111 protein-coding genes, 1 tRNA gene and 1 pseudogene (1 of these 113 only partly in view) are annotated in these 114,492 nt (G+C 69.9%); 42 read left to right on the top strand and 71 right to left on the bottom strand.

Annotated features, from left to right (window positions below):
* The first annotated feature begins 313 nt into the window (after positions 1–313).
* From E1161_RS28670 to E1161_RS11760, 7 genes are all read left to right on the top strand, one after another.
* Positions 314–394 (top strand): putative leader peptide, encoded by an 81-nt coding sequence (locus E1161_RS28670; protein ID WP_363790427.1) that lies wholly within the window; start codon positions 314–316, stop codon positions 392–394.
* A 120-nt stretch (positions 395–514) separates the two neighbouring features.
* Entirely contained in the window at positions 515–1,846 is a 1,332-nt protein-coding gene (locus E1161_RS11735) for a dicarboxylate/amino acid:cation symporter (protein WP_207920195.1), read from the top strand.
* A gap of 96 nt (positions 1,847–1,942) precedes the next feature.
* A complete protein-coding gene (locus E1161_RS11740; protein WP_235874958.1) occupies positions 1,943–2,314 on the top strand; it encodes a DUF1707 SHOCT-like domain-containing protein in 372 nt (123 codons plus the stop codon).
* Positions 2,315–2,358: 44 nt separating this feature from the next.
* The gene (locus E1161_RS11745; RefSeq protein WP_132622580.1) at positions 2,359–3,033 is read left to right on the top strand and encodes a DUF3558 domain-containing protein; all 675 of its coding nucleotides are present in this window, start codon (positions 2,359–2,361) and stop codon (positions 3,031–3,033) included.
* 90 nt (positions 3,034–3,123) lie between these two features.
* Complete coding sequence (locus E1161_RS11750) at positions 3,124–3,474, top strand: hypothetical protein (protein WP_165939759.1); 351 nt, start codon at positions 3,124–3,126, stop codon at positions 3,472–3,474.
* Between the two features lie 6 nt (positions 3,475–3,480).
* Positions 3,481–4,335 carry a PPE domain-containing protein gene (locus tag E1161_RS11755; RefSeq protein ID WP_132622584.1) on the top strand — a complete coding sequence of 285 codons (855 nt, stop codon included), beginning with the start codon at positions 3,481–3,483 and terminating at the stop codon, positions 4,333–4,335.
* Positions 4,332–5,138 (top strand): ESX secretion-associated protein EspG, encoded by an 807-nt coding sequence (locus E1161_RS11760; RefSeq protein WP_132622586.1) that lies wholly within the window; start codon positions 4,332–4,334, stop codon positions 5,136–5,138. The genes E1161_RS11755 and E1161_RS11760 overlap by 4 nt, the downstream gene beginning before the upstream one ends.
* A gap of 62 nt (positions 5,139–5,200) precedes the next feature.
* Here the strand turns inward: E1161_RS11760 and glpD are convergent, their stop codons facing one another.
* A complete protein-coding gene (gene glpD / locus E1161_RS11765; RefSeq protein ID WP_132622588.1) occupies positions 5,201–6,949 on the bottom strand; it encodes a glycerol-3-phosphate dehydrogenase in 1,749 nt (582 codons plus the stop codon).
* A gap of 91 nt (positions 6,950–7,040) precedes the next feature.
* Complete coding sequence (locus tag E1161_RS11770; RefSeq protein ID WP_132622590.1) at positions 7,041–7,868, bottom strand: DeoR/GlpR family DNA-binding transcription regulator; 828 nt, start codon at positions 7,866–7,868, stop codon at positions 7,041–7,043.
* A 410-nt stretch (positions 7,869–8,278) separates the two neighbouring features.
* On the opposite strand from E1161_RS11770, the gene E1161_RS11775 reads away from it, so the two are divergent.
* Together E1161_RS11775 and glpK are read left to right on the top strand one after the other, a co-directional pair.
* On the top strand, positions 8,279–9,031 hold the full coding sequence (locus tag E1161_RS11775; protein ID WP_132622592.1) for an MIP/aquaporin family protein: 753 nt from the start codon (positions 8,279–8,281) through the stop codon (positions 9,029–9,031).
* 22 nt (positions 9,032–9,053) lie between these two features.
* Positions 9,054–10,556: a glycerol kinase GlpK gene (glpK, locus tag E1161_RS11780; RefSeq protein ID WP_132622594.1), complete on the top strand. Its 1,503-nt coding sequence runs from the start codon at positions 9,054–9,056 to the stop codon at positions 10,554–10,556.
* A 119-nt stretch (positions 10,557–10,675) separates the two neighbouring features.
* Here the strand turns inward: glpK and E1161_RS27125 are convergent, their stop codons facing one another.
* The 3 genes from E1161_RS27125 to E1161_RS11790 form a co-directional block, all read right to left on the bottom strand.
* A complete protein-coding gene (locus tag E1161_RS27125; protein WP_165939760.1) occupies positions 10,676–10,819 on the bottom strand; it encodes a hypothetical protein in 144 nt (47 codons plus the stop codon).
* A 166-nt stretch (positions 10,820–10,985) separates the two neighbouring features.
* Positions 10,986–11,375, bottom strand: coding sequence for a thiol-disulfide oxidoreductase DCC family protein (locus tag E1161_RS11785; protein ID WP_132622596.1), 390 nt, complete (start codon positions 11,373–11,375; stop codon positions 10,986–10,988).
* A 31-nt stretch (positions 11,376–11,406) separates the two neighbouring features.
* Positions 11,407–12,810: an NAD(P)H-quinone dehydrogenase gene (locus E1161_RS11790; RefSeq protein WP_132622598.1), complete on the bottom strand. Its 1,404-nt coding sequence runs from the start codon at positions 12,808–12,810 to the stop codon at positions 11,407–11,409.
* A 293-nt stretch (positions 12,811–13,103) separates the two neighbouring features.
* On the opposite strand from E1161_RS11790, the gene E1161_RS11795 reads away from it, so the two are divergent.
* The gene (locus E1161_RS11795; protein ID WP_132622600.1) at positions 13,104–13,574 is read left to right on the top strand and encodes a gamma-glutamylcyclotransferase; all 471 of its coding nucleotides are present in this window, start codon (positions 13,104–13,106) and stop codon (positions 13,572–13,574) included.
* Here the strand turns inward: E1161_RS11795 and E1161_RS11800 are convergent.
* The 13 genes from E1161_RS11800 to mbhE all read right to left on the bottom strand — a co-directional run bounded on the left by E1161_RS11800 (position 13,571) and on the right by mbhE (position 25,936).
* Positions 13,571–14,929 carry an FGGY-family carbohydrate kinase gene (locus E1161_RS11800; RefSeq protein ID WP_132622602.1) on the bottom strand — a complete coding sequence of 453 codons (1,359 nt, stop codon included), beginning with the start codon at positions 14,927–14,929 and terminating at the stop codon, positions 13,571–13,573. The genes E1161_RS11795 and E1161_RS11800 overlap by 4 nt on opposite strands.
* Complete coding sequence (locus E1161_RS11805) at positions 14,926–15,627, bottom strand: HAD family hydrolase (protein ID WP_132622604.1); 702 nt, start codon at positions 15,625–15,627, stop codon at positions 14,926–14,928. The genes E1161_RS11800 and E1161_RS11805 overlap by 4 nt, the downstream gene beginning before the upstream one ends.
* Positions 15,628–15,768: 141 nt before the next feature.
* Positions 15,769–16,380, bottom strand: coding sequence for a hypothetical protein (locus tag E1161_RS11810; RefSeq protein ID WP_235874959.1), 612 nt, complete (start codon positions 16,378–16,380; stop codon positions 15,769–15,771).
* A gap of 81 nt (positions 16,381–16,461) precedes the next feature.
* Positions 16,462–17,838, bottom strand: coding sequence for a M20 family metallopeptidase (locus E1161_RS11815; RefSeq protein WP_408011981.1), 1,377 nt, complete (start codon positions 17,836–17,838; stop codon positions 16,462–16,464).
* Positions 17,835–19,094, bottom strand: a complete 1,260-nt coding sequence (locus E1161_RS11820) for an amidohydrolase (RefSeq protein WP_132622606.1) — start codon at positions 19,092–19,094, stop codon at positions 17,835–17,837. Before E1161_RS11820 ends, E1161_RS11815 begins: the two co-directional genes overlap by 4 nt.
* Before the next feature lie 393 nt (positions 19,095–19,487).
* Positions 19,488–19,790, bottom strand: coding sequence for a hypothetical protein (locus E1161_RS11825; RefSeq protein ID WP_132622608.1), 303 nt, complete (start codon positions 19,788–19,790; stop codon positions 19,488–19,490).
* A gap of 183 nt (positions 19,791–19,973) precedes the next feature.
* A complete protein-coding gene (gene mnhG, locus E1161_RS11830; protein WP_132622610.1) occupies positions 19,974–20,321 on the bottom strand; it encodes a monovalent cation/H(+) antiporter subunit G in 348 nt (115 codons plus the stop codon).
* Positions 20,318–20,584, bottom strand: coding sequence for a monovalent cation/H+ antiporter complex subunit F (locus E1161_RS11835; RefSeq protein ID WP_132622612.1), 267 nt, complete (start codon positions 20,582–20,584; stop codon positions 20,318–20,320). The genes mnhG and E1161_RS11835 overlap by 4 nt, the downstream gene beginning before the upstream one ends.
* Positions 20,581–21,129 (bottom strand): Na+/H+ antiporter subunit E, encoded by a 549-nt coding sequence (locus tag E1161_RS11840; RefSeq protein ID WP_235874960.1) that lies wholly within the window; start codon positions 21,127–21,129, stop codon positions 20,581–20,583. Before E1161_RS11840 ends, E1161_RS11835 begins: the two co-directional genes overlap by 4 nt.
* On the bottom strand, positions 21,122–22,657 hold the full coding sequence (locus tag E1161_RS11845) for a Na+/H+ antiporter subunit D (RefSeq protein WP_132622614.1): 1,536 nt from the start codon (positions 22,655–22,657) through the stop codon (positions 21,122–21,124). The genes E1161_RS11840 and E1161_RS11845 overlap by 8 nt, the downstream gene beginning before the upstream one ends.
* Positions 22,654–23,082, bottom strand: a complete 429-nt coding sequence (locus tag E1161_RS11850; protein ID WP_132622616.1) for a Na(+)/H(+) antiporter subunit C — start codon at positions 23,080–23,082, stop codon at positions 22,654–22,656. Before E1161_RS11850 ends, E1161_RS11845 begins: the two co-directional genes overlap by 4 nt.
* Positions 23,079–23,618, bottom strand: coding sequence for an MnhB domain-containing protein (locus E1161_RS11855; protein WP_132622618.1), 540 nt, complete (start codon positions 23,616–23,618; stop codon positions 23,079–23,081). The genes E1161_RS11850 and E1161_RS11855 overlap by 4 nt, the downstream gene beginning before the upstream one ends.
* Entirely contained in the window at positions 23,615–25,936 is a 2,322-nt protein-coding gene (gene mbhE / locus E1161_RS11860; protein ID WP_132622620.1) for a hydrogen gas-evolving membrane-bound hydrogenase subunit E, read from the bottom strand. The genes E1161_RS11855 and mbhE overlap by 4 nt, the downstream gene beginning before the upstream one ends.
* A 383-nt stretch (positions 25,937–26,319) precedes the next feature.
* On the opposite strand from mbhE, the gene E1161_RS11865 reads away from it, so the two are divergent.
* The 5 genes from E1161_RS11865 to E1161_RS11885 all read left to right on the top strand — a co-directional run bounded on the left by E1161_RS11865 (position 26,320) and on the right by E1161_RS11885 (position 31,644).
* The gene (locus tag E1161_RS11865) at positions 26,320–28,020 is read left to right on the top strand and encodes a serine/threonine-protein kinase (protein WP_132622622.1); all 1,701 of its coding nucleotides are present in this window, start codon (positions 26,320–26,322) and stop codon (positions 28,018–28,020) included.
* 152 nt (positions 28,021–28,172) lie between these two features.
* Positions 28,173–28,982: a purine-nucleoside phosphorylase gene (locus tag E1161_RS11870; protein ID WP_235874961.1), complete on the top strand. Its 810-nt coding sequence runs from the start codon at positions 28,173–28,175 to the stop codon at positions 28,980–28,982.
* On the top strand, positions 28,979–30,604 hold the full coding sequence (locus E1161_RS11875; RefSeq protein WP_132622626.1) for a phospho-sugar mutase: 1,626 nt from the start codon (positions 28,979–28,981) through the stop codon (positions 30,602–30,604). Before E1161_RS11870 ends, E1161_RS11875 begins: the two co-directional genes overlap by 4 nt.
* Positions 30,605–31,081, top strand: a complete 477-nt coding sequence (locus tag E1161_RS11880; protein ID WP_132622628.1) for a flavodoxin family protein — start codon at positions 30,605–30,607, stop codon at positions 31,079–31,081.
* A 227-nt stretch (positions 31,082–31,308) separates the two neighbouring features.
* Positions 31,309–31,644, top strand: a complete 336-nt coding sequence (locus tag E1161_RS11885) for a hypothetical protein (protein ID WP_132622630.1) — start codon at positions 31,309–31,311, stop codon at positions 31,642–31,644.
* A gap of 67 nt (positions 31,645–31,711) precedes the next feature.
* On the opposite strand, the gene E1161_RS11890 is transcribed toward E1161_RS11885, so the two are convergent.
* The 3 genes from E1161_RS11890 to E1161_RS11900 all read right to left on the bottom strand — a co-directional run bounded on the left by E1161_RS11890 (position 31,712) and on the right by E1161_RS11900 (position 34,823).
* Positions 31,712–32,881, bottom strand: a complete 1,170-nt coding sequence (locus tag E1161_RS11890) for a glycosyltransferase (protein ID WP_235874962.1) — start codon at positions 32,879–32,881, stop codon at positions 31,712–31,714.
* A gap of 112 nt (positions 32,882–32,993) precedes the next feature.
* Positions 32,994–33,617, bottom strand: coding sequence for a uracil phosphoribosyltransferase (gene upp / locus E1161_RS11895; RefSeq protein ID WP_132622634.1), 624 nt, complete (start codon positions 33,615–33,617; stop codon positions 32,994–32,996).
* 72 nt (positions 33,618–33,689) lie between these two features.
* Positions 33,690–34,823 carry a glutathione-independent formaldehyde dehydrogenase gene (locus E1161_RS11900; protein ID WP_132622636.1) on the bottom strand — a complete coding sequence of 378 codons (1,134 nt, stop codon included), beginning with the start codon at positions 34,821–34,823 and terminating at the stop codon, positions 33,690–33,692.
* Between the two features lie 281 nt (positions 34,824–35,104).
* On the opposite strand from E1161_RS11900, the pseudogene deoC reads away from it, so the two are divergent.
* From deoC to E1161_RS11915, 3 genes and pseudogenes are all read left to right on the top strand, one after another.
* Positions 35,105–36,075, top strand: a pseudogene (gene deoC, locus E1161_RS11905) (deoxyribose-phosphate aldolase).
* Positions 36,075–37,511 (top strand): aldehyde dehydrogenase family protein, encoded by a 1,437-nt coding sequence (locus E1161_RS11910; protein WP_132622638.1) that lies wholly within the window; start codon positions 36,075–36,077, stop codon positions 37,509–37,511. Before deoC ends, E1161_RS11910 begins: the two are co-directional and overlap by 1 nt.
* Positions 37,504–38,376: an aldehyde dehydrogenase family protein gene (locus tag E1161_RS11915; RefSeq protein ID WP_132622640.1), complete on the top strand. Its 873-nt coding sequence runs from the start codon at positions 37,504–37,506 to the stop codon at positions 38,374–38,376. Before E1161_RS11910 ends, E1161_RS11915 begins: the two co-directional genes overlap by 8 nt.
* Before the next feature lies 1 nt (position 38,377).
* On the opposite strand, the gene E1161_RS11920 is transcribed toward E1161_RS11915, so the two are convergent.
* The 3 genes from E1161_RS11920 to E1161_RS11930 all read right to left on the bottom strand — a co-directional run bounded on the left by E1161_RS11920 (position 38,378) and on the right by E1161_RS11930 (position 40,013).
* Positions 38,378–38,998 (bottom strand): hypothetical protein, encoded by a 621-nt coding sequence (locus E1161_RS11920; RefSeq protein WP_132622642.1) that lies wholly within the window; start codon positions 38,996–38,998, stop codon positions 38,378–38,380.
* A complete protein-coding gene (locus tag E1161_RS11925; protein ID WP_132622644.1) occupies positions 38,995–39,348 on the bottom strand; it encodes a PadR family transcriptional regulator in 354 nt (117 codons plus the stop codon). Before E1161_RS11925 ends, E1161_RS11920 begins: the two co-directional genes overlap by 4 nt.
* A gap of 83 nt (positions 39,349–39,431) precedes the next feature.
* Positions 39,432–40,013, bottom strand: a complete 582-nt coding sequence (locus tag E1161_RS11930) for an SMI1/KNR4 family protein (protein ID WP_132622646.1) — start codon at positions 40,011–40,013, stop codon at positions 39,432–39,434.
* 258 nt (positions 40,014–40,271) lie between these two features.
* Between E1161_RS11930 and E1161_RS11935 the strand changes: the two genes are divergently transcribed.
* Positions 40,272–41,495 (top strand): primosomal protein, encoded by a 1,224-nt coding sequence (locus tag E1161_RS11935; protein ID WP_132622648.1) that lies wholly within the window; start codon positions 40,272–40,274, stop codon positions 41,493–41,495.
* A gap of 6 nt (positions 41,496–41,501) precedes the next feature.
* On the opposite strand, the gene E1161_RS11940 is transcribed toward E1161_RS11935, so the two are convergent.
* From E1161_RS11940 to E1161_RS11950, 3 genes are all read right to left on the bottom strand, one after another.
* The gene (locus E1161_RS11940) at positions 41,502–42,077 is read right to left on the bottom strand and encodes an RNA polymerase sigma factor (protein WP_132622650.1); all 576 of its coding nucleotides are present in this window, start codon (positions 42,075–42,077) and stop codon (positions 41,502–41,504) included.
* A gap of 95 nt (positions 42,078–42,172) precedes the next feature.
* Entirely contained in the window at positions 42,173–42,937 is a 765-nt protein-coding gene (locus E1161_RS11945; protein ID WP_235874963.1) for an IclR family transcriptional regulator, read from the bottom strand.
* A gap of 109 nt (positions 42,938–43,046) precedes the next feature.
* The gene (locus E1161_RS11950) at positions 43,047–44,135 is read right to left on the bottom strand and encodes an adenosine deaminase (RefSeq protein ID WP_132622652.1); all 1,089 of its coding nucleotides are present in this window, start codon (positions 44,133–44,135) and stop codon (positions 43,047–43,049) included.
* 344 nt (positions 44,136–44,479) lie between these two features.
* Between E1161_RS11950 and E1161_RS11955 the strand changes: the two genes are divergently transcribed.
* Complete coding sequence (locus E1161_RS11955) at positions 44,480–45,718, top strand: hypothetical protein (protein WP_132622654.1); 1,239 nt, start codon at positions 44,480–44,482, stop codon at positions 45,716–45,718.
* A 61-nt stretch (positions 45,719–45,779) separates the two neighbouring features.
* Here E1161_RS11955 and E1161_RS11960 read toward each other — a convergent pair whose 3' ends face one another.
* From E1161_RS11960 to E1161_RS11985, 6 genes are all read right to left on the bottom strand, one after another.
* Positions 45,780–47,072, bottom strand: coding sequence for a thymidine phosphorylase (locus tag E1161_RS11960; RefSeq protein ID WP_132622656.1), 1,293 nt, complete (start codon positions 47,070–47,072; stop codon positions 45,780–45,782).
* A 152-nt stretch (positions 47,073–47,224) separates the two neighbouring features.
* Positions 47,225–47,599: a cytidine deaminase gene (locus E1161_RS11965; protein ID WP_207920197.1), complete on the bottom strand. Its 375-nt coding sequence runs from the start codon at positions 47,597–47,599 to the stop codon at positions 47,225–47,227.
* Positions 47,599–48,864: an ABC transporter permease gene (locus E1161_RS11970; RefSeq protein WP_132622660.1), complete on the bottom strand. Its 1,266-nt coding sequence runs from the start codon at positions 48,862–48,864 to the stop codon at positions 47,599–47,601. Before E1161_RS11970 ends, E1161_RS11965 begins: the two co-directional genes overlap by 1 nt.
* Positions 48,861–49,952: an ABC transporter permease gene (locus tag E1161_RS11975; RefSeq protein WP_132622662.1), complete on the bottom strand. Its 1,092-nt coding sequence runs from the start codon at positions 49,950–49,952 to the stop codon at positions 48,861–48,863. The genes E1161_RS11970 and E1161_RS11975 overlap by 4 nt, the downstream gene beginning before the upstream one ends.
* The gene (locus E1161_RS11980) at positions 49,949–51,481 is read right to left on the bottom strand and encodes an ABC transporter ATP-binding protein (protein WP_132622664.1); all 1,533 of its coding nucleotides are present in this window, start codon (positions 51,479–51,481) and stop codon (positions 49,949–49,951) included. The genes E1161_RS11975 and E1161_RS11980 overlap by 4 nt, the downstream gene beginning before the upstream one ends.
* 191 nt (positions 51,482–51,672) lie before the next feature.
* Positions 51,673–52,851 (bottom strand): BMP family lipoprotein, encoded by a 1,179-nt coding sequence (locus E1161_RS11985; RefSeq protein WP_165939761.1) that lies wholly within the window; start codon positions 52,849–52,851, stop codon positions 51,673–51,675.
* A 427-nt stretch (positions 52,852–53,278) separates the two neighbouring features.
* Between E1161_RS11985 and sdhC the strand changes: the two genes are divergently transcribed.
* The 4 genes from sdhC to E1161_RS12005 all read left to right on the top strand — a co-directional run bounded on the left by sdhC (position 53,279) and on the right by E1161_RS12005 (position 56,798).
* On the top strand, positions 53,279–53,713 hold the full coding sequence (gene sdhC, locus E1161_RS11990) for a succinate dehydrogenase, cytochrome b556 subunit (RefSeq protein ID WP_132622666.1): 435 nt from the start codon (positions 53,279–53,281) through the stop codon (positions 53,711–53,713).
* Positions 53,714–53,717: 4 nt separating this feature from the next.
* On the top strand, positions 53,718–54,137 hold the full coding sequence (locus tag E1161_RS11995) for a succinate dehydrogenase hydrophobic membrane anchor subunit (RefSeq protein WP_132622668.1): 420 nt from the start codon (positions 53,718–53,720) through the stop codon (positions 54,135–54,137).
* A 70-nt stretch (positions 54,138–54,207) separates the two neighbouring features.
* On the top strand, positions 54,208–55,998 hold the full coding sequence (gene sdhA, locus E1161_RS12000; RefSeq protein WP_132622670.1) for a succinate dehydrogenase flavoprotein subunit: 1,791 nt from the start codon (positions 54,208–54,210) through the stop codon (positions 55,996–55,998).
* Positions 55,998–56,798 carry a succinate dehydrogenase iron-sulfur subunit gene (locus tag E1161_RS12005; protein ID WP_132622672.1) on the top strand — a complete coding sequence of 267 codons (801 nt, stop codon included), beginning with the start codon at positions 55,998–56,000 and terminating at the stop codon, positions 56,796–56,798. The genes sdhA and E1161_RS12005 overlap by 1 nt, the downstream gene beginning before the upstream one ends.
* A gap of 82 nt (positions 56,799–56,880) precedes the next feature.
* Here E1161_RS12005 and E1161_RS12010 read toward each other — a convergent pair whose 3' ends face one another.
* Positions 56,881–57,108 (bottom strand): SCO4848 family membrane protein, encoded by a 228-nt coding sequence (locus E1161_RS12010; RefSeq protein WP_132622674.1) that lies wholly within the window; start codon positions 57,106–57,108, stop codon positions 56,881–56,883.
* Positions 57,109–57,201: 93 nt separating this feature from the next.
* On the opposite strand from E1161_RS12010, the gene E1161_RS12015 reads away from it, so the two are divergent.
* Positions 57,202–58,485, top strand: a complete 1,284-nt coding sequence (locus E1161_RS12015; protein WP_207920198.1) for a D-alanyl-D-alanine carboxypeptidase family protein — start codon at positions 57,202–57,204, stop codon at positions 58,483–58,485.
* A 35-nt stretch (positions 58,486–58,520) separates the two neighbouring features.
* On the opposite strand, the gene yhjD is transcribed toward E1161_RS12015, so the two are convergent.
* From yhjD to E1161_RS12035, 4 genes are all read right to left on the bottom strand, one after another.
* On the bottom strand, positions 58,521–59,555 hold the full coding sequence (gene yhjD, locus E1161_RS12020) for an inner membrane protein YhjD (protein WP_132622676.1): 1,035 nt from the start codon (positions 59,553–59,555) through the stop codon (positions 58,521–58,523).
* Between the two features lie 62 nt (positions 59,556–59,617).
* Positions 59,618–60,661, bottom strand: coding sequence for a tryptophan--tRNA ligase (gene trpS, locus E1161_RS12025; RefSeq protein ID WP_132622678.1), 1,044 nt, complete (start codon positions 60,659–60,661; stop codon positions 59,618–59,620).
* A 43-nt stretch (positions 60,662–60,704) separates the two neighbouring features.
* Positions 60,705–60,896: a hypothetical protein gene (locus E1161_RS12030; protein WP_235874964.1), complete on the bottom strand. Its 192-nt coding sequence runs from the start codon at positions 60,894–60,896 to the stop codon at positions 60,705–60,707.
* A gap of 318 nt (positions 60,897–61,214) precedes the next feature.
* Positions 61,215–63,800 (bottom strand): bifunctional FO biosynthesis protein CofGH, encoded by a 2,586-nt coding sequence (locus E1161_RS12035; RefSeq protein ID WP_132622682.1) that lies wholly within the window; start codon positions 63,798–63,800, stop codon positions 61,215–61,217.
* A gap of 175 nt (positions 63,801–63,975) precedes the next feature.
* On the opposite strand from E1161_RS12035, the gene E1161_RS12040 reads away from it, so the two are divergent.
* Both E1161_RS12040 and E1161_RS12045 read left to right on the top strand, forming a co-directional pair.
* Positions 63,976–65,469 carry a S8 family peptidase gene (locus tag E1161_RS12040; protein WP_235874965.1) on the top strand — a complete coding sequence of 498 codons (1,494 nt, stop codon included), beginning with the start codon at positions 63,976–63,978 and terminating at the stop codon, positions 65,467–65,469.
* 258 nt (positions 65,470–65,727) lie between these two features.
* Positions 65,728–66,963 carry an NAD(P)/FAD-dependent oxidoreductase gene (locus E1161_RS12045; protein ID WP_132622684.1) on the top strand — a complete coding sequence of 412 codons (1,236 nt, stop codon included), beginning with the start codon at positions 65,728–65,730 and terminating at the stop codon, positions 66,961–66,963.
* On the opposite strand, the gene E1161_RS12050 is transcribed toward E1161_RS12045, so the two are convergent.
* The gene (locus tag E1161_RS12050) at positions 66,941–67,471 is read right to left on the bottom strand and encodes a TIGR03086 family metal-binding protein (protein WP_132622686.1); all 531 of its coding nucleotides are present in this window, start codon (positions 67,469–67,471) and stop codon (positions 66,941–66,943) included. The genes E1161_RS12045 and E1161_RS12050 overlap by 23 nt on opposite strands.
* Before the next feature lie 102 nt (positions 67,472–67,573).
* On the opposite strand from E1161_RS12050, the gene E1161_RS12055 reads away from it, so the two are divergent.
* Positions 67,574–68,149, top strand: coding sequence for a dihydrofolate reductase family protein (locus E1161_RS12055; RefSeq protein ID WP_132622688.1), 576 nt, complete (start codon positions 67,574–67,576; stop codon positions 68,147–68,149).
* A gap of 133 nt (positions 68,150–68,282) precedes the next feature.
* Here E1161_RS12055 and E1161_RS12060 read toward each other — a convergent pair whose 3' ends face one another.
* The 4 genes from E1161_RS12060 to E1161_RS12075 form a co-directional block, all read right to left on the bottom strand.
* Entirely contained in the window at positions 68,283–68,669 is a 387-nt protein-coding gene (locus E1161_RS12060; protein WP_132622690.1) for a hypothetical protein, read from the bottom strand.
* A gap of 101 nt (positions 68,670–68,770) precedes the next feature.
* Positions 68,771–69,571: a DUF2182 domain-containing protein gene (locus tag E1161_RS12065; protein WP_132622692.1), complete on the bottom strand. Its 801-nt coding sequence runs from the start codon at positions 69,569–69,571 to the stop codon at positions 68,771–68,773.
* Positions 69,568–70,227 (bottom strand): DUF1326 domain-containing protein, encoded by a 660-nt coding sequence (locus E1161_RS12070; RefSeq protein ID WP_132622694.1) that lies wholly within the window; start codon positions 70,225–70,227, stop codon positions 69,568–69,570. Before E1161_RS12070 ends, E1161_RS12065 begins: the two co-directional genes overlap by 4 nt.
* A 1,083-nt stretch (positions 70,228–71,310) precedes the next feature.
* Complete coding sequence (locus E1161_RS12075; RefSeq protein WP_132622696.1) at positions 71,311–72,105, bottom strand: exodeoxyribonuclease III; 795 nt, start codon at positions 72,103–72,105, stop codon at positions 71,311–71,313.
* Between the two features lie 270 nt (positions 72,106–72,375).
* On the opposite strand from E1161_RS12075, the gene E1161_RS12080 reads away from it, so the two are divergent.
* The 3 genes from E1161_RS12080 to E1161_RS12090 all read left to right on the top strand — a co-directional run bounded on the left by E1161_RS12080 (position 72,376) and on the right by E1161_RS12090 (position 74,116).
* Positions 72,376–73,242 carry a helix-turn-helix domain-containing protein gene (locus E1161_RS12080; RefSeq protein WP_132622698.1) on the top strand — a complete coding sequence of 289 codons (867 nt, stop codon included), beginning with the start codon at positions 72,376–72,378 and terminating at the stop codon, positions 73,240–73,242.
* A 232-nt stretch (positions 73,243–73,474) separates the two neighbouring features.
* Positions 73,475–73,711 carry a DUF397 domain-containing protein gene (locus E1161_RS12085; protein WP_132622700.1) on the top strand — a complete coding sequence of 79 codons (237 nt, stop codon included), beginning with the start codon at positions 73,475–73,477 and terminating at the stop codon, positions 73,709–73,711.
* Between the two features lie 48 nt (positions 73,712–73,759).
* On the top strand, positions 73,760–74,116 hold the full coding sequence (locus E1161_RS12090) for a hypothetical protein (RefSeq protein WP_132622702.1): 357 nt from the start codon (positions 73,760–73,762) through the stop codon (positions 74,114–74,116).
* Positions 74,117–74,690: 574 nt separating this feature from the next.
* Here the strand turns inward: E1161_RS12090 and E1161_RS12095 are convergent.
* Positions 74,691–75,227, bottom strand: a complete 537-nt coding sequence (locus E1161_RS12095; protein WP_132622704.1) for an RICIN domain-containing protein — start codon at positions 75,225–75,227, stop codon at positions 74,691–74,693.
* 205 nt (positions 75,228–75,432) lie between these two features.
* On the opposite strand from E1161_RS12095, the gene E1161_RS12100 reads away from it, so the two are divergent.
* The gene (locus E1161_RS12100; protein WP_132622706.1) at positions 75,433–76,263 is read left to right on the top strand and encodes a hypothetical protein; all 831 of its coding nucleotides are present in this window, start codon (positions 75,433–75,435) and stop codon (positions 76,261–76,263) included.
* Positions 76,264–76,333: 70 nt separating this feature from the next.
* Positions 76,334–76,567, top strand: coding sequence for a hypothetical protein (locus tag E1161_RS12105; protein ID WP_132622708.1), 234 nt, complete (start codon positions 76,334–76,336; stop codon positions 76,565–76,567).
* Here E1161_RS12105 and E1161_RS12110 read toward each other — a convergent pair.
* The 7 genes from E1161_RS12110 to E1161_RS12140 all read right to left on the bottom strand — a co-directional run bounded on the left by E1161_RS12110 (position 76,551) and on the right by E1161_RS12140 (position 82,512).
* Positions 76,551–76,787, bottom strand: coding sequence for a hypothetical protein (locus E1161_RS12110; RefSeq protein ID WP_132622710.1), 237 nt, complete (start codon positions 76,785–76,787; stop codon positions 76,551–76,553). The two genes, E1161_RS12105 and E1161_RS12110, sit on opposite strands and share 17 nt — an antisense overlap.
* A 137-nt stretch (positions 76,788–76,924) precedes the next feature.
* Positions 76,925–77,740 (bottom strand): polysaccharide lyase, encoded by an 816-nt coding sequence (locus E1161_RS12115; protein WP_235874966.1) that lies wholly within the window; start codon positions 77,738–77,740, stop codon positions 76,925–76,927.
* Positions 77,741–77,933: 193 nt separating this feature from the next.
* Complete coding sequence (locus tag E1161_RS12120; protein ID WP_235874967.1) at positions 77,934–78,866, bottom strand: YihY/virulence factor BrkB family protein; 933 nt, start codon at positions 78,864–78,866, stop codon at positions 77,934–77,936.
* 140 nt (positions 78,867–79,006) lie between these two features.
* Positions 79,007–80,335, bottom strand: a complete 1,329-nt coding sequence (gdhA, locus tag E1161_RS12125; RefSeq protein ID WP_132622860.1) for an NADP-specific glutamate dehydrogenase — start codon at positions 80,333–80,335, stop codon at positions 79,007–79,009.
* A gap of 424 nt (positions 80,336–80,759) precedes the next feature.
* Positions 80,760–81,365, bottom strand: coding sequence for a class I SAM-dependent methyltransferase (locus E1161_RS12130; RefSeq protein WP_207920199.1), 606 nt, complete (start codon positions 81,363–81,365; stop codon positions 80,760–80,762).
* A 328-nt stretch (positions 81,366–81,693) separates the two neighbouring features.
* Positions 81,694–82,128, bottom strand: a complete 435-nt coding sequence (locus tag E1161_RS12135) for an STAS domain-containing protein (protein WP_132622714.1) — start codon at positions 82,126–82,128, stop codon at positions 81,694–81,696.
* A gap of 159 nt (positions 82,129–82,287) precedes the next feature.
* Positions 82,288–82,512, bottom strand: coding sequence for a hypothetical protein (locus E1161_RS12140; RefSeq protein WP_132622716.1), 225 nt, complete (start codon positions 82,510–82,512; stop codon positions 82,288–82,290).
* A 117-nt stretch (positions 82,513–82,629) separates the two neighbouring features.
* On the opposite strand from E1161_RS12140, the gene E1161_RS12145 reads away from it, so the two are divergent.
* Positions 82,630–83,097: a MarR family winged helix-turn-helix transcriptional regulator gene (locus E1161_RS12145; protein WP_132622718.1), complete on the top strand. Its 468-nt coding sequence runs from the start codon at positions 82,630–82,632 to the stop codon at positions 83,095–83,097.
* Between the two features lie 105 nt (positions 83,098–83,202).
* Here the strand turns inward: E1161_RS12145 and E1161_RS12150 are convergent.
* Positions 83,203–83,277 (bottom strand) — tRNA-Val (locus tag E1161_RS12150).
* Positions 83,278–83,578: 301 nt separating this feature from the next.
* Positions 83,579–84,799 (bottom strand): NADP-dependent isocitrate dehydrogenase, encoded by a 1,221-nt coding sequence (locus E1161_RS12155; protein ID WP_132622720.1) that lies wholly within the window; start codon positions 84,797–84,799, stop codon positions 83,579–83,581.
* A gap of 232 nt (positions 84,800–85,031) precedes the next feature.
* Here E1161_RS12155 and E1161_RS12160 point away from each other — a divergent pair, with 232 nt between their 5' ends.
* The 3 genes from E1161_RS12160 (at position 85,032) to E1161_RS12170 (ending at position 86,678) form a co-directional block, all read left to right on the top strand.
* Positions 85,032–85,865 (top strand): metal-dependent hydrolase, encoded by an 834-nt coding sequence (locus E1161_RS12160; RefSeq protein WP_132622722.1) that lies wholly within the window; start codon positions 85,032–85,034, stop codon positions 85,863–85,865.
* Between the two features lie 126 nt (positions 85,866–85,991).
* On the top strand, positions 85,992–86,420 hold the full coding sequence (locus tag E1161_RS12165) for a hypothetical protein (RefSeq protein WP_235874969.1): 429 nt from the start codon (positions 85,992–85,994) through the stop codon (positions 86,418–86,420).
* Positions 86,421–86,477: 57 nt separating this feature from the next.
* Positions 86,478–86,678, top strand: a complete 201-nt coding sequence (locus tag E1161_RS12170) for a DUF1918 domain-containing protein (protein ID WP_132622724.1) — start codon at positions 86,478–86,480, stop codon at positions 86,676–86,678.
* Between the two features lie 126 nt (positions 86,679–86,804).
* Here the strand turns inward: E1161_RS12170 and E1161_RS12175 are convergent, their stop codons facing one another.
* The gene (locus E1161_RS12175; RefSeq protein WP_132622726.1) at positions 86,805–87,098 is read right to left on the bottom strand and encodes a hypothetical protein; all 294 of its coding nucleotides are present in this window, start codon (positions 87,096–87,098) and stop codon (positions 86,805–86,807) included.
* A 530-nt stretch (positions 87,099–87,628) separates the two neighbouring features.
* Here E1161_RS12175 and E1161_RS12180 point away from each other — a divergent pair.
* The gene (locus E1161_RS12180) at positions 87,629–88,465 is read left to right on the top strand and encodes a DUF4253 domain-containing protein (protein ID WP_235874970.1); all 837 of its coding nucleotides are present in this window, start codon (positions 87,629–87,631) and stop codon (positions 88,463–88,465) included.
* A gap of 247 nt (positions 88,466–88,712) precedes the next feature.
* Here E1161_RS12180 and E1161_RS12185 read toward each other — a convergent pair whose 3' ends face one another.
* Genes E1161_RS12185 through E1161_RS12195 form a run of 3 tightly spaced genes read right to left on the bottom strand, consistent with a single transcriptional unit; the run spans position 88,713 to position 91,115 of the window.
* Positions 88,713–89,003: a DUF3017 domain-containing protein gene (locus E1161_RS12185; RefSeq protein WP_235874971.1), complete on the bottom strand. Its 291-nt coding sequence runs from the start codon at positions 89,001–89,003 to the stop codon at positions 88,713–88,715.
* 24 nt (positions 89,004–89,027) lie between these two features.
* Positions 89,028–89,879 (bottom strand): bifunctional methylenetetrahydrofolate dehydrogenase/methenyltetrahydrofolate cyclohydrolase, encoded by an 852-nt coding sequence (locus E1161_RS12190; RefSeq protein WP_132622728.1) that lies wholly within the window; start codon positions 89,877–89,879, stop codon positions 89,028–89,030.
* Positions 89,880–89,885: 6 nt separating this feature from the next.
* The gene (locus E1161_RS12195; RefSeq protein ID WP_132622730.1) at positions 89,886–91,115 is read right to left on the bottom strand and encodes an MFS transporter; all 1,230 of its coding nucleotides are present in this window, start codon (positions 91,113–91,115) and stop codon (positions 89,886–89,888) included.
* A 328-nt stretch (positions 91,116–91,443) separates the two neighbouring features.
* On the opposite strand from E1161_RS12195, the gene E1161_RS12200 reads away from it, so the two are divergent.
* Positions 91,444–93,975, top strand: coding sequence for a TNT domain-containing protein (locus E1161_RS12200; protein ID WP_132622732.1), 2,532 nt, complete (start codon positions 91,444–91,446; stop codon positions 93,973–93,975).
* An 87-nt stretch (positions 93,976–94,062) separates the two neighbouring features.
* On the opposite strand, the gene E1161_RS12205 is transcribed toward E1161_RS12200, so the two are convergent.
* Entirely contained in the window at positions 94,063–94,653 is a 591-nt protein-coding gene (locus tag E1161_RS12205) for a pentapeptide repeat-containing protein (protein ID WP_132622734.1), read from the bottom strand.
* Between the two features lie 42 nt (positions 94,654–94,695).
* Between E1161_RS12205 and E1161_RS12210 the strand changes: the two genes are divergently transcribed.
* Positions 94,696–95,064, top strand: coding sequence for a VOC family protein (locus E1161_RS12210; protein WP_132622736.1), 369 nt, complete (start codon positions 94,696–94,698; stop codon positions 95,062–95,064).
* A gap of 75 nt (positions 95,065–95,139) precedes the next feature.
* Here E1161_RS12210 and E1161_RS12215 read toward each other — a convergent pair whose 3' ends face one another.
* Positions 95,140–95,601 (bottom strand): universal stress protein, encoded by a 462-nt coding sequence (locus tag E1161_RS12215; RefSeq protein ID WP_132622738.1) that lies wholly within the window; start codon positions 95,599–95,601, stop codon positions 95,140–95,142.
* A gap of 106 nt (positions 95,602–95,707) precedes the next feature.
* On the opposite strand from E1161_RS12215, the gene E1161_RS12220 reads away from it, so the two are divergent.
* Positions 95,708–96,982, top strand: a complete 1,275-nt coding sequence (locus E1161_RS12220; RefSeq protein WP_235874972.1) for an ArgE/DapE family deacylase — start codon at positions 95,708–95,710, stop codon at positions 96,980–96,982.
* Positions 96,983–97,196: 214 nt separating this feature from the next.
* Here E1161_RS12220 and E1161_RS12225 read toward each other — a convergent pair whose 3' ends face one another.
* The 11 genes from E1161_RS12225 to E1161_RS12270 form a co-directional block, all read right to left on the bottom strand.
* A complete protein-coding gene (locus E1161_RS12225; protein ID WP_132622742.1) occupies positions 97,197–100,463 on the bottom strand; it encodes an error-prone DNA polymerase in 3,267 nt (1,088 codons plus the stop codon).
* A gap of 76 nt (positions 100,464–100,539) precedes the next feature.
* Positions 100,540–102,195 carry a DNA polymerase Y family protein gene (locus E1161_RS12230; protein ID WP_132622744.1) on the bottom strand — a complete coding sequence of 552 codons (1,656 nt, stop codon included), beginning with the start codon at positions 102,193–102,195 and terminating at the stop codon, positions 100,540–100,542.
* Positions 102,192–102,899, bottom strand: coding sequence for a hypothetical protein (locus E1161_RS12235; RefSeq protein WP_132622746.1), 708 nt, complete (start codon positions 102,897–102,899; stop codon positions 102,192–102,194). The genes E1161_RS12230 and E1161_RS12235 overlap by 4 nt, the downstream gene beginning before the upstream one ends.
* 236 nt (positions 102,900–103,135) lie before the next feature.
* Positions 103,136–103,261: a hypothetical protein gene (locus E1161_RS28350; RefSeq protein WP_268951384.1), complete on the bottom strand. Its 126-nt coding sequence runs from the start codon at positions 103,259–103,261 to the stop codon at positions 103,136–103,138.
* A gap of 207 nt (positions 103,262–103,468) precedes the next feature.
* The gene (purH, locus tag E1161_RS12240) at positions 103,469–105,034 is read right to left on the bottom strand and encodes a bifunctional phosphoribosylaminoimidazolecarboxamide formyltransferase/IMP cyclohydrolase (protein ID WP_132622748.1); all 1,566 of its coding nucleotides are present in this window, start codon (positions 105,032–105,034) and stop codon (positions 103,469–103,471) included.
* The gene (gene purN, locus E1161_RS12245; RefSeq protein ID WP_235874973.1) at positions 105,031–105,618 is read right to left on the bottom strand and encodes a phosphoribosylglycinamide formyltransferase; all 588 of its coding nucleotides are present in this window, start codon (positions 105,616–105,618) and stop codon (positions 105,031–105,033) included. The genes purH and purN overlap by 4 nt, the downstream gene beginning before the upstream one ends.
* A gap of 177 nt (positions 105,619–105,795) precedes the next feature.
* Entirely contained in the window at positions 105,796–107,169 is a 1,374-nt protein-coding gene (locus E1161_RS12250) for a cell division protein PerM (RefSeq protein ID WP_132622752.1), read from the bottom strand.
* 225 nt (positions 107,170–107,394) lie between these two features.
* On the bottom strand, positions 107,395–108,276 hold the full coding sequence (locus tag E1161_RS12255; RefSeq protein WP_132622754.1) for a DUF5336 domain-containing protein: 882 nt from the start codon (positions 108,274–108,276) through the stop codon (positions 107,395–107,397).
* A gap of 324 nt (positions 108,277–108,600) precedes the next feature.
* Positions 108,601–109,485, bottom strand: a complete 885-nt coding sequence (gene sucD / locus E1161_RS12260) for a succinate--CoA ligase subunit alpha (RefSeq protein WP_132622756.1) — start codon at positions 109,483–109,485, stop codon at positions 108,601–108,603.
* A gap of 7 nt (positions 109,486–109,492) precedes the next feature.
* Entirely contained in the window at positions 109,493–110,659 is a 1,167-nt protein-coding gene (gene sucC, locus E1161_RS12265) for an ADP-forming succinate--CoA ligase subunit beta (protein WP_132622758.1), read from the bottom strand.
* Between the two features lie 255 nt (positions 110,660–110,914).
* Positions 110,915–112,636 (bottom strand): hypothetical protein, encoded by a 1,722-nt coding sequence (locus E1161_RS12270; RefSeq protein ID WP_207920200.1) that lies wholly within the window; start codon positions 112,634–112,636, stop codon positions 110,915–110,917.
* Positions 112,637–113,192: 556 nt separating this feature from the next.
* Between E1161_RS12270 and E1161_RS12275 the strand changes: the two genes are divergently transcribed.
* Entirely contained in the window at positions 113,193–113,966 is a 774-nt protein-coding gene (locus E1161_RS12275) for a M23 family metallopeptidase (RefSeq protein WP_132622760.1), read from the top strand.
* Between the two features lie 298 nt (positions 113,967–114,264).
* Here E1161_RS12275 and E1161_RS12280 read toward each other — a convergent pair whose 3' ends face one another.
* Positions 114,265–114,492, bottom strand: the final stretch of a protein-coding gene (locus E1161_RS12280) for an RNA polymerase sigma factor (protein ID WP_132622762.1). Its footprint extends 291 nt past the window's final position; only the last 228 of its 519 coding nucleotides appear in the window; its start codon lies off the right edge, out of view; it ends in the stop codon at positions 114,265–114,267.

Consider the following 114,492-nt stretch of genomic DNA (forward strand, 5'->3'; position numbering starts at 1 on the left):
CCCCTGATCCGGGCCACCGCCGAATCCCCCCCCTTCGAACACGGCCCCGGTCCCACCTGAACCCGGTCACCCGTGATCGCCGGTCCCCTCCTGACCCGACCGCCCCGTGCCCGCGCCCCGCGGTGACCCGGATGCCGCGGTATCAGCCCCCCGTTCACGGCGGTGATCAGGGTTGTTCCCGATCACGGCCGTGTTCGGGCCACTGATCGCGACGCACTCGGGTCACCCGCGTGCCGCCGTCGGGGTGAACGTGGGCACAGTTCGACCACCTTCGGGACTTAATCGCTCGATCGGGTGGTTAGTTGAGGTCGCTATGCCTGTCCTGCGACCGTGGCTGTTGACCTCGCGCCTGCACGTCGATCTTCGGCGGCAGGCCAGCTGCGTCTGTCGTTGATCTCCTCCGGCCTGAGCTGAAGCCCTCGCTCGGCCGCTCCTCCGCGCGGCGCCCCTCCGCGCTCCGGCGCTGACCCGCGCCCATCTCCGCATCAACCCCCCACGACTTCAGGAGATCCCTGTGTCCGACACCGCCGGGCGGTCTCGCCTGCGCTTCAACCCGAAGCTGTTCGCCATCGCAGTGCTCGCCTCGCTGGTGCTCGGTGCACTGCTCGGCTGGGTCGCCGAGCAGACCGAAGCCGAATGGCTGATCACCACGCTGGACACCATCGGCAGCACGTTCACCAAGCTGCTCAGCTTCACCGTGCTGCCGCTGATCTTCACGGCGATCGTGGTGGGCATCAACAGCCTCCGCTCGCTCGGCGGTCGCCGGACCGCGGCGCGCCTGGGCGGCAAGACCGCGCTGTGGTTCGCCGTCACCTCGTTGATCGCCGTGGTGATCGGCCTGGTGGTCGGCGAGCTGTTCCAACCCGGACGCGGCCTGGTCATCGAGCCCGACCCGAACAAGCTCCAGGCGATCGGCGAGAAGACGCAGGGTTCCTGGCTGGACCTGCTCAACGGCCTGGTGCCGGACAACCTGATCAGCGCCTTCGCCGAGGGCGAAACCCTGCAGGTCGTGTTCGTGTCGCTGATCATCGGCGCGGCCACCTACAGCCTCGGCGACAAGGCCGCGCCGTTCGTGAACTTCAACAAGGCCGCCTTCGAGGTCATCCAGCGCGTGCTGGGCTGGATCATCCGGCTGGCTCCGCTGGGCACCCTCGGCCTGATCGGCAACGCCGTGGCCACATACGGCAACGAGTTCTTCCTGCCGCTGGTCAAGCTCATCGGCTCCACCTACGTGGCGTGCCTGCTGGTGCTGCTCGCCGTGTACCCGCTGCTGCTGGGGCTGGTGGCCAAGGCCAGCCCGGCCCGCTTCTTCGCCAAGTCGTGGACGGTCCTGCAGTTCGCCTTCGCCTCCCGCTCCTCCGGCGCGAGCCTGCCGATGACCCGCCAGGCCGCGGAGGACCTCGGAGTTCCGCCCTCCTACGCGAGCTTCGCGGTTCCGCTGGCCAGCACCACCAAGATGGACGGCTGCGCGGCGATCTACCCGGCCATCGGTTCGCTGTTCATCGCCAACCTCTTCGGCATCCAGCTCGGCTGGGTGCAGTACCTGACGATCATCGCGGTCGCGGTCTTCGGTTCGATCGCCACCGCGGGCGTGACCGGCTGGTTCACGATGCTGACGCTGACCGTCGGCGCGCTGGGCTTCCCGCCCGAGGTCGTGGCCACCGGCATCGCCATCGCCTACGCGGTCGACCCGATCATGGACATGATGCGCACCGCGACCAACGTCGCCGGCCAGATCGCCGTCCCGGTGATCGTCGCCCGCAGCGAGGACGTCCTCGACGACGAGGTGCTGGGCGCTCCCAGCACGGCCACGCTGATCGGCGATCGGGAACCGGTCACGGCATGAGCAGACCGGTCCGGTGCGCATGATCGCGCGCACCGGACCGGGAAAACCCACCTCGGCACTTCGTTCGGGTGATGGCCCATCCGTAGGATGGGTCGCGTGGACAGCGGCCGGCGGGGAAGAGACCTGCGCATCGGTGACCCCGAGCGCGAGCGGGCCATACGGCTGCTCGGCGAGCACTTCTCCGCCGGGCGCCTGGAGCTCTCCGAGTACGACGAGCGCACCAAGCTGGCAGCGGGAGCGCGGTTCGGGTCCGAGCTCGACGGGCTCTTCGACGACCTGCCCGGGCCCCGCCCGTTCGGCGAGCTGACGCCCGCCACGACACGCCCCGCGCCCTCGGTGGGCAACATCGCGCTGGCCGTCGGCGGGGTGGCGCTGCTGCTCGCGCTCGTGGTGCTCGCGAGGCCGATCGGCCTGATGCTGCTGCTGCCGACCGTGGCGATCATCTGGTTCATGTGGCGACGGAGGTGACGAACTACCGTCACCCACGAGCACGTTTCGTTACGGTGAGGTCCATGCACAGCTCGCGGTCCACCGTGGTGCGACGTCTCAGCGCGTTGCTCGGCTTCGTCGCGCTCACCCTCACCGGTTGCGGCATCTGGCAGTCGGCACCCACGGCAGGCACCGCACCGCCCCCACCGCCACCACCCGCACCGGTCACCAGCGCACCGCCGTCGCTGCCGCCGAGGCCGTTCGACATCGGCCTGGACGGCGTCGACCCGTGCGAGCTGCTCACCGCCGACCAGCGCAACCAGCTCGGCTTCGACCGCGAACCGCAGCCGGACTCCGACACCGGTTTCGGCAACGCCGCCACCTGCAGCTACCGCAACACCACCGCCAAGGTCGGCGCCCGCCTAGCGCTGATCACCACCGAAGGCATGCGGGTGTGGACCGACGACACCGCGCAGGTCGAGGCCACCCCGATCCTCGTGGAGGGCTTCCCCGCGCTGGTGATCAAGACGCCAGGGCTCGACCTGTCGTGCAACGTGGCGGTCGACGTGGCCGAGGGGCAGCACCTCGACGTCCTCTACCGCGACGACGGCGGGCAGCCACCACCGCCGGTGGACCAGCTGTGCTCCGGTGCTCAACGGGTCGCCGAGGAGGCGGTGCGCACGCTGGCCCACCCGCCGGCCTCGGGAACCTCCAGCTCGGAGGCACCGACGCAGCTGCCGTCCGAGTCGACGCCCTGATCCGGCACTCCCCGCGCACGGAGCACTCCACAGCGTTGCAGATCGCGGATACAGTGTCCGGCGGACGTTTCACCGGTGGGAGGGGGCGACGTGCCGTTAACCGAGCCGTACGGCGCGGGTTCCGGTGGTTCGATGCAGGTCGAGCCCACCGCGATCCCGCGCCTGGTCAACTCGTTGCAGGAGTCCCTGGACGCCGTCGGGCTGCAGATCGAGCACGCCATCACCGAGCTCCGCATCCGCCCGTGGGCCGGTGACCCGGTCAGCACGGACGCGGCCGAGCTGTTCAACGAGCGATCGGTCGGCGGTGGTGAGGACGCGCTGACCGCGCTGTGCGGTTACCGCGACCAGCTGCAGGCCGCAGCCGAGTCGTTGCAGCAGGCCGGTCGCGAGTACGAGCAGATCGATCACGACAGCGCGGCCGGTCTGGGCGGGGGTTGCTGATCTGCGATGGGTGACCACCGATGGCAGGGCTACCAGCACGCCGAGCTGTACGCGCAGATCAACGAAGGCCCGGGTGCGCACGGCTCGACCGACAGCGTGCGCCGCTGGAGCGAGCTGACCCGCGCGCTCGGCGAGATCGACGGCGGTCTGGCCGCCGCGGTCGCCGCCGCGAAGAGCGGCTGGCAGGGCTCGGCGGCCGACAACGCCAACGCCGGGCTTCGCCCGCTGGGCGAGTGGGCGGCGCTGGCGCAGCAGGCGAGCACGGTCATGCGCGAGCGCGCCGAGCAGCAGGCGGAGTTCATCAGCAAGGCCCGCAGGGACATGCCACCGCCGGTGCAGGCGACCAGCGAAGACCCGGGAACCGCGGCGACCGCGCTCACGCACCTGTTCGGCGGGCAGACCGACTACGAGGTCCAGGAGGCCCGGCAGCACGCCGCTGAGCAGCGCGCGTTCGACGTGATGCGCACCTACGAGGCCTCGACCCGAGCGAACACGACTTCGCTGGCCTCGTTCGCCCCACCGCCCCAGGTCGTCGTGGACGCGCCCGCATCGAGTGGGGCCAGGGCGTCGGGAGGACCACCGGTGACGATCAGCTGGGGCCCGACCGTCGCTCCGCCGAGCACCGGTGCGCCGACCGGCCGGACCGGTTCGGGCACCACCGCGCGCGGCGCCAAGCAGGACGGTCGCCGTTCGGGTCGTCCCGCCGGTTCCGCCGCCGGGCGGGCATCGGGCAAGCGCACCGAGGGCGCCCGCGACGAGGCCGTCGAGCGCCATGTCACCGAGGAGCTGGGTGACGGCGGGTTCTTCGGCGAGCAGCAGACGGGTTCGCGCCCGGTGATCGGTGGCGAGCCCGGTCGATGAACACCGCCGCACGCGCCGAGGGGCTGATCAGCCTCTCGGCGCTGGAATTCGACGTCCTCACCGAGCACCTGGAGCTCGACGGCGTGCCGCTTGTCCTCAAGGTGCCGTCGCCGGGACGCACCCACGCCGAACGCGCGAAGCTGGTCGCCTCCGCGTGGCGCGCGATGTCGGATCGCGGTCTGATCAGCGGCGGTGAGCTCGACGCCGACCTGGAGTGGATGCTGCGGCTCGTCGCCGAACCCGGCCGCGAGGTCGACGGGCGGAGCTGGTTGCAGCGCAGCGTTCGCGTGCTGGCCGCCGCCGAGGGGGGTGGCGAACGCGCCGTCCTCGTGGTCAAGGACGGCGATCACTTGAGCTTCTCCCCCGTTTCGGCCGCGGGGCTTCCGCGCGCGGCGATCTCGCCGCTGCAGGAACTGCCTCCCGGCCCGGGCCGATCGGTGTCGGTGCCCAGCGACGCCCTCGACGCCGCAGCCCACGAGGTGGGTGACAAGACCGAGCAGCTCGCCTCCGCGCTGCAACGACGCGGTGTTCGTCCCGACGACGCGGAGGTCTTGGGCGAGATGGTGGCCGGAGCCGTCGCGCAGGGGCAGTTCGGCGCGGCCGCGCGAATCCGGTACGGCAGGCGCGAGAGGGCCGAGCGCGTCGTCGGGTTCTTCGACTCCCCCCTCGGCCGCTACGCGCAACTGCGCACCACGTCCCCCTCCGGGGAGGCCTGGAGCACGATCGCCCCGGCGGACAACCGCCGCCTGGCAGGCCACGTGGAAGAACTCCTCAACGAGGTGACCGCCGCACCCCGGCAGTAGCTCTCACCCGCTCAAGACGATGGCCCCGTCCGAGAACGGGGCCACCACCTCGAGCGCGTTGGTCAGACCACCGGTTCCAGGAGGCTGGTCCTGGCTTCCGGGGCCGCTGAGCGCTTGGCGTCGGCCGCTTGGTCGCTGGGTTCGCTCTGCGAGTCGCGCTCGGCTTCGACCCGCTGGGTGTAGACCGCGACCTCGCGGGTGATGGTGTCCTCGTCCCAGCCGAGCTCGACCGCCATCAGCCGTGCCACGGCGTCAGCGCAGTCCACGCCCCGGTGCGGGTACTCGATGGAGATCCGGGTGCGCCGGGTGAGCACGTCCTCCAAGTGCATCGCGCCTTCGTGGCTGCACGCGTAGGCGATCTCCGCCTGCAGGTAGTTCGGGGCGGACGGGACCGGCTTGAGCAGGTCGGGTCGCTCCTCGCCGGCCGCGAGCACCTCGTGGATCTCCGAGCCGTAGCGGTCCAGCAGGTGCCGGATCCGGTACGGGTGCACGCCGTGCGCGCTGGCCAGCTGATCGGCCTGGTTGACCAGCGCGTGGTAGCCGTCGGCGCCGATCAGCGGGACCTGGTCGGTGATCGACGAGGCCATCCGGCCGGGGACGTCCGCCGAGACGGCGTCGACCGCGTCGGCGGCCATGACCCGGTAGGTCGTGTACTTGCCACCGGCGATGGCCACCAGACCCGGGGCCACCCGCGCGACCGCGTGTTCGCGGGAGAGCTTGGAGCTCTCCTCGCTCTCGCCCGCCAGCAGCGGCCGCAGACCGGCGTAGACGCCCTCGATGTCGTCGTGCGTCAGCGGGGTGGCCAGCACCGAGTTGACGTGTTCGAGCAGGTAGTCGATGTCGGCCTTGGTCGCCGACGGGTGCGCGAGGTCGAGGTGCCAATCGGTGTCGGTGGTGCCGATGATCCAGTGGTTGCCCCACGGGATGACGAACAGCACGGACTTCTCGGTGCGCAGGATCATGCCGGTCTCTGCGACGATCCGGTCACGCGGGACGACGATGTGCACGCCCTTGCTGGCGCGGACGCGGAACCGCCCGCGACCTCCGGAGAGCTTCTGCAGCTCGTCGGTCCACACACCGGTCGCGTTGATCACCGCGTGGGCGCGGACCTCGACCTCTTCGGCGGTCTCCACGTCGCGCACCTTGACGCCTGCGATCCGGTCGGCTTCGCGCAGGAAGCCGGTGACCTGCGCGGAGGTCATCACCACAGCGCCGTAGCGCGCGGCCGTGCGGGCGACGGTCATGGTGTGCCGGGCGTCGTCGGCCTGCGCGTCGTAGTAGCGGATGCCGCCGATCATCGCGCTGCGCTTGAGCGCGGGGACCATGCGCAGCGCACCGGCACGGCTGAGGTGCTTCTGCCCCGGCACCGAGCGAGCGCCACCCAACGTCTCGTACATGAGCAGACCGGCCGCCGTGTACGGGCGCTCCCAGAAGCGGCGGGTCAGCGGGTACAGGAAGGGGACGGGCTTGACCAGGTGAGGCGCGAGCGTGCTCAGCATCAGCTCGCGTTCCCTGAGCGCCTCGCGCACCAGGGAGAACTCCAGCTGCTCCAGGTAGCGGAGTCCACCGTGGAACAGCTTGCTGGAACGGCTGGAGGTCCCGGCCGCCAGGTCGCGGGCCTCCACCAGCGCGACCCGGAGTCCCCGGGTGGCCGCGTCCAGCGCCGCGCCGGCGCCGGTGACGCCGCCACCGATCACCACGACGTCGAATTCGTCGTGTTCGAGCCGTTTCCAGTTCTCGGCACGCTCGGTGGGTCCCAACGAGCCCTTCAGCCGGTTTCCGGTCTCGGTCTTGTCCTTGGACTTGGACACCGCGTCCTCCTCGCTTTGATCGCGTCCCACCGTTGAACCCACCGCCGACGCGGAACCGGACCTGCGCGCAGGTGGCGCACCACGGTGGTCATCATGCCCGACCAGCACTGTCCGTGCCTGGCGCAGCGCGTCCCGCTGCGGTCGCCTGTTCGACGAGCGCTCCGCGCTCGCGCAGCACTTCGATCTGGTGGCCGGGTGTTCTCGAATCCACGATGACGATGTCGAAGTCCTCGACGGGCGCGACCGCGTGCAGCGCGCGCCGGTGGAACTTCGTGTGGTCAACGTAGAGCACTGTGCGCTGAGCTGCGGCCAGCATCGCCTTCTTGATCTGCACCATCTCCTGCTGCGGGTAGCAACCGATGCCGTCGGTCACCGCCGACACCGACATGATCGCCAGGTCGACGCGGAGGTTGCGCAGCGAGTCCAGCGCCATGCCACCGACGAACGCGTCCGCCCACGGCAGGTAGTCGCCCCCGACGCAGATCAAGCTGATCCCGGGAGCGGCGGCGAGTTCGTCGAAGACGCCCCGGTGGTTGGTGACGACCGTCAGCGGGGCGCGTTCGGGCAGCAGCCGGGCCAGGTGCACGCCGGTGGTGGAGTCGTCGAGCAGCAGCGCCTGCCCGGGCTCGATGAGCTCGGCGGCGGCGCGGGCCAGTTCCTCCTTCTCGGACTGGTTCTGCTGCAACCGGTACTCCGAAGCCGCTTCGTAGAGCAGCGACGAGGCGGCCGAGACGTTGCCCCTGTTGCGGTGCACCAGGCCCTGCGATTCCAGGTCGGCGAGATCCCGGTACACGGTCATGGCGCTGGCGCCGATGGTCGCGACCAGGTCGTCGATGCGCAGGGTGCCCTCCGCCATCACCAATTCGGTGATCTTGCGGCGCCGGTCCTGCTGCTTGCCGGACGGTCGTCGGCCGGACATGGCGGCTCCTCGCTTCCGAGTCGCGCTGACTGCGGCCGGATCATCTCCTCCACCGCACGCTCACCGTACAACTCGATAAAAACACCATCTCAACCAGAATGCAACGCTTCTTTTCACACAGATGTTGTGATTAAGGTGTCTTCTGGTAGCCGGGGTCGATCACTCGATCCAGGCGTTGCCGGACACCGGTGTCCCCACGCCGGGAGCTCGGCACCGGGGATCCCCACGACATTCCGCGCTACCACCGGGCGAGCCGCGGATTAGGCGGTACAGACGAACGTGCTGCGCACGACTGGCGGCACTCATGGACACGTGTTGCCATGCGGCAGTACCGTCCCGACTCGCTCGATGTCGGACAGACACCGAACACCCGCCTGTGCCAACGGCGGCATCACGAGGGGAACGGGAGAATGACCAGTCTTGGCGAGGTATTCCTCTGGGAGCTGCTCGGGACGGCGATACTGACGCTCTTGGGCTGCGGCGTCGTGGCGAACGTGACGCTGAGCAAGAGCCTCGGAGTCGGCGGCGGATGGCTGCTGGTGAACTTCGGCTGGGGTTTCGCGGTTTTCGCCGCCGCCAGCATCGCCGAACCTTCCGGGGCGCACATCAACCCCGCGGTCACCATCGGACTCGCGATCTACGGGGACACCCCGTGGTCGCAGGTCCCGGTCTACATCATCGCGCAGATCATCGGCGCCGCCCTGGGCGCGGTCCTGTGCTGGGCCGCCTACAAGTTGCAGTTCGACACGACGGAAGACCCCGCCAACACGCGAGGGATCTTCTCCACCGGACCGACGGTCCCGAACGCTCCGTGGAACCTGATCACGGAGGTCATCGGCACCTTCGTGCTGGTGTTATGGATCATCACCAACCCGCCAGCCAGCGCCGGTGACACCCCAGGCGTTCCGGACTTCGGCAACGCCGCGCTCGGCTACGCCGCAGTCGCCTTCATCGTGATCGGCATCGGCGCCTCCCTCGGCGGGCCGACCGGATACGCCATCAACCCGGCGCGAGACCTGGGACCGCGCATCGCGTACGCGCTACTGCCCATTCGCGGCAAGGGTTCGGCCGACTGGGGCTACTCGTGGGTCCCGATCGCCGGACCGATCATCGGTGGCGCGCTGGCGGCGCTGCTAGCCCTCGCTCTGCCCATCAGCAGCTGACCGGACAAGGAAGGTTTGAACAATGGCCTCGTACATCGCCGCCATTGACCAGGGAACCACGTCCACGCGGTGCATGATCTTCGATCATTCCGGCGGGGTGGTCGCGGTCAACCAGAAGGAGCACCGCCAGCTGTTCCCCAAGGCCGGCTGGGTCGAGCACGACCCGCTCGAGATCTGGAACAACGTCCGCCAGGTGTGCGCGGGCGCGCTGGCCAAGGCCGACCTGGTCTCCTCCGACATCGCCGCCTGCGGCATCACCAACCAGCGCGAGACCACCGTGGTCTGGGAGAAGGCCACCGGCAAGCCGGTCTACAACGCCATCGTTTGGCAGGACACCCGCACCGACGAGATCGTCAGCGAGCTCGGTAGGTCGGAAGGGCAGAGCCGCTTCCAGGCCAAGACGGGGCTGCCGCTGGCCACCTACTTCTCCGGTCCGAAGTTGAAGTGGCTGCTGGACAACGTCAACGGGATCCGGGCGCGAGCCGAGAAGGGCGAGCTCCTGTTCGGCAACATGGACACCTGGGTGCTGTGGAACTCCACCGGGGGCCCGGACGGCGGACTGCACGTCACCGACCCGACCAACGCTTCGCGCACGCTGCTGATGGACCTGGAGACCCTGCAGTGGGATCCGGACATCTGCGCAGAGATCGGCGTGCCGATGTCGATGCTGCCGGAGATCCGCTCCTCCTCGGAGGTCTACGGGCAGTTCCGCGAACGCGGTGTGTTCGCCGGGATCCCGATAGCCGGCATCCTCGGCGATCAGCAGGCCGCCACCTTCGGGCAGGCGTGCCTGTCGCCCGGTGAGGCCAAGAACACCTACGGCACCGGCAACTTCGTCCTGCTCAACACCGGGACCGAGCGCGTCATCAGCCAGAACGGCCTGCTGACCACGGTCGGCTACAAGATCGGCGACAACGACACGATCTACTGCCTGGAGGGCTCGATCGCGGTCACCGGTTCGCTGGTGCAGTGGCTGCGGGACAACCTCGGCATGATCGGCACTGCCCCGGAGATCGAGCAGGTCGCCTCCAGCGTGGACGACAACGGCGGCGCGTACTTCGTGCCCGCCTTCTCCGGTCTGTTCGCGCCGCACTGGCGCTCGGACGCGCGCGGCGCGATCGTCGGGCTCACCCGGTACGTCAACCGCGGTCACCTCGCCCGAGCGGTGCTGGAGGCCACGGCCTTCCAAACCCGCGAGGTCATCGAGGCGATGAACGCCGACTCCGGTGTCCCGCTGAAGTCGCTGAAGGTCGACGGCGGCATGGTCGTCAACGAGCTGCTGATGCAGTTCCAAGCCGACATCCTGGGCGTCCCGGTGATCCGGCCGAAGGTCAACGAGACCACCGCGCTCGGCGCCGCCTACGCGGCCGGCCTCGCGGTCGGCTTCTGGGAGAGCGAAGCCGACATCCGCAGCAACTGGGCCAAGGACAAGCAGTGGGACCCCGCCATGACGGAGGACCTCCGGGAGAAGCACTACGCCAACTGGCAGAAGGCGGTCACCAAGACCTTCGACTGGGTCGACTGACGACCTGCCGCTTCTCCTGAGCCGTTCCGGCGGCGTGATCCGCACCTCGCGAAGCACCGCGAGTGCAGGTCACGCCGCCGCTTCGCGTGCGAGCTCGGCCAGGCGTCGCGGCGGGTCGATCACGTGCACCTCGTTGCCACCTGGTAGCTGACGCGGTGGCCGCGCCCGGTGATCTCGGCGACCAGGCCCAGGCCGGGACTGATGTGACCGTGAGCGGGGATGGACACGAACAGCACGTGCACCCGGTCCCGGTTCTGGGACATGAGTGCGAACTTCGATCAAAACGCCCGGGTGTCGGGCGGAACGGTGGATGACCGCGCCGCGTGATCCGCGCACGGTGAGGCCGCTTCAAGCGGGCTTGATCAGAGGTGGAGCTGCCACTGCACGGGGCCGGGACCACGAGACCTGGTCGCGGGGTTTCCCGAGGGGTCAGTCGCGGTGGGGACGTTGTTCGGGCGGGAGCTGGCAGGCCGGGGTGGCGCCGGGCAGGCGGTGGCGGTGGTCGGCGACCCAGCGGTAGAAGCGTTCGGCGAGGGTGCGCAGCAGCGGGGCCGACATGAGCCGACCCAGCAGCGGCCAGGGGGCACCGCTGGACTTGAGCAGTTCGGCCACCGCTGCGGCACCGCCGAAGACGCGGCCGGAGCGGTCGATCCAGACGACCTCGTGAGCGGCTCGGGCTTCGGTGATGTTCAACGCCGCCAGATCGGCTTCCTGCCAGGGCTGGACCCGCATGCGCACCGGCAGGCGCACGGCGAGGCGGACGCTGCGGGTGCAGAACCCGCAGTCGCCGTCGTAGATCAACACCGGACGTTCGGTCACGCCACCATCCTCCCCCACCGGGAGCCTCTCGTCAGTCCAGGTCGTCGTGGCGCATCAGCAGGCGCCCGGCCTCGGTGAGCGAACCCGACAGCGACGGGTAGACCGAGAAGGTGTTGGCCAGGTTGTCCACCGTCACCTGGTTCTGCACCGCGAGCGCGATCGGCAGGATCAGCTCGCTGGCGTTCGGCGAAACCACCACGCCACCCACGACCACACCGGTCTGCGGGCGGCAGAAGACCTTGAGGAAACCGCGCCGCAGGCCTTCCATCTTGGCGCGCGGGTTGGTGGCCAGCGGCATCGTCACGGTCCGCGCGGGGACCTCACCGCTGTCGATGGCCTGCTGGCTGATGCCCACCGTGGCGATCTCGGGGTGGGTGAAGACGTTGGCCGCCACCGTCTTCAGCTTGATCGGCGTGACGCCCTCGCCCAGCGCGTGCCACATCGCGATCCGGCCCTGCATGCCGGCGACGGAGGCCAGCAGCAGCAGACCGGTGCAGTCACCGGCGGCGTAGATGCCCGGGGCACCGGTCCGCGACACCCGGTCGACCTCGACGTAGCCACCCCGGCCGGTCTCGATGCCGACCTTCTCCAAGCCGATGTCATCGGTGTTGGGCACCGAGCCCACCGTCATCAGCGCGTGGCTGGCCTCGACCTTCCGGCCGTCGGCGAGGTGGATGACCACGCCCTTCTCGGTGCGCTCCACCGACTCGGCGCGAGCGTGCTTGACGACCTCGGTGCCGCGCTCGGCGAACACCTCTTCGAGCACGGCCGCGGCGTCGGCGTCCTCGTGCGGCAGCACGCGGTCGCGGCTGGAGATCATGGTGACCTTGACGCCCATCTCGGTGTAGGCGGAGGCGAACTCCACACCGGTGACGCCGGAGCCGATGACGGCCAGGTGCTCGGGCAGTTCAGGGAGGTCGAAGAGCTGGCGCCAGGTCAAGATCCGCTCACCGTCGGGCTCGGCGCCCTCGAGGATGCGGGGCGTGGCGCCGGTGGCGATCAGCACGACGTCGGCGGTGAGCTCTTCGTAGGTGCCGTCGGCGCGGTCCACGCCGATCTGGTGCACGGCCATGCCCGGCGTCGGGTCGGTGAAGCGCGCACGGCCCGGAATGATCTTGACGCCTTCGCGGCGCACCCGCGAGCGGATGTCGGCCGACTGCGCTAGAGCCAGGCCCTTGACCCGACCGTGCACGACGGCGACCTCGACATCGGCTTCGTGGGAGGAGGGTCGGATGCCGAGTTCTTCGGCGTCGCGGAAGGAGGAGCGAGCCCCGGCGGAGGCGATGAAGGTCTTCGAAGGAACGCAGTCGTAGAGCACGCAGGCCCCGCCGAGACCTTCCGGCTCGACGAGCGTGACGTCCGCTCCGTTGGATGCTGCGACCAATGCCGCCTCGTAGCCCGCCGGTCCGCCGCCCATGATCACGATGCGGGTCACTTCGCGCTCCTCCTGAGTCCACCTGGCCGAAGGGCACCCCGTTGCCGGTGGTCACCGATTACACCGATGGGCGCCGGATTCACGGTACGCCGCGACGGGTCCGGGCAAACCGGGTGGTACCGACCGGGATGGGTGATCGTGGCGAAGACCACTCCCGGCCGCCTGCACCGCCTGTGATCGTCGCCCGTGCGCAGGTCCTCCGGCTCCAGGCCGGGAACCGGACGACCGAGAAACCCACATTCGTGCTTGCCTCCGGTCCGCTTTTCGGCCTTCGGATCGCTACCCTGTGGGGCGTGCCTCTGTACGCCGCGTACGGATCCAACATGGATCCTGCCCAGATGTTGAAGCGCGCCCCGCATTCCCCGCTGGCGGGAACCGGCTGGCTGATGGACTGGCGGCTGACCTTCGGCGGCGAGGACTACGGCTGGGAAGGCGCCCTCGCGACCATCGTCGAGCAGCCCGGTTCGCAGGTCTTCACGGTGCTCTACGACGTGAGCCCGGAAGACGAGAAGAACCTGGACAACTGGGAGGGTGCCGAGCTCGGGATGCACAAGAAGCTGCGGCTGATGGTGCAGACCCTCGACGGCCCGGTCCTGGCGTGGCTGTACGTGCTCGACGCCTACGAGGGCGGGCTGCCCTCGGCTCGCTACCTCGGCGTGATGGCGGATGCGGCGGAAGCCGCCGGAGCCCCCGAGGACTACGTCGAGAAGCTCCGGGAACGCCCCTGCCACAACGTGGGCCCCGGCTCTCCCCGCGAGCTCTAGAGCGGCCCTGCCGAGGAGGCACTAGAGAGCCAGCCGCGCTCCCGGAGTTCCGCCGCGAACCTCGCGTAGGCGGAGTTGAGCGCGTCCACTTCCGCCCGATCAGGCTCGACGAGCTCGCCCTTCGGCACCATCTCGGCCGCCGCTGTGCTCAGGTCCGGGTGGATCGAGCCGGTGGCCGCCAGCAGCGCTGCACCGAGAGCGGTTCCGGCACCGAGCACGCGCAGCACCGGCCGGTCGAGGACCGAGGCCCGGACCCGGCACCAGGCCGTGCTCCGCGCGCCGCCACCCGCCGTGCGCACCGGCCCTTCGGCCACCGCGCCCAGCGTGGCCAGGCGTTCCAGCGCGAGGCGTTCGCAGAAGGCGATGCCCTCCAGGCGCGAGCGGTGCTCCTCGACGCGGTCGCGTGGCGTGCCGACCTGGAACGCCTCGGCCTCGGCTGCCTGGAACGGGAACCGCTCGCCGCGGCCGCGCAGCGGGTAGTTGAGCACGCTCGCGGGACCGTTCGCGGCGGCAGCAGAGTCCAGTTCGGGCAGTTCAGTCGAATCCACATCGGACAGCGCCGAGCCGCCGATGTTGGCGGCCCCACCGGGCAGCCACTTGCCCCCGGGGTGCAGGTGGCTGTAGACGACTCCGGTCGGGTCGTGCACGAGCTTCTCCGACACGCCCTTGATGACCAGCGTCGTTCCCAGCACGGTCACGAACTGCCCGGCGTCGACGGCGCCCGTCGCCAGCTGCCCGGCGCAACCGTCGGTCATGCCCGCGCGGACCTCGCAGCCCACCGGCAGCCCGGTGAGCCCCGCAGCCTCACGGCCCACCTCGCCGAGCACGGCCGTGGGGCGCACGACCTGCGGCAGCAGCACGGCGGGAACGCCTGCCGCCCACTCGCCCGCCGCCGCGTCGTACCCGCTCTTGAGCGCGTGGCTGGTGTCGGTGGCGACCGGATGCCCGACGAGCCGCCGGGCGATCACCTCGGGCGTGTGGCAGATCTGCTCGGCGTCCGCCGGGAAGTTGTCTGCCAGCCAGGAGGCACGGGCGCGGCGGTCGTCGTACATCAGCGCCGGGACGACCGGCTCGCCACGGGCGTCGACGGCGACGACCGTGCCCGAGGTGGCCGAGATCGCCAGCGCGGTGATCTCGGAGCTGCGCGCACCCAGCAGGCCGGTGCACTCGGCCAGGCAGTCCCGCGCTGCGGGCCACCACGACTGGGCGTCCTGCTCCGAGCGCCCGCCGGGCGAACGCACGGGCGCGGGCAGCGGCCGCGAGGACTGGGCCAGCGACGCGCCCGCCGGGTCGTGGACCTGCACCCGGACGGTGGCCGTGGCGACGTCCACACCGGCGACGAGCTCGCCGGTCATGACGCGAGCTTGTCCAGCGCGCCTGGCAGTTCCGCCAGCGAGTGCACCGCGATGTCCGGTTCGGCGAGTTGCTCGGGCGTCGGCGCGGGCGGCGCTTCGCCGCGCAGCACCCACACCGTGCGCAATCCCATGCGCTGGGCACCTCGGACGTCGGTGTCGAGCCGGTTGCCGACGTGCACTGCGCGGGACGCGGGCACACCGGCCTCGTCGAGGGCGTGCTGGAAGATCCGCGGATCGGGCTTCTCCGCGCCGACGGTCTCCGAGATGGCCCAGACGTCGATGTGCTCGGCGACGCCGTCCCGGCGCAGCGCGTCGACGACGACGGAGCGCTGGTTGGCGACCACGGCGATCCTGCAGCGCTCGGCGACCAGGCGCAGGGCGGGCAGCACGTCGTCGTGGAGGGCTTCCGGCGGGTACTCCCAGTACCGCTCCGCCAGGTCGGACAGCCGCTGCCGGTCCTGCACGGTGAGGAAGCGCTGCGCCATCGCCGTGCGCAGCGAGCCGCCTTGGGCCTGCCTGCGCTCGTCGTAGAGGCGCAGGAACTCGGCCTCGGAGACCTCGTCGCCTCCCTCCGCCGCGAGCTCGCGGGTGGCGCGCAGCAGTGCGTCGCGGTACGCGGCATCGTCGTAGACCGGGCCGCCCACGTCGAGCAGCACGAGGTCGATCGGTTCGGCTCCGGTTGTGGGATCGGCCGGCACGTCCGGTCCTTTCGCTCGCGGTCCATCGGGACCGAGGTGGCACCCTGCACTCCCAAAATAACACCAGGAGCGACAAAATTAACAGTATCCGATGTGATAACTACCAGTTGGTGACGTGGCTTTCGCGAACGCCGCGCCCGGTCACGCCCACGCCAGCTCCAGCAACGCCAAGGCCCTCCGAGTGCCGCGCCGGTCCCGGCGACGGGTCAGCCGCTCCCCGATCAGCGCGCGGAAGTGCTCAGCACCCGAGCCGAGCCGTTCCAGGGCGCGTTCCAGGCTGTCCAGCGCGCGACGTTGCGGGCCGCAGCACAGCACGTCCGCAAGCGCGACGTCCAACGCCTGGACGCGGAGACCGTCGAGCTCGATCACGTCGGTCTCCCGGAACCAGGCGTGGTGCACGACCAGATCACCCTGCGACCGCAGCTCGCGGTCGTAGGGCACGGTCACGTGCACGGCGTCCTCGACCGGGCCGCAGCCGTGCATGGCCACGGCCGTCGGCCCCGAGATCACCCCTTGATCACCGGCGCGCAGCAGCGCGGCGGCGGCTCTGGCCATCGGATCGCGCAGGAGCGCGGCCGGCAGCACCACACCTGGCCAGGGCTGGACCCACTCGCCGGCCTCCAACGCCTCGGCGAGCTCGGCGGCGCCGAGCACCCGTTCGGCCTCGTGGCGCGGCAACGCCCCGTGCCAGCGCTGCGGGGCCTGCGAGCCGGGTGCGGGCAGGAACTGCGGGCGGTCGATGTTCGTCCTCATGCTGAGAAGAGGCGCGAACCCCGCCCACAGATACATCCTGACCCCGGATATACCTCGATCAGGCGAATTCGGCCCGACCCGTCAGCTCCCCAGGCTCAGCAGAGCCGTGTGGACCATCGCGCGGATGCCGACCAGCAGCGCCCGCTCGTCGAGGGTGAAGGTCGGCTGGTGCAGGTCCTTGATCCGGCCGCTGCCCGAGTGCACGCCCAGGCGGGCGAATGAACCGGGCACGTGCTCCAGGTACCAGCCGAAGTCCTCGCCGCCCGAGGACTGCGGGGTGTCGGCGTGCGCCCGTTCCCCCAGCGCGGCGGTGATCCCGGCGCGCATCAGCTCGGTGCTGTCCCGCTCGTTGACCACCGGCGGGACGCCGCGGCGGTGCTGCAGGTCGAAGCCGACCCCCAGCGGCGCGAGCAGGCTCTGCGTGAGCTCGTGGACCAGCGGTTCCAGCTTCGCCCAGGTGTCCCGATCGGCGGTGCGCAGGGTGCCGGTGAGCACCCCGTCCTGCGGGATGGCGTTGGGCGCCTCGCCTGCGTGCACCGCTCCCCACGTCAGCACGGTCCCGGTGCGCGGATCGACGCGGCGGGAGAGCAGGCTGGGCAGCCCGGTGATCGCGCTGCCCAGCGCGTGCACCAGGTCGGCGGTCAGGTGGGGCCGCGAGGTGTGCCCGCCGGGCGAGGTCAGCCGCAGTTCCAGCAGGTCGGTGGCGGAGGTGATCGGGCCGACGCGGGTTCCGACGCTGCCCGCGGGCAGGCGCGGATCGCAGTGCAGGCCGAAGATCCGGTCGACGTCGTCGAGCACGCCGCTGGCCAGCACGTCGAGCGCGCCGCCGGGCATGACCTCCTCGGCGGGCTGGAAGATCATCCGCACGCGTCCGGGCAGGTCGGGAGCGGTGGCCAGGGCCATGGCGGCGCCGAGCGCGATGGTGGTGTGCGCGTCGTGGCCGCACGCGTGCGAGGCACCAACCACTGTGGATGAGTACGACAGGCCGGTGGCCTCGGTCAGCGGCAGGGCGTCGATGTCCGCGCGCAGCGCGATCGTGGGACCGGCACTCGTTCCCTCGATGTCGCAGGTCAGACCGGTTCCGACGGGGAGCAGCCGGGGTGTCAGACCGATCCGGCCGAGCTTGTCGACGAGGAACGCGGTGGTGCGGTGCTCGGCGCGGGAGAGCTCCGGGTGGGCGTGGATGTGCCGGCGCCAGGCGACCACGCGATGCGCGTTCGCGTTCAGCCAAGCGTCCAGCCAGGACGGTCCGCGACCCGCACCGATGTCGGGCACGACGGACTCCACACTGGATCCGAAGCGGGAATCCATGTCCGCAATCGTGCTTTCGGTCGCGCCGATCGGCTCGTCAGCCACCAGCGTCGCCTGGGCGACGGCCCACTCCTCGTCCGTCACCGCCGAACCCTCACGGTTCGGGCGCTGGCCCGGGTCCGGGCCACGAGAATCCACCACGGTCACGCCACGCCTCCCGACGTGCAGAACTCTTCGGTCGAACCTTTTCCAGCGCGGTCGGCGACACCGGCGAGCAGCCGTTCGCGCTGCGGGCCTTCGAGCACGGCCGCGAGCGCGGTCCAGGCCATCGCCACCGCCCCGTCGAGGACCGCCAGGTCCGCCGATGGAGTGGCGCAGGCCGCGGCGAACTCCGCCTGGTGGTTGACCGCGTCTCCGCAATCCACCGCGATCATCGGGTGGATCGCGGGCAAGGCCCTGGTCACGTTGCCCATGTCGGTGCTGCCGATGACCCGGCCCCGCTCAGTGCTCCGATCGAGCGGTTCACGCCCGAGATCGGTGATCGCGCGACGGTACGCCTCCGACAACCACTGGTCGCAGGCGAGCTCCGCGTAGACCGGGGAGATCTGCACGATCTCGTGCGAACACCCGGTCGCCGTCGCACCCGCTTCGAAGCAGGCCCGGATGCGGTTCTCCAGGCGCTGCAGCGAGCGTGCTTCGGCAGCACGCAGGTTGTAGACCGCCGCGGTGCGCGCGGGCACGATGTTCGGCGCCGCGCCACCCTCTGTGACGATACCGTGCACCATCTGCCGCGGCTCCAGGTGCTGCCGCAGCAGTCCGATGGCCACCTGCGCGACGGTGAGCGCGTCGGCGGCGTTGATGCCGAGGTCGGGCGCGGCCGCGGCGTGCGCGGCGCGGCCGGTGTAGCGGACCTCCAGGTCGGTGATGGCCAGCGAGCTCGGCAGGCAGATGTCCTCCGGTCCGGGGTGCACCATCAGCGCCAGGGCGACGTCGTCGAAGACGCCCGCCTCCAGCATCACGACCTTGCCGCCGCCGGTTTCCTCTGCGGGCGTGCCGAGCACCTTGACGGTGAGTCCGGCTTCGTCGGCGACCTCGGCCAGCGCGAGCGCGGCGCCCACGGCCGAAGCGGCGATGACGTTGTGCCCGCAGGCGTGTCCGACATGCGGCAACGCGTCGTACTCGGCGCAGACGCCGACGACGAGGTCACCGCTGCCGCGCTCGGCGACCAGCGCGGTGTCCAGGTCTGCGACCGGGCTCTGGACGGCGAAGCCGTGCTCGGCGAGGAGCGCTGCGACCTCGGCAGCGCTGCGGTGCTCGGCGAAGGCGGTTTCCGGCTCGGCGTGGATGCTGCGGGACAGCCCGGTCAGCGCCGCCTCGTTCCGGCGCACGACGCCGCGGCAGCGTTCGCGCAGCGCGGTTCGGCCTTCGGGCGCAGGCTGATCTTCGGGCGGGGTGGTACGCATGTGCGTTCATCCTGCATCAGCCGGATCATCAGCGCGTGACGAGCACGCTACGCGGCGTCCACCGGTAGGCCAGCTGCGCCGAACGGGTGGCGAGACTTCGGCTGGGCAGAAAGGAGGGAATTCACGTCCCTGTGAATTCCACGCCATTCCACGGGACGAGACGGACATTACCGGCGCAAGGCCGGAAATGGGTGTGGGCCGGCACCGGTCGGGGGGCTTCCCGGCGCCGACCCACGTCTCGATGGGTTACTCACCCAGTAAGCATGCGCAATGACTCCGCACGCACGATCAGGAGTGAAAATCCCACAGCTTCGCCGTCAGGTCTAGTCCATAGCGCAAATTGGTGGTGAAGAAATAGCGAAAACCGACTCCTCGGTCTGTTTCTCGGAATACCTACTTCTTCTTCTCGAAGAAGAGCAGCGACTTCTTCCGGGCCTTGCGGGAAAGCAGCACGAGCCCGATCAGCACCACACCGGCGACCCCCATCGCGGTGCGCTGGTTGCGCTCGGCCTGCGTCTCGCGCTCAGGTGCGGGCGACTCCTGCGTCGGCTGCTGGGCCACGGCCTCGGCATGGGCCACGGCGGCGACCTGGGCCACCTCGACCTGGCCGGACGCCGGGCTCGCCGCCGCCCATGGTGTGAGCAGCAGGGTCAACGCGATCGCAAGTCCCGCGAGCAGGCGGCCGATCCGCCACATGATGACTCCACATCCTCCGCGTCGCGCCGGATCACCGACACTTCCGGGTCGTGTTTCCGCGACCCCGTCCAGGGTCACCCGTTCCGGTCGGAGTCGATCATATCGAACACGCGTCGCGAGCGGACGAGGTCGACTCCCCAGTGAGGACAGTCCTAGATCGACCGTCGAGCGACAACCGCCGGTTCAGCGAACTCCCGGTTCACGATCGATTCGCTCCCCGAGTTCATCGACGATCAAGGTGTCCCGGTCCACGCTATCGGTGCGATATGCGGCCCGTCCCACGAGTTGCGCGAGAACCGGCGCGGTGAGCACCTGGAACAGTCCGACGAGGATCAATCCGGTGGCATAACCGAGGTTCAGCTGAACTCCGGTGCCGAGCAGGACCAGGATCAGGCCCAGCGTCTGCGGTTTCGTGGCGGCCTGCAGCCTCGCGGTCACGTCCGGGAAGGTCAGCAGCCCGATCGCGCCGAACAGGCAGGACAGCGCGCCACCGATCAGGCAGGTCGCGGAGAGGACGTCCGTCCAGCTCATCGGTACGGCTCCTTCTTCTCGATCAACTTCGCGGTGCTGATCGACCCGATGAACGCCAGCAGCGCGAAGGCGGCCAGCAGCGCGATGTTCGACCCGTCCTGCTGCAAGCCCATGCCCACGCAGGTCCCCGCGACGACCAGGGTCACCAGCACGTCGACGGCCACGATCCGGTCCAGCGTGGTCGTGCCGAGCAGCAACCGGACGACCACCAGCAGCCCCGCCACGCTCAGCAGCACGAAGGTCACGGCGAAGACCAAGCTCATCCCGCCTCACCCCTGACCAGTTCCCGCTGAGCGTCGGAGCCGACCGCGTCGACGACCAGCCGCTCCAGGAACCACATCTCGCGTCGCACCGAGTCCTCCTCACCAGGGCGCAAGCCCAGCACGTAGACGTAGCAGGTGCGGTTGACGCGGTCGATCTGCATCACGAACTTGCCCGGTGCGAGCGACACCGCGCTGGCCACGATCGCGATCACGTGGTCGGAGTCGCTGCGCAGCGCGCTGGCCACGATGCCCGCCTTGGCGCTGCGCCGGTGCCACACCGCCTGCCAGGCCACCCGGAGGGTGGAGAACACCAGGTCCCAGGCCAGGTAGCCGACCAGCCGCAACATCGGCAGCGGGCGCAGCACCATGCCGGTGCGGATCAGCGGCAGCGGGAACAGCAGGGTCACCAGCAGCGCCACCAGCACGCCGAAGAACAGCGTGCCGACGTCGAAGGTGCCCCACAGCAGCACCCACACCGCGGTCAGCCAGATCACCAGCGGCACCCGGCGCACCAGGCGCTTGTGCTTCGGCGTGCGCTCACCCACCGGAACCATCTCCCAGCACCGCGGTCCGGTAGATCTCGCCGTGCACCAAGTCCCCGGCCGCCCGGCCAGCGACCGCTCCCAGCGGACCCGCGACCAGGGCGATCACCAGGCTGGACACGACGAGAACGCCGGTCGCGGCCAGCATCGGGCGGCTGGAGCTGGCGGTGCCGACGACCAGTTCGTCGGTCGGGTCCGGGTCCGGTGCGGGAGCCTTCACCTGGCCCCAGAACACCCTGGTCCACACCCGCGCCATCGCGTAGAGGCTCAGCAGGCTGGTCAGCACGGCACCCGCGGTCACCGCGTAGCCGGTGATCGTCCCGCTGCCGATGCCCGCCTGCAGCAGCGCGAGCTTGGCGACGAAGCCGGAGAACGGCGGCACGCCCGCCAGGCTCAGCGCCGGGAGCGCGAACAGGACCGCGATCAGCGGGGCGACCTTGGCCATGCCGCCCATGCGGGTCAGCGCCACCGTTCCGCTGTGCCGCGTGATCAAACCGCTGACCAGGAACAACGTCGCCTGCACCGTGATGTGGTGGACGACGTAGAGGATCACGCCGGTCAGGCCCACGACGTTGTAGACGCCGAGCCCGAACAGCATGTACCCGATGTGGCTGACCAGCAGGAACGACAGCAACCGGTTGAGGTCGTTCTGCGCGAGGGCGCCGAGCGCGCCGACGATCATGGTGATCAGCGCGATGCCGAGCATCAGGTCCCACGTCTCGGCGTGCGAGAACACCAGCGTCTGGGTGCGGATCAGCGCGTAGATGCCGACCTTGGTCAGCAGGCCGGCGAACACCGCGGTGACCGGCGCGGGAGCCGTGGGGTAGCTGTCCGGCAGCCAGAAGTGCAGCGGAACCATCGCGGCCTTCACACCGAACACGATCACCACGAGCAGCGCGAGCGCGATCTGCAGGCCGCGCGGCAGCTCGGCGACCTTGGTCCCCAGGTCGGCGAGGTTGACGGTGCCGGTCGAGGCGTAGACCAGCGCGATCATGGTGATGAACAGCAGCGACGAGGCGAGGCTGACGATCGTGTAGGTCATTCCCGCGCGGACCCGGGCGGAGGTGGTGCGGCGGGTGATCAGCACGTACGACGAGCTGAGCATGATCTCGAAGGCGACGAAGAGGTTGAACAGGTCGCCGGTGAGGTACGCCAGCGACACGCCCGCGCACAGCATCAGGTACATCGGGTGGAACGTCGTGCTGGAACGCTCCCGGCCGTAGTCGGTGATGCGCTGCCCGATCGAGTAGATCAGCACCGCGAACGTCACGACCGAGGACACCAGCAGCAGCAGCGACGAGAGCCGGTCGGCGATGAGCGTGATGCCGAAGGGAGCCGGCCAACCGCCCATCTGCAGCACGACGGGCCCGAACTCGTCGGACGCGTAGAGCAGCACCGCCGCGTCGGCGATGATCACGCCGAGCACCAGCAGGCCGAGGATCCGCTGCACGTCGGCGAAGCGGCCGAGGGCCAGCGAGAGCCCGGCTGCTGCCAGCGGCAGCAGGACCGGCAGGGCGACCAGAACCGTCACTGCGCCGACTCCTTCGCCGGTTCGTCCTCCGTCGAGTCGTGGTCCGCGTCCTCACCGGACTCCATCCGCTTCTCCAGCCGCTGGATCCGGCGGTCCTCGACGTCGTCGCGGACCTCGTCGTGGCCCAGCAGCGACCAGGACCGGTAGGCCAGCGCCAGCAGGAACGTGGTGAGCGCGAAGGTGATCACAATGGCGGTCAGCGCCATGGCCTGCGGCAACGGATCGGTCATCTCCTCCGGGCGGGCGATGTCGAGCATCGGGGGGCGTCCCGGCGGGCCGCCCGCGATCTGCAGCAGCAGGTTCGAGCCGTGACCGAGGACCACGATGCCCAGCAGGATCCGCATCAGGGAACGCTGCATGAGCAGGTAGAAGCCCACCGAGTAGAGGACCGCGATGGCGAACGCCACGGTCAGGTTGATGGTCATCGCCGCTCCCTCGCCGCCGCGTCGGCATCGGCCTCGATGCCCGAGCCGAGGGTGCGCAGCAGGTCCAGCACCACTCCCACGATCAGTAGGAACACGCCGGTGTCGAGGATGACGCTGCTGACGAACTTGATCTCACCGAGGAGCGGCAGGGTGAACTCGTAGATCGCGGTCTCCAGCAGCTGACCGCCGAACAGCAGCGGCAGGAACGCGGAGACGCAGGCGATCGTCAGGCCGAGTCCGATCAGCACCGGCGGTCGCATCGACACCACGGCGCTGTCGTCCATGCGGCCACCGGCGAGGTGGCGCAGCAGGAACGCCTGCCCGGCCACCAGGCCGCCGGTGAAGCCACCGCCCGCGCGGTCGTGCCCGGCGAACAGCAGGTAGACCGACACCACCAGCACGGTCGGGAACACGATGCGCGCGACCAGCTCCAGCAGCACCGAGCGGGCCTGGCCTTCGCGGCGGAAGCCGGAGAGCAGCCAGCGCTCGGTCGGCGCATCCCAACTCGTCCACGACGGCTTGGTCGAGGGACTCACCCGCGCACCTCCTGCTGCTGCGTCTGCTCGCGCCTCCGGCGTTCGTACCGGGACGCGAGGATCAAGCTGGCAACACCGGTCGCCGCCACCGCGAGGACCGCGATCTCGCCGACGGTGTCGAAGGCGCGGAAGTCCACGATGATCGCGTTCACCACGTTGGTGGCCCCGGCGCCCTTCTCCGCGTGACCCATGAAGTACTGGCTGGCCTCCGGCGGTGCTCGGCGCGCCGAGCTGAACCCGATCGCGGCCAGCGCGACGAACAACCCGGCCGCGGTGGCGATGATCGCCTTGGGGATCCGGATGGCCTTCGACGAGTCGGCCTGCGAGAAGCGCTCCGGGAGCCGGCGCAGCACGAACACGAACGCCACCACGGTCAGCGTCTCCACCAGGAACTGGGCGAGCGCGAGGTCCGGGGCACCGTCGACGATGAACAGCCCACCGATGCCGTAGCCGACGACGCCGACCAGCAGCACCGCGGTGAGCCTGCGGTGAGCGCGCAGCACGGCCAGCGCGGCGAGCACCACGCCCAGGCTGAGCGGCACCTGCATCAGGTTGTCGTAGGCGCGGAGGTCGCCGGGCACGGTGAACTGGATCAGCAGGGCCGATCCTGGGATGACCACGACCGTCACCAGGACGATGCCGAGGTAGGTGGGCAGCGAACCCACCTGGGTGCGCGCGGTGACGGCGACCGCGACGCGTTCCAGCAGCGCGGTGATCCGCTCGTAGCCGCGCTGGGCGTTGAGCGGCTGGGGGAGCCGGTTGCGCCAGGCGGTGAGCGGTGTTCGCACCCGGTGCAGCACCAGACCACCGGCGACGGCGAGCACCGACAGCCCGAGCGGGAGGGTGAAGCCGTGCCACAGCGCGAGCTCGGCGGGCTTGCCGACGGACTCGTAGGACGTCGCGTAGCCGTCGGCCAGTTCGTTGGCCACCGGGTAGGCGACGCCCAGCACCAGCCCGGCGAGCGCGGGAAGCCCGGCGGGGATCAGGGACTGCAGGTCGGCGGGCTTGACGGTGGTTTGCGCGAGTCCGGGTTTGGTGCCGAAGGCGCCGAACCACATGCGCAGGCTGTAGGCGACGGTGAGCATCGAGCCGATCACGAGGAAGGCGTCGACCGCGGCACCCGCAGGGCCGGACAGGAACGCTCCGAACGCGGCCTCCTTGCCGAGGAAGCCGAGCATCGGCGGCAGTCCTGCCATCGATCCCGCGGCCAGGGCGGCTATCACCGCGAGCAACGGCTGGCGGGCGGCGAGCCCGGAGAGCTTGCGGATGTCGCGGGTGCCCGCTTGGTGGTCGATCATGCCGACGACCAGGAACAGGGTGGCCTTGAACAGGCCGTGCGCGAGCAGCATGGTCGCTCCGGCCAGCGCGGCGTCGTGGCTGCCCGCGCCGAAGAGCACCATCAGGAACCCGAGCTGGCTGACCGTCCCGTAGGCCAGCAACTTCTTCAGGTCGTGCTCGTGCAGCGCGCGCCAGCCGCCGAAGAGCATGGTGGCCAGCCCGAACACCACGGCCGGAACGCGCCATTCGAGCTGCGCTTCGAAGATCGGCCCGAGCCGGGCGACGAGGAAGACACCGGCTTTGACCATCGACGCCGCGTGCAGGTAGGCGCTGATCGGGGTGGGGGCGACCATCGCGGCGGGCAACCAGTTGTGGAAGGGCAGCTGCGCGGACTTGGTGAACGCGCCCACCAGGATCAGCACCGCGGCCACGGCGGTGGCGGTGCCGGTCGGCGGGCGGTCGATGAGCTCGGATATCCGGTAGGTGCCCGCTGTCTCGCCCAGCACGACGAAGCCGAGCAGCATCACCAGACCGCCGAGGCTGGTGATCATCAGCGCTTGCAGCGCCGATCGGCGGGATTCGCGGCTGATGCCCGCCTGCCCGACCAGCAGGAACGAGCAGACCGTGGTCAGCTCCCAGAAGATGTAGACGGTGGTGAGGTCGTCGGCCACGACCAGTCCGAGCATCGCTCCGGCGAAGCCCAGCAGCAGCGGTGCGGAACGCCGCGCGTCACCGCGTCCTCGGGCGAAGTAGGAGTCGGCGTAGATCAGCACCAGCACGCCCAGGCCGCAGACGAGGATGGTCATCACCAGCGCGAGCGCGTCGAGGCGGAAGCCGAAGTTCAGGCCGATCAGCGGGACCCAGGGCACGGTTTCGGTCATCGTCTCGCCCGCGAGCACCTGCGGGGTGCGCGCGATCAGCCAGACGGCGGCCGCGGCGGGTGGGACCGCGGCGATCAGGAACGCTGCGCGGGTGTTGCGCCGGGCCACCAGCGGCAGGAGCACGGCCACCAACAGGTGCGCGATGACGAAGCCGAACAAAGCACCTCCTCCGCACCGCTGTTGTCATGCCTGCCAGCCTCGCCCCGATCATTCGCCACCCAGGAGGTCCGCGCACCGCGGCGCGTTCAGGCGTCGCGGATGTCCGGAAGGTCCGACCACCTGACAAGTTATCTGGACGCGCCCGTCTCGCGCCAACACCGCCAACCGGAGCGTCCGGGCCGATGGGAGGCGGTTTTTCGTTGCACCGAAATAAACTTCGCCTTTGAAACGGGTTGGGGCCGCGACTTTGCGAGTGGGATTCTTCACGTGGCGTAACATCACCTCCCGGCCTGGGCGATCTCCCGGTGGTCGGCGTGGCGCCGGTGAGTTCTCGAAGGTCTTCGGGCCGTTCCGGCCCGGCTGTCGGACCGAAGGTGAAGAATGTGGCCGTGCCCACCGACAACCAGAACACCCTCGCCGGCATCGGTCGGCTGATCGCCGACCGGTACCGCCTGGAGCGCAAGCTCGGCGGCGGCGCGATGGGCACCGTGTGGTACGGCACAGACGAACTGCTGCATCGCCCGGTGGCCGTCAAGCAGGTCACTCTCGCGCCGGGAATGCCGGAGGAGGAGGAGGAGGCGGCCGAGCTGCGCGAGCGCGCGCTGCGCGAGGCTCGCGCCATCGCGGTGCTGTCCCATCCCAACGTGGTGACGCTCTACGACGTCGCGCGCGATCAGGACGAGCCGTTCGTGGTGATGGAACTCGTCCCGTCGCAGAGCCTGGCGGCGATCCTCGACGACCACGGCGCTCTCAACGACAACCAGCTCGCGGTGATCGCCGACGGCGTCGCCGCCGGGTTGGACGCCGCGCACCGGGCCGGGATCGTGCACCGCGACGTCAAACCGGGCAACGTGCTGATCGGCGACGACGGCCGGTTGAAAGTCAGCGATTTCGGCATCTCCCGCAACGTCGCCGAGCACACGCTCACCAACACGGGGATCCTGCTGGGCACACCGGCCTACATCGCCCCCGAGGTCGCCGCCGGAGAAGCGGTGACGGCCGCGGCGGACCTGTGGGGGCTGGGCGCCACGTTGTTCGCCGCCGCCGAGGGCCGCCCGCCCTACGACGTGGGCGACGATCCACTCGCGACGGTCACCGAGGTCGTGCGCGGTCCCGTTCCGGTGCTGCACCGGCCGGGCGCGGTGGGCGACGTGATCCGAGCGCTCATGGTCAAGGACCCGGCGCAGCGGATGCCGTTGACGGAGGTGCGGCGCCGGTTGCAGCACCTGCTGCCGGAACCGGGCGCCCGTCCGTTCGCGATGTTGCTGGATCCCGAGGCGCCGACCGTCCGGGTCCGGCAGCGGGTGCTGCAGCAGACCTCCCAGGACAAGCCGTCGATCCCGCCCGCTCCCCAGCTCACCGGTTCCGCGCCGCTGGCGGCCGATCCCGGTCCGCCGCCGTTCACGTTGCACGACCCGCCGGAGGAGAAGCGCCGTCCGCTGCGCGCGTTCGCGCTGGGCCTGGCAGCACTGCTGCTGTTCGCCGCGGCGCTGATCGGGTCGTTCGCGGCGACGCGCCTGATGGCAGGCCAGTCGCTGCTGCCGGAGCTGGACCCACCGTCCACCTCGGACCCGAACCCGGTGCTTCCGGCGCTGGCACCGCACAGGGAGGACGCGAAGCACTCGGCGGCTCCCGACGGTGGCGAGTTCTCGATCATGGCTCCGGCCGGGTGGCGCACCTTCCACAGCGAGCGCAACGACCTCTCGAACAACTCGGTGGTCGCGTTCGTGTCCGGCGACGGGGCCACGGAGGTCGCGGTGCAGCGCTACGGCGGCTACTTCGAGAGGGGGCTGACGCTGGACGGCTACCAGACGCAGCTCCCGCGAGCGATCGGTGGCCCGGCCGCCGACGTCGCCGTCACCAGCTCCCGCACGGACGACGGCACGCGCAGGGTGGTCTACTCGACCAAGGTGGAGCAGCTCCTCAGCGGCCCGGCGAAGGAGATCGATCGCCGCACGACGGCGGCGCTGCGGCGATCCGGCGACGACCTCTGGATCGTCCGGGTGACCAGCGGTCCCGAGCAGTGGCAGCAGGCGGAAGCCCTGTTGGACCGAGTGCTCCCCACCTTCGACCCCGCCGGCTGAGGCTGCGACCGGTGCCGCTGCGGATCGTCGTCGCCGCTCCAGGTCCGAACCGTCCACGCTCGATGTCGCGTTCGCCTGATCAGTTCGAGACCGCCCGCCGGCGAGGCGGACGAGCACGCGGCGGGAAATCGGAGAGACTAAGCTGCCCGGCCGTGACCGCTACGAACATTTCCGACCCGTTCGCCCTCGCCCACGAGGCTTCGGCCAAGCTCGCCGAGCTCACGGGTGCCGATGGCCACGACCTGGCCGTCGTCCTCGGTTCCGGCTGGCAGCCCGCCGCCGACGAGATCGGGACGCCCGAAGTCGAGATCGGCATGGACGAACTGCCGGGCTTCGCCAAGCCGGGCGCCGTCGGGCACACCGGGAAGGTGCGTTCCGTCCCGGTCGGTGACAAGCGCCTGCTGGTCATGCTGGGCCGCACCCACATGTACGAGGGCCACGGCATCGAGCCGGTCGCGCACGGTGTGCGGACCGCGGTCGCCGCCGGGTGCCGGGCGGTGTTCCTGACCAACGCGGCCGGCGGCATCCGGGAGGGCATGCAGGTCGGACAGCCGGTGCTGATCAGCGACCACATCAACATGACCGCGCGTTCCCCGTTGGTGGGCGCCAACTTCGTGGACCTTACCGACCTCTACTCGACGCGGCTGCGGGACCTGGCGCGCGGCATCGACTCCTCGCTGGAGGAGGGCGTCTACGCGGGTCTGCCGGGGCCGCACTTCGAGACTCCGGCGGAGATCCGGATGCTGCGCACCCTCGGCGTGGACCTGGTGGGCATGTCGACGGTGCTGGAGGCCATCACCGCGCGTTCGCTGGGCGCCGAGGTGTTCGGCCTGTCGCTGGTGACGAACCTGGCAGCCGGGTTGAGCGTTGGTCCGCTCAACCACGAGGAGGTCTTGGAGGCGGGCAGGGTTTCGGCTTCGCGGATGGGCCGCTTGCTGCGGTCGTTGCTGGAGGCGGCGTGACCCAGCCGGATGTCCGGGCGGCCGCTGAGCAGTGGATCGCTGACGACGTCGACCCTCGCACCCAGAACGAGCTGCGGGAACTCCTCGACTCGCCCGAGCTGGCCGACCGGATGTCGGGCATGCCGCGCTTCGGCACGGCGGGGTTGCGCGCCCCGGTGCGCGCGGGTTCGAACGGCATGAACCGGGCGGTGGTCGTGCGCACCACCGCCGGGGTCGCGAGCTGGCTGGTGCAGCAGGGGCTCGGCGGCGGGATCGTGGTGGTGGGCAGGGACGCCCGGCACGGATCCGAGGAGTTCGCCGAGGACGCTGCCGGGGTCCTGGCGGCGGCGGGTTTCGACGTGCGGGTGCTGCCGGAGCCGCTGCCGACGCCGGTGGTGGCCCACGCCACGCGGGCGCTGGACGCTGTGGCCGGCATTCAGATCACGGCGTCGCACAACCCTCCGCAGGACAGCGGTCTCAAGCTCTACCTGGGCGGCGGCGTCCAGCTGGTGGGGCCGGCCGACACCGAGATCGAGGCGTCGATCGCGAAGACACCTGCGGCGAACGCGGTGTCGCGCAAGCAGAACTGGACTCTGCTGGAGTCCGGCGAGGACGATTACCTGGCGCGCGTGTCGGCGTTGCCGCGCGGCGGTGACCGCGAAGTCCGGGTCGCGGCGACGGCGTTGCACGGCGTCGGCGCGAAACCGTTGCGAAGGGCGTTGCAGCGCGCGGGTTTCGACGACGTGCACTTCGTGGCCTCGCAGTTCGACCCTGACCCGGACTTCCCGACCGTTGGTTTCCCGAACCCGGAGGAGCCCGGCGCGACGGACGAGTTGTTGCAGCTGGCCGAGGACATCAACGCGGATCTCGCGATCGCGCTGGACCCGGATGCCGACCGGTGCGCGCTGGGCGTGCGCGAGGCAGGCACCTGGCGGATGCTGCGCGGCGACGAGACCGGGGTCCTGCTGGCCTGGCACGTCCTGTCCACTTTGGATGAGTCGGCGGCGCCGGATCCACTGGTCGCCACGACGATCGTGTCCTCCAGCATGCTGCGTTCGATCGCCGCCGAGTTCGGGGTCCGCTACGCCGAGACGCTCACCGGGTTCAAGTGGCTGGTGCGCGCGGGCGACGGCGAGGGAACCGGCCTGGTGTACGCCTACGAGGAGGCGTTGGGGCACAGCGTCGATCCCGAGCGGGTGCGCGACAAGGACGGCATCTCGGCGGCGGTGCTGGCCTGCGACCTGACCGCGAGCCTGCTGGCCTCGGGCGACCACCTGCTGGACCTGCTGGACGAGCTGTCCACCGAGCACGGCGTGCACCAAACGGGGCAGGTGTCGGTGCGGGTGGCGGACCGGGCGGTGATCCCGCGGATCATGGAGCGGTTGCGCGGCGAACCACCGCAGGAGCTGGCGGGCACGGCTGTGCAGACCCGCGACCTGCTGCCGGACACCGACGCGCTGGTGGTCACCGGCGACGGCGGGCTGCGCCTGGTGATCCGCCCGTCGGGAACCGAACCGAAGCTCAAGTGCTACTTGCAGGTGGTCGAGCAGGTCGGCGAGCTGCCGCTGGCGCAGGCCAAGCAGCGCGCCGCCGACCGCCTGGAAGAGCTGACCCGGGCCGTGACGGCCCTGGTGGAGGAGTAGATGGCCAGACTGCTGATCGTGCACCACACGCCCTCACCCGGGATGCAGGCGATGTTCGAGCAGGTGGTGGCCGGTGCGACGACCGACGAGATCGAGGGCGTCGAGGTCGTTCGGCGGCCGGCGCTGAGCGCCACCGCCTCCGACGTCCTCGACGCCGACGGCTACCTGCTCGGGACCCCGGCCAACCTGGGCTACACCTCGGGTGCGCTGAAGCACTTCTTCGACACGATCTACTACCCCTGCCTGGACGCGACCAGCGGCCGGCCGTTCGGCTACTACGTGCACGGCAACGAGGGCATCGAGGGAGCGCAGCGCGCGATCACCTCGATCACCACCGGCCTCGGCTGGCAGCAGGTCGCCGAGCCCGCGACCGTCCTGGGCACGTTGGAGAAGTCCGACCTGGATTCCTGCTGGGAGCTGGGCGCCACCGTGGCCGCGAACCTGATGCCGGAGGTGGTCTCGGGACCACCCAGTTGATCTTGGTTCGGGCGTCTCCTATAGCCTGATCGTGTCGTCGAGGGGCCCGCCCCTCGACGACGGCGGGGCGCCCCGGACAGAGCCCGCCTTCCCTCATCACGTGCGATGTTCGGGACGCCCCGCACCTTCGCTCATCGTGATCAGTCGCCACCCGTTCGCTGTGGTCGTCGAGGAATCCGCAGGCCCTCCAGCAGCATTTCCGGGGCCGTACGCGTTACCCTGCGACAGTGAGTGAGGAAACGATCCGACTCGAACTCGATGACTCCGGCGTCTCCGTGGATCTCCCCAAGCCCCCTGGTCCTCACGACCAGGTTCAGGGCGTTCCCTACCGGCCGGTCGAGTTCCGTGACGACGACCTACCGGCGGCTTTGGAACGATCCGCCAAGTGGCTTCGCGAGGCCCAGAACTGGCTCGGCGAACCGATCGATGTGATCGCGGTTCATCTCGATTACGACGATCGAGACGGCGCCCCGTACTACGACCTGAAGTTGATGTGCAACGAGGAGGACCTGGCAGGCGCACCGATCGCGATGCGCAGACTGCGAAGCGATTCCGTCGGCTGACCATCTCTGAAGATCCTTCTCGAATCAACGCGATGGCCCGGCCGGCCCGTCCGGCCGGGCCGCTCTCCTAGTATCGCGAACGACGGCCTTTCCACTGGTCACGGCCCTGGTGGGCGCGCACGGCGCCGTCGAGCAGGAGCACGCCGAACAGCGTCCCGCTGATCGGCGCCAGCGGCGCGAGCTCGGGGTTCGACCGCATGAGCCGCGCCGTCCCGGCGTGGGCGGCGCTCTGCGCGGCGCAGCCGACGAGCCCGAGCGCGGTCAGCACGGGTCGGCGCCCGCGCCCCACCAGCACCGACAGCGGCGCGGCCAGCGACATCGCGATCTGGCCGAGGCCGATGGCCGCCAGCGTCGGTGCCGAGCCCTTGGTGCCCGCCACGAAGCTCTTCCGGAACGACGCCCAGCCCTGCTCGAAGGGGTCCATCCCGCTGGTGCGCAGGTGGTCGAGGCCGTCGACGGTGCGCGTGTTGCCGCCGTGGTCGCGCACGGCGGTGGCGATCGCGACGTCCTCGTTGCGGATCGCGGCGAACGCGGACCAGCCACCGACCTTCTCGTAATGCGAGCGGCGCACCAGGATGCAGTGGCCGATGGCGAACGCCTTGCGACCCCGGCCGTCCGGTGAGGCGTTCTCGCCGATGAGTTGCAGCCCCGGCGGCATCAGCAGCGGCCAGGTCGCCGAACGGCCCGCAGGAGGGCCACCAGGGGTGGAGACGAGGTCGGCCTCGAGGGCGTCGGCCGTGGCCAGCAGACGGCTGAGCAGGTCCGGCGCGGCGACGGTGTCGGCGTCGAGGAACAGCAGCCACTCCCCGGCCTCCGGCGGACCGGCGGCCTCCACGCCGACGTGCATCGCGTGCACCTTGCCGCCCCAGCCGGGCGGCGGCGAGTCCACGCGCACCGGCACCACGCGCGGGTCGCGCTGGGCGAACGCGCGCGCGACCTCACCGGTCCCATCGGTGGAGCCGTCGTCGACCACGACCACCCGCATCAGCGCTTCGTGCTGGGCGCCGTGGGTCTGCGATGCGATCGAGCTGAGGCAGTCGGCGAGGACAGCGGCTTCGTCGCGGGCGGGGACGACCACGGTGACCTTCGGCGGCGGAACCGCACCCGACCGGGGTTCACGCAGCGACGCGATGGCGCGCGTCTGGCGGATCGTGCGCGCGCTGCGGATCAACACCCCCACGGCGACCGCACCGAGCACCAACGACCAGCGGTTCGTGTGTCTTCGCGGTGAAACCACGACCTCAGCGTGCCACGGAAGGGGCAAACGGGTGCTGATCAAATGCCCTAATTGGCGCTGAACTTCACGTTGCGCCCCACGCCCGACGCGCTTCTGCGAACGGGTCGTCCGGTCAGACGGCCCCGTACTCGCGGTCTCCCGCATCGCCAAGACCCGGAACGATGAAGCCCGATTCGTTGAGCCGGTCGTCGATGCTCGCCGTCACCACGTTCACCGGCAGGCCGGCCTCTTCGAGGCGCCGGACGCCCTCGGGCGCGGCGAGGGTGCAGATGGCGGTGACGTCGGTGGCGCCGCGCTCGACCAGCAGCTCGATCGTGTGCACCATCGAGCCGCCGGTGGCGAGCATCGGGTCCAGCACCAGCACCGGTAGGCCGGTGAGGTCCGCGGGCAGCGATTCCAGGTACGGGGTCGGCTGCAGGGTCTCCTCGTCCCGGGCGAGTCCGACGAAGCCCATCTGCGACTCCGGGATCAACCGGTGCGCCTGGTCGGCCATGCCCAGCCCGGCGCGCAGCACCGGGACCAGCAGCGGCGGGTTCGCGATCCGGTAGCCGGTGGTCTTGGCCACCGGCGTGTGGATGGGCTCCTCCGCCAGCTCGGCGTCGTGCGTCGCTTCGTAGATGAGCATCAGCGTGAGCTCTTGCAACGCCGCGCGGAAGGCGGCGCTGTTGGTGCGCGCATCGCGCATCGTCGACAACCGCGACTTCGCCAGGGGGTGGTCCACGACCCGAACGTCCATGACGGACCACCGTAACGGCCGCTTCCCACCCCTGGCGTACCGACTTGCGCGAACGTGTTCCCGCTCGCACGTCTACGGGTGCAGGACGACCTTCGTGTAGCCCTCGATGCGCTGATCGAACTTGCTGTAGGCATCAGGGGCGTCGTCCAGCGACAGCTCGTGGGAGACGACGAAGCTCGGCTTCGCCCGGCCCGCGATGATCATGTCGCGCAACTGGCGGTTGTAGCGCTTGACGTTGCACTGGCCGGTGCCGACGACCTGGCCCTTCTCGAACATCCTCCCGATGGACACCAGCAGCATGCCCTTCTTCGCCTCCTCCGAAGGGCCGCCGGGATCTGCGGGCACGTAGAGACCGGGCACGCCGAGACGCCCCGTGGGGCGCACGGTCTCGATCAGCGAGTTGAGCACGACGGCGGGTTCTTCCTTGGTCGCGTCGCCGGTCTGCGCCTGGTAGCCGACGGCGTCGACGCCCTTGTCGGTTCCCTCGCCGTTGGTCCGGTCCTTGATCATCTGGACCGGGTCGCCCTGCGAGAAGTCGATCGGGATCACCCCCATCTCCTCGGCCTTGGCCAGCCGCTCCGGGATGCGGTCCACGCAGAACACCTGCGACGCGCCGCGCAGCAGCGCCGAGTAGGCGGCCATCAGGCCCACCGGCCCCGCCCCGTACACCGCGACGCTCTCACCCGGCGACACCTGCGCGAGCTCGCAGCCGTGGTAGCCGGTCGGGAAGATGTCGGCCAGCAGCACGAAGTCGGTCTCGTGCTCGTTGCCGGCAGGCAGCTTCAGGCAGTTGAAGTCGGCGTGCGGGACCCGCAGGTACTCGGCCTGCCCGCCTGTGTAGGGCCCCATGGAGACGTAGCCGTAGGCCCCGCCCGCGAAGCCGGGGTTGACGGTGAGGCAGAAGCCGGTGTTGCCCGCCAAGCAGTTCTTGCAGAACCCGCAGGCCACGTTGAACGGCATCACCACCCGGTCGCCCTTGGCCAGGGAGACGACGCCTTCACCGACCTCCTCGACGACGCCCATGTTCTCGTGCCCGAACACGATTCCCGGCTCAGCAGCCGTGCGCCCCTCGTACATGTGCAGGTCCGAGCCGCAGATCGCGGTCGATGTCACCCGCACGATCACGTCGCTCGGGTGCTGAATCCTCGGACTCTCCACGTCATTCACAGCAACCCGGTAAGGCTCCTGGTACACGACGGCCTTCATCTCAGACCTCCAGAACGCATGCGTGACCACTCATGTCCCCTGAGGGCTACCCATCTCCGGCCACGCGCACTCCCACGTCCGGGGGGACTTCCAGCGGGCGCGGGCGGCCAACCCGTCGAGGTGGGAACGGGCGGCGGGGCGTGGTCCTGATCTACGTGACCGGGTGGAACGGACTCCGGTCATGGACGGTTCAGACCGGCACTGCCCTCTCCGGACGCCCTGAGCAGGGGCTACGCGTCAGGCGAGGTGTGGCGTGATCGTTCCACCCGGACGCCAACCCGATGTCTGGACCTAGACTGCTGGGCATGGCATGGACGCCGTTCGATCTTGACGACGCCGTGCGGGATGACCGGTCGCTGCGCCGGTTCCTGCACGGTCTTCCTGGCGTTGACCAGGTGGGGTTGGAGCAGCGCGCCGCCGGGCTCGGCACCCGGAGCATCAAGGGAAGCTCGAAGATGCGGGCCATCGACACCGCGATCTCCATGGTCGACCTGACGACCCTGGAAGGCGCCGACACCGAGGGCAAGGTCCGGGCGCTGTGCGCCAAGGCTCGGCGACCCGACCCCGGCCAGGACGGGATTCCTCAGGTCGCAGCCGTGTGCGTGTACTCCGACCTGGCCGCCACCGCCGTCGCCGAGCTCGACGGATCCCGGATCCACGTGGCCTCGGTGGCCACCTCGTTCCCGTCCGGCGTGCCGCGCGGGCCGTGAAGCTCGCCGACGTCGAGCACGCGGTGACCGCCGGGGCCGACGAGATCGACATGGTCATCGACCGGGGCGCGTTCCTGGCCGGGCGCTACGGGCAGGTCTTCGACGAGGTCAAGGCCGTCAAGGCCGCCTGCGGGAACGCCCACCTCAAGGTCATCCTGGAGACCGGCGAGCTGGCGACCTACGACAACGTGCGCCGGGCGTCGTGGCTGGCGCTGCTGGCCGGGGGCGACTTCATCAAGACCTCCACCGGCAAGGTCTTCCCCGCCGCGACGCTGCCGGTCACGCACCTGATGCTGCAGGCGGTGCGCGACTGGCGGGATTCCACCGGTGAGCTGCGCGGCGTCAAACCCGCGGGCGGCATCCGCAACACCAAGGACGCGATCCGCTACCTGGTGGCGGTGCACGAGGTCGCCGGCCCCGAGTGGCTCACCCCCGACCTGTTCCGGTTCGGCGCATCCAGCCTGCTCAACGACCTCCTGATGCAGCGGCGAACCCAGCTCGAAGGCCACTACAGCGGCCCCGACCACGTGGCGGTGGACTGATGACCAGCCCCTGGGAGTACGCGCCCGCGCCGGAGTCGCGCGAGCTCGCCGACCTCAAGCCGAGCTACCGGATGTTCGTCGACGGCGAGTTCGTCGACGGCGGTGGGCAGACCATCAAGACCATCAACCCGGCGACCGAGGAAACCCTCGCCGAGGTGGCCACGGCCGACACCGGCGACGTGGACCGCGCGGTCGCCGCCGCGCGCCGCGCCTACGACCAGGTGTGGTCGACGCTGCCGGGCAAGGAGCGGGCGAAGTACCTGTTCCGGATCGCGCGGCTCATCCAGGAGCGCGGCCGCGAGCTGGCGGTGCTGGAGACGCTGGACAACGGCAAGCCCATCAAGGAATCCCGCGACGTCGACGTACCCACCGCCGCCGCGCACTTCTTCCACCACGCCGGCTGGGCCGACAAGCTCGACCACGCCGGGTTCGGGCCCAACCCGAAACCGCTGGGCGTGGCCGGTCAGGTGATCCCGTGGAACTTCCCGCTGCTGATGCTGGCCTGGAAGATCGCACCCGCGCTGGCCTGCGGCAACACAGTGGTGCTCAAGCCCGCCGAGACGACTCCGCTGAGCGCGCTGGTGTTCGCCGACATCTGCCGCCAGGCCGGACTCCCGGCCGGTGTGGTCAACATCGTGCCGGGCGCCGGTGACATCGGAGCCGCGCTGGTGGCGCACCCCGACGTGGACAAGGTGGCCTTCACCAGTTCGACCGAGGTCGGCAAGCAGGTCCAGCGGACCGTGGCCGGGACCGGCAAGAAGCTGACGCTGGAGCTGGGCGGCAAGGCGGCCAACATCGTCTTCGACGACGCGCCCCTGGACCAGACCGTCGAGGGCATCGTCAACGGCATCTTTTTCAACCAGGGCCACGTGTGCTGCGCCGGTTCCCGCCTCCTGGTGCAGGAGCCCGTGGCCGAAGAGCTGCTGGCGAAGCTGCGCGCGCGGGTGAGCACGCTGCGCGCGGGTGACCCGCTGGACAACAACACCGACATCGGCGCCATCAACTCCGCCGAGCAGCTCAGCAAGATCACCGAGATGACCGCCGCCGGCGAGGCCGAGGGAGCCCAGCGCTGGAGCAGCCCTTGCGAGTTGCCGGAACGCGGCTTCTTCTTCGCGCCGACGGTCTTCTCCGAGGTGCAGCAATCGATGCGGATCGCCCGCGAGGAGATCTTCGGGCCCGTCCTGTCGGTGCTGACCTTCCGCACGCCCGACGAGGCGATCGCCAAGGCCAACAACACGCCCTACGGGCTGTCCGCCGGGGTCTGGACCGAGAAGGGCTCGCGGATCCTGTGGGCGGCGCAGAAGCTGCGCGCGGGCGTGGTCTGGGCGAACACGTTCAACCGTTTCGACCCGACCGCTCCCTTCGGCGGCTACCGCGAATCCGGGTTCGGCCGCGAGGGCGGCCGGGCTGGTTTGGAGGCGTACCTCGATGTCTGACGTTGCCGATCGGCTGGCCGTCGCGAAGACCTGCAAGCTCTACATCGGTGGCGCGTTCCCGCGCTCCGAATCCGGACGGGTGTTCGCCGTGACCTCTGCGGACGGGGAGTTCCAGGCCAACGTCGCGCACGCCTCGCGCAAGGACGTGCGCGACGCCGTCGCCGCGGCCCGCGAGGCGTTCGGCGGCTGGTCCGGTGCCACCGCCTACAACCGGGGCCAGGTGCTGTTCCGCATCGCCGAGGTGATGGAGGGGCGGCGCGAGCAGTTCGCCGCCGAGGTCTCCACCGCTGAAGGCGTCCCCCGGGAGACCGCGCTGTCCACTGTGGACACCGCGGTGGATCGCCTGGTCTGGTACGCGGGTTGGACCGACAAGATCGCGATGGTGCTCGGCGCGTCGAACCCGGTGGCGGGCCCGTACTCCTCGTTCAGCACGCCCGAACCGACCGGGATCGTGGGCGTGCTGGCGCCGCAGGAATCATCACTGCTGGGCCTGGTCAGCGTGATCGCTCCGGTGATCGCGGCGGGCAACACCTGCGTGGTCGTCGCCTCCGGCGAGCGACCGCTGCCCGCGATCACGCTCGCGGAGGTGCTGGCCACCTCGGACGTGCCCGGCGGGGTGGTCAACGTGCTGACCGGGCGGGCCGCCGAGCTCGGCCCGTGGCTCGCCTCCCACGCCGACGTCAACGCGCTCGACCCGACCGGAGCCCCGGCCGAACTGCGCCGCGAGCTCGCGCGCTCGGCTGCCGACACGGTCAAGCGGGTGCTGCCGGTCCGCGGCGAACCCGACTGGACCGGCGAACCCGATCTCCAGCGCCTGCGCGCCTTCACCGAGATCAAGACCGTGTGGCACCCGGTGGGCACCTGAGTCACTTCGTGGCGGGGTACCGGACGCGGTTGCGGCGGATGGTCTGGGTGAGCAGGGCCGCGAGCGCGACCAGGAAGACCACGCCCAGGGTCAGCACCAGCCAGCTGGGCGAGCTCAGCACCGGGGTGACGTCGTCGAGGAACTTGTTGCAGATGATCTGCGACCCCAGCGCGAGGACCGCGGCGACCGCGACACCGGCCCCGTAGAGCTTGTTGTGGGAGCGGGCCGTGTAGGCGCGGAAGGCCAGCAGCGTTCCGATGATGATCAGCACCAGCAGGATCGGCTGGGCCACGACATCGCGCAGCGAGTAGTCGATCGTGGGCTGGTCGAGGGCCAGTCCGTCGCCGAAGAACGACGTGCCGAACATCGCCAGCGTGCCCGACGCGATCGAGATGCCCACGGTCTCGCCGGTCGACCGCTTGCCGGTGGAGGGATCGAGCTGCGCGGCGACCTGCTTGGCGTAGTCGCGGGGCTTGCCGAACGCCTCGTTCGGGTCCTCCCCGGTCTCGGTCACGTGCGCCTCGACCTCGGCGAGGACCTCCCCGACCCGCTGGCCGGATATCTCGTGCAACCGCAACGCCTTGAGCAGGTCATCGTGGTACTTCTTGCCCAGCGTCATCATGCTCGCACCCCTCGTTCCACAACGGTGATCGAGTTCCGGGCGAACTCGACCCACTTCGGTCCCATCTCCGCCAGCGCGGCGCGGCCCTGATCGGTCAGCGAGAAGAACTTCCGACCCGGGCCGCCTTCGCCCGCCCGCCACTCCGCTTGCAGCAGGCCGTCGGCGGCCAGCCGGTTGAGCAGCGGGTAGAGCGTTCCGGCCTTCATGTCCGGCAGTCCGGCCTCGGCCAACCGCTGCAGCAGCGTGTAGCCGTAGCCCTCTCCGCCTTCGGCCAGCAGCGCCAGCACCGCGAGGTCGAGCACCCCGCGCAGCCATTGCGCCTGCCTGGCCGTCGTCGTCCGTTCCGCCATGACTAGAAAGTAACACCGACTAGTATGTGAGACATACTAGTGGGTCAGGAAAAATCCCCACCGGGCCTCCGATGGGGATCTGATCAGCGGATCTGCCAGTCCAGGCGGCCGTCCTCGGTCACCGTCGGGTAGCTGTGCCCGGCGGGGGCGCCGTCGTTCAGCGCCCGGTGCACGTCGGCGAGCATCGCCGTGATGCCCTGCCACTCCGGCCGCAGCACCTGCGCGTGCTCCTGCTCCCACTCCAGCACGCACCCGCGCAACGGCCCCGGCCGCAGGTCGACCACCAGCTCATCGGCGAACCCATCACCGGCGATCGGGATCCACGACGGGTGGAAGCTCGATCCCGGCGATCCCGCGTAGTAGTCGCAGGCCGGCCGGTCCCACTGCGCCGTCCAGGTCTTGCGGTGATCGCGCCACGCCGACAACGCCTGGTGCGCGCCGTAAGGCGTGTAGAACGGCGGCAGGACGTCGGCCAGCACATCGCCCTCGGTACCGCCGCAGCAGATCCACAGCGCTCGCAGCTCGTCCGGCAGCTCGACGGAGAACTCGCCCTCGAGCTCGACGAAGTCAGGTTCCTGGACTGGCGGACGCAGAGCGGCTGCGGTGACCGGCGCATGTCGCCCGAGCCAGTGCGCGATCTGACTCCACAGCTCCGTGACATCCATTCTGATCATGGTCGCGCGCCGCGCACCGGGGCGGTACCGCCAAAGGGGACTTCGGAGACGAACGGTGAAGGCGCTGGACCGAACAGCGGATCCGAGTAGTCCTGAAGCCCGAGGAGCGACAGACGATCGTTACGAACTGTTCCGTCGGCCGTTGCAATGATCGAACGAGATACGGTGACACCGGACCAGGGCACAAGCCGTCCACGGCCAACCCGTAGGCTTCCGCGGGGTCTGGTTCTGGTGACCGGAGGTAGAGAGATGGCGCAGGACATCGTCCCCATCGAGCTTGGGCTGCCGCAGGGAGACGTCGTCACCCTGTGGGCACCGCACTGGCGCGAAGATGGTGAGGAATGGGAAGCGTTCCTCGGGTACGGGGATGACCTCTACGGCTTCCCCGATCCCGCGCGGCTGGCCGCGTTCGTGCGAACAGCACGGGAACACGACCTCGACGACCACCCGGCGTGGCACGTGGTGCCCGCGCTGTCGGCCGTCGAGCTCAGCCCCGACGAGGACCACCAGTTCGACCTGGTCGGCGTCCCGGAGCTGGTGGCGGAGCCGCTGGACACCTGGACCGTCGCCGAACTCGCCGACATCGTCGAGATCGCCCGGTCGCTGGCCGAGGTGTGCGAACTCGACGCCGTGGACGAGATCCTCGACTCGGCCGACGGTTTCTCCCTGCTCAACCAGGGCATGCTGGCCTTCAACGGCCGCGACGGGCAGAAGCGCTGGAACGAGCTGTGCAAGGTCGTGGTGGAGCGCTGGGACGAGGTGCTCGACGCAATCGACTCCGTCGTGACCACCCCCGACGTCCCCGCGGACGCGGTCGCCACCGCCGAGACCGAGCTCGCCGAGGCGACCGAGACCTACTCCGACGAGGACAGCACCACCTCGGACTCCGATGTGGACGAGATCGAAGAGGTCGAACTCGGCTTCTGGGGCGAGATCGGCATCGATCCCATCCAGATCGTCACCAGCGACAGCGAGCTCTACACGTTGCGCTGCTACCTGGGCGACGACCCGGTCTTCCTCGGTGACCACGGCAAGATCGACGTGTTCACCTCACGGCGCGCGCTCGCCCGCTTCCTCGCCGACGACGAGGCCGTCGAGAACACCGACCTGGCACGGGTGACCACCTGGCAGCGCCTGCGCGACGCGGCCACCGGCGGTGAGTTGGAGGTCGAGGTCGAGTCGGACAACACCTACGTGCTGGCCGGCCTGGACACCGACCTCGGTGAAGGTCCGTCCGAAGTGGACCCAACCCAGCTGGACCTGGCCGAGGAGCTGCTGCTCGACGCGGCGGCCTGGGCCGGCGACGACAGCGCCGAGAACGCCTTGCAGTCCTCGGAACGACTGGGCTGGCTGGTGTCGTTCATCCTGCGCCCGAGCCCGAACCGGATGCCCCCGAGCCCACCGTTCGACGCCGAGGTCCAGACCTGGCGCAAGCTCATGGCCGACCTCGAAGAGCGCTTCCGCAAGCACTGAACCGGCTCAAGCGGCCGAGGTCAGCTCCGGGGTCGCGAGGCGCTGCTTGTAGGCCTGGCGGAGTCCTTTCCGGGCCCGGTAGACCAGGGCCGCCGCGCTGTTGCGGCTGAGGTTGTAGCGGCGACTCAGGTCCGACGGCGTCTGGTCCTCCACCTCGACCGACCACAGGACCTGGCGCCAGCGCGCGGGCAAGCAGGCGAACGCCTCGCTCACGCAAGCCCTCTCGAACTCGCCGATGGCCGCATCGATGAACTGCACCGGTTCCTCCGGCTCGCAGAACTCGTCGACGTCGGCCGCCAGGAGCGTTCGGCGCGACTTGGCGTTGACGCCAGCGGCGAGGTTGCGGATCGTGGTGAGCAGGTACGCGCGGAACGCCCGCTCCGGACCGCTCCCCCTGCGCAGCACGTCGAGGATCTTGGCGAACGCCTCGGAAACGAGGTCGTCGGCGTCGGCCGGAACCGCGGCGACCTGCAGAGCCATGGTGTGCGCTGCCGTTCTGTGCCGGGCGTAGAGCTCTGCGAACGCGATCATCGATCCCGTTCGGACCTCGTGCAGCAACGTCCCATCGTCGCCCGCTGACATCGGGTAAACCCCTCACTGGCTGCTTGTGAAAAATCTTCGCGCTGCGCTGGAGGGGGTGACAAGGCGCCGATTTTCAGATGGTGATCACGGGGTGGTCAGTTCCAGCAGACCCGATCGCCTGCCAGCGCGAGAGCTCGGGCGATCTCGTCGGCCGCAGCGCTCAGCGGACGCACGTAGTCGCCGGTGGTGGCGAGCTTGTGGGCCGGGAACGAGATCGCGAGCGTCACCGGCGATGCCGCGCACTGGACGCGAGCCGCCAAGCAGGCCGTGCCCAACGAGTACTCCTCGGTGTCGGCGACCAGCTCCGATGACGGGCGCTCCACCAGCTCGCGCACACCGGTGACGGTGCGCGGGGTGAGGTCCTCCGGTGGGTGCCGGCGGAAGTGATCGGCGCGTTCGTCCTTGCTGAGCCCGGCGAGCAGGCACTTGCCGAGGGCGGTGGCGTGCGCCGCGTGCCGGAAGTCCACCCACGCGTCCACCCTGGGCGTGCGCGGGCTGTCCACGATCTCGTCGACCTGGACCTCGCCGTCCTGGTAGCGGGCCAGGTAGATCGCCGCGTTGAGGGCCTCGCGGATCTCGACCATCACGCCGCGAACCTTGGCGCGCAGCTGCTGCGCCTGCGCGGAGTCGTGCAGGCCGGTCACCTGCTCGCCGACGATGTACGCGCCGTCGTCGAGCTTGACCAAGTAGCCCTCGTGGACGAGGGTCCGCAGCAGGTGGTAGGTCGTCGAGAGCGCCAGTCCGGTGTCGCGGGCCAGGCACTTCGCCGTGATCCCACCGGGGTGCTCGCCGACGACTTCCAGCAGCCGGAGCGCGCGCTGGACCGACGCGATCAACGTGGGTTCGCTGGCCCCTCTCACCTGTGCCTCCAGGACAGTGCAGCGACTCGGACCTGTGCTGGGCATCTCCAGCGGCACGACGGTGCGCCGCCGGGAACTGTTGCAGCCTAGCGCCATCGCGATGTCCCGGTCAGGACAACATGTCCGCGTACCCGGGCTTGATCTGCTCGTTGATGATCGCCAGCCGTTCGTCGAACCCGAGGAACGACGACTTCATCGCGTTCACCGTGAACCACTGGAACTCCTCCCAGCCGTAGCCGAACGTCTCGTGCAGCGCGGTGAACTCGCTGGACATCGAGCAGTGGCTCATCAACCGGTTGTCGGTGTTGACCGTGACGCGGAAGCGCAACCGGGCCAGCAGGCCGATCGGGTGATCGGCGAGCGAGGTCACCGCGCCGGTCTGCAAGTTCGACGAGGGGCACATCTCCAGCGGAATTCGGCGGTCCCGCACGTAGGAGGCGAGTCGGCCGAGGTGCACCGTGCCGTCGTCGTCGACCTTGATGTCGTCGACGATCCGCACCCCGTGCCCGAGCCGTTCTGCGCCGCAGTGCTGGATCGCTTCCCAAATGGAAGGCAATCCGAAGGCCTCACCTGCGTGAATCGTGAAGTGCGCGTTCTGCTGCCGCAGGTATTCGAAGGCGTCGAGGTTGCGGGTGGGCGGGAATCCCGCCTCCGGGCCGGCGATGTCGAAGCCGACCACCTGCGCGTCCCGGTACCGGATGGCGAGATTGGCGATCTCGGTGGATCGCGCGTTCTGCCGCATCGCGCACAGCAGCGTGCCGATCCGGATTCGTTTCCCAGCGGCCTCCGCGCGGCGCTCTCCCTCGCGGAAACCGTCCTGCACCGCTTGCACGATCTCGTCCAGGGTCAGGCCTCGCTCCTGGAACAGCTCGGGCGCGTAGCGGACCTCCGCGTAGACCACGCCGTCGTCAGCCAGGTCCTCGGCCGCCTCGGCCGCGACCCGGAACAGAGCGTCACTGGTCTGCATCACACCCACGGTGTGCGCGAAGGTCTCCAGGTAGCGCTCCAGCGAGCCCGAGTCCGCGGCCGTCACGAACCAACGCGCGAGGTCATCGGCGTTGTGGTGGGGCAGCCCGGGATACCCGCCTTCGTGGGCGAGATCGAGGACGGTCTGCGGACGCAGCCCGCCGTCGAGGTGATCGTGCAGCAGAACCTTCGGCGCCTGCCGGATGTTTTCCAGGTTCACCGGTGTCGACATGCGACTACGTTACCCGCCTGGTACGGCAACTCACACAGCGACACGTATTGATCACCCCACGACTTCAGCACTGTTCAGCAGGCATCCACCCCTGGACCATTCGGGGTTCACAGCCGATTGGCCGAACGGCGCCTGCGAAAAAACTCACCCAGATGGCGGCAGATGACTTTCTCAGAGCAATCAGTTCTGGATGGTTGATGCGAACAGCCCATGCACCGAGGGCTGATCGGCCCCAATTGGCGGATGAATGTCGCGGAATGTAACGGGGGGCGGCTATGAGCGCGAGAATGCAGTGGCTAGGCTTCTCAAGTCCTCACCCCCCTCGACGAAGGACGCCCCTAGCCGTGACCGAGAACATGTCGTTCGACCGCATGCGCAACATGCTCACGCGTGCGGCTGAGATCCGCGAAAGCGAACAGCAGCAAATTTTCGACGCACTCGACGAAATCCACGCCCGGCTCTCCCCGCTCGAGTCCCTGGGCTCGGTGCGCAAGCGCCTGTCCGAGCTTCCCGACCGCACCGAGGTCAGCGTGCTCGCCGAGCGGCTCGACGAGACGCTGGCGAAGCTGGAGGCGCACGACGGTGCGCTGCTGGACCTCAAGGGCGCCGTCGAGACCATTGTGGACAAGCTCGCCAAGCCCTTCGCCCAGCTCGACGGCCGCCTGGACGGCGTCGCGGGGCGGATGGACGGCGTCTCCGGCCGCATGGACGGCCTGGAGGACAAGCTCGGCCACATCCACAAGCGCATGGACGAGCTCGGCTCGCACCTGGACAAGCAGGACAGCCGCCTCGAAGCCCTCCCGGCGTCGGTCAACGACCCGGTGCGCGACCGCATCGACTCGCTGGAAACCAGCCTGCGCGGCCGGTTCGCCGAGATCGACGAGGGCGTGCACGAGCACCTGGACGGGACCCGCGAGGCCCTGCAGCGCGCGGTCACCGACTCCGCGGGCACGACCCAGAAGGGCCTCAGCGAGGCCCAGAAGGAGCTCGCCGCTTCGCAGAAGGAGTTGGCGGAGGCCGTTTCCGGTTCCCGCGACCAGCTGGACTCCAAGCTGGACCACCTCGCCGAGCGCCCGGCCGTGGACCCGACCGACAAGCTCAACGACCTGGCGCAGCGCCTGGAAGCGCTGACCGACCGGCTGGACCAGGTCTCCGGCCGCCTCACCCAGGTCGAGGACAACGTCAACACCCGCATCGACACCGTCGAGCAGGGCGTCAGCACCCGGCTGGACAACGTCGAAGAAGGCGTCAAGACCGGTCTGGGCGAGCTGGGCGGCACGCTGTCGCAGAACCTCTCGCAGCTGTCCGGCACGTTGTCCCAGCGTCCCGACGCCGACAAGCTCAACACCCTGGTGCGCGAGGCCAACGAGGAGAGCGAGCAGCGGCACGCCGGTCAGCTGGACGAGGCCATGGCCACCTTCGCCGAGCTCATCCTCGGCGGCAACGCCCAGTCGAGCCCGCCGCCGCCCACGACGCTGCCCCGTCAACAGCGCCGCGGACGCTCGAAGAGCGCCAAGCGCGACAACGGCGAGAACAAGGCGTTGGAGAGCGGCGACGACGACTTCACCGCCGAGAGCGCCTGACCCGCCCCGGACCGTCTTCCAGGCTCGTCCTGGTCGGCGGGCCGGGTAGCGGAACGAGAGCTCAGCGGGATGACCGGTCCGCGGTGACCTTGTCGAGGATCAGCGGTGTCGACACGACGTCGGCACCGCTGATTTCGCATGCGCCCGCGAGCGCTTCCTCGACCTGGGCGAGGGTGTGCGGGCGATCGGTGTGCAGTTCCAGCAGCGGTTGTCCCGCGGTGACCTGCTCGCCGGGTTTGGCCAGGCAGACCACGCCCGCGGCGTGGTCGACGGCGTCCTCCTTGCGAGCTCGGCCGGCACCGAGCCGCCAGGCGGCGATGCCGACCTCGTAGGCGTCGAGCCTGGTCAGCGTGCCGGAGTCCGATGCGGTGATGGTCGTGACGTGCTCGGCTCGGGGCAGTTCGGCTTCCGGATCGCCGCCCTGCGCCGAGACCATCCGGCACCACGCGTCGTGGGCGCGGCCGTCGGCCAGCGCTTCAGCCGGGTCCACATCGGACACCCCCGCGTGGTGGAGCATCTCGCGGGACAGCTCGACGACCAGCTCCACCACGTCCGGTGGCCCGCCACCGCGCAGCACCTCAACGCTCTCGGCGACCTCCAGGGCGTTGCCGACCGCGCGCCCCAGCGGCACCGACATGTCGGTGATCAGCGCGCTGGTGCGCAAGCCGTTGGCGGTTCCGATGCTCACCAGCGCATCGGCGAGTTCGCGGGCCCGGTCCAGGTCCTCCATGAAGGCGCCGGAACCGCACTTGACGTCGAGCACCAGCGACTGGACGCCTTCGGCGATCTTCTTGCTCATGATCGAGCTCGCGATGAGCGGGATCGATTCGACGGTTCCGGTGACATCGCGCAGCGCGTAGAGCTTGCGGTCGGCCGGGGCCAGGCCCTCGGTCGCCGCGCAGATCACCGCACCGACCGCGTCCAGCTGATCGCGGATCTCCTGCGCCGACAGGGTCGACCGCCAGCCGGGTATGGACTCCATCTTGTCCAACGTGCCGCCGGTGTGCCCCAGCCCTCGCCCGGACAGCTGCGGAACCGCCGCTCCGCAGGCCGCCACCAGCGGTGCCAGCGGCAACGTGATCTTGTCCCCGACACCGCCGGTCGAGTGCTTGTCCACGGTCGGCCTGCGCACGTCGCCGAGCGCGAGCGTCTCGCCGGAGGCGACCATCGCCGCGGTCCACCTCGAGACCTCCTCCGGGGTCATGCCCCGCAACAGCACCGCCATCGCCAGAGCGGACATCTGCTCGTCGGCGACGTCACCTCTGGTGTAGGCGGCGACGACCCAGTCGATCTGCTCATCGCTGAGCCGCAACCCATCTCGCTTCGCCCGGATCACGTCAACCGCGGAGAACACGACGCCACCTCCACACCTCCTGCTGCTGGTCCACCCTGCCCGATGCAGAGGCGCGTCCCCGACCCCAGGAGGTCGACTCCCGGCCGAATGCACCTCAGCGGTCTTCACCCCCGCGCAGGGGCGGTTCGCGGGCCGAGGAGCGGCTGCGGGGGTCACAGTTCGAACGCGTCAGGGAGGACCTCGCTCATCGGCAGGACGCCGCGCGGGGTGTCGACCAGGCAGTCGGAGCCGCCGATCTCCTGCAGGACCTGGCGGCAGCGGCCGCAGGGCATGAGCAGGTCCCCGGTGCCGCTGCGGCAGGCGACGGCGACGAACCGGCCGCCGCCGGTCAAGTGCAGCTGGCCGGCCATCGTGCACTCGGCGCACAACGTCACGCCGTAGGAGCCGTTCTCGACGTTGCAGCCGGTCACCACGCGTCCGTCGTCGCAGAGCGCCGCCGCACCGACCTGCAGCCCGGAGTACGGGCAGTAGGCCAGCGCGGCGGCCTCGACGGCCTTGGCGCGCAGGAACTCCCAGTCAACGTCCATCACTGGCCGGCACCCCTCCGGTATTGCAGCCCGTTCGCCGCGGGTGGTCGCAGCTGCTGCGCGGTCACGCCCAGCACGACCAGCGTGACCAGGTGCGGGGTGTAGGCGGTGAGCTCCTCGGGCAGCTCGTCGGTGAACCAGTAGACCGAGTACATCACCGCGGCCGCCACCAGCGAGAGCCCTGCGGCGAACCCGTTGCGCCGCCAGGTCTGCAGGGCCGCGACCACCACGAGCAGCAGCGCGGCCCCGTAGAACAGGGCGTGCACGCTGGTCTCGCCGCTGCGCAGCTGGAGGCCGTCGGAGTAGCCGAACAGCCCGGCACCGCCGAGCAGGCCGCCCGGACGCCAGTTGCCGAAGATCATGGCGGCGAGGCCGATGTAGCCGCGGTTGTTGGTCTGCCCTTCGAGGTAACCGGCCTGGCCCGGGTTGAGGATCAGGGCCGCGCCACCGATCCCCGCGAGCGAACCGGAGATGATCACCGCGATGTACTTGTACCGGTAGACGTTCACGCCCAGGGATTCGGCGGCCACGGGGTTCTCACCGCAAGACCGCAGCCGGAGCCCGAACGGCGAGCACCACAGGACCAGGTAGCTCGCGGGGACCAGCAGGTAGGCCAGCATCGTCAGCGGCGAGACGCCCGAGACGAGACCACCGAGGATGCCCGCGACGTCGGAGATCCCGGCCCGCTGCAGGTCTTCCAACTGCTGGAGCCAGCCGGCGAGGGGCTGCATCGAGTAGGTGTCGAACTTCGGCACCGGCGGCGACTGCCTCGGGTTCTGCGAGATCGGTTCGAAGATCAGCGTGGACAGGTACTTCGCCGCACCGGCTCCGAGCAGGTTGATCGCCACACCGGAGACGATGTGGTTCACGCCGAAGGACACCGTGGCGATCGCGTGCAGCAATCCGCCGAACCCGCCGAACACGGCCGCCGCGACCAGACCCGCCAGCGGGCCCCACTGGTACCCGGCCCAAGCACCGCCCCAGGTGCCCATGATCATCATGCCTTCGAGACCGATGTTGATCACGCCTGCTCGTTCCGCCCACAGGCCGCCGAGCGCGGCCAGCAGGATCGGGATGCCCAGGCGCACAGCGGCCTGCACGGTGCCCGAACCGGTCAGCTGCGGCACTCCGGTCTGGTAGGAGGTGATCGCCAGCGCCACGAACCCGACCCCGACCCCGACCCACAGCAGCACCCGCGCCCAGCCGGGCATGTTCCTCCCGGCGCGACGCGCGGAAGGGGTCCTCCCCGCCACCACGGCGGTCATGCCCGCTCACCTCCGCTCGCCTCGACCGCCGGTTCGGCGGTGTCCATGGCCTTGCCAACCCGCCGCTGCTCAGCGGCCAGTTCGCGGCGGCGCACCAGCTCGTAGGCGACCACCACCGCCAGCACGATCGTTGCCTGCAGGATGGTCACGATCTCCTTCGGAACGCCGATGTTGTCCAGCGTCAGCGAGCTCTTGTCCAGGAAGGACCACAGCAGCGCGCCGAACGCGACGCCGAGCGGGTGGTTGCGGCCCAGCAGCGCGATGGCCAGGCCGGCGAAGCCGTAGCCGGTCGGGAAGTTGACGGTGAAGGTGTGGTCGCGACCGAGGATCTCCGGCAGCCCGGCCAGGCCCGCGATGGCTCCGGAGATGAGCATCGCGGTCAGGATCATGCGCTTGGGGTTCACCCCGCCCGCGCGGGCCGCCGTCGGTGACAGCCCCGAAGCGCGCAGCTCGAAGCCGTAGCGCGTGCGGTCGATGAGCAGCGCGTACCCGATGCCGACCAGCACCGCCAGCAGCACCAGGCCGAAAACCGTGCCCGCACCGCCCAGTCGGATGCCGGGCACCAGGCCGCTGTCCGCGATGATCGCGGTGCCCTGGCTGTTGCCGCGCATCTCGCCGAAGACCCGCACCAGGAAGGCGATCAGCCCGATGGACAGGGTGTTGAGCATGATCGTGGAGATCACCTCGGACACCCCGCGGTAGACCTTGAGCAGCGCGGCGATCCCGCACCACGCGGCACCGGTGACCGCACCGACCACCACGACCAGCGCGGCGTGCAGACCGAACGGCAGGCTCACCGCGCCGGCCACGATCGCGGCGACGCACGCGGCGAGCCGGCACTGGCCCTCGATGCCGATGTTGAGCAGGTTCATCTGGAACCCGATCGCAGCGGCGATCGCGACCAGGTAGTACGCGCCCGCGGTGTTGATGATGTCCACGGCGGTCGTGCCACGACCGACCTGGGCGACCATCTCCAGCAACGTCGCGATCGGATCGGCCCCGGAGATCAGCAGCACCGCACTGCACAGCACCGCGGAGAAGACGATCGCCAAGGCCGGCGGTAGCAACCGGGCCCGCCAGGTGTTCAAACCGCCTCCTGCGTCCCCGTCATGGCCGCCCCCAGTTGCTCCGGGGTCACCGAGCGCGGGTCCGCGGTGGCGACGAGGCCGCCGCGGAACATGACCCGGATGGTGTCGGACAGTCCGATGAGTTCGTCCAGGTCGGCCGAGATCAGCAGCACCGCGAGCCCTTCGGCCCGAGCGTTGCGCAGGTGCTCCCAGATGCCCGCCTGCGCGCCGACGTCCACGCCCCGCGTGGGGTGCGCGGCGATGAGCAGCTTCGGGTCGCCGGAGAGCTCCCGACCGATGATGAGCTTCTGCTGGTTGCCCCCGGAGAGCGCGGCGGCGTCGACGTCGATGCCGGGGGTGCGCACGTCGAACTGCTCGACGATGCGACGGGTGTCGTCCTTCGCGCCACGCCGGTCCAGCCACCGGCCCCGGGCGACCGGGCGTCGCGTCTGGTGGCCGAGGACGCGGTTCTGCCAGAGCGATTCGTCCAGCAGCAAGCCCTGCCGGTGCCGGTCCTCGGGCACGTAACCGATGCCGGCCTCGCGGCGGGCGAGGGTGCCCAGCGCGGTCATGTCCTGGTCGCCCAGCTTGACCTGGCCGGAGGTGACCAGGCGCATGCCCATGATGGCCTCGACGAGCTCGGTCTGGCCGTTGCCCTCGACCCCGGCGATGCCCACGATCTCGCCCGCGCGCACCACCAGGTCGATGCCGTCGAGCACCGGTCGGTCCGCCTCCGCGGCCGAAAGCCCCGACACCGTCAGCACTCGGCGATCGGTCACTGTGGACGGTCCGTGCCTGGGAACGGGGAGTTCGCTGCCGACCATCATCTCGGCCAGCTCGCGGGTGGTCACCTCGGACGCTGCGACCGTGCCGACCGTGGTGCCGCGCCGCAGCACCGTGACGGTGTCGGCGATGCTGCGCACCTCGTCGAGCTTGTGCGAGATGAACAGGAACGTGAAGCCCTGCTCCCGCATGGTGCGCAGGGTCGTGAACAGCTCGACGACCTCCTGCGGCACCAGCACCGCCGTGGGCTCGTCGAGGACGATGATCCGCGCGCCGCGGTAGAGGACCTTGAGGATCTCCACGCGCTGCCGGTCGGCGACGCCGAGGCGTTCGACCAGCACGTCCAGCCGCAGCTCGAAACCAGCCTGCTCGGCCAGCTCCAGCACCCGGCGGCGCGCCCAGCCGCCGATGCCGTGGGCGCCCTCGGCGCCGAGCACGATGTTCTCCAGGACGGTCAGGTTGTCGGCCAGCATGAAGTGCTGGTGGACCATGCCGATCCCCGACTTGATGGCGTCGGCCGGGGTGCGGAAGGCGATCTCCTCGCCCCGCAACCGGATGGTTCCCGAGTCCGGCGCCTGCATCCCGTAGAGGATCTTCATCAGGGTGGACTTGCCCGCACCGTTCTCACCGCACAGCGCGTGCACCTCGCCCGCGCGGACGGTGAGGTTGACGTCGGAGTTGGCCACGACGCCGGGAAATGTCTTGGTGATGCCGGTCAGCTCAACGGCCGGTGGGCCGTCGGACACCGGATCGGCAGAGGTGTTCATGGTGCTCCAGGGATCGTCCCCACCGGCAGCGAACGAGGTGGGCGCTCAACGATGGACGGTTCCGGTCCACGACCGGCCATCTTGGCGCGAAACCGCCACACCTCGCGGGCGAAACGAGGGAGGGCACCTCCCCAGCGGTGAGGGCGAGGTGCCCTTCCTCCATCACTTCTCAGTCCGGAGGCCTGCCGCGATCAGGGCTTGTCCGGGACCTGGATCTGGCCACTCGCGATCGCGGTCCTGTAGGCATCCAGAGTGGTCTTGAGGTCATCGATCTTGCCGCCCGAGGTGGAGTAGGTGACCCCGTCGATGGCGACGTCGAACTTCTTCGGCACCGTGCTCAGGTCGTTGCGGGCGACGGCGGCGATGTAGTCGTGGACCGCCAGGTCGATGCGCTTGAGCATCGAGCTGATGATGACGTCCTTGTACTCGGCCACGGTGGGCTGGTTGTACTGGTCGGAGTCGACCCCGATGGCCTGCGCGCCCGCGCCCTCGACCGCGCCGAACACGCCCTTACCGGAGGCACCCGCCGCGTGGTAGATCACGTCGGCGCCCGCTTCCAGCTGACCGGTGGCGACCTCGGAGCCCTTGTTCGGGTCCTGGAAGCCGCTGAAGTCACCGGCCGGGGTCAAGTACTCCGCCTCGATCTTGATGTCCGGGGCGGCCGCCTTCGCGCCCGCCTCGAAACCGGCCTCGAACTTCTGGATCAGCGGCGTCTGCACGCCACCGACGAACCCGATGTGGCAGTTCTTCGACTTGTGCGCGGCCACCACGCCCGCCAGGAAGGAGCCCTGCTCCTCGGCGAAGACCAGCGAGGTGACGTTCGGCACACCGTCGATCTGCTCGTCGATGATGGCGAACTCGGTGCCGGGGAACTCCGGCGCGACGAGCTTGAGCGCGTCGGCGTAGGCGTAGCCGACCGCGATGACCGGGTTGAAGCCCTCGCGCGCGAGCTGGCGCAGCCGGGTCTGCTTGGCGTCCTCGGGCTCACCCGCTCCCGCGTCGAGCTCCTTGGACCCGCCCAGGCCCATGTTTGCCTTGGCCCGGTCCAGCCCCGCGACCGAGGCGTCGTTGAACGAGGCGTCCCCGCGCCCGCCGATGTCGAAAGCCACCCCGACCCGCATCGCACTCGCGTCCGGCGGCGGCACCTGCTCGGTCGCCGTCGCGCTCGTCGGCGCCGCGGGGGCTCCAGCGGGCGGCGCGCTCAGCCGGCACGGCCCGTTCGCGCCACCGGCGTTGCTCCCACCACCACCGGTGTCCTTCGCGCAGCCCGCCAGCGCCATGGCGCCCGTGAGCAGCAGCGCGACCGCAGCAACGCTCCTGGGCCGTTTTCCGGCACCCGAGCGCCGTCCTGAAGTCGGCGTTCGCCGCATGCCGTTCCCCTTTCGTTCGAGGCCACCGCGCTCCCGGCCGCGCCCCCGGATCAACGGGGCTCGCGGCGCCGAGCGAAGAACCACTCCCGTGCATCAGCGCGCTCCGTGCGCGGTGCACGTCAGCCGGTGACGTGACTCTCGAAATTAAGGCTTGACGCTGCCGCTCGTGCGTTGCTCACGCGTCACGAAATGATTTCTTGCTCGATTAACCGGCGCTTGCGGCTTGTCTGGTCGATCACAGACGGCTCGGGCGAGTAGGCCGGGGCAATTAGTCGGGTCTAGCATCGATTTCGTCAAGGCCCCAGTTCGTGGCCGGTGACGGGCGTGCACCCAACATCGTTTGGGACCAACTGCAACTCGGGGCCGGCCGCCCCTGTTCCCGGACGCGGGGCCGCCAGTCCACCAGCGAGGTTGGAGGCCTTCCACCATGGCCAGCACCACCGCCTCCGCGGCCGACGCACCGGCGCACGCCAAAACCGTGCGCGCCAAGGGGCGCCTCTACCGCGGCGATCTGGGCATGTGGTCGTGGGTCGCCCACCGGATCACGGGCGTACTCACCTTCTTCTTCTTGTTCGTGCACGTCCTGGACACCGCGCTCGTCCGGGTGTCGCCGAACGCGTACGACACGGTCATCGAGACCTACAAGCACCCAGTGATGATCCTCTTCGAACTCGGGTTGCTGGCCGCGGTGCTCTTCCACGCGTTCAACGGCATCCGAGTCATGCTGGTCGACTTCTGGTCCCAGGGCACGAAGTACCAGAAGCCCATGCTCTGGACCGTGCTCGCGCTCTGGCTGGTCCTGATGGTTCCGGCCGCGATCAGCATGCTCACCCGCGCCGTCACGGAAATCTTCGGGGGTTAAGCGAATGTCCGCCACCGACGCACCTCTCGCCGTGGAGAAGCCGCGCACCCCGAGCCGGCCCGCAGCGCGCCGCAACAACTTCGAGCTCTACGCCTGGTTGTTCATGCGCCTGTCCGGCGTGGTCCTGCTGTTCCTCGTGCTGGGCCACCTGCTGATCATGCTGTTCCTGGACGGCGGCGTCCACAAGATCAACTTCGCCTTCGTGGCGGGTCGCTGGGCCTCCCCGTTCTGGCAGTTCTGGGACCTGACGATGCTGTGGCTGGCCGGTCTGCACGGCGGCAACGGCCTTCGTACCGTCATCAACGACTACTCCCGCAAAGACGGCACACGCTTCTGGCTGAAGATGCTGCTGTACGTCTCCGTCCTGCTGACCGTGGGTCTGGGCAGCTTCGTGATCTTCACCTTCGACCCGAACATCGGCTAGCGCCGCAGAGACCACAGCGTGGCGAGGCCGAGGCCGATCGCGGGTCACGCCACAGCCCGAGGAGGCGACCATGCAATTCCACAAGTACGACGTGGTCATCGTCGGCGCCGGTGGCGCCGGGATGCGCGCGGCGATCGAGTCCGGCCAGCGCGCCCGGACCGCCGTGCTGACCAAGCTCTACCCCACCCGCTCGCACACCGGTGCGGCGCAGGGCGGGATGTGCGCGGCGTTGGCCAACGTCGAAGAGGACAACTGGGAGTGGCACACCTTCGACACGATCAAGGGTGGTGACTACCTGGTCGACCAGGACGCCGCCGAGATCATGGCGAAGGAGGCCATCGACGCGGTCCTGGACCTCGAGAAGATGGGTCTGCCGTTCAACCGGACCCCCGAGGGCAAGATCGACCAGCGCCGCTTCGGCGGCCACACCCGCGACCACGGCAAGGCCCCGGTCCGCCGGGCCTGCTACGCCGCGGACCGCACCGGTCACATGATCCTGCAGACGCTGTACCAGAACTGCGTCAAGCACGGCGTGGAGTTCTACAACGAGTTCTACGTCCTCGACGTGATGATGAGCGAGGGCGCGGACGGCGAGCAGGTCTGCACCGGCGCCATCGCCTACGAGCTGGCCACCGGCGAGATCCACGTCTTCCAGGCCAAGGCCGTCGTGTTCGCCACCGGCGGGTTCGGCAAGGTCTTCAAGACGACCTCCAACGCCCACACCCTCACCGGTGACGGCATGGGCATCGTCTACCGCAAGGGCCTGCCGCTGGAGGACATGGAGTTCTACCAGTTCCACCCGACCGGCCTGGCCGGCCTGGGCATCCTCATCACCGAGGGCGTGCGCGGTGAGGGCGGCATCCTCCGCAACGTCGACGGCGAGCGCTTCATGGAGCGCTACGCGCCGACGATCAAGGACCTCGCCCCTCGCGACATCGTCGCCCGGTCGATGGCCCTGGAGGTGCTGGAAGGTCGCGGTGCGGGTCCGAACAAGGACTACGTGCTCCTCGACGTCACCCACCTCGGTGAAGACCTGCTGATGTCCAAGCTCCCGGACATCATGGAGTTCTCCCGCACCTACCTGGGCGTGGAGCCGACCGAAGAGCCGGTGCCGGTCTACCCGACCGCCCACTACGCCATGGGCGGCATCCCCACGAACGTGCAGGGCGAGGTGCTGCGCGACAACGAGACCGTGGTCCCCGGCCTCTACGCAGCCGGTGAGTGCGCCTGCGTGTCGGTGCACGGCTCCAACCGCCTGGGCACCAACTCGCTGCTGGACATCAACGTGTTCGGCCGCCGCTCCGGCATCGCCGCCGCCGAGTACGCCCACGGCCACGAGTTCGTGGAGATCCCGGACGACCCGGCCAAGCTGGTCGAGGGCATGGTCGACCACCTGCGCACCGCCAGCGGCGGCGAACGGGTCGCCACCATCCGCACCGAACTGCAGCAGACGATGGACGCCAACGCGTCGGTGTACCGCACCGAGGAGACGCTGAAGACGGCGCTGTCGGACGTGCAGGCGCTCAAGGAGCGCTACGGCCGGATCGCTGTCCACGACAAGGGCAAGCGGTACAACTCCGACCTGCTGGAGGCCATCGAGCTGGGCTTCCTGCTCGACCTGGCCGAGGCCCTGGTCAACGCGGCGCTGGCCCGCAAGGAGTCCCGCGGCGGCCACGCCCGCGAGGACTACACCTCCCGGGACGACACCAACTTCATGCGGCACAGCATGCAGTACAAGGTGCTGCCCGAGTCCGAAGATCCGAACGCGCCGCTCGGGTTGACCGGGTTCCAGGCCGACATCCGCCTGGACTACAAGCCGGTCACCGTCACCCGGTACCAGCCGATGGAGCGTAAGTACTGATGACTGCCGCCACCACGCACAACAACGAGGACCAGCTCCCTGCGTCTGATCTCCCGGCAGACGCCCCGCCGATCCCGGACGACGCGGTGATGGTCACCGTGAAGCTGCTCCGCTACAACCCGGAGCAGGACGACGAACCGCACTGGGAGTCCTACCGGATCCCGACGCTGCCGTCGGACCGCGTGCTCAACCTGCTGCACTACATCAAGTGGTACGTCGACGGAACGCTCACGTTCCGCCGGTCGTGCGCGCACGGCGTGTGCGGCTCGGACGCGATGCGGATCAACGGCGTCAACCGGCTCGCCTGCAAGGTCCTGATGAAGGACATGCTCACCAAGGACGGCGAGACCACGCTGACCATCGAGCCGATCAAGGGCCTTCCGCTGGAGAAGGACCTGGTCGTCGACATGGACCCGTTCTTCGAGGCCTACCGGGCGGTCCAGCCGTACCTGAAGACCACCGGCAACGAGCCGACCCGCGAGCGGATCCAGTCGGTCGCCGAGCGCGAGCGCTTCGACGACACCACCAAGTGCATCCTGTGCGCGGCGTGCACCACGTCGTGCCCGGTGTACTGGTCGGACGGCAACTACTTCGGCCCGGCCGCGATCGTCAACGCGCACCGGTTCATCTTCGACAGCCGTGACGAGGCCGCTGAGGAGCGCCTGGACATCCTCAACGACGTCGACGGCGTGTGGCGCTGCCGCACGACCTTCAACTGCACGGACGCCTGCCCGCGTGGCATCCAGGTCACGAAGGCGATCCAGGAGGTCAAGCGCGCGCTGATGTTCCGGCGCCGCTGAGCCGCTCTTCGATCGTGACGACGGCGCCCACCTCGCGGGGTGGGTGCCGTCGCTCACGTTCGGGGGACCGCGTTCGCGCTGTTCAAGATCGCGTGGCTCGGTAGGCCTTCCAGCCGAGGACTCCGATGGTGGTTCCCAGGACGAGGGAGACCACGGCGATGACCAGGTGGACGAGCAGGTAGGCCGTGGGGCTGCCCTGCGCCCAGGAGCGGTCGCTGTTCCAGATGTTGCGCATGAACGTGGGCCACAGCAGGTAGGACCAGACCCCGAATGCCAGCAGGAAGAGCGCAACTCGGCGAGAAATCGTCACGAGGTCGAGTATCCGCTGTTACCGGGCTCACCCGATGGCCCGGTCCGGCTACTCCGGCAACGTTCATGGACGTGACCCGTTAACCTCTCACGTGTGCTTCCGCGTCCTCATCGTTCGACGAAATCCCGTGCGAAACAGCCGTTTTGGTCGGTTTCCGCTGCGCTGCTCGTCGCCATCCCGCTGCTGACCACCGCGCCCGCCGCAGCGCAGGCGCCCGCCTGCCCCAACGCCGAAGCACCACCACCCGCCGTCGACACCTCCGAGGTCCCCGCGCCCGGACAGCCCGCACCGACCCCGGTCCCGGTGCCGGAGACCCCGGTGGGTGGTGACCGGCTGGCCGACTGCGTGCTGCTGAGCGCGCCGAACCAGCCCGGCCCGCCGCCGGAGGTCGCTGCCTCCGCCGCCGGCTGGGTGCTGGCAGACCTCGACTCCGGCGAGATCCTCGCGGCCAAGGACGCGCACGCCCGGCAACGCCCAGCCTCCACCATCAAGGTGCTCACCGCGCTGACCGCGCTCCGCGAGCTCCGGCTCGACGACACCCTGGTCGCCACCCAGGAGGACGCCAACCAGGAGGGCACCCGCATCGGCCTGCTGCCCGGGATGACCTACAGCGTCGGGCAGGTCTTCCAAGCGATGCTGATGGGCTCCGGCAACGACGCCGCGCACGCGCTGGCGATGAAGATGGGCGGCGTACCGGCGACCCTGGAGAAGATGAACGCCCTGGCCGCCGAGATCGGCGCCCTGGACACCCGCGCGGCGACCCCGTCCGGCCTGGACGGTCCCGGCATGAGCACCTCCGCCTACGACCTGGCCACGATCTTCCGTGTCGCGATGCGCGAACCCGCCTTCGCCAACGCCATCGCCACCCCGATGATGTTCCTGCCAGGAGCTCCCGGACAGCCGCCGTTCGAGCTGTGGAGCGACAACCAGGTGCTGCGCAAGTACCCCGGTGGTCTGGGCGGCAAGACCGGGTTCACCGACGACGCGCGGCACACCTTCATCGGCTCCGCGCAGCGCGACGGGCGCCGCCTGGTGGCGGTGATGGTGCGCGGCGAGAACCAACCGGTGCGGCTGTCGCACCAGACGATGGCGATGCTCGACTACGGCTTCTCGTTGCCCAGGGGGACCTCGGTCGGCGAGCTCGTGACGACCTCACCGCGCGCCCCAGAGGCGGCCCCGGCCGCGCGGGCCGACGTGCCACCACCCGCCTCGGTCGGTGTCAGCCAGTCGTCGTCCTTCGGCAGCGTCACCGGACTGCTGTTCCTGCTCGCGGTCGCCCTCGTCGCGGTCGCCGTCGCGGTGCTCCTCCGCAGGCGCAGGGCCCAGCTCGCCCAAGCCCGCCGCCAGGCCTCGGCGGAAAGCGCAGAACACCCCTGAGAGCAGATGCCGGCCTCGCAGGCCCATGAGGCCGGTCAGGAGTTGCGTCGGGACCTGGTCGGCTTGCGGAGCAGCCAGCCGGCCACGGCTCCGGCGCCGATCATGCCCGCTGCTGTGCGGGCGCCGGCGCCCCTGCGGACCCGCACGGCGGGGCGGATGACCGCCGGACCCGGGGCTTCGACCGGATCCGGCTTCGAGTTCTCCGAAGCCGTGGCGGTCCACGCGGTGGCGAAGAGGATGAAGCGCGACAGCAGGTTCGCGAACACCAGCAGGCCCAGGATCGGGCCGAACGCGGCACCGGCCGGCGAGTTCGTGACGGTGTTCAGGTAGATCACGCCGACCTGCTTGAGGACCTCGAAGCCCAGAGCGCCGAACAACGCGCCCCAGACGGCGCTGCGCAGGGACACCGGGCTGCGCGGCAGCCGCGCGAGCACCCACACGAACACGAGCCACCCGGCCAGCAGCGACAGCAGGATCGACAGCACCCGCAGCACGACTCCCGCGATGACGCTGCGCTCGAACCCGGCGGCTTCCAGCAGCAGCCGTCCGACACCGCCGCCCAACGCGCTGATGCCGAACGACAGCGCCATCGCCAGGCCGAGGCCCAGCAGAGAGACCAGGTCCGCGGCCATCCTCTTGAGCATCGGCTGCGGTGTCGGGATCTGCGTCCACTGCGCGGTCAGCGCCTCGCGCAGGTTCGTCATCCAGCCCAGCCCCGAGTACAGGGCGGTGAGAAGACCGATGATCCCGACCGCTCCGGCCTGCTCGATGGCCTGGTCGACCACCCGGTTGAGCATGTCGCTCATCGCCGGGCTCGGGACCGTCGTGGTGATCGAGTTCCTCAGGTTCGCCAGCAGCTCGGGGTTCCCGCTCAGCAAGAAACCGGCCACCGCGAACGCGATCATCAGCAGCGGCACCAGCGCCAGCACGCTGAAGTAGGTGATCGCGGCGGCGTAGTAGTCGCCGTACTGCTGCTGGTACCGGCCGAAGGCCCGGACCAGCCGGTCGAGCCATCCGTGCCGCTGTCGCAACCGGGCCAGGCGGCCCGGTTGCTCCTGCTGCCCCGCCATGGTGCGCCTCCCACCGAACGGCTACCCGCCGAACGGTGGCAGGCTACCCGCAGTTGATCACATCAGCGCAGCGGAGGAAGGAATCCCACTCGTTCGAACACGGTCCGCAGCGTCTGCGAGGAGACCTCGCGGGCCTTCTCCGCTCCCCGGTGCAGGACCTTGTCCAGCTCGGCCGGGTCGTCGAGGTAGGCGTTGACCTTCTCCTGCAGCGGCGTCACGAACTCGACCACGACCTCGCCGAGCTCCTTCTTCAGGTCGCCGTACCCGCGTCCTTCGTAGGAGGTTTCGAGCTCGGCGATGCCCTGACCGGTCAGCGCCGAGTAGATCACCAGCAGGTTGGAGACGCCGGGCTTGTTGTCCACGTCGTACCGGATCTCGCGACCGGTGTCGGTGACCGCGGAGCGGATCTTCTTCGCCGAGCGCTTCGGGTCCTCCATCAGCTCGATCACGCCGCTGGGGACCGACTTGCTCATCTTGGAGGTCGGGTCCTGCAGGTCGTAGATCTTGGCGGTGTCCTTCGGGATGTGGGCCGCCGGGACGGTGAAGGTCTTGCCGAAGCGGGAGTTGAAGCGCTGCGCGAGGTTGCGGGTGAGCTCCAGGTGCTGGCGCTGGTCCTCGCCGACCGGAACGGCGTCGGCCTGGTAGACGAGGATGTCCGCGGCCTGCAGGACCGGGTAGGTGAACAGGCCGACGCTGACGTGGTCGGCCTCCTGGCGGGCGGACTTGTCCTTGAACTGGGTCATCCGGCCGGCCTCGCCGAAACCGGCCATGCACTCCAGGACCCAGGACAGCTGCGCGTGCTCGGGGACGTGGCTCTGCACGAACAGCGCGGAGCGGTCGGGGTCGATGCCGAGGGCGAGCAGCTGCGCCGCGGAGACCCGGGTGCGCTGCCGGAGCAGCTCCGGGTCCTGCTCGACGGTGATCGCGTGCAGGTCGACGACGCTGTAGAAGCACTCGTAGGTCTCCTGCATGGTGACCCATTCCCGCAGGGCGCCGAGGTAGTTGCCGAGGTGGAAGGAGTCGGCGGTCGGCTGGATGCCGGAGAGGACGCGGGGCCGGCCCGCGGACTGTTCGCTGGTCTGGGTTGCGGGGCTGTCGCTGCTCACGCAGCCGATTCTCGCAAGCGCCGCCTCGCGCGCGGGACCGGGCTCACCCCTTGCGCTGGTTCTCCGGCTGGATCTTCTTCTTGCGGAAGACCCCGACGACCATGCCCGCGACGCCGAGCACGACGGCGCTCAGGCCGACCGGTCCGAGCGAGTCCATCGACGGGGCCGCCATCACGGCGACCTCGGACTGGGCTTCGGCGAAGCCCGTGGTGACCGGCATCAGCGTTGCCACCACGGCGCCAGGCGCGGACACTCGCCTGATCACGCGAGATACTCGGCTACGCAAGAGCGTGCCTCCCTGCGGAAGTTGACCCTTGTGGAGGGCCCTCTACTCGTGTGGTCCGGTGGCGGACAGTACCGACCGCCCGTTGCGATCGCGGTTGCCTTGCGTGAAAACCAACCACGACAGGGTGATCATATTTTCCGGACCTGAGCAGTTCTCGCCGGGCGTTGATCAAAAACACCGCAGGTGAGGGGTGGGGCCGACCCCTTGACGACCCCACCTAGCGTCACATGGTGACCTGGATAACACTCAAATGGCGCAGTCAGGCCGTCAAACAGCGGTGACGCCGAGCTGCACCTGACCCACTCGCCCGTATGTCGTAGTGCGTTGCCGCGCGGAGCGTCCCGCGCGGGCGGCCAGCTCGTGCAGTTCCTCCACGCTGCGCTCCGAACCGTGCTCCGATCCGGCCATCCGGCTGATCGTCTCCTCCATCAGCGTGCCGCCGACGTCGTTGGCGCCACCGTTGAGGACCTCGGTCGTCCCGGCGTCACCGAGCTTGACCCACGAGGTCTGCACGTTGTCGATCCGCCCGTGCAGCAGGACCCGGGCCATCGCGTGCACCGCCCGGTTGTCCCGCCGCGTCGGCCCAGGCCGCGCCAGACCCGCCAGGTAGATCGGGGCGTTGCGGTGCACGAACGGCAGCGGCACGAACTCGGTGAACCCGGCCTGACCGTGCTCGCGGGCCCGGTCCTGAACCCCGGCCAGCGTGCGGAAGTGCCCCAGCCAGTGCTCGGGGTGGTCGACGTGGCCGTACATCATCGTCGACGAGGACGGGATGCCCAGCCGGTGCGCCGTGCTGACCACCTCGACCCACTCCGCCGCGGGCAGCTTGCCCTTGGTCAGCACCCAGCGGACCTCGTCGTCGAGGATCTCGGCCGCCGTGCCCGGGATGCTGCCCAGACCGGCCTCCTTGAGCTCGGCCAACCAGTCCTGCACCGAAGCGCCCGCCTTCGCCGAAGCGCTGACGATCTCCATCGGGCTGAACGCGTGCACGTGCATCTCGGGCACCCGCTTCCGCACCGCCCGCACCAGGTCGGCGTAGCCCGACACCGGCAGCCTCGGGTCGATGCCGCCCTGCACGCAGACCTCGGTGGCCCCGGCGCGCCACGCCTCGTCGGCGCGGTCGGCGACTTCCTCCGGCGAGAGCCGGTAGGCGTCGGCGTCCCGCTCGCGCTGGGCGAAGGCGCAGAACCGGCAGCCGACGTAGCAGATGTTCGAAAAGTTGATGTTGCGGTTGACCACGTAGGTGATGTCGTCTCCGACGACCTCGCGCCGCAACCGGTCGGCGATGCCGGCGAGCTCGTCCATCGCCGGCCCCTCGCAGGTCATCAACGCCATCGCGGATTCGTGGTGCTGCTGCTCCAGCAGTGACGCCGGGTCCGATTCGGCACGTCGCAGCCCCTCCTTGACGTCGGCGTCCAGTCGTTCCGGGGCCGCCGCCGTCGGGACCTGGCCGCGCAGTTCGTCCCAGTCGCCGTAGACGGTGTCGAAGTCGGTGCGCCGGTCCTCCGTGCGGCCGTCGGTGTCGATGCTGCGGTGCAGGTCGGTGCGGCCGATCGACTCGAAACCGCCATCCGGCTCCTGCCACTCGCGGCCGGAGATCTCGGCACCCGGATCGGCGAAGCCCTCGGGGTCAGACAGCGCGTCGACGTGCGAGGCGACCCGCAGGTCCAGCCACTGCGTCGAGTCCCCGGCCAGGCCCTTGCGCACGTAGCGCGGGTAGGCGGTGAGCCGCTCGCGCAGCTGGAAACCGGCCCGCCCGGTGAGCCCGGTGAGCTCGTCGATCTGCGGCCACGGGCGTTCCGGGTTGACGTGGTCCGGGGTCACCGGCGACACGCCGCCCCAGTCGTCGATACCGGCGCGCAGCATCAGCAGGTGCTCCTCGCCCACCAGGTTCGGCGGCGCCTGCACGCTCACACCCGAGGGCAGCAGCAGCCGGGCGACGGCGATGGTGGCGGCCAGTTCCTCCAGGTCGGCGTCCGGCATGCCGCGCATCGCGGTGTCCGGCTTGGCCCGGAAGTTCTGCACGATGATTTCCTGGATGTGGCCGTACTGGCGGGCGCTCTGCCGCAGCTCCAGCAGCGATTCGGCCCGCTCGGTGCGGGTTTCGCCGATGCCGATCAGGATGCCGCTGGTGAAGGGAACCGCGACGCGTCCGGCATCGGTGAGCACCCGCTTGCGGACGGCCGGTTCCTTGTCCGGGCTGCCGAAGTGCGGGCCGCCCCTCTCGTTCCAGAGCCGCTCCGAGGTCGTCTCCAGCATCATTCCCATGCTGGCCGCGACCGGCTTGAGCCTGGTCAGCTCCGACCAGGACAGCACTCCCGGGTTCAGGTGCGGCAGCAGACCGGTCTCCTCCAGGACCGCGATCGCGCAGGAGCGGACGTAGTCCACCGTGGAGGAGTAGCCCCGCGCTTCCAGCCACTCGCGGGCGGCCGGCCAGCGCTCCTCCGGGCGGTCCCCCAAGGTGAACAGGGCTTCCTTGCAGCCCGCGGCGGCGCCCTGGCGGGCGATCTCCAGGACCTCGTCGCGTTCCAGGAACGCCGATTCCACCTTGTGCGGGACGGTGGCGAAAGTGCAGTAGTGGCAACGGTCCCGGCACAGCCTGGTCAGCGGGATGAACACGTTGCGGCTGTAGGTGACGACGCCCGGGTGCCCCTCGGCGACCAGGTGCGCGTCGCGCGCCTTACCTGCCGCCGTCAGGAGTTCGTCCAGGTCATCGCCGCGCGCGTGCAGCAGGACCGCGGCTTCGGTGGCGTCGAGCGAGACGCCGTCGGTGGCGCGGCGCAGGGCACGTCGCATCGCCGATGAGCTCGGGGTCCGTTCCGGCGGGGTGATGTTCAAATCTGCAACCGACACCTGACGACTCTAAGTCGGCTCGATGTTGTTGCCCAGCCGTCATCTGCGTGCGCAGTCCCTCACTTTCGGCTACCGATTTACTCCATCGAGCCCTGCCGCCTATATCCGAAAAAGGCGCAAAATCCGGGACGAATATCACTGGGTGAACCATTCTTCGTCTCCAGGGAGGGACAAGTTGTCACGCAGAAGTAGGAGAGGCCGTTCGCTGCGGATCGCCGGCTCGGCACTCGCGCTGACCATGCTGTTACCCGCCGGACTCCTCGGCTCCGCGCCAGGAGCGCCCGCCGCCTCGGCAGCTCCCGCGCACTTCGTGGTCGTCGGCCCCGTCGGTGACGGACTCGCGCGAACCGAGGAATCGGTGCGCGCCGTCGGCGGTGCCGTCGTGCAGAGCTGGCCGCAGATCGGCGTGGTGGTCGCGTCCTCGCCCGACCCGGCCTTCGCCGAATCCGTCCGGCAGCAGCCAGGCGTCGAGCAGGCTGGCGCGAGCCGCAACCTCGCCGAGCAGCTGCCGCCCGCCCAGTCGGACCGGCTGGAAACCCTGGAAGGCACCGCGAACGGCATCGGCACCTTCGCCGCCGACGGCAAGGAGCCGCTGGAAGCCGACCAATGGGACCTGCCGCAGATCAAGGCCGACCAGGCCAACGCGATCTCGCAGGGCAGCGAGGACACCACCGTCGGCGTGCTGGACTACGGCATCGACCCCACGCACCCCGACCTGGCGCCGAACCTCGACGTCTCCCGCTCGGTGAGCTGCGTCAACGAGGGCGTGCCCGACCAGAGCCAGGAGGCGTGGCAGCCGCAGGACCCGACGCAGGACCACGGCACGCACGTCTCGGGCACCATCGCCGCCGCTCGCAACGGCGTCGGCGTCGCCGGAGTGGCCCCGAACGTCACGCTCGCCTCGGTGCGCGTGATCGACGACGGCGGGTTCATCTACCCCGAGTACGCCATCTGCGGTTTCATCTGGGCCGCCGAGCACGGCTTCGACGTCACCAACAACTCCTACTTCGTCGACCCCTGGTACCTGTGGTGCGACAGCGACCCGGACCAGAAGGCCGCCGCCGAGGCGGTCCGCCGCGCGGTCGCCTACGCCGAGGGCCACGACGTGGTCAACGTCGTCTCCGCGGGCAACAGCAACTGGGACCTGTCGCAGCCGATCCACGACACCAACAGCCCGAACAACGGCGGCCCGACCCAGGACCGCCACACCGGGCCGGACTGCCGCATCCTCCCGGGCGAGCTCCCTGGCGTGGTGTCGGTGTCCGCGGTGGGCGTCAACGCGGTCAAGTCGTACTACTCCAACTACGGCATCGGCTCGATCTCGGTGACCGCTCCCGGCGGTGACGCGCGGCAGATCCCGCAGACGCCGTCGGCCAACGGCCGGATCCTCTCCAGCGTCCCCGGCGGTGGCTGGGGCTGGATGCAGGGCACCTCCATGGCGGGTCCGCACGCCGCGGGCGTCGTCGCCCTGCTGCGCAGCACCCACCCGGAGTGGACCGCCCAGCAGGTCATCGGCGCGCTGAACGACCAGTCCGACGCGCTGCCGTGCCCGAAGGACTACGACGGGGACGGCGACGGCGTCGTCGACGCGGTCTGCACCGGTGGTTCCAGCGGTGCCGGCTTCTACGGCGCGGGCCTGATCGACGCCCTCGACGCGATCACGAAGTAATCCCCGGCCCCGCCCTGCCAGCCACTTCCCTGGCAGGGCGGGCACTCGGGCACCCACCAGCCCCGCCGCACCTCGGGGGACACGATTTCAGTGGGAATCAGGCTTCGGAGTTCCGCTGAGATCGGGATCCTGGTTTCCACTGAACTCGCATCGTTCACTTGAGGCGACTCGGTGCAGCCGTCTTCGACCAGGTCGTCGGCGGGATGGACCTCGTCGGCTCCGGTTGCCCGGTTCCCTTGGCAGCAGGACGCTTCGGGGGTGGGAGATTCGGAGAGTTTCGTGATCGTCGGCGCAGGCATGGCCGGGGCCAAGGGCGCCGAGGCGCTGCGCGACCAGGGGTTCGACGGGCGGATCACGCTGCTGGGCGATGAAGCGCACCGGCCCTACGAGCGGCCGCCGCTGTCCAAGGAGTACCTGATGGGCAGCGCCGAGTTCGACGCCGCCTACGTGCACCCCGAGACCTGGTACGCCGACAACCGCGTCGAGCTGCTCCTGAACACCTCCGCGCGGCGCATCGACCGCTCGCTGCGCCAGGTCGAGCTCGCCGACGGAACCAGGCTGGAGTTCGACAAGCTGATGCTGACCACCGGGGCCCATCCCCGCTCCATCCCCGTCCCCGGCCACGACGCCGAAGGCGTCCTGCACCTTCGCCGGGCGGGCGACTCCGACCGCATCAAGCAGACCCTGGCCGGCATCGAGGACCTGGTGGTGGTCGGCGCGGGCTGGATCGGGCTGGAGGTCGCCTCGGCCGCCCGCCAGGCCGGTGTCGGCGTGACGGTCGTGGAGACCGCCGAGCTGCCGCTGCTGCAGGTCCTCGGCCGCGAGGTCGCGGAGGTCTTCTCCACCACGCACCGCGAGCGGGGCGTGTCGTTCCGCTTCACCACCGCGGTCGACGAGATCCTCGCGCCTTCGGGGGAGGTCACCGGGGTCCGGCTGACCGACGGGCTGCAGATCGACGCCCAGGCGGTGCTGATCGCGGTCGGCGCCGATCCGGCGGTGGAACTGGCCGCCGAGGCGAAGCTGCGGGTCTCCAACGGCGTCCTGGTCGACGCCACGCTGCGGACCGGTGACCCGAACATCGTCGCGGCGGGCGACGTGGCCAACGCCTTCCACCCGCTGCTGGGCAAGCAGATCCGCGTCGAGCACTGGAACAACGCCCTCAACCAGCCCGCCGTCGCGGCCTCGTCGATGCTCGGCGGCGACGCCAGCTACTCCGAGCTGCCGTACTTCTTCACCGACCAGTACGACTTGGGCATGGAGTACCTCGGTCACGTCGAACCGGGTGGGTACGACGAGGTGCTGTTCCGGGGTGACGTCGAGGCCCGCGAGTTCATCGCCTTCTGGATTTCCGAGGGCCGCGTGCTGGCGGGCATGAACGTCAACATCTGGGACGTCACCGAGCAGATCAAGACGCTCATCACGTCGGGCACCACGATCGACCGCCAGGCCCTGGGCGACCCCAGCGTTCCCCTCAACGAGCACATCGCCCGCTGAGTCCAGGAGCACGTCCGGTCATGGCGACGATCCGGTCCAGCAGCGGCGCGTCGTCGTCGACCTCGACCGGAGGGCCCCACAACTCCGGCAGCGGTGCGCTGGGGACGAACACCCGCACGTGGGCCCAGCAGCCCCGCAAGGTGCCCTCGGGCAGGTGGAACCGCGCTCCGGTGGCCTGCGCCAGGTCCCAGCCGTGGACGACCACCTCGGTGAGGGCGATGCGGCCCCAGACCTCGTTGCGCAACGGAACTCCGCCCACTCCGGTCTCGCCCTCCCAGGCGGCTGGAGCAGACCACGCCTCGGCCAGCTCCAGCACGTGGGATCGGACGTCGCCGACGCCTGGCCTCGCCGAGGCCAGGGCGGTGAACCCCTGCGCTGCCTCGTCGACGTGCGCGATGAGACCGCTGACCGCGTACTCGGAGCACGGGGTCGGCAGGTCCAGCTGGTCGTCGGTCACGGCGCTCAGCAGCCCGGCCAGCTGACGACAGGCGGGTGTCAGATCGATCAACGCAGACCTCCTCGAACGGGCTCGTCGAGGAGGTAGACGAAAAAGGGCGGCCGAACTCATCGCCGCGCCGCTAACCTCACCGAGGACCACGAGGGGGCCGAAGTGCGAGAACTGACCTACGTGATCGCGTCGACGATCGACGGCCGCATCACCGGCCCGGACAACGGCAACCCCGACTTCTTCGGGCACGAGGGCGACCACGGCGATTTCCTGCGCGCCGAGTTCCCGGAACTGCTGCCCTCGCACGTCCGACCGGTGTTCGGTCTCGACGGCGTGCCCAACAAGCACTTCGACACGGTGCTGCAGGGGCGCGGAAGCTGGGAGATCGGGATGCGGGAGGGCCTCACCAACGCCTACCGGCACCTGCGCAGCATCGTGTTCTCGCGCAGCATCCCCGAAACCCCGGACCCGACGGTGGAATTCGTCCACACCGATCCGCTGGAGAAGGTGCGCGAGCTCAAGCGCGAACCGGGTGCGGGGATCTGGCTGTGCGGTGGCGGGAAGCTCGCTGCCGCGGTGCGCTCCGAAATCGACGAGCTGATCGTCAAGCTCCACCCGGTGGTGGCGGGCGCGGGAATCCCGATGTTCGACGGCGAGTTCTCCCCATCGACGTTCGAACTGGCCGACGCGAAGCCCTTCAACAGCGGTGTCGTGCACCTCACCTACCGAAAGCGGTGAACGAAGTCGACCACGCACCGTCAGGCTTCCAACAACTCCCTCACCTGTCGGTGAGCACCGCCGCACCATGCCGTCCTGTGGATTCGAGCGGGCGCGGACTCGTCGCGAATTCGCGCCCGCCGGTCGACCGCCCTCATGCGAACCGGGCGAAACCGGTCGCGCGTTCGGTGATGGTGACCGGGGTGCCGGAGTCGGCCATCGGGCGAAGACCGTCGCGAACTGCGTCGTCGGGATGACCGTGGACGTCGAAGCGCTCCACCTCGCAGTGCTCCATCACCCCTCGGATGTAGGGGTCGGAGAGCCGCCAGTGCTCCCGGATCGCATCGGAGTCGCGGTAGAGCTGGTAGCTGTAGGCCAGCATCCGCTCCTCGTCGATGAACACGTCCACCATCAGCTGCGGACCGCGCTCCTCGACGAACTCCACCGCCTTCCGCACCGCGGCCTTGAAATCGTCCAAGCGGCCCTCGGTGATCCGCATCGTGTTGCGGAAGAGGATCGGGCCTTCTTCGGGCTTCAGCATGTGACGAGTGTCGAACTTCGACCTAACTGGAGGTCAAGCCCGCCCTGGGCCTGGGCGGGCACGAGCCAACGGGGTTTCGGTTCAGCGCGAGGACGACGCTTTCAGACCATCGGAGCCAGCAACCCGGGCGCGATCAGCAGGAGCACTCCCGCACCGATCAACACCGCGCCGAGCGCGGAGCTGACGATCTCCGCTCGGGGGGACACCTTCTCGATCGCGATCACCGCGGCGAGAACGGCCATCCACAGCAGGTTCATCACACCGACGGCGAGCAGGACCACCATCAGCGCCCAGCAGCAGCCGAGGCAGTACCCGCCGTGGTGCACGCCGACCCGAAGCGCCCCCAGCCTGCCGCCGACCACCGCGTCGCCATGCCTGACCACCAGCGCCAGCGGTGATCGGCAGCGGACCAAGCACCAGCGCTTCAACGGGCTGAACTCGTACGCCCCAGCCACCAGGAGCACGACAGCACCGACCCGCACCGACGCAGCGCCGCTGTGGCCGATCGCGTCGAACCCGCGCAGGACCGCCCACGCGACAACGCCCGCGGCGGTCCAGACGAGCAGGTACCCGAGCGTCAGAGGCGGCAGCACTCCGCGTCTCCGCCGTGCCCGCACCAGCCTGAACACCCCGATCGTGAACGGCGTGATCGCCGGCAACATCATCGCGGCCATCATCACGACCCAGACCCCGAGGAACAGGGCGAAGGGCGCCGGCCCGCCCGCCATCTCGGCCGACCCCATGCCGGTGAGCAGCCCCATCCGCATCTCGGGCATGCCGAGGACTCCGCTGAGCAGCCAGGAGACCCCCGCCAACGCCAGAAGAACCGCGGCCAGCGCAACCTCCACCCCGGACGAGGACCGCAGCGAAGGGATGCCACGCTCCTGCGCCGCGCCGGTCATGCCGCGTCCGGCCCGGACCAGTCGAAGGGGATGTACTTGCTGGAGTAGCCAGAGCGGTCCCAGCTGAAGCCGAACGCGTCGGCCCGGTCAGCGGTGGCCTTGCCCCAGACGGCCGCTCCGTGGCCCGGTCCGACCTCCGAGCCCGGCAAGTTGCGCACCTCCACACGTGCGCCTTCGGGGCTGGCGGGACCGGTCAGCACTTCGACGGCCGCCTCTGCCTTGCCTGGAATGCGGACGCTCCAGGTGGCCAGATCATCGGCGATGGAGGCTTCGATCGGGCTGTACTCCATGCCGACGATCTCGGGGCCGAAGATCTCGCCGAACTGCTTCGGCCAGCCTCCTGCCTCTCCGCCGAAGATCTTCTGCAGCGCCGCGCGCTGCGATTCGTCCGCCCGCTCGTCGATGAAGATGGCGGCGCGGGCGTCGCTGTGCTCACCGCTCCACACGTTGCCGACGAACGAGCCGAGCATCGCGACGTTGAGCCCGTCCAGGGCGGTGCCTCCGAAACTGCCTTCACGGATGTGCCACAGGAGGACGCCGTTGCAGTCGCCGTAGGTCGGCGGCTGCGCGAAGGAGCACGGACATGGAATCGCGCACTTGCACGCGTCGAACCAGTCCCCGGCGACGTGCCACTGCGGAGTGCTTGGAGTAACCATGTCGACCTCCAAATCGTCGAGACCTCGTTTCCAGTGTCGGCGCGCTTCGAGGCACGAAACACGGACGAAAGGCCCGACGAGTCCGCTTCCAGGCACAGCTCAATATCGGACCGGTGGCGACTACCTCTGATGCTGGCGCGCCAGGTGATCAGGATCCGGGCGTGGACCGCACCCGCCTGGCGCAGTACGCAAGTCCCCCACGCCGAGAACCCCAGCTGGACCATTCCTCCCATGATCTCGACGAAGGAAGCATTCGGGAGGACTGGCCGAAGCCGAGTCCGCTGCCAACCACGGCGGTGCGGCTGTGGCGGTGCGGAGCGCTGGGGAGTTGCCACCATAGGAGGAGAGGACCGCTCGTCGAGCAATTCCACTCGAAGGTCGGTCCTATTGACCCAGGGAGTGGCTGCCAGGAATGGCGGGCGTTCGAAGATCACGCTGGTTGTGGCCTTTGCCGCAGGTACCCGGTCTGGCGTTGGCGGGCTGATGGATGAAGCCCACCGGGTATGGATGTTTTCTCACGGCGTGCCAATTTCCGGACCAATTGTGCCCGGCAGCAGTGCGATGACCAATCCTGCGTCAATCCCTGGCACTTCTTGGTCGGCCCCAAGCGAAAATATGCTGGATGAGACTTACCCGAAGGCCATCCAGTCTCGCCTGCGCGAGTTCAAACGCCAACTCAGGCCACTCAAATGATCTGGTCGGCGTTGCTCTGGTCAGTGGAGTGCGTGCCCTTTCCCGGGTGCAGTTCACCGGCCGTCTTGGTCGTCCCTCCAACGGGGCCCGCCGCAGCGCGCAAGAGTTGAGCCAACGCCGCGTTTGCTGCGGGACTTGGAGGGCCTGCACCCGCTCCGGGCGCAGGTTTTGGCGTGCGCAAGCTCATTGCTCGCTGGAGCGTTCGAGCTCACCAACCAATTCCGCCAGGGCCTCAGGGGCCACCTGAAGGCTTGCGCGCGTCCCTCCCCGGAACATCGCGACTTGATCGCGAGCAACGGCATCGAAGCCCTGAACGGCGGGCAGCGCAGAACTACGCATCACACGGACAGCGGAGCGTGATGCTCTTCGCACTGATCACAGAGCTCCTGATCAGAAGTCGAAAGTGACCGTCACAGGAGCGTGGTCGCTCCAACGCTCGTCGTAGCTGGGAGCCTTCTCCACCTGTGCCGACACGGCACGCTGTGCGATATCCGCAGTTGCGACAACAAGGTCGATCCGCCAACCCGAGTCGTTGTCGAAGGCTTTGCCGCGGTAGGACCACCACGAGTACGGCCCGGGACCTTCGGGGTGGAGGCTGCGGACGACGTCGGTGTAGCCGGATTCGAAGACCTCGGTCAGCCACGCCCGCTCCTCCGGGAGGAACCCAGCGGACTTCTGATTGGCCTTCCAGTTCTTCAAGTCGACCTCGCGGTGGGCGATGTTCCAGTCACCGCAGATCACGACCTCGCGGCCGGCGGAGGCGGCGCGTTCGCGGAGTCCGGCGAGGTGTTCACCGAACTCCTTCATGAAGCGCTCCTTCTCGTCCTGGCGCGGCGTGCCGACCTCACCGCTGGGCAGGTAGAGGCTGGCGACCGTGATGCCGGGGAGATCGAACTCCAGGTAGCGGCCGGTGTCGTCGAACTCCGCCGAGCCGAAGCCGATGCGGACGGCCTCCGGTTCGGTGCGGCTGTAGATCGCCACTCCCGCGCGGCCCTTGGCCGAGCTCGGGGCGAGCGCCGCGTACCAGCCGGCCGGTTCGCGCACCTCCGCGGTGAGCTGATCGGGTTCGGCGCGGGTCTCCTGCATGCAGATCACGTCCGCGCCGGTCTCCGCGAGCCACTCGACGAATCCCTTCTTCGCGGCGGCGCGCAAACCATTTACATTCACCGTTGACAAAGTCAGCACATCGACGACCCTATCGAGGGTTTTTCAGCAGATGGACGCCCCGCACGAGTGATTTCCACCGCTGATCGACCCCGCAGACGGATTCCGGGCGAATTCCAACCCTCCGCAATCCGCTGATTTCACCGCGTTGACCTGCGCAAGATCGTCCGAACCGGGGAAGCTACTAGACCTGTGGCGGTATTCCACTACTATCGCCTCCCGTAACGTTCAACCACTTCGTGCCGACAGTGGGACGTAGAACGTCCTCGAACTCCCAGCAGGAGGTCTCGCGTGGCCCCGGACAGCGCCACGGGAAGCGGCCCCACGGCCCGCCGTCTCGTGTTGGGCAGCCAGCTGCGCAGGTTGCGCGAGTCCAAGCAGATTTCCCGCGAGGACGCCGGGTACGCCATCCGCGGCTCGGGATCGAAGATCAGCCGCCTGGAGCTCGGGCGGGTCGGGTTCAAGGAACGCGACGTCGCCGACCTGCTGAGCCTGTACGGGGTGGACGACCAGTCCGAGCGCGAATCCTTCTTGGACCTGGTGCGCCGGTCGAACGAACCGGGTTGGTGGAACCGCTACAACGATCTCATGGCGCCGTGGTTCCAGGACTTCGTCGGCCTGGAGGAGTCCGCCTCCCGGATCCAGACGTACGAGCTCCAGTTCGTGCCGGGCCTGCTGCAGACGGAGCGCTACGCGCGAGCCGTCGCCACCCAGGGACGCCCCGAGGCCGAGGACGAAGAGGTCGACCGCCGGGTCCGGCTGCGCATGCAGCGGCAGCGGATGTTCGCCCAGCCCAGGTCGCCGCGCGTGTGGGCCGTGATCGACGAGTCCGTCCTGCACCGCCCGATCGGTGGCAAGAGCGTGATGCGCGAGCAGATCGAGTCGCTCCTGGACTCCACGAAGCTGCCCACGGTCACCTTGCAGGTGCTGCCCTTCGCGCTCGGGCGCTCCGCCGCCGAAGGTGCCTACACGATCTTGCGGTTCGCCGAGCCGGAGATCCCGGACATCGTCTACCTGGAACACCTCTGCGGCGCGTTGTACCTGGACAAGGCCGAGGAAGTCGAGACCTACAGCAAGGTCAGCCACCGGCTCGCGGTCGACGCGCTGACACCGGAAGGTTCCCGCAAGCTGATGCAGGACCGGCTCCGGGAAATCTGAGCCCAACCGGGAATTTCCCAGTTCCTCGCCCGTTCGGACGATCAAGGACGGCTGTTCGCCACGGGACCGGCACCGAGTGCCGCCATGGCGTTACACCTGGCGGTGTGATCACGCTCTCAGTGCCCTGCACGTGCATTCAATCGTGCATCTGCAACTGATACCTTCTGTGCACGATCAACTGCACGTGCAGATGATTCGTGCGAGATGAGAGTCGGGGAAGGGTGGGGTTCGGATGACGAACATCCAGAACGGCATGCCCGCGAAGCAGCTTCCCAACGCTGGCTGGCGCAAGAGCCGCCACAGCGGAGCGGTGGGTAACTGCGTGGAGCTGGCACCGTTGGTCGACGGTGGGGTTGCTGTCAGGAACTCGCGCTACCCGGAGGGCCCGGCACTGGTCTACAGCAGGGACGAGATCGCAGCGTTCCTCAATGGAGCAAAGGACGGCGAGTTCGACGATCTGATCGTCTGAACTGGTCGCCACATGGTCTGAGCCCCTACGACGAACAACGGTGGCGCCATGAACGACATTACCAACGGCTTGCAAGCCCTGGTCGCCCGCGACTTCCAGTTCACGCATCCCCGGGATGCCAGCGGAAGCCTGGTCGCCGTGGTCGGAATCCGCGTGCATCACGGGGTTTTCGACATCCTGCAGCTCTTCGGCGAGAACGACGCCGACGCGGCGCGCATCCCCGCGGACGAGCCCGACGTCCTGTTCCCCAGCAGAGTGCTGTGGCGAACCAACGGACCCGCCCTCGACGTGATCGACGAGCTCCTGCACATGCCGGAACCGCTGCTGGAAACCGGCGCGGAGAGCAACGGCTGCTGGATCCCCACGCACGCCGGCCGCTCCAAGTGGCTCGCCGTCACGGCTTGAACCAGGTTCTCAGCCGGGCCTGATTCGTGGTGGGCGCGTCCCACCCCGGGCCTGACCCCGCTGCTGAAACCCCCGTCCGAGAACCCGGTGTCGGCCACCCCCCATGCCGTGCACCGGAACGGACGCCCCCAAATGAGGTCGGGTTCCCGCGCACAGGTCCCCCAGCGCGGGAGCCCGACCTTTTTGGTCACCTACCTGTGGTGAGCAGTCGGAACCGAAGGTCTCATCACCGCGAGCAGCTCGCCAGTGGCCTCGAAGGCGGAACTCCCAAGCTCAACGCTGCTGAAGCGCTACGGCGCGGGCGAGCTGACGCCGGGCGCGGAATCCGGAGCGGCCGGGAGCGACCTCACCGACCTGTCCGCTCCACCTGATGGCACAACGGCTTCCACGGTTGCCGGATCGCGGGACGCGGTGGACGCGTTCGGCTCGGGTGTCTGGCTGCGGCCGGGACCTGCGCGAGCGGACAGCATCCGCAGACGTTCGACCTGCCTCTGCTGCCCTGGCGGTACTCCGCACAGGAGAAGACGGCTGCTCCGACCGGATTCGCGGTGGGGCAGCCGTCTTCTCCGTCCAGTCAGATGTCGAGCTCGAAGGACTGGGTGTCCATGGCGTTGTGATCGGGTTCGGTGGAATTGCTGGTGACCTGTTCTCGTTCGATGAGCTGCAGAGCGCCGTTCTTGGCCGGGGGCTGCTGGATCGCCACGACCAGTCTCGGAGTGGACTTCGGGCTGATGACGACGGTGCCGTCGTCACGGCGGTTGATCGTCCAGACCTGGGCGGCGTTGGCCGGATCGCAGTCGGCGGTGCGCAGTTCACCACCCGTGCGCGCCTCGGAGGTCACGCACTGGCGGTACTCCTGGCTCTGGATGGTCATCGCGCCGTCGGGGCGCTTGGCGATGACCCACTGATCGGCCGAACGCGGTTGCGCCGTCGAGTGGGGCTGCACGGTGCGGATCGCCGAGTCCGGTCCGTTGACCACCCAGCGGGACTCGTCGGCAACGGTGGTGATCTTGGTGACGAGCACGGAATCGGCCGAGGCCGACGGCGCGGGCACGACCGACAAGACCGCCATCGCGCCGAGTGCACCCAGCATCCAGCGAGCGCGTCTCATGGTTGTTCCTCCAAGGGTGCAGGTGTTTCGGGGAAGGCGAATCAGTCCGGTTCGCCCGAAAGCGATGCTTACCAGCGCCCCGGGCGAGGCTCGCGGCCAGTAATCACAACGAGCGAAGCCCGGATGATTCGAGGCGTTCCCCGTCCCGACACCGGCGGTGAGTAGCCTGGCGGCTCGGTGTTCCCCTAGAGCTGCGAGGTTTTCGGTGACCGAGTACCAGCACTACGAGTTCCTCGCGGTCGACCGGCCGTTGAGCGACGACGAGCAGGCCGAGGTGCGGGAGCTGTCCAGCAGGGCGGTCATCAGCGACACCGCCTTCGTCGCCACCTACGAGCAGGACGACTTTCGCGGCGATCCCGACGTGCTGGTCGAGTCCTACTACGACGCCCACCTGCACGTGACGAGCTGGGGCACGAACCGGCTGATGATCCGCGTCCCGCGCGGTGACCTCGACGACGCGATCGCCGAGGAGTTCGAGGTCGCCGAGCGCGTCGACGTCTGGAGCTCCGAGGACCACGTGGTGCTGGACTTCGTCAGCGAGGACGAGGAGCCCTCCGGCTCGACCGGCCACGATGGACCGCTGCCGATGCTGGCCGGCGTCCGCGACGAGATCGCCTCCGGGGACCTGCGTCCGCTGTACCTCGCGTGGCTGGCGGGATACGGCACGTGGGAGCGCGATGAGTTCGCCTTCGACACCAGTGCCGAGGAGGAGCTCGAACCGGTCGTGCCGCCCGGGCTCACGCAGCTCACAGCCGCGCAGACGGCGCTCGCGGAGTTCCTGCGGCTGGACGACGACCTGCTGGCGGTGGCCGCCGAGAACAGCACGCCGCTGCAGGAGCGCCTCGACCCCAAGGCGCTCGGCGCCTGGGTGACCGAACTGCCGTCGGCCGACAAGGACCTGCTGTTGCTGCAGGTCGCGCAGGGGCAAGCTGCCGAGGCGCGGATCGAGATCTTGCGCCGCTTCAACGGCGACACCGCCGCGGGCAGCCGCACCGTGGGCGAACTCCTCGACCAGGCGGCCCAGCGCCGGGCCTGACCCGCACCCCCTTCGTTGCCACCTCATTGCCAACCCCTCCGAGGTGTGATCAACCTCGGAGGGGTTGGTCGTGGCCGAGGGGAACGTGGACGAGGTGGAGCGGTTCGACGACTACGCGTTGCGGCAGGCCCGCCGGAGGACGTCGAGGGTGCGCGCGCTGATGCTCGACACCCTCGCGGGGTGTTCGGTGAGCATCGCCGGGTCCCTGGTGCTGGCCGCACCGGGCGATTTCGCGACCGTGCTGGTCGGGACCGTGCTGATCGGGCTCGCCGCAGCCAGTGCGCGGGTCACGCGACCGGGTTGATGTCCCTCCGCTCCACGTGAACCCAGCGGCGGTTGTAGGAGGTCCGCACGTACTGCTCGGCTCCGCTGACGACCACGTGGTTGTTCGGGCCTTCGGCCATCAGAAGAGTTGCGGGAAGGCCGGACTCAGCCGCGGCTATCTCGAACATCCGCTGCACCGCGGTATCCGGGTCCTCCGCCGCGTGAGCGGGAGCGGCGCTGAGCAGCAGCCCCGCGGTCACCGCCGCCCACAGCGCGCGTCGCTTCGCCTGTGCTTCACCCGGGCCGCCCGTTCCTGTCCGCTCACGATGGCACGCTCAGCGACTCCGGTCGCGGGGGCGTCGGCGAGTTCGCGCAACGCCACCCGCTCGCTACCCCGTCAAGGCGTGCTGACGTGGAAATCGCGGAACTGGGCGTGCACGTCGTGGCTCGGGCCCCACTCCGTGGCGTGGCCGCCGAAGAAGGTGGAGAAGAAGATGCCGGCGAACGGGATGTCGGAGATCTGCTGGATCCCCCGCTCGTCGAGCACCTGCTGGCCGTCGATGCTCACCACGATGCGCCCGCTGTCGCGGTCGACGGTCTGCTGCACGGTGTGCCACTGGTCGTCGGCCTGCCACTGCCAGGCACCGCGACCGACGTCCTCGCCGTAGCCGTCGCCCATGGACGGGTCGTAGACGTAGACCTCGCCGTCGGCGCTGCGCGCGCCGGGACCGTGGTCGTTTCGCCACATGAACCGCGTCGACCACGCCTGACCGTGGTGGCCACCCCCGGCCTCGCCGGGCGTTCCGCCGTAGAGGCCGGGAAGCTTGCCGCCCTTGCCGAAGTCCCAGTCCGCCGGGAACCGGACCTGGTAGGTCAGCTGGAGGCCGCGCGCCTCCGCGAGATCGCCGCGCCCGGCAGCGGTGAAGTCGCTGTAGAACTGGCCGCCGCCTTCACTGGGGCAGTCCTCGCAGGACGGTGCGGACGAACCCTTGCCGTAGAACACGTCCACGGCCCCGTCCTGGCCGGACATCCGGTCGAACCCGAACTGCCCGTCATCGACCACACCCCACTGCTGCGACCAGGAATCGGCCGGGAAGTCGCCGAAATCCCCGTTCCACGGCTCGGCGGCCGACGCCGTCGCGGGCAGCGAGACCGCCGCGGCCAGCACGAGCCCGAGAAGCCCCGCCGCGCGGCGAGATCGGTGAGTGCGCATCGTTGATCACCTCGACCACGAGCACACACCCCCACCCCCACCCGGTCAACGCCCTGGCGGGAACCTGCCGCGGGATAGCACCAGGGGACCAAGAGGTTCGTCCTCGTTCCCCCAAGGGATATTCTCTCGATCCTCGAACGGCGAGAACACGGCGCGTCCACGCGGTGAGTCCGGTGATCGCGGCCCCGCGAGATCACGACGCGGACCCGTCATCGCGGTTGGCGCGGCGGGCCGTGGCGATCACCCGGGACGGCTGGACGGTGTCGAGCTCGGCGTTGACCACAGCGCCCAGCAGCACCGCGAACGCCGTGACGTACAGCCACAGCAGCACGCCCATCGGGGCTGCCAGCGCGCCGTAGACCGGCGAGTTCTGCAGGCTCACCTCCAGGTAGATCCGCAGTCCGAAGCTGCCCGCCAGCCACACCAGCAGCGCCACCGCGGCGCCCGGGATGTGCTCGCGCCAGGGCGCGCGGATCGGGACCGAGACCATGTACAGGGTGCTCAACGACGCGATCGAGCCGAGCACGATGAGCGGCCAGTACAGCCCGTACACCAGCCCCGCCGCCTGCGGGACCCACCCGGCGATCACCGACGGTCCGACCGCCAGCAGCGGCAGCAGGATCAGCACCACCAGCAGACCCACCACGTAGAACAGCACCGACATCAACCGCTGCCGCACCATGCCGCGCTGCCCGCCCAGCCCGTAGACCACCGAGATCGTGTCGATGTAGACGTTCAGCGCCGCCGATCCCGACCACAGCGCGAGCACGAAACCGATCGAGATGATCCCGGCGCGGCCCGATCCGAGCACTTCGAGCAGCACCGGCCGCAGCAGCTGGTCGATGGCCTGCGGGGACAAGACCGTTCCGGCAGCATCCACCAAGGTGTTCTCCACCGCCGCGACCGTGTCCTCGCGGCCGAGCCATCCGGCGAGGTACCCGAGGGTGCCGACGACGCTCAGCAGGACCGGCGGGAGCGAGGTGAGCGTGAAGAACGCGGCTTCGCCGGCAAGGCCCATCAGCCGGTAGCGGCCGCTGGCCTCCGCGGTGCGGGAGGCCAGCCTGATCAGGCCTCGCAGCCTCGGGTCGCGCGGGTGTCGAAGCCGCTGGAAGGCGCTGCGCGGCACGACTCCCTCCTCCGGGCGCTTGGTCCTGGTGCGGTGATCACGAACGGTTCGATGCGCGGGAGGGCCCCGGCGTCACGGTCCTGATCGTGATTCTCCGCGACGCGGTGCTCGAACGCCTCGCGGACACGCCCGGAGGAACCTCAGATGACGCCGAGGTCGAGCATCGTGTCGGCGACCTTGGTGAATCCGGTGATGTTGGCGCCCAAGACGTAGTTGCCCGGGGCTCCGTAGGCTTCGGCGGTGGCCAGGCAGCCGTTGTGGATGTCGGCCATGATCTCCGACAGCCGCGCGTCGGTGTAGTCGAAGTGCCACGAGTCGCGGGACGCGTTCTGCTGCATCTCCAGGCCCGAGGTGGCCACGCCACCGGCGTTGGCCGCCTTGCCGGGCCCGAAGGCGGTCCCGGCGTCGAGGAAGACCTTCACCGCGCCGGGGGTGGTCGGCATGTTCGCGCCCTCGCCGACCGCGACGACGCCGTTGCGCACCAGCGCGAGCGCGGCCTCGTCGTCGAGCTCGTTCTGGGTGGCGCAGGGCAGCGCGATCGCGCAGGGCACGTCCCAGATCGAGCCGCCCGCTACGAACCGGGCGTGCTCGTGGTCCTCGGCGTACTCCTTGAGACGGCCGAAGCGGACTTCCTTGAGCTCCCGGACCGCTTCGATGTCGATGCCGTTCTCATCGACGACGTAGCCACCGGAATCGGACATCGCAACGACGGTGCCGCCGAGCTCCTCGGCCTTCCTGGCGGCGTAGATCGCGACGTTGCCCGAGCCGGACACCACGACGCGACGACCGTCGAAGCCCTCACCGCGAGCGCGCAGCATCTCCTCGACGAAGTAGACCGTGCCGTAGCCGGTCGCTTCGGTCCGCACCTGCGAGCCGCCCCAGTTGAGCCCCTTGCCGGTGAGCACGCCCGACTCGTAGCGGTTGGTGATGCGCTTGTACTGGCCGAACAGGTACCCGATCTCGCGGCGTCCGACACCGATGTCGCCCGCGGGCACGTCGGTGTACTCGCCGATGTGGCGGTGCAGCTCGGTCATGAACGACTGGCAGAACCGCATGATCTCGGCGTCGGACTTGCCCTTGGGGTCGAAGTCCGAGCCGCCTTTGCCACCTCCGAGCGGAAGCCCGGTGAGCGCGTTCTTGAAGATCTGCTCGAACCCGAGGAACTTGATCACGCCGATGTTGACCGAGGGGTGGAACCGGAGCCCGCCCTTGTACGGCCCGAGCGCGGAGTTGAACTCGACGCGGAAACCGCGGTTGACCCTGACCTCGCCCGCGTCATCGGTCCACGGAACCCGGAAGATGATCTGCCGCTCGGGTTCGCACAACCGCTCCAGCACACCGGACCGCAGGTACTCGGGGTGCCGCGCGAGCGCGGGCTCCAGCGACTCCAGGACCTCGTAGACGGCTTGACCGAACTCGGGCTGGTGCCCGTCGCGGACCTGGATGGCACCGAAGACGTCGGCCGTCAGCTCTAGTCCGTTCGGGTCTCGGCTCACGGGCGAGGCTCCTCAGCAGTAGGAGTAACAGGACGCTTGTACTGTTTTTAACAGAACATTGATCGGAACGAAACATGGTTCGCCGACTTGGTCCTCCTGCTGCTCCGTTCGGCCCAACGCCGGCCTTCCGGGCAGTTGCCGCGCGAGACTGGTCGCGATCGCGGGCGTTCCGCCATCACCGCGCGGTGCAGGACATCGAGTGCCAGCCGCTCGCTCGATCCGGGACGGTCGGCCCCGCCGCGGCGTTCATGGTTGGCGCCTCGTCGCCGACAGCTCGGCCGCAGCGCGCAGGCCGGCGACGCAGAAGCGGCGAAGCGCCTGTGGGAGGTGTCGATCCGGTTCAACGGAATCGCAGGAATGGGGTGCCTCCTGGGTTGAGCCTCGGAGCGCGGGCCGTTCAGCCGACGCGGGAGGCCACGATCGCGCCGTGCGGCCTGGCACCGGGGTCGTCGCGGGTGTCGTGGACCGAGACGGCGAAACCGGCTGACCCGAGCATGCGGCTGAGCTGGTCGACCGGCCAGGAGTACGCGGTGGTCACCGCGTGGTCGAAAGGTTCGAGCTCCGGTCCGCGGACGAAGCCGACGAGGAGTCCGCCGCCGGGTTCTACGACCCGGGCGAACTCGGCGAGCGCGGCGGAGATGCGATCCGGCCGCACGTGGATCAGGGAGTACCACGCGAGGATCCCGGCCAGGCTGGAGTCCGCGACGTCGAGCTGTTCGGCGAAGCCGTCCCGGAACGAGACCTCCGGGAAGCGCTTCCGGGCAGCGTCGACGAATTCCGGTGTCGGATCGACACCTGCGACGTCCAGGCCCTGCTCGTGCAGCCAGTTCGTCCAGTGCCCCGGCCCGCACCCCACGTCGAGGATCGGTCCCTCTGGTTGATCGCGAGCCCACCCGGCGATCAGCTCGCGATCGGGAGAAGCGGTCGCATCGATGTCACCGAGGAGCGCGATGTACTCATCCGCTCGCCGTCCGTACGCCTCGCTCGCAGACCCATCCGCCACGCGGCATGTATACCACCGCCGAAGCCGAACCTCGCGGGGCCGAGGCAGGAGGCGGCCGCGATCCGCCCACGAGTACGGGCATTCACGGGACGACGCGACCTCGCGGAACATTCAGGTGGTCCAGGCCCATCAGGGCGGCCACGTCAAGAGCGCGCGGGCAGGACGATCGCCACGTGGCGAGCAAACTCCAGCGGGGAATGTGGTGGTAGATGCCGGTGATCACGATCCGACGCCTGCCGCGGAGCCATTCTCTGCATGTCAGTCCTGGGACCTCTGAATCCAGCTGAGCATCTGCAGGCCACCGAGGACCCGCATCCCTCACCTCAGGTCACCCCTCGGCGTCGGTGCTCGTCGTTGTCGCGGCGAGGGCGTCCTGGACGGTGGAGTGGCATTCCAGCAGGGCGTGGAGTCCGGCAGCGTGCAGCGCGTCCTGGACCGCCTCGCCGCCGACGACGACGTGCAGCGCCCCACCGCGAGCGTGGGCCAGCATGTGGGCGTGGGTGAGCAGTTGCAGGTCCGGAACGTCGAGCACGTGCGCGTCGGTGAGGTCCACGACGAGCAGCCGCGCCGTTGACGTCGGCTGCGGCCAGAGCATGGTCTCGAGCTGGTCGACCGCGTCGCGGTCCACGGGTGCGCTGACGGTGGCGACGACAGCGTCCGGCCGCGGGAACGTCACCTGGACGCTCGCCGCCGGCGTCTTGCCGGTGGTGTCGTGCGGAGCCTCGTCGTCGAGAGCTCCGGCAACCCGCTGCCCGAGGGACATCCGGTCGTCCTTCCTCGCGTCGGCGTCCGCAGCCAGCCGACCGTTGCGGCCTCGACCCGGTCAAGTTTGCGACCACGTGATCTTAGCGATCGCTTGCCCCATGGCAAGCAAACTCGCGGAGAACGCCTGCCCTCCGGCACCTCGTCGCGCGGGAACGGATCAGTGCCACTGGTCGGGGCCCAGTTCGCGGGCAGCGCGAGGAGTTCCGGACCTCCCGGCTCGATCACCGGTCCAGGACGGCGAGGCGCAGGTCGGCCAGTAGATCTCCAGTCCTTGCGACTTCGAAGGCCTTCCCAGCAGTGCCAGCAACGTTTCCGGCAGCTCGTGAGCGGCGCTGTGCATCGCGCGATCGAGGGAGACCAGACGTGCCGCGACGATCGCCATGTCTGGCGGCTTCGCCCAAATCCGCTCCACCGCGGAGGTTCTCGGCTCCCGGCGTGCCAGAATACCTCCGGTATCGCAGTGCGCGGACTTGATACACCCGGCGAGGAGGCTCCCCCGGTGCGCGAACCCGATCCCCTGTCCACGGAATCCCTCGACGACCTCGAGGCCGCCATCGGGGTTCTCATGGTCGTCTGGGGACGCAGCGCCGAACGGATCAAGCCGAAGGTCTCACCGTCCCAACTGCGGGCGCTCGTCGTCGTGGATCGCCACGGCTCCACCACCCTCATGAGCCTCGCCGACGAGCTGGGCTCCATCCCGTCCGTGACGAGCCGGGTGTGCGACCGGCTCCAAGCCGCCGGTCTACTCGACCGCGCCGCCAGCGCCGATGACCGGCGCGAAGTCGTGCTCCAGCTCTCCCGGGACGGCCGCCGCCTCCTACGCCAGTTCCAGCGGGAGCGCCAAACCGACCTCAAGCAGGTCCTCAACGCCATGCCCCCACGCAGCCGCACCGCGCTGCTCACCGGCCTCAGCGCTTTCTACGCAGCAGCAACAGAACTCGACCTCCCAGACGCAGAACTCGCGTGACCCCTGGGCAACTCGGACGGCGGCGCGGTCGTGAGGTGCTCGCACGCGAAAATCCCCCGTCGGCAACGATCACCAACGGGGGACTGAACCGCGTGCGCGGAGAAGTGGTGCGCGATACTGGGATTGAACCAGTGACCTCTACCGTGTCAAGGTAGCGCTCTCCCACTGAGCTAATCGCGCTCGGCGGATCTCTCCGCCAGCGGTGAAGAGTGTAGCCCAGCGGGTTCCGGCCGTTCGCACCCACCCCTGGCCTTCGCGGCACGCCGACGCCGCCCGGCGGCGAGGCGAGGAACCCGAGGGCCGTCCTACCCCCCACGAGGGCGCTTCCCCGTCGGGGGTGGTCAGTTCTGCTCCGAACTGACCACGCACAACGCCCACCGACCATGGACGGTTCGGACCAGAACTGCCCGGGGACGAGCGCCTGGAACGCAAAAACGCCGCTCCACCCGGGGTGGTAGCGGCGCTTCGCGTCAGCCGAAGATCAGCGGTCGGCCATCTTCTTCTGCAGGTTCTCGTCCAACGTCGCGAGGAACTCCTCGGTGGTCTGGAACGGCTGGTCGTTGCCGACCAGCAGGGCCAGGTCCTTGGTCATCTTGCCGCTCTCGACGGTCTCGACGATGACCTGCTCCAGCGCGTTGGCGAAGCCGATGACCTCCGGGGTCGAGTCCATCTTGCCGCGGGCCTGCAGGCCGCGGGTCCAGGCGTAGATCGACGCGATCGGGTTGGTCGAGGTGGGCTTGCCCTGCTGGTGCTGGCGGTAGTGGCGGGTCACCGTGCCGTGCGCGGCCTCGGCCTCCACCTTGCCGTCAGCGGTCATCAGCACCGAGGTCATCAGACCCAGGGAGCCGAAGCCCTGCGCGACGGTGTCCGACTGCACGTCACCGTCGTAGTTCTTGCAGGCCCAGACGTAGCCGCCCTCCCACTTCAGGGCGGTGGCGACCATGTCGTCGATCAGCCGGTGCTCGTAGGTGATGCCCTTGGCGTCGAACTGGGCCTTGTACTCGGCCTCGAAGACCTCCTCGAACACTTCCTTGAACATGCCGTCGTAGGCCTTCAGGATCGTGTTCTTGGTCGACATGTAGACCGGGTAACCGCGTTCCAGGCCGTACCGGAAGGACGCGTGCGCGAACTCCTCGATCGACTTGCGGTAGTTGTACATGGCCATGGCCACGCCACCGTCTTCACCGAACTTGGCCACCTCCATCTCGATCGGCTCGGAGCCGTCTTCGGGGGTGTAGGTGATGGTGACGGTGCCCGGGCCCGGGACCTTGAAGTCGCTGGCCTTGTACTGGTCGCCGTGGGCGTGACGGCCGATGACGATCGGCTTGGTCCAGGTCGGCACGTACCGCGGGATGTTGGAGATGACGATCGGCTCGCGGAAGATGACGCCACCGAGGATGTTGCGGACGGTCCCGTTCGGGCTCCGCCACATCTTCTTCAGGCCGAACTCCTCCACGCGCGCCTCGTCAGGCGTGATGGTGGCGCACTTGACGCCTACGCCGTGCTTGGCGATGGCGTTCGCCGCGTCGACGGTCACCTGGTCGTCGGTCGCATCCCGGTGCTCGATGCCGAGGTCGTAGTAGTCGAGGTTGATGTCCAGGTAGGGGTGGATCAGCTTGTCCTTGATGAAGGACCAGATGATCCGGGTCATCTCGTCGCCGTCCAGTTCGGCGACCGTGCCCTGGACCTTGATCTTGCTCATGTGGCGGGGTGCTCCTCTCGCGAGAATGCAAGCGGTACAAGCGTACTGCTAGCGCCTTCGATTGTGCCTTGCCCCCGTCGGCCGCCACCAGGGTCACGGCACATCCGAAGCCAGATTCACAGCTGCCACTCCCCGGGCAATGCCGAATCGCACCGCGATCTTCTCTACTCTCGAACTCGACGAGTGATCTTGTCGAGCAGGTGTTCGGCACGGCAGGCGATGCAGGAGAGACATGGCGACAGGACCGACGCACGCGATGAGCGGGTTGGCCGCATGGGCAGCGGTGACCGCCCTGGCCGACACGCACGCGATAGGGCAATTATCCCCCAAGACCTGGGTGGTCGGAGCCACTCTCTCCGCAGGCGCCGCTCTGCTGCCCGACATCGATCACCCGTCGTCCACCGTCGCCGCCACCTTCGGCGCCATATCCAAGGGCTTCTCCGCGGGCATCAGCAGCTTCAGCGGCTTCCTGTACCGGCTGACCCGCACCAAGAAGGACAGCGACCGCGAGGGCACCCACCGCGGCTTCACGCACACAGTCGTCTTCGCCGTCCTCGCCGGGCTGATCACCACCGCGATCGTGCAGACCAGCGAGGGCAGCGCGCTCGGCGTGCTGATGTTCTTCTTCGCCGGACTAGCGGTGCGCGGGCTCATGCACACGTGGAGCTCGCGGCAGGACGCGCTGCTCATCGCGGTCATGTCGTTGCTGCTCACGGTGGCTTGCTGGGCCTGGGCGGGCGACCAGCCAACCGACGCCGCGGCGTTCGGGCTCGCCGTGATGATCGGCTGCGTCGCCCACTTCATCGGCGACGCGATCACCGAGCAGGGTTGCCCGATGCTGTGGCCGGTGCCGCTGGGCGGTAAGACCTGGTACCCGGTCGCACCGCCGAAGAAGCTGCGCATGCGCACCGGCGGCGCCGTCGAGCTCGCCATCATCGGACCCGGCCTGACCCTCGCGGCGGCAGCGATGACCTGCGTGGTGCTCTACCGCCTCGGCGTGGCCCCGTGGCTGGCCGGACTGGACCTGCCACCTGGCTTGATGGCCTGGATCGAGGCAAGCCCTTGAGCCACCCGGAGTAGGGTTTAGACCATTAGCACGCAAAACAAGACAAACGGCACAATCCCTCTGGCCTGACCGATAAGGTTCACCTGCGGTGCCATGTGGGCACTGCTCCTTGTCCCCGGAGGGAAGATGCGAGCTCGAATGCGGATCGCAGCGGCGGTCGTGTCGCTGCCACTGCTGGCCGGCCTCGCCGCGTGCGGCGAGATCCAGGAGGCCCAACAGGGACTGCAACAAGCCAACCAGCAGCTCCAGGGCGCTCAGCAGAACCTGGACACCGCGCAGGCGTGCCTGCAGGCGATCAACGCCGCGAACTTCGTGCCGAACTTCGCCGACCCGCAGAAGGCTCAGGCCGACGCGCAGGCCAAGGTCACCGAGCTCCAGCAGCTCGCCGACCAGACCGCGGACGAAACGCTGAAGCAGAACCTCCTCGACGTGCAGGAGTCGGTCCAGCAGGTGGCCGACGGCAAGATCGACATCGAGGCCAGCGCCGAGTGGACCTCCGCTCAGCTGGAGAAGTACCAGACCGTCACCACGACCTGTTCCCGCCTGGCCGGCTGACGACCATGCGGAGCTTGTCGCACGTCACTTAGCCTGGGGTGGCGGAGGTGATGTGCGATGAGAGCAGTCGTGGGCGACCAGCTTCACGTGCACAGCAAGCACGTCGACGAGGCCGAGAAGTACGGGGAGATCCTGGAGGTGCTCGGACCGGACGGCGAACCGCCGTACAAGGTCCGCTACACCGACGGACACGTCGGCCTGGTGTTCCCGGGTTCCGACTGCGTGGTCGAAGCCCCTTCCCCTCGCCGAGGGGAGTAGCACGGCCGGTCGCGCCAGCGACCGGCCTCACTCCCACGGTTCGGCGAGGACCGAACCCACCTCGGCCCGGAACAGCGGTTCCGGGCCCAAACCCCGTTCCGGCGAACTGACCGGTCACCTCAAGACTCAGCACGCCGTGCAGGCGCGGACCGCCTTGGGCAACGCCGGGACCGGCGGCCGCGGACCGCCGCACCGCTCGCGCCAGGCCACCAACTGCCGGTCCAGCCCGCCGTTCGGCGCCGCCTCCGGCGACAGTTCGGCGAGGGCGTCCAGGATCGGCCGGAACGCGCGGTCGGCGAGGCCGAAGGGTCTCCGCTTGCACCGGCTCGTGCTCACCGGACTCGACGAGGTCACCGGCCGCGCGGAGAGCTCCTGGCGGATCGTGCAACCATGCCGCGCACCGGCGCGTGGGCCGATCACGTGGAGGCTGTGACCGTGACCTGGTCGAGGGCCCGCGGGCATCGACGCGGCCGAAGCGGTGCCACTGGCGACCAACGGAGTCACCGCGCGCCAGCTGCTGCGCGCCGCGAACGTCCGAAGAGGACGAACGGTGCCGGTGCACGGGAACGGCGGCGGAGTCATGGGACGTGCTCGCGCGGCTGGGCGTCGCCGACGGGGTCCGACGCCGACCTGGCCGCCCTCGGAGTTGATCCATCACCGCGCGGAGGACGTCGAGGCACGCGTGAGCGAACTCGCGCCCGGCCGACGCCGTCCTCGACCCGCTCGGGCCGTCGAGCCTGCCGCTCATCGCCGAACGGGTAGCGCTTCAGGACCCCGAGCAGGCGCTGGACCTGCACCTCTCCGGCAAGAAGACAGGCCGCATCGTGCTGCTGCCGGCACCCGGCGTGCGGAGAACCCGAAATGTTAGCCGGTTTGCACCATCCCGGGCTCCCAGGAGACATCACGCGTCCTTAAGGTGGTTGCAACGGGAATCGCGAGGAGGCTGTGAAGTGTTGCAAGACGACCGGGACGCGGGGGCACCGGCCGATCTTCCTGCGGTTTTCGGCATCGGTTCAGGGCTTTCCACGGAGCTGCCACCTGGCGAGATCCTCACCGAGCGGATGTCGATGGCCGCCTACCCGACACCGCTGTGCTGGGTCAGCCTGGACACCCCGAGACCCCAACTGGCCGCTGCGCTGCGGGCCGAGCACCGGCGCAGCGGGCTGTGGCCGCTGCTGCTGTGCGACAGCGACGAGACCTTCGGCGAGCGCTGCACCGTCGGAGTGACCGCCCCCGAGCCGCTGGAGCACATCGACCGCTGGCGCGTCTACGACGTCATGGTCCGGATCTGGGACGGCTTGGTGCAGACCGACGACGAACTCGGCCCCGCCTACGACCTCGAGGTCCTAGCGCCCTTCGACTACACATGCCCGGGCCCCGCCAAGGCCGGAAACCTGTTGGCAGACCCGGACGTGCTGGCCAACCAGCAACTCCCGAAGCTCGTCGACGCCGACACCCGGCTGGCCTTGGTACCGGTCAAGCGCGGCGCCGACGTGCTGACGGTGCTCGGCTGGTCCGGTGCCGCCAACCACGTCTCGCGCACCGCCGGGCTGTCGGCGATGGTGCGCAGCTGGGAGGAGCGCTTCGGCGCCCGCATCCTGCGGCTCGGCCCGGACCGCCTGGACATGAGCGTCGCCGCCCCGCCGCTGACGGCCGAGCACGCCGCCCAGGTCGCCGCCGAGCACTGGACCTTCTGCCCCGACCGGATCCTGCAGGAGACCGGCTCGATCACGGCCTACGCAGGAGAGATCCGCGGCCGCCGCACCTGGTCCTTCTGGTGGGACTGACCAACCCCACCAACGACGATGACCCGGTTCCGGGTCCAGCTCCCCGTTCACCGCAGTCTCAGACCCCGGATGACGGCGGTGTTCAGGGCTCCGACCACTGCGGCATTCAGGGCCACTGGTGTTGCGGGGTTCGAGTTCGTGGGGGTCGCCGTGGTCGTGTTGGGTTTCCGGTCTGGTGTGGACTGCCTGTTGGTGACGTGAGAAGGCAGGCGTCCCTGTTGGGGCGCCTGCCTTGTGAGGGTGCTCGTCAGCCGAACAGGCCTCGGATGGTCATGGCGATGGAGATGATGACCACGCCGAAACCGCTGTAGAGCAGCATGTCCACCGCGCGGGTGCGGATGGCCAGCAGCCCGGCGCGCTCGTCAGGAACCATCGCGCGCAGCCCCGCCGCCACCAGCAGCGCCAAACCGAGCACGACCGTGCCGCGACGCCAGTGCTGCAGGGCCACCAGCAGAAAACCGATCAGCCCGATGCCGCACACCAGGCCGAACGGCACGTGGACGGACAGGCGGTACTTGTCCGGGATCCAGTCGCTCACGTTCCTCCAGTCCCCGCGCCGAACTCAGCCCAGGTTGCGCTCGGCCGCCTCGACGACGTTGGTCAGCAGCATCGCGCGGGTCATCGGGCCGACGCCGCCGGGGTTCGGCGACAGGAAACCGGCGACCTCGGCGACGTCCGGGTGCACGTCGCCGGCCAGCCCGTTCTCGGTGCGCGTGACGCCCACGTCGAGCACGGCCGCGCCCGGCTTGACCATGTCCCCGGTGATCAGGTTCGGCACGCCAGCGGCCGCGACCACCACATCCGCTCGGGAGATCTCGGCAGCCACGTCCTTGGTGCCGGTGTGGCACAGGGTCACCGTGGAGTTCTCGCTGCGGCGGGTCAGCAGCAGGCCGATCGGACGGCCGACCGTGATGCCGCGACCGACGACCGCCACGCGCGCCCCGTTGAGCTCGACGTCATGACGGCGCAGCAGCTCGATGATGCCGCGCGGGGTGCACGGCAGCGGAGCTTCCTCGCCCAGCACCAGCCGGCCGAGGCTGATCGGGTGCAGGCCGTCGGCGTCCTTGGCCGGTGCCATGCGCTCCAGCAGCGGTCCGGCGTCGAGGTGCTTGGGCAGCGGCAGCTGCACGATGTAGCCGGTGCACTCGGGATCGGCGTTGAGTTCGTCGATCACCGCCTCGACGTCAGCCTGGCTGACGTCGGCGGGCAGGTCCTTGCGGATCGACTTGATGCCGACCTTCGCGCAGTCGTTGTGCTTGGCGCGCACGTAGGAGTGCGAACCCGGGTCGTCTCCAACCAGCAACGTTGCCAAGCCCGGGGCCTGACCTCGCTCGACGAGCCGGGCGACGCGGGGTCGCAGCTCCTCGAAGATCGCGTCCTTGGTGGCCTTACCGTCGAGAATCGTCGCGCTCACAGCTGCTCATCGTGGCAGATCGGTCGCGGCTTGACCTCGCCGGTCCGCAGTTCTGTCCACCACTGCTCCCACCGATTCCGCGGCGGGCCGCAGCGGACCAGAGCGGCGCAGGTGCACCAGCACCACGCCGAACGCGGCAACCGCCAGCGCAGCGCAAGTCGCCCCGGCCAGGGCCGGACCCCCGCGGTCCATCATCGAACCCACCAGCGGAGTGGTCATCGCGATACCCAACGTGCCCGCTGTGGTCATCCAGCCGAACGCCTCGCCCCGACGTCCCGGCGGCGCCAGATCGGCCAGCCGCCCGTTGGAGGCCGCCAGCAACGGCGCGATCGCCGCACCGCCGACCGCCAGGATCACCCCGATCACCCACGGCGATCCGCTGGACACCGGCGGCAGCGCCGGGACCAGCGCGCACAGCCCGAGCGCGGCCAGCCCGCAGCGAACCCCCAGCCGGTAGCGCGGGAAGCCGCCCATCACCAGACCACCCACCAACGACCCCAGCGCCCACGCCGTCGCCATGACTCCCGCCAGACCCGGCTCGCCACGCTCGCGGGCCCATCCGACCAGCACCAGGTCCACCGAGACCAGCGCACCGACGGCCAGGCTGAAGAAGCACATCATCGACAGGAAGCCCCGCACCCGCAGCCGGCCGGCCGAACCTCCCCGCGGAGCACCACTTCCCAGCCCGCCACGAACCCCGGCCCGCCACAACGCCGAGGCGAACAGGCCGGGACCGATCAGCGCCCAGGCCGCCAGCACCACCAGCGCCGCCGACGGGTTCCACGCCGCCACGACGAACGTCGCCAACATCGGCGCCACCACGTACAGCAGCTCCTGCAGCGTCGCCTCGACCGCGTAAGCGGCCTCGCGCGCCTCGCCCTGAGCGATCCGCGGCCACATCGAACGCGCCACCTGCCCCAGCGGCGGCGACGCCAGGCCCGTGACGAGCCCGATCAGCAGCATCAGCCACCAGTGCGCCCCGTCCACCCGATGCACGGTCACGATCATCACCGCGAACCCTGCCGCCTGGAAGAACCCGCTCACCACCAGCACTCTCGCGACCGAGGTGCGGTCGGCCGCACGTCCGCGCACCGGTCCGGCGATCGCCTGGCCGATGGTCATGGCGGTGCAGACCGCACCGCCGATCGCGTACGAACCGGTCCAATCGGCGATCAGGAACGTCAGGACCATCACCTGAGCCGGGACGTAGAGGCGCGAGAGCAGGCCGAAGCCCATCAGTGACGGAGCGTGTGGGACAACGGCCAGTAGCCGGTAGGGGCGCAGCACGTGATAACTGTGGCGTTCGGCACGGGCGTACCGCTACTGATTTCCGGGCCCCCTCGCTGATCCAATACACCTGGTGGTGTGATGTTCTTTCGAACTTCCAGCAGGCAAGCTCTGGGACGAGATCACTGGTCTCACCCAGGGTGATCTTGAAAACCGCCACAAGACGATCAACGGCGGCGCGGATGTCACACACAGCGCACAACGCCGGGCCCGCGTCGAGTAGCGTTTCGACGGGGTGGAGTCGGGTTGCCTCGTCGAGAGGGGGAGGATGTCACCCATGTCGCGTCCGACAGCGATCAGTCCGGAAGAGCAGGAGCAGATCGCCCGCAAGATCGGTGTTCTGCTCTTACAAGGCGCTCCTGAGGACTGGCAGGAGATCACGGTGGAGTACCGCGCCACCGGCGAGTACACCGACCTGCTGGGTGAGCTCACCGCGCAGGACGGCAGTTCACGCTCGCTTGAGCCGCCGGTCGAGCTGCGCGAGATCTTCGAGCGCCTCCGGGAGGGCATGTACCGCCCCGACGTGGGCACCTGGTTGAGCGCGCTCTACGTGGTCGAGCGCCCGTCCAGTTACCGGATCGATATCAACTTCGACACCGAGCCGCAGTGGCAGCGCCCGCTGCCCCGCGCGGCCTACGTCGACGAACTCCGCCGCTACCCGCGGTCCGAGGACAACATCCCTGACTGGATGCAGGAACGGGTCGACGGCACCGCATCCCCGCAGCCCGAGGACACCCCCGTGGTGCCGGACACGGTCGAGGGGCTCGAGGACGAGGCCGATTTCTCCCACGCCACCATCGGCTCCGGCCGCTTCCGGATCACCAACGTCTTCGACGACGTCGACGACGAAGGTCGCCCGGTGGTGTCCGAGCGCCGTCCGGTGCCCGCCGACGAGGTCGGCGCGCTGCGGCAGTACCTGGAGAACGCTCCGGTCGTGCTGGCCTCCCGGGAGAACGAAGAGGACCACTTCGACCCCGAGCGCGCCCAGTCCGTCCCGGGCACCTGGCACACCGACGGCACCTGGCTGTGGCCGGGCTCGGTGGCCTACTACCTGGCCCAGTACGGCATGCCGCCGGAATCGGCGCTGGTCGAGCACGTCCGCAGCCGCGGCTTCACCGTCGGCGACGTCGACGACGAGACCCGCGAAGCGGCCATCAGCGAACTCGTGGACCAGCCCGACGACGCGGCCCACGTGTCGGAGCCGAACACCGGAGGTTCTGCTCTCGGTGTGGGCGCCGGTGTGGCCGCCGGAACGGGGGCAGCCGCCGTCGGCGCCGCCTCGATCGGTTCCACCGCTGGTGAGCCCGAGGCCGACGTGATCCCCGAGCCTGCCGACGAGCTCATCGAGGACGACGCACCGTCTTCGTCCGGTTCGCGGCACGTCCTCGACGAGGACGACGACGCGCCCGACGCTCAGGAAGTGCTGGCACAGCTGCACGACCGGTTGTCCGACTTCCGGGTGGACAGCGACGCCTACCGGTTGGGCAGCCGCAGCGCCGACGCCCACTGCCTTGTGCAGGACGGCGACGACTGGGTCGTCACCGGCAACGAGGACGTCCGGTTCGCCCGCGTCGACCACGCCGCCGCGTACCTGCTCGGCAAGCTGCTGATGGAGCAGCCGACCGCCGCAGCCCCGGCTGCTTCGGCTCTGGCCGCTCCGGCCCCGGCCGCTCCCGAAGTCGCCGACCTGCCGCAGCGCGCCGCGCCGGAAACCGAACTCCCGCAGCGCACGCCGCAGGAACCGGCTGACCTCCCGCAGCGCGTCCCGGATCCCGCCAGCGAGCTCCCGCAGCGCACCCCGGAACCGGCCGACTTGCCGCAGCGCGGTCAGCAGGAGCCCGCCGACCTCCCGCAGCGGACCCCGGAACCGGCCTCCGAGCTGCCCAAGCGCACCCCGGAGCCGTCGGCGGATCTGCCGCTGCGCACGCCGCAGGCGTCGGAACTGCCCCCACGCGCCGCTCCCGAGCCGGAGCAGTCAGGCCCGAGCACCGGTGGGAACCCGCTCTTCACCGCGAACCAGGAGGCGCCGCAGGCGTCCCAGGAACCGGCACCGCAGGCCCCGCCGGCACCGCCCGGCGAGGAGCCGACCCGGTTCCAGCCGGTTCCGTCGATGGACCGCCCGCTTCCGCCGCAGGCTCCGCCGTCCCCGCCCGCGGGGAACCCGGTGCAGCCGCAGGCCGGTGGAGCGCCGGGCTCCAACCCGCTGCCCAAGCGCCAGCCGCGCCGGGACAGCAACGCTCCGGTTCCCCCGGCCGCAGGCCCCGCCGCGCAGCAGGGTCCCGTTGGTGGCGCCGAGCGTCGCCCCGGGCCCGGTGGCCCCGGCATGGCCGGTCCACAACGGCAGGGGCCGCCGCCCGGGCCACCGCGTCCGCAGCAGGGACAGCAGCCCCCGCAGGGCCAGCCGCAGGTGGCGCCCAACGGCCAACCGACCAACGGCGGTCAGGCCCAGCAGGGGCAGCAGATCCAGCCGCTCAACGGCGAACCGCCGCTGACGCTGTACCGGGACCGCCGGATCGTCATGCTGCAGCCGGGCACCGAGCTCGACCGCTTCGGTGAGCCCAACGGCAACGTGATGTACACCGTGCGCACGCCGTACACGCACCGCTCGCTGCCGCCGCAGTGGTCCAACCGGACCTACTCGGCCTACCGGGTGCAGCGACCGATCCAGGCGCTGCGGGGAACCGCGGTCGCGTGGTTCGAGCAGCCCGGAGGCGGCACCGCGTTCGTGCTCCCGGCCGCGGTCAGCGATCTCGTCGCCGACGGCACCCTCGCCGAGATGCCGTCGGGCGAACGTCCGCCCATGGAGTGAGACAGGTTGGTAGGAGGGCCCTTCCCCAGCTCGGGGGAGGGCCCTCCTCCGCGTTCCAGGTCCCCGGCCCGCGCGCAGCGAGACCGGTCAGTCCAGGTGCAGGCCGTGGGCCGCTGCGAAGGACAAGGCCAAGGCGGTGTCGACCCGGGCGCCCCGGAGGTTCGCCTGGACCAGGGCGTCGGCGTCGAGGCGGGCGTCCCGGAGGTCGGCGTTGTCGAGGCGCGCGCCGAGCATTCGCGCCCCGGTGAAGTCCGCTTCGCGGAGGTCGCAGCCGCGCAGATCGCACTCGGTGAGGTTGGCCTCCCGGAAGCGGACGCCGTGCAGATCGACGTCGCGCAGGTCGCAGCGGCCCATCGCGACCAGCGTCAGGTCGGTCTCGCGGACCTTCAGCGATCGCAGCCGGCAGTCGACGAAGCTGGACCCGAGCAGGCTGCACCCGTCGAAGCTGCTCTTGCCGAACACCGTGCGCTCGAACTTGCAGGACCGGAACGCGCTGGCGACGTGCGAGGAGGTGTTGAGGTCGGCGCCGGTGAAATCGCAGTCGGTGAACACGCAGTTGCGGGTCTTCACACCGGTCAGGTCGGCGTCGGTGAACACGCATCGCTCGAAGACCCGGCCGGACCACTCCTGATCCGGCAAGATCGCTTCCTGGAAGTCCTCACCGACCGCGCTCGTCATGGCCACACCCTGGCACGAGCGCCCGACGACACCGGAGGTGCCATGCGAATCCACCGAGTTGTTCCCAACATCAAGGCCACCGACATCGCCGCCACGCGTGATCACTACGTGCGAGTGCTGGGTTTCGAGGTGGTGATGGACATGGGCTGGATCGTCACGCTCAGCGCCCCGGAGGACCGGAAGCGCCAGCTCGCCCTGATCACGGAGGACGCCAGCGCTCCAGAGCACCCGGACATCTCCGTCGAGGTCGACGACGTCGACGCCGCCCACGCGGCCGCGGTGGAGCGGGGCGTCGAGATCGTGCACCCGCTGACCGACGAGCCGTGGGGCGTGCGGAGGTTCTTCCACCGCGACCCGAGCGGCACCGTCATCAACACCCTGTCCCACGCGGAGCGGGGAAGTTCCGCCTGAGGCTCCGCGGCCACGAGCTGTTCGTGAACGCGCGGTGCAGCTGCTCCAGGGGGAGGCCGTGCCAGCCCGGTTGCCTCAGGGGACGACGACGACCGGGCGGACCGCTTCCACCACCAGCGTCGCCGGGACCGTGCCGAGCAGTCCGCCTCTCCGGCGCGAACGGCCGACGACGATCAGGTCGGCGCGGTACTGCTCGGCGACCTGCTCCAGGCCCACCGCCGGATCACCTCGGTGGTGCACGAAGTCCCAGTCGATGTCCACCCACTCGAGGTGCGAGACGACCTCCTGCCTGAGCTCCTCCACCAGGGACTCGGCAGCTTCGGTGGCCACCGCGACGCCCATCGGGGACCAGTAGGCGACGCCGCCCACGGCCTCCACGTAGACCAGCACGAGACGCGCGCGCTCCCGCCGGGCGAGACCCGCCGCCCACGCCGCGGCGTGGAAGCTGGCCGGGCTGCCGTCCATGCCGACGACGATGCCGCCCAGACCGTCTTTGCCGATCTCGAATTCACGCTTGGTGCTGTCGCCTTCGGCCACGCCGGAATGGTACTCAGTGCCCGGCGGTCGTGGTCCCTTCGCCGGGCCGAGGCGATTTGTCGACGGGCTTCCCGCAGACCGGGGGTTCCGCGTTAGGTTCTGCTGCGTGACCGCAGTGGAGCCCCGCACCGTAGCCGAGCAGCGCGCCCTGGACGCCGTGGACATCGACGCCATCGTCGACGACCTCCGCGAACTGGTGGCCATCCCCAGCGTCGGGGGCAGCACCGCCGAGCACGACGCCCAGCAGTGGTGCGCGGACCGCCTCTCCGCGCTCGGCCACCGGGTCGACCACTGGCGCATCGACGTCCGCGAAATCGCCGAGCACCCCGACTTCCCCGGTCAGGAGGCTCACCGGGACGAGGCCTACGGCTGCGTCGGGGTCAGCGGCGAGGGCGACCCAGCGCTGGTGCTCTGCGGGCACACCGACGTGGTGCCGCCCGGCGACCTGGACCGCTGGCCGAACCGCGACCCGTACTCGCTGCGCATCTCCGACGGCATCGCCGCCGGTCGCGGCACCTGCGACATGAAGGGCGGCGTGGTCGCCTTCCTCGGTGCCCTGACGGCGCTGCGCACCGCGGGCGTCGAGCTGGCCCGGCCGGTCGCCGTGCACGCGGTCGTCGCCGAGGAGGACGGCGGTCTCGGCGCGTTCGCCACGCTGCAGCGCGGCCACCGCGGTGAGACGTGCGTCATCGCCGAACCGACCCAGAACACCATCGTGGCGGCCAACGGCGGTTCGCTGACGTTCCGGCTGGAGATCCCCGGGCAGAGCACGCACGGTTCCACCCGCTACCGGGGTGTCAACGCACTCGACAAGCTGGCCGAACTGCTGCCGGTGCTGCGCGAGCTGGAGGCCCGGCGCAACGTCGATCTCGACCCGTTGGTGGAGCACCTGGAGATCCCGTACCCGTTGTCGGTCGGCACGGCCCGCGTCGGCGACTGGGCCAGCACCGTCCCGGACCTCGCGGTCGCCGAGGGCCGCTACGGCGTGCGGCTGGGCGAGTCCGTCGAGCAGGCCAAGACCGAGTTCGCCGCCGCCGTCGCCGAAGCCTGCGCGGCCGACCCGTGGCTGGCCGAGCACCCGGTCCGGGTCACCTGGCCGGGCGGCATCTTCGCCAGCGGCCGGTTCCCCGAAGGGCACCCGCTGCTGGACGAGACCCGCGAGGTGATCATCGCCGCCGGCGGTCCCCTCCCGGAGGTCGTGGGTGCCCCCTACGGGTCGGACCTGCGCCAGTACGCCGCCACCGGCATGCCGACGCTGCAGTACGGCCCGGGCGACGTGCGCTACGCGCACGCCGACGACGAGCACGTCAGCATCGCCGACCTGGAGCAGTGCGCCCGCACCTTCGCCCTGCTGGCCATCCGCAGGTGCGGAACTGCCTGAGGCCCAACCCCTTCAGGCAACCGGCGGAGCCGGTTCTTCCTCGGCCCACCTGAGCGAACCTGCACCGCCGCAGGTTCTCAGACTGGGGAGGACAGCCGTAGCGCCGTGCACTGGCCACACGTGGTCCTCGGATCCCGCAACCAGCCGGCGTCTGAGGTCCCGCTTCTGGCAGCGCTGCGCAGAACGAGCACGGAGCAGTCGTCGGAAGAGCCGTTCAGTGGAAGTCGCGAGATTCCGACGGGACGCGAATGTTCAGCTTCTGAAGCCGATCAGCCCGGAGGTTCACCACCGACTCCGTCCGCTCCACAACCCCACGCACCAACAACGCGGCACTGGTACGCCCGACCTTTCGATACCGAGCCCACAACCCGGGTGAGCAGACGACGTTGACCGATCCGGTTTCGTCCTCCAGGTTCAGGAAGGTGATGCCGCCCGCGGTCGACGGGCGTTGCCGGTGCGTCACGGCTCCGCCCACCAGCACCCGGGTACCGTGCTCCACTTCGGACAGACGTGCGACCGGTAGTGCGCCGAGCTCGTCGAGCCGGTCTCGGACGAACTCCAGCGGGAAGCTGTCCGGTGAGACCCCTGTCGCCCACACGTCGGCCGCTGCCTTCTCGACGCCGTCCATCCCGGGCAGGGCCGGGGCGTCCGACGAGACGGTGGTGCCGGGCAGCCGGTCTGGTCGTTCGCGGGCCGCCGCTGCAGCATTCCAGAGCGCTTCGCGCCGGGTCAGGCCGAAGCAGTCGAAAGCCCCGCCGGTGGCCAACGCCTCCATCTGCGGTGCGTTCAGCCGCACTCGCCGCGCCACGTCGGCCATGTCGGCGAACGGCCCGTGCGCGGCCCGTTCGGCGGTCAGCTTCTCGGCGAGGTCCTCACCGAGCTTGCGCACCGACGACAGGCCGATCCGGACCGCCTGGCGGCCGGTGCTGGTCGCGTCCGGTTCCAGGTCGGCGTGCACCCGGCTGGCGTTGATGTCCGGTCCGCGCACCACGACTCCGTGCCTGCGCGCGTCGGCGACCAGCGACTGCGGCGAGTAGAAACCCATCGGCTGCGCCTTGAGCAGTGCCGCGCAGAACGCCGCCGGGTAGTAGCACTTGAACCAGGCGCTGGCGAACACCAGCAGCGCGAAGCTCAGCGCGTGGCTCTCCGGGAAACCGTAGTTGGCGAAGGCCAGCATGCGGCGGTAGATGTGCTCGGCCAGGTCCTCGTCGATGCCGTTGGCGGCCATGCCCTCGAAGAGCCTGTCCCGCAGGAGTTCCATGCGTTCCGCGGAGCGCTTGGCACCCATCGCCCGGCGCAGCTGGTCGGCTTCGGACGGGCTGAACCCGGCGATGTCGACGGCCAGCTGCATCAGCTGTTCCTGGAACAGCGGGACCCCCAGGGTCTTCTCCAACGCGCCCGCCATCAGCGGGTGTTCGTAGTCCCAGTCCTCCTCGTCGTTGCGGCGCCGGATGTAGGGATGCACCGATCCGCCCTGGATCGGGCCGGGCCGGATCAGCGCGACTTCGACCACGAGGTCGTAGAACTCGCGCGGTTTCAGCCGGGGCAGCGTGGCCAACTGCGCGCGGCTCTCCACCTGGAACACCCCGATCGCGTCGGCCTTGCGCAGCATCGCGTACACCTCGGGGTCGGACAGGTCCAGCTCGCCGAGGTCGACCTCGAGGCCGTGGTGCTCGCGCGTCATGTCGATGGCGTAGTGCAGCGCCGAGAGCATGCCCAGGCCGAGCAGGTCGAACTTCACCAGCCCGACGGTGGCGCAGTCGTCCTTGTCCCACTGCAGCACGGTCCGGCCGGGCATCCTTGCCCACTCCACCGGGCACACCTCGCTGACCGGCTGATGGCAGATCACCATGCCGCCGGAGTGAATCCCCAGGTGGCGCGGGAAACCCATCAGCTCGTCGGCGAGATCGCGCACCGCGCCGGGGATGTCGGAGTCCTCGGGCAGCGGGCCCCAGTGCTCGATCTCCTTGCTCCAAGCGTCCTGCTGACCGGGCGAGTAGCCGAGCGCGCGGGCGACGTCGCGCACCGCGGACTTCGGCCGGTAGCCGATGACGTTGGCGACCTGCGCGGCGTGCGTGCGGCCGTACTTGGTGTAGACGTACTGGATGACCTCCTCGCGCCGGTCGGACTCGATGTCGATGTCGATGTCCGGCGGACCATCGCGTTCCGGCGCGAGGAACCGCTCGAACAGCAGCTGGTAGCGCACCGGGTCGGCGTTGGTGATGCGCAGCGCGAAGCACACCGCCGAGTTCGCCGCCGATCCCCTGCCCTGGCAGAGGATGTCGTGCCGGCGGCAGAAGTCGACGATGTCGTGCACCACCAGGAAGTAACCGGGGAATTCGAGCTCCTCGATCACCGCCAGCTCGTGCTCGATCTGCCGGTACGCCTCCGGCGCCGCCTGCGGCGGCCCGTAGCGGTCGAGCGCGCCGAGGTAGGCCAGCTCCCGCAGGTGGCTGACCTCGGTGTGGCCGGGTGGCACGTCGAACGGCGGCAGCTGCGGGACCACCAGGCTCAGGTCGAAGGCGAAGGACTTGCCCAGCTCGGCGGCCCGCTGCACCGCGCCCGGGTAGCGGGCGAAGCGCTCGGCCATCTCGGCACCGGAGCGCAGGTGGTTGCCCGCCCAGGCCGGCAGCCAACCGTCCATGTCGTCCAGGCTGCGCCGCGCGCGGACGGCCGCGACGACGCTCGCCAGCCGCGCCCGGTCCGGCCCCGCCAGGTGCGCACCGGTGGAGGCCACTGTGGACAGGCCGGCGCGATCGGCGAGCTCCGCGAGCGCGTCGTTGCGCACCGAGTCGGTGGGCAACCCGTGGTCGGTGAGCTCGACGGTGACGTGCTCGCGACCGAAGAGCCCGATCAGCCGGTCGAGTTCGACCGCCGCCGCGTCCATCCCACCGGTCGCCAGCGCCGACCGCACCGCACCCTTGCGGCAGCCGGTGAGCACCTGCCAGTGCCCGGCGGCCTCGGCCGCCAGCTCCTCCAGCCGGTACTCCGGTCGCCCCTTCTCATCGCCGCGCAGCTGAGCGGTGCTGATCGCGCGGCACAGCGAGGCGTAACCGTCGAGGTCTCGGGCCAGCACCAGCAGGTGCCCGCCCTCGGGGTCGGGGATGCCGTTCTGCGGCTGGGTGAGCCCCAGGCTCAGCTCGGCGCCGAACGCCGTGCGCACGCCGTGCTCCTTGGCCGCCTGGGCGAACCGCACCACGCCGTAGAGCCCGTCGTGGTCGGTGAGCGCGATCGCCTCCAGACCGAGCCGTGCGGCCTCCTCGATCAGCTCCTCGGGGTGCGCGGCACCGTCGAGGAAGCTGAAGTTGGAGTGCGCGTGCAGCTCGGCGTAGGGCACCCGGTCGCCGGGTGGCACCGCTCCGACCGCGCGATGCTCGGTGCGCGGTCGCGACGGCGGACCGTCGTCGCGGTGCGGCAGCGCCTCGCCGGAGAGGGCCTTCTCCAGCTCCGACCAGCTCTGGGGAGGGTTGAACCAGCTCATGGACCTAGTGAACTCCTGTTCGAACTACCGGCGCCACCGAACAACCGAGCTTCCACTCGAACGAGCGTTCGCCAGCTCAGCGGTAGGCCCCCTGGACCCACCAGTCCCCGCGCTCGTGCACCAGGAGCAGCGCCACCTCGTCTGATTCCCCGTCCGAGGACTCCGGGACCAGCACGACCTGGAGTCGGACCAGCGCACGCGGCGGGACCTGTGAATCCGGCGCGGTCTGGCCGGAGCCACCGGCCAGCAGGTCCACCCACCACCGCTCGGTCACCGGCCACGGCCCAGCCCAACCCGCCACCGCGCGAGACCTGCCGCCACCGACCTCGACCACGTGCGGCGCGGCGGACAGCCCCAGCCGGCCGGTGATCCACACCGGCTCACCCGAGGCGTCGAACACCCGGGCCGGCCACGGGTCACCCGGCACCACCGTCGGTGACGGAGCCGGGATCCGGCCCGGCCACGGCGGCTCGACGGGCAGAGCGGCACGTCGCTCATCGCCCCACGGCACGAATCGCACCTGGTCGCGCGGGTCCCGGCCACCACCGAGAACACCGGTCAGCACGGCCTCCGGGCCGAGCATGCCTTGCACCCGCGCGAAAGCCCGACCCGCTCGGGCGGTGGCCTCGCCGGTGGCCGCGCTGAGCAGGTCCAGCTGCAGCCCTCCCGCACCGACCACCTCGTCCGGGCGCAGGCTCAGCTCGTCGAGCCCGGCGGTGGGCTTGCCCCTGCGGCTGCGGCCGTTGAGCCAGCCGTCGAGCTGCCAGCGCACCCGGTCGGCGGTGGCCGCCGGGGTCAGCGGTTCCGCGCAACGCCAAACCCGGTGCAGCTCCTCCCCGTTGCCGGTGCGCGCCGAGATGCCCAGCCGAGTGCAGGCGAGTCCGAGAGCGCCCAGCTTGGCGTGCAGTTCGTCGGCGAGCACCTTGGCCACGAACGCGGCCCGGTCGACCCGGTCCACCGGCGGGTCGAGCTCCTCGGCGACGACCAGCTCGGGCGGCGGCCGCCGCCGCTTGACCGGACGTGCCTCCTGACCTCCCGCCGCCCGGTGGGCCAGCAGGGCGGCAGGACCGAACCGGGTCGCCACGTCCGAGGGATCGAGCGCCGCGAACTCGCCGAGGGTGCCGATCCCCAGCCGCCGCAGCAGGTCCACGAGTTCCGACTGCGCCGCCGCCTGCTTCTGGCCGAGGCGGTCGGCGAGCTGCTCGATCTCCTCGATCGGCAGCGGCGCGAGGAACTCCTGGCTACCACCGGGTTCGACGTGCCGCGCGTGACGAGCGGCGAGGATCGCGGCGAACAGCCCATCGGCGACACCGATCCGGCACTCGACACCGGTCTGCGCGTCGATCTCGTCGACGAGCTTCTCCGCGGCGACCTCCTCCCCGCCGAAGTAGCGGGCGGGACCTCTGGCGGGCACGGCGACCAGCCCCGGCCGGACGACTTCAACGCCGGGCACCAGTTCCTCGACGGCGATCACGACCGGCTCGAAGAACCGCACGTCACGCGCTGGATCGTGTTCGCAGACGACGAGTTCCGGGCAGCGGCCCTGCGCCTCGCGGCGGCGCATCCCCCTGCGCACGCCGCTGTCCCGGGCGGTCGCCGAGCAGGCGACAACCCGGTTCGCGGCGAAAACCGCTGCGGGAACGAGTGGTTCGAGTTCGGCGGCGCGCGAAGCGGCCACCACCGGCCAGTCCGGGCACCACACGACGATTCTGCGGGCGGGCACGTCGCTCACCCAGCCACCGCGCGCAGGTGCGCCCGTGCGGCGGGACGCTCTTCGACAGCGGCGAGCGAACCGTCGCGGGACGGGAGCAGCAGTCGGCAGGAGCGCGGTTTCGACGCCGCACCACGCCCTTCCGCGCTCACCGTGACATCGCGTTCCCGCAGGTGACCGTGGCCATTCCCCAGTCCGCGCCAACGCGCGCCGGAGCATCGCAGCTGCACCTCCGCACCCGGCCAGCGACCGAACGGCAGCAGCACCGAGCCACGGTTTCGGGCCCGCGCGGAAAGCCTGCGGGCATCGGCCTCGAGCACCTGCCCGGTTCCGCCGACCACGACCAGGTCGACACCGTCCAGCAGCGCGGCGATCACGCCCGCCGGGTCGGAACCCGGCCGCGGCACCACCGCGAGCCGTTCCAGCGAGACCCCGGCCTCAGCGGCGGCGACCAGGTTGATTCCGGGCAGGCCCACCACGGTCGCCCAGGAACCGTTCGCCGTCGCCTCGGACAGCAGCGCGAAGAGCAGCGACACCGATCCGCGCACCGCCACCGTGCTGCCACGGCGCAAACCCGGCCATGGCAGCACGGCGGCGAGTTCCGCCCGCGTCGGCAGCACCCGGCCCGCACCCGGGACACCGCCCGCCTCGACGTGCGGCACACCCACGGACACCCCGTCAGCCGTGGGCGCGCTCAACGCCGCCGAAGACACCGTCGCGGACATCGCCGCCCTCCCCACATACGTGACCGCGGTGGGTGCCCGACCCCGGCGCGGGCACCCACGAACAGCCGCTGCGGGGAAGGCAGCGGTGGAGTCAGCGCTGCGCCTGCACCCGGATCACAGCGCCGAACTCCATCGGAGCGGCCGACCCCGACACCGGCCGTTTCCGATCTCGAACTTCAGTTCGAACACCTTCATTCAACCCCAGCCCCCATCCCCCGTCAAGGACCGTGGCCGGATCAGGTGAACATTAGTTCGAAATTTGATCTTCCGCGCTGGTCACCTGGGTCGCTGGTACCACCGCCCGCCTCGAGCCGTGCGACTTGCAGCAGCTCGGCGATGAGCACGAGCGCATCGCCAGTCATGGCCGTTCCTCTGATCGTCACCATCGCTGGACTCGAACCCGGTGACGCCAGGACGTGCTCCCGACCTCGTGCGCGGATTCGCGAAGCACCGGGGAGACGAGCATGCCGCCTCCGCGACCAACCAGGCGCTCAGCCGTAGGCCTGGGGCGCCCGCAAGAACGCGACGAGCCCCGGACCGCGGGGTCCGGGGCTCGTCGGGACTGCTCGTCAGTGGGCGAAGTGGCGAGTGCCCGTCAGGTACACCGGGACGCCCGCGGCCTCGGCCGCGGCGATGACCTCGTCGTCCCGGACCGAACCGCCCGGCTGGACCACGGCGCGAACACCCGCGTCCAGCAGGACCTGCAGGCCGTCCGGGAACGGGAAGAACGCGTCCGAGGCGGCGACCGAACCCTTGGCCCGGTCACCGGCGCGGGACACCGCCAGCCGAGCCGAGTCGACCCGGTTCACCTGGCCCATGCCCACGCCCACCGTCGCGCCGCCGTCGGCCAGCAGGATCGCGTTGGACTTCACCGCGCGGCAGGCCCGCCAGGCGAACTTCAGGTCCGCCAGAGTCGCCGCGTCCACCGGGGAACCGGTCGCCAACGTCCAGTTCGCCGGGTCGTCGCCCTCGGCGTCGACCGCGTCCGAACCCTGCACCAGCATGCCGCCGGAGATCGCGCGCATCTCGACCCGGCCGCCCTGCGGCGGCTGAGCGGTCAGCAGGCGGATGTTCTTCTTCTTGTTCAGCACGTCCACCGCGCCCTCGGCGTAGCCGGGGGCCACCACGACCTCGGTGAAGATCTCCGCGACCTGCTCGGCCATCGCCACCGACACCTCGCGGTTGGTCGCGATCACGCCACCGAAGGCGCTCACCGGGTCGCACTCGTGCGCCTTGCGGTGCGCGGCGGCGATGTCCTCGGCGACCGCGATGCCGCACGGGTTGGCGTGCTTGATGATCGCCACGCACGGCTCGTCGTGGTCGTGCGCGGAACGCCACGCCGCGTCGGCGTCCACGTAGTTGTTGTAGGACATCTCCTTGCCGTGCAGCTGCGCCGCGGCGGCCAGTCCGGTGGCCTGCCCGCCCGAGACGTAGAGCGCGGCCGGCTGGTGCGGGTTCTCGCCGTAGCGCAGCGCGGAGCGGCGCTGCCAGGTCTCGCCGATCCAGCCCTGGAACGCGGCGTCGTCACCGGTCGGAACCCTGCTCATCCAGGACGCCACCGCCACGTCGTAGGACGCGGTGTGCCGGAACGCCTCGGCGGCCAGCTCGACCCGGTCGGTCATGGTGAAACCGCCCTCGCGGACCTCCTCGAGGACCCACTCGTAGCGGCTCGGGTCGACCACGACCGCGACGTTGGCGTGGTTCTTCGCCGAAGCGCGCACCATCGCCGGACCGCCGATGTCGATCTGCTCGATCACCTCGTCCTGCGCGGCGCCCGAGGCCACCGTCTGCACGAACGGGTAGAGGTTGACCACCAGCAGGTCGAACGGGGCGATGTCGAGGTCCGCGAGCTGCTTGGCGTGCTGCTCGCGGCGCAGGTCGGCGAGCAGACCAGCGTGCACCCGCGGGTGCAGCGTCTTGACCCGGCCGTCCAGCGCCTCCGGAAACCCGGTGAGCTCCTCGACGGACGTGACCGGCACGCCGGCATCGGCGATCGCGCGCGCCGTGCCACCGGTGGAGACGATCTCCACCCCGGCGGCGTGCAGCCCGGTGGCCAGCTCCAGCAGGCCAGACTTGTCCGACACGCCGATCAGCGCGCGACGAATCGGGCGCCGCTCCTGGGAGTTCGAGGTCACGGGATACTCACCTTCCGTCCCTGCACGGTCCACCCGTGCAACGCCAGCTTTTGAAGGGTGCCGACCAGCAGCCGCCGCTCGACGGCCTTGATCCGCTCGTGGAGGCTCGCCTCGTCGTCATCGGGCAGCACCTCGACGGCTTCCTGGGCCAGGATCGGCCCGGTGTCCACACCGGCGTCCACCACGAACAGGGTGCAACCGGTGATGCGGACTCCGTACTCCAGCGCATCCCGCACCCCGTGCATACCGGGGAACGAGGGAAGCAGCGCTGGGTGGCTGTTGAGGTATCGGCCGTCGAAACGGGCCAGGAACTCGGCGCCGACGAGCTTCATGAACCCGGCGGAGACGACCAGGTCCGGCTCGTGCTCGGCGCACGCCTCGGTCAGCGCGCGGTCCCACTCCTCGCGGGAGGGGTGATCACCGATCTTGCGGACGAACGTGGGGATGCCGGCGCGCTCGGCGCGGGCCAGTCCCTCGATGCCGTCGCGGTCGGCGCCCACCGCGACCACCTGGACCGGGTAGTCGGGTTCGCTGGTTGCGTCGAGCAGGGCCTGCAGCAGGGTGCCGGAACCGGAGATGAGCACGACCACCCGCGCCGGGGCGGCTGTCGTGATCCGGTTCGGGTGCGCGGCGGTGCTCGGCTGGTCGGGCGTACTCGGGTTCAGCGTTCGCTCCTGACATGCCTCGGCACGATCTCCCCCGCAGCGTAAGACCTGGTTGCGGGGTCGGCTCCGGCAGGGCCCGGGCGAGTGGCGCAGCGCTCACCTCCGGTCGCGCGGTGCGGGCTCCTCCTCGTCCAGCTCGGCGTCGAACTCCTCGGCGGTGACGTCCGTGCCGGGAGCGGGTTCAGCGTCGGATTCCGCGCGGGCGGCGGGGATTTCGGCGATCAGCTCGTCGAGGTCGGTGTAGTCGAAGTCCTCGGCCTGGTCGTCCTCGGCCGGTCCTGGATCGATGTCCTCGTCGAACTCGTCGGTGGCGAAGGCGCTCAGCGCCGGGTCGTCGGCCTCCTCCACGCCACCCAGCCAGGTCATCGCCAGCGCCGGGATAGCCAGCCAGCACGAGGTCGCCAGCGCGAGACCGACCGGGTGGAACGACACCGCCCCGACCGGGCCGTTGCCGAGCCAGCCACCGGCGACCGCCGCCAGCACCAGCACCGCCAGCGCCGCCACCCCGGCCGCGACCAGCACCACCACCAGGCGGCGGACGAGCGGACCGGGAACGCGCCTGGCGAGAAGCCCCATCAGCATTCCGACCAGCATCGGGAGCAGCAGCACCGCCGACCACCACACGGAAGGCCCGTCGTCCGGCACCACCGCCAGCAGCGGCAGGTCGGGCAGCGGTCCCGGCGTGTGCTGCAACGGCTGGACGACCTGGGAACCGAGGGAGAACCCGCTGCCCGCGGCGAAGGACCAGCCGGCCAGCACCGCGTTCGGCAGGTACAGCAGCGAGAACACCGTGGCACCGATGGCGTCTCCCGCACCGCCCATCCGCGACATCGAGGTGACCATCTCCGGCGCGGAGAGCACGATCGCGACCAGCAGCACGCCCGCGCCGACGGCGACCACCGTGGCGATGGTCAGCAACCCGATCCGCAGACCCGTCCACACGTAGGCGTCGGTGCGCTCCCACAGCAGGTAGAACAGGCCGCACCGGTTGGCGACCCCGGCGGTCGCCGCGATCGCGGCGGTCAGTCCGCAGCTCAGGAACGCCTCGACCGGGACCGCGCTGAACGGATCGGTCAGCAGCAACGCGAACAGCGACCCCACGAACGCGTGCACCAGCGCCATCGTCGCGATCACCGGCCACGCCTGATCAGGACGACGCAGCCGGCAGCGGCGGGCGACGAACGCCGACGCCGCGGCCACCAGCAGCACCACGCCGATCGTGGGCAGCATCGGCAGCACGCTCAGCGGGGCGCCCGAGATCTTCAGCGGTGACTGGTAGAGCACCAGCCAGCCGGGCATCACGGCCACCAGGACCGGCATCGGGTTGAGGCCCGCTCCGCTGGCGATGCCCACGACCAGCGCGATCAGGGCGGCGACGGCGAAGAACCCGATCAGCGGAACCGCGCCGACGACGGCGATGAACAACCACCGGCGCAGACCCGGTCTCCGGTCGGAATGGCCAGCGGCCACGGCATGGGGAATCGGATCTAGCGCAGACACGCGACCGAATGTCGCACCACCACTGCTCCGAACGGCCCTGAACACGCCAGCGCCTCCGCCCATCGGGCGATGCGCCTTTGGCCTTCGGGCGGTTGTGGTCCGACTGACCGGGCACAACCGGCATTGATCCTGAGCGGTTCGGACCAGAACCGCCCGTGGCCGCGCCGCATCACGGTCGGCGCGACGGGATGCCGATCAGAAGGTGGGCGGGTTGGCGCCCGGGTGGGGCATCTGGCGGGTGCCCTGGGGGCCTCCGCTGTCCTGTTCGGAATTCGGCTGGGACTGCGGCTGCTGGGCGGACTGGGCGGGCGGCTGCTGCGCGGGTTGACCGTTCTGCTGCTGGCCGGGCTGCGGGGTCGGGCCGGACTGGTTCGCGGGCCGGTTCGGCTGGGGGCCGCTGGAGTCCGGGGTGGCCGTGGTGAACCCGTCGGATGACGGGTTCCGGCTGCCCGGCTGCTGCTGGGCGGGCTGACCGCCGCTGGCCGGGTTCCACGGCGGCGGGCCGCCGAACTGGGCGCCGGGAGCGGGCTGCCCCTGCGGGCTCCAGCCGGGGCCGGAGGGAGCACCGGGGCCGGGACGCGCGCCGCCAGGACCGGCCGGACCACCGGGGCCAGGGCCGCGCGGGCCGGGTCCCTGCGGGAACGGCTGCCCGTGCGACTTGGGCTTGGGGCTGCTCGCCGGGTCACCGGCCTTGACCACGCCACCCTCGACCAGCAGCACGCCCAGCACCGCGGCCAGCTGCACGAGTGCCAGCACCATCAGCACCGAGACCAGGCCGGATGCGGTGTTGCGGAGGACGTCCTGCAGCAGCGCCAGCGCGGAGTAGGCCGCCAGCGGGACGGCCGCGAACAGCGCGTCCGGCGTCTTCGGCAGGAACCGCAGGCCCGCGAGCACCGCGGAGGCGACGAGGCCGAAGCCGGCCATGCTGCCCATCAGGGCGCCGACTCCGTCGTCGAAGAACCCGAGCAGGTAGCCGACAACGCCGGCGCCGGCCGCCACCATCGCGAGGACTTCTCTCAACTCGAACGACCGACGACCCCCGTCGGTGTTCGGCTGTTGCGGGTACGGGGCGGACATGACTTGATCGGACTCCTCGAAGGCACTCGATCGGGCGTGCTGATCGACGGTACCGAATACCGGCCGTCCGCAGGGCGGCCCGGCCGTTGAAGCGTTGTTCGGGGTGGACCTCAGCGGCCCGATGGCTCCGGGAGCCAGGCCTCACGCATGCCGATGCACGGCTCTTCGGCTGTCCTCACCGGAGAACCGCTGAGGACCCGCGGGCGGTGCGAGCTGCGTCCCACACCTGGCACAACGGCTCACGCCGCCGAACTCCCCGAAAGCCGTCGGGGCCGGGTTCCCCGCGGGGAGCCCGGCCCCGAACGAACGAGGTCGGTGCGGGTCTCAGCCCTTGACGATCTCGCGCATCAGCTTGGCGGTCTCGCTCGGCGTCTTGCCGACCTTGACGCCCGCGGCCTCCAGGGCCTCCTTCTTCGCCGAGGCGGTGCCCGACGAACCGGAGACGATGGCGCCCGCGTGGCCCATGGTCTTGCCCTCCGGCGCGGTGAAGCCCGCGACGTAGCCGACCACCGGCTTGGTGATGTTGGCCTTGATGAAGTCGGCGGCGCGCTCCTCGGCGTCGCCACCGATCTCACCGATCATCACGATGGCCTCGGTCTCCGGGTCTTCTTCGAAGGCCTGCAGCGCGTCGATGTGGGTGGTGCCGATGATCGGGTCACCACCGATGCCGACGGCGCTGGAGAAGCCGATGTCCCGCAGCTCGTACATCATCTGGTAGGTCAGCGTGCCCGACTTGGACACCAGACCGATCTTGCCCGCGCCGGTGATGTCGGCCGGGATGATGCCCGCGTTGGACTTGCCGGGCGAGATGATGCCGGGGCAGTTCGGCCCGATGATCCGGGTCTTGTTGCCCGTGGCGTTCGCGTGCGCCCAGAAGTAGGCCGAGTCGTGCACCGGGATGCCCTCGGTGATGACCACGGCCAAGCCGATCTCGGCGTCGATGGCCTCGATCACGGCGTCCTTGGCGAACTTCGGCGGCACGAAGACGACCGACACGTCGGCGCCGGTCTCCTTCATCGCCTCCTGAACGCTGCCGAAAACCGTGAGCTCCTCGCCCTCGATCTCGACGGTCTGCCCGGCCTTGCGGGCGTTGACACCGCCGACGATGTTGGTGCCGGAGCGCAGCATGCGAGCGGTGTGCTTGGTGCCCTCAGAGCCGGTGATGCCCTGAACGATCACCTTGCTGTTCTCGTTGAGGAAGATAGCCATGATCGCCTCACGCCCCCGCTGCCAGCTCGGCGGCCTTGTCGGCCGCACCGTCCATCGTGTCCACCACGGTGACGACCGGGTGGTTGGCCTCGGCCAGGATGCGGCGGCCCTCGTCGACGTTGTTGCCGTCGAGGCGGACGATCAGCGGCTTGGTGGCCTCGTCACCGAGGATTTGCAGCGCCTGCACGATGCCGTTGGCCACGGCGTCGCAGGCGGTGATCCCACCGAAGACGTTGACGAACACCGACTTGACGTCCGAGTCGCCCAGGATGACGTCCAGACCGGCGGCCATGACCTCGGCGGAGGCGCCGCCGCCGATGTCGAGGAAGTTCGCCGGCTTGACGTTGCTGTGCTTCTCGCCGGCGTAGGCCACGACGTCCAACGTGGACATGACCAGCCCGGCACCGTTACCGATGATGCCGACCTCGCCGTCCAGCTTGACGTAGTTGAGGCCCTTCTCCTTGGCCTTGGCCTCGAGCGCGTTCTCCGCGTCCTTGTCCACCATCTCGGCCTGCTTGGCCTGGCGGAACGCGGCGTTCTCGTCGAGGGTGACCTTCCCGTCGAGGGCGATGACCTTGCCCTCGGGGTCCTTCACCAGCGGGTTGACCTCCACCAGAGTGGCGTCTTCGGCGACGAAGGTCTCCCACAGCTTGACGATCACGTCGGCGACCTGGTCGGCGACCTCGACCGGGAACTTGGCGGCGGAAACGATCTCCTTCGCCTTGTCGAGGTCGACGCCCTCGATCGGGTCGATCGCGATCTTCGCCAGGGCCTCGGGCTTGGTGGCCGCGACCTCTTCGATCTCCACGCCGCCCTCGACCGAGGCCATCGCGAGGAAGTTGCGATTCGCGCGGTCGAGGAGGAAGGAGAAGTAGTACTCCTCCGCGATGTCGGAGGCGGTCGTGACCAGAACCTTGTTGGTGATGTGGCCCTTGATGTCCAGCCCGAGGATGGCCTCGGCCTTGGTCTGGGCCTCATCCGGGTCCTCGGCCAGCTTCACACCGCCGGCCTTGCCCCGGCCACCGGTCATGACCTGGGCTTTGATGACTACGGGCCCGCCGAGTTCTTCGGCTGCTGCCTTGGCCCCTTGCGGGTCGGTCGCCACGGTGCCGGGCAGCGTCGGCACGTCGTGGGAGGCGAAGAGCTCCTTCGCCTGGTACTCGTACAGGTCCACTCGACTCTCCTGCGACGTCGGTGTCGGACTCGGTGACGATATCGACCTGCGATGACGCATGGGGCGGCGCACCTGGTGAACTGCCTCACCTGAGGTAGGGCGTCTGCCTTGGTCGACCCGTCCAACACGGGGAATCGCCTTGTGCGGCAGGAGCGATATCTGCGTTCGCGTGACGAACGGAACAGGCGCCGTGACAGCGCTGCGCCCATGTTCGGGCACCGGAACGCCTCCCACAAGACGTCCGGGCGAGTGAACTCAGTTGGTCGGTTCGGCGGTGGTGCGGGCGGCCAGCGCCGTGCCGAGCAGGACCACGACGCACCCGAGGCCGAACCACAGGCCGAGTCCGGGAGTGGTTCCGGGCAGGCGCTCGGCGGTGAGCGGGAACTCCAGCGCGCGCACGCCCGCCAGCAGCGCGGCGCCGCACAGCAGCGCGGCGGCTTGTCCGGGACGGCACATCGGTGCCAGCGCGGTCGCGCCGACCACGGCGGCGAGCGCGAGCACGAGACCCCACGAGGTGGTGCCGAAGTCGGTGAAAACGCCCGGAGCGCTGTAGCCGGGGGCGGTCAGCACCGGCAGCGAGAACGCCCCGGCGCCGAGGACCAGCGCGACCAACGACGGGACCAGGACCAGGCGGCGCATCGCCATCTCGGTGAGGTCGACGTCGTCGCGCTCCACCGCTCCGGCGATCGCCGCGAGCACCGCCGCGATCGCGGCGAACAGCACCGACGCACCGGCCGCCCAGGCGCCGAGACCCGCACCGGCACCGGCGGCCTGCGCGGCGGTGAACACCGCGTCCAGCGATCCGGCCGCGGCCAGCGGAACCACCGCCCACAGCACGGTCAGCACCGGTCGCAGCAGCAGCGAGAGCTTCGGCAGCAACATGCCCGCACCGACCAGCGCCAGCAGGAATCCGGCGGGGAGCAGCATCCGCGCCGGGTACTCCGACGGGTCGCGCAGCCCGTAGGGCATGGACACGTGCGGGGTCAGCGCGGCCAGCACCGCGACCGCACCGGCCAGCAGCGCGAACGCCCCGGCGAGGGTGAGCAGCCTGGTCAGCGCGGGAAGCCTGAGGTCGTCGACGTCCTCGGACTGGTCGCCGCGACCGGCCCGCACCGCGAGCACGAGCAGCACCGCGGCGGCCAGCAGTCCGAGCAGCGGACCCCAGGCGAAGATCACCTCGTCGAGCACCAGCACCGACACCAGCGGCGGCACGACGACCGCGACCAGCGAGAGCGCCACGCCCAGCAGTCCGCCGCGCGCGAACTCCAGGTCCGTCGAACCGGCGAGCAGACCGGCGGCGCAGGGCACCGCGATGGCCAGCAGCGCGCTGCCGATGAGCACGGGCAGCGGCCCGTCCAGGGCGGTTTCGGCGGGCAGGTAGGGGTCGTCGGAGGAGAACGGCGCCATCAGCACCGCGACGCCGCCCAGCACCCCGGCGCACAGCGCCGAGGTGAGCAGGCCCTGCCGCTGCGTTCCGGCGCCGGATTCGCGAGTGCCCCAGGTGGCCAGAACCCCCGCGATCAGCACGATCACGTGCCCGGTCGCCAGCAGCCACCAGCCGATGGCGGGTGCGAAGTTGATCAGCGAGGAGGCGCGGAGGAGTTCCGGGCGGGCAGCCATGCCCGCTTCGACGGCGAACTGCACGTCCTGCCCGAGCCTTCCGGGGGCGAAGGCGGCCGGGCCGACGAGCACCGCGGCAGCGGCCATCGGCTTCCCGGCCCGCGCGAACAACGCTGCCGCGACCGGGGCGAGCAGCGCGAGCACCAGCAGCAGCGGCCAGCCCGGGTAAGCGGCGGGAACGGCCGGGCTGGTCAGTCCGAGCAGCGGCCCGACTGCTGTGAGCGCGACACCGAGGACCGCGAGCGTGATCGCGGCGCGCAGGCGGGCCGACGTGCCGAGCGTTGGCTGCGGGTCCGTGGCCTTGGCAGGAGCCGCCGAGGCAGAGGAACCGGACGGGAGGTCGGGCCGCGCAGTCACGGCGCAGACGCTAGCAACCGGGTGGCCCCGCCGAGGCACCACCGGCAGTCACGGTTCGGGGTTCCGCGCGGGCCGACACGCCCGAGGAGCGCCCGAACGGAGCATCTTCGACGCGCCGACAAGACGCTCTTGGGGTGTGACTTGCGACACGAATCGACGCCCTAGGGTGTCCGGATCGGTTCCGAAGACCGGGGGCGCTGGGCCGTTCGGAACCACCGGTTGCGATCACGAAGCCGCAGGTGGCTCCGCTGTGCGACGACCACGCGCAGTATCGGCGAAGACCCGGCGATCCGCACGACGGGGGTTCGTTCGAGCACTCGCTGCGGCCGACGCGCAACAGATCGGGATTTGCCCCTAGGGGATCAGCTTGGTTACTGTCCCCCGGTCCGTTGTCACGGTCTGATCACGAAGGACAACCTTCGACCGGTTCCCCGACCGGCCACCCGGAAATCCCCGTTCCGGGCCCGCGGAGATCAGGCTCCCCGAGACGGAAGGGCAGGCATTGGCTCACCACCGCTCCCCCGGCGGCGAACGACCCTTTCCCGGCTATCCGGAGGTGTCCCCCGACGACTCCTCCAGCAAGCGGGATCGGAGCCGGGGTGCATCAGCAGCATCGGCCTGGCGCGGCCGCGTCGTCGTCGCAGCAGTAGCGGCGGGCGCATTCGCAGCAGCCGGTCAGTCGCTGGCAGCGGGCGAGGGAAACGCCTCCCCCGACAGCGATGACTTCAACGCCTCCGACGCCGCGGGTTCGTTCAACACCGCGATGTCCGGGGACACCTCCTCCTACAACGGCATGGGTGGCAGCGCCCCAGCGCCCGCCATGCTCCCGGTCGCCAAGAGCTCCGACATCAGCTCCGAGATGGAGAAGCTGACCAAGAGCGAGCGGATCACCGAGGCACGCGAAGCGGCTCAGCGCGCGGCCGAAGAGGCCGCCAAGCAGCCGAAGTACCACGTTCCGGCGCAGGGCAACTTCACCTCCGGCTTCGGTGGCCGCTGGGGCACCACCCACTACGGCATCGACATCGCCAACTCCAAGGGCGCGCCGATCTACTCGGTCGCCGACGGCGTGGTCATCGAAGCCGGTCCGGCCAGCGGTTTCGGCATGTGGGTCCGGGTCCAGCACGAGGACGGCACCATCACCGTCTACGGCCACGTCAACACCATCACCGCTGACGAGGGCGACAAGGTCAAAGCCGGCGACCAGATCGCGACCATGGGCAACCGCGGCTTCTCCACCGGTACGCACCTGCACTTCGAGGTGTGGAACGCCGGCGGCAAGAAGATCAACCCGCTGCCGTGGATGCGCGAGCGCGGCATCTCGCCGACCTGATCGCGATCACCTCGCACTGGGTTCGGCGACCACCCCGTGGTCGCCGAACCCATTCCTCCACACGTCGATAACCGTGGTGCTGCGCGCGCTGTTGTGCCCGGTCGTCGATCACTCCCCCAGCGGTGAGCTCCTGCTCGACGCGTCCGACACGCCGAGCACCCACCTCACCCCGCGGTGACCCGCTCCGGCTCCCGCCTGCACCGGGGCATCGACGACCCGAACGGCCTGCAAGCCCCGGCTTGCAGCTGGTCTCGGAGAACTCGTTGCGGGCCGCCTCCTGCGCCACCGCTTCTGAGCATCAGGCCGCCGAGGGGTACCAGGCCTCCTGGAAGCAGCGGCGGGCTCGGTGGAGGCGGGAGCGGACCGTGCCGACGGGCAGGCGCAGGGTTTCGGCCATCTCCTCCTCGCTGAGGCCCCACGCCCGCAGGGTCAGCACCTCCCGGTGCGGCGTCGACAGCCGTTCCAGCACGTCGTTGATGTGCACCCGGTCCAGCGGGTTCGAGTCGTGGCGGGCTTCCACCGGCGA

Origin of the sequence: Saccharopolyspora aridisoli (genome assembly GCF_004348445.1) — a bacterium.
Taxonomy (GTDB): Bacteria; Actinomycetota; Actinomycetes; order Mycobacteriales; family Pseudonocardiaceae; genus Saccharopolyspora; species Saccharopolyspora aridisoli.

Excerpts from the sequence above, each read along its gene's own strand:
- E1161_RS28670 (WP_363790427.1), top strand. The coding sequence starts at position 314 with ATGCCTGTCCTGCGACCGTGGCTGTTGACCTCGCGCCTGCACGTCGAT.
- E1161_RS11745 (WP_132622580.1), top strand. The coding sequence starts at position 2,359 with ATGCACAGCTCGCGGTCCACCGTGGTGCGACGTCTCAGCGCGTTGCTC.
- E1161_RS11755 (WP_132622584.1), top strand. The coding sequence starts at position 3,481 with ATGGGTGACCACCGATGGCAGGGCTACCAGCACGCCGAGCTGTACGCG.
- E1161_RS11760 (WP_132622586.1), top strand. The coding sequence starts at position 4,332 with ATGAACACCGCCGCACGCGCCGAGGGGCTGATCAGCCTCTCGGCGCTG.
- E1161_RS11770 (WP_132622590.1), bottom strand. The coding sequence starts at position 7,868 with ATGTCCGGCCGACGACCGTCCGGCAAGCAGCAGGACCGGCGCCGCAAG.
- E1161_RS11775 (WP_132622592.1), top strand. The coding sequence starts at position 8,279 with ATGACCAGTCTTGGCGAGGTATTCCTCTGGGAGCTGCTCGGGACGGCG.
- glpK (WP_132622594.1), top strand. The coding sequence starts at position 9,054 with ATGGCCTCGTACATCGCCGCCATTGACCAGGGAACCACGTCCACGCGG.
- E1161_RS27125 (WP_165939760.1), bottom strand. The coding sequence starts at position 10,819 with ATGTCCCAGAACCGGGACCGGGTGCACGTGCTGTTCGTGTCCATCCCC.
- E1161_RS11800 (WP_132622602.1), bottom strand. The coding sequence starts at position 14,929 with ATGACCGGCGAGCTCGTCGCCGGTGTGGACGTCGCCACGGCCACCGTC.
- E1161_RS11810 (WP_235874959.1), bottom strand. The coding sequence starts at position 16,380 with ATGAGGACGAACATCGACCGCCCGCAGTTCCTGCCCGCACCCGGCTCG.
- E1161_RS11820 (WP_132622606.1), bottom strand. The coding sequence starts at position 19,094 with ATGCGTACCACCCCGCCCGAAGATCAGCCTGCGCCCGAAGGCCGAACC.
- E1161_RS11825 (WP_132622608.1), bottom strand. The coding sequence starts at position 19,790 with ATGTGGCGGATCGGCCGCCTGCTCGCGGGACTTGCGATCGCGTTGACC.
- mnhG (WP_132622610.1), bottom strand. The coding sequence starts at position 20,321 with ATGAGCTGGACGGACGTCCTCTCCGCGACCTGCCTGATCGGTGGCGCG.
- E1161_RS11835 (WP_132622612.1), bottom strand. The coding sequence starts at position 20,584 with ATGAGCTTGGTCTTCGCCGTGACCTTCGTGCTGCTGAGCGTGGCGGGG.
- E1161_RS11850 (WP_132622616.1), bottom strand. The coding sequence starts at position 23,082 with ATGACCATCAACCTGACCGTGGCGTTCGCCATCGCGGTCCTCTACTCG.
- E1161_RS11880 (WP_132622628.1), top strand. The coding sequence starts at position 30,605 with ATGGCCAGACTGCTGATCGTGCACCACACGCCCTCACCCGGGATGCAG.
- upp (WP_132622634.1), bottom strand. The coding sequence starts at position 33,617 with ATGGACGTTCGGGTCGTGGACCACCCCCTGGCGAAGTCGCGGTTGTCG.
- E1161_RS11900 (WP_132622636.1), bottom strand. The coding sequence starts at position 34,823 with ATGAAGGCCGTCGTGTACCAGGAGCCTTACCGGGTTGCTGTGAATGAC.
- E1161_RS11910 (WP_132622638.1), top strand. The coding sequence starts at position 36,075 with ATGACCAGCCCCTGGGAGTACGCGCCCGCGCCGGAGTCGCGCGAGCTC.
- E1161_RS11915 (WP_132622640.1), top strand. The coding sequence starts at position 37,504 with ATGTCTGACGTTGCCGATCGGCTGGCCGTCGCGAAGACCTGCAAGCTC.
- E1161_RS11920 (WP_132622642.1), bottom strand. The coding sequence starts at position 38,998 with ATGATGACGCTGGGCAAGAAGTACCACGATGACCTGCTCAAGGCGTTG.
- E1161_RS11925 (WP_132622644.1), bottom strand. The coding sequence starts at position 39,348 with ATGGCGGAACGGACGACGACGGCCAGGCAGGCGCAATGGCTGCGCGGG.
- E1161_RS11930 (WP_132622646.1), bottom strand. The coding sequence starts at position 40,013 with ATGGATGTCACGGAGCTGTGGAGTCAGATCGCGCACTGGCTCGGGCGA.
- E1161_RS11935 (WP_132622648.1), top strand. The coding sequence starts at position 40,272 with ATGGCGCAGGACATCGTCCCCATCGAGCTTGGGCTGCCGCAGGGAGAC.
- E1161_RS11940 (WP_132622650.1), bottom strand. The coding sequence starts at position 42,077 with ATGTCAGCGGGCGACGATGGGACGTTGCTGCACGAGGTCCGAACGGGA.
- E1161_RS11950 (WP_132622652.1), bottom strand. The coding sequence starts at position 44,135 with ATGTCGACACCGGTGAACCTGGAAAACATCCGGCAGGCGCCGAAGGTT.
- E1161_RS11965 (WP_207920197.1), bottom strand. The coding sequence starts at position 47,599 with ATGGACGTTGACTGGGAGTTCCTGCGCGCCAAGGCCGTCGAGGCCGCC.
- E1161_RS11970 (WP_132622660.1), bottom strand. The coding sequence starts at position 48,864 with ATGACCGCCGTGGTGGCGGGGAGGACCCCTTCCGCGCGTCGCGCCGGG.
- E1161_RS11980 (WP_132622664.1), bottom strand. The coding sequence starts at position 51,481 with ATGAACACCTCTGCCGATCCGGTGTCCGACGGCCCACCGGCCGTTGAG.
- E1161_RS11985 (WP_165939761.1), bottom strand. The coding sequence starts at position 52,851 with ATGCGGCGAACGCCGACTTCAGGACGGCGCTCGGGTGCCGGAAAACGG.
- sdhC (WP_132622666.1), top strand. The coding sequence starts at position 53,279 with ATGGCCAGCACCACCGCCTCCGCGGCCGACGCACCGGCGCACGCCAAA.
- E1161_RS11995 (WP_132622668.1), top strand. The coding sequence starts at position 53,718 with ATGTCCGCCACCGACGCACCTCTCGCCGTGGAGAAGCCGCGCACCCCG.
- sdhA (WP_132622670.1), top strand. The coding sequence starts at position 54,208 with ATGCAATTCCACAAGTACGACGTGGTCATCGTCGGCGCCGGTGGCGCC.
- E1161_RS12005 (WP_132622672.1), top strand. The coding sequence starts at position 55,998 with ATGACTGCCGCCACCACGCACAACAACGAGGACCAGCTCCCTGCGTCT.
- yhjD (WP_132622676.1), bottom strand. The coding sequence starts at position 59,555 with ATGGCGGGGCAGCAGGAGCAACCGGGCCGCCTGGCCCGGTTGCGACAG.
- E1161_RS12060 (WP_132622690.1), bottom strand. The coding sequence starts at position 68,669 with ATGCTGAAGCCCGAAGAAGGCCCGATCCTCTTCCGCAACACGATGCGG.
- E1161_RS12065 (WP_132622692.1), bottom strand. The coding sequence starts at position 69,571 with ATGACCGGCGCGGCGCAGGAGCGTGGCATCCCTTCGCTGCGGTCCTCG.
- E1161_RS12070 (WP_132622694.1), bottom strand. The coding sequence starts at position 70,227 with ATGGTTACTCCAAGCACTCCGCAGTGGCACGTCGCCGGGGACTGGTTC.
- E1161_RS12085 (WP_132622700.1), top strand. The coding sequence starts at position 73,475 with ATGACGAACATCCAGAACGGCATGCCCGCGAAGCAGCTTCCCAACGCT.
- E1161_RS12090 (WP_132622702.1), top strand. The coding sequence starts at position 73,760 with ATGAACGACATTACCAACGGCTTGCAAGCCCTGGTCGCCCGCGACTTC.
- E1161_RS12095 (WP_132622704.1), bottom strand. The coding sequence starts at position 75,227 with ATGAGACGCGCTCGCTGGATGCTGGGTGCACTCGGCGCGATGGCGGTC.
- E1161_RS12115 (WP_235874966.1), bottom strand. The coding sequence starts at position 77,740 with ATGCGCACTCACCGATCTCGCCGCGCGGCGGGGCTTCTCGGGCTCGTG.
- E1161_RS12135 (WP_132622714.1), bottom strand. The coding sequence starts at position 82,128 with ATGTCCCTCGGGCAGCGGGTTGCCGGAGCTCTCGACGACGAGGCTCCG.
- E1161_RS12140 (WP_132622716.1), bottom strand. The coding sequence starts at position 82,512 with ATGGCGATCGTCGCGGCACGTCTGGTCTCCCTCGATCGCGCGATGCAC.
- E1161_RS12155 (WP_132622720.1), bottom strand. The coding sequence starts at position 84,799 with ATGAGCAAGATCAAGGTCCAGGGCACGGTCGCCGAACTGGACGGCGAC.
- E1161_RS12160 (WP_132622722.1), top strand. The coding sequence starts at position 85,032 with ATGGCGACAGGACCGACGCACGCGATGAGCGGGTTGGCCGCATGGGCA.
- E1161_RS12165 (WP_235874969.1), top strand. The coding sequence starts at position 85,992 with ATGCGAGCTCGAATGCGGATCGCAGCGGCGGTCGTGTCGCTGCCACTG.
- E1161_RS12170 (WP_132622724.1), top strand. The coding sequence starts at position 86,478 with ATGAGAGCAGTCGTGGGCGACCAGCTTCACGTGCACAGCAAGCACGTC.
- E1161_RS12195 (WP_132622730.1), bottom strand. The coding sequence starts at position 91,115 with ATGGGCTTCGGCCTGCTCTCGCGCCTCTACGTCCCGGCTCAGGTGATG.
- E1161_RS12200 (WP_132622732.1), top strand. The coding sequence starts at position 91,444 with ATGTCGCGTCCGACAGCGATCAGTCCGGAAGAGCAGGAGCAGATCGCC.
- E1161_RS12205 (WP_132622734.1), bottom strand. The coding sequence starts at position 94,653 with ATGACGAGCGCGGTCGGTGAGGACTTCCAGGAAGCGATCTTGCCGGAT.
- E1161_RS12210 (WP_132622736.1), top strand. The coding sequence starts at position 94,696 with ATGCGAATCCACCGAGTTGTTCCCAACATCAAGGCCACCGACATCGCC.
- E1161_RS12225 (WP_132622742.1), bottom strand. The coding sequence starts at position 100,463 with ATGAGCTGGTTCAACCCTCCCCAGAGCTGGTCGGAGCTGGAGAAGGCC.
- E1161_RS12235 (WP_132622746.1), bottom strand. The coding sequence starts at position 102,899 with ATGTCCGCGACGGTGTCTTCGGCGGCGTTGAGCGCGCCCACGGCTGAC.
- E1161_RS28350 (WP_268951384.1), bottom strand. The coding sequence starts at position 103,261 with ATGACTGGCGATGCGCTCGTGCTCATCGCCGAGCTGCTGCAAGTCGCA.
- E1161_RS12255 (WP_132622754.1), bottom strand. The coding sequence starts at position 108,276 with ATGTCCGCCCCGTACCCGCAACAGCCGAACACCGACGGGGGTCGTCGG.
- sucD (WP_132622756.1), bottom strand. The coding sequence starts at position 109,485 with ATGGCTATCTTCCTCAACGAGAACAGCAAGGTGATCGTTCAGGGCATC.